Raw genomic sequence first — 115,343 nt, 5'->3', positions numbered from 1 at the left:
AATCCGTTTAAAAAGCTTGGTTTTCTGACACGCCCGATCGTTGCATCCGTGGTGTTTAACGGACTGTTCTCATTCTATCATATCCCTATTATTCACGATTACGTTATGCTAAACTTCACAGTACATCGCATCTATTATCTTCTGTTATTCATCGCTTCATTTGCGATGTGGTGGGCGATCATTCAGCCGATTCCTGAGAAGGACAAGTCGTCAGGTCTGATGAAGATGGGATATATTTTTTTGAACATGGTGCTGTTAACTCCGGCATGCGGTCTCATTATATTTGCACCTGAGTCGTTGTATGCTACATATAGCGATCCTGAGACATGGGCGAAAGCAATGGGGTACTGTATACCTGGAGATACTTCTTTTCTAATAGAGGAGTTTGGTGGTCCATCATACTTCGGGTATCTTGAACCTGCATTAGATCAACGCTTTGGCGGAATTGTTATGAAATTCTTTCAAGAGATCATCTTCGCATCCATGTTGGCTTATGTGTTCTTCCACTGGTATAAAGGGGAGAATACAGAGGATGATCCTATACCGTCTGAACTACCTGAGAGTAAACTGAATCAAGCGTAATTTGAGGAGGGTATCCATGGATTTGTACACATTGTTTCCTACCATCAGCACTACATTTATTATTATCAGCGCGGTGCTGGTAGCTATTGGTTGGAGACTGATCATCAAAGGAAAGAGAGAGCAGCATAAGAAAGTCATGATATGGGCTGCGATCGCTGCAATTATATTTTTTGTTATCTATTCTTCACGAACTATCTTCATCGGCAATACGTCATGGGGAGGACCCGATAGCCTGCAACCGTATTATCAGATATTTCTGATCTTCCACATTACGCTAGCTACCGTTGCCGCTGTTTTCGGGATTACGACGCTTACGCTTGGGTTCAAGGAGAAGTATTCGAAGCACCGGAAATGGGGACGTGTAACTGCCATCATTTGGTTTTTTACCGCGATTACAGGCGTTGCGGTTTATACACTCTTGTACGTTTTGTATCCGGGCGGTCATACACAGCCGATGTGGAGAGTTATTTTGGGAATGTAACTATTTTATCAATGATGATTAATAGATGTATACTACGTGTAATCCGGCAGTTTGAACTGCTGGATTTTTTTTATGCTCAATTTGGAATTTTCAGGGTTGACACCTTAAAATCAGCACTATATACTGTGTATAACGATATATACAGTATTCACAGTGTGAGCACATCACAGTACAATCCAGAACGACGAATGGAAGGTGAACGAAAATTGCATATCGTCAGTGATGCAATGAAGATTGTGTTTAAAGATTTCAGGTGCGATAAGCTGCAGATCGTATGGACTATTGTTTTCATGCTCTATATGTCAAGCAGTTTGAGTTTTTTTATAAACAGCATGTTTCAGGAACAAGAGATTTTTAGTCCCTTTGCTGATTTTCTCATGCTGCTGTTCACTCCTTTTTTAGGTTTCTCTTTCTCAAGAAGAGCTTTTAAATATTTAAATGAAGATTCATATACCCAGATGCTGTTCTATTACCGGAGTATTCCTGTACCACCAGAAGCGGTTATTGTAAGCAGAGCTTTCATGGGATTATGTGCTTTTATAATGAATGGAATTGTTTTTTTCGGTGTTACTTATGCCATTGCATGGGACTTAAGAGCTTCTATGGATCTGATATCTTACATCTCTTTCGGGATTAGTTGGATGGGAATCGGTGTGTTGATTAACGGAATACTTATTTATTACGAGTTTATGAAAAATGGGAAGACCTATTTCTGGTTTAGTATATTCACGATACCGTTCTTTGGCGTTATTATTCTGATCCTGTATTTAACCGGACTTCAATTTAGTCTGTTTGATTACTTTGTCTATGCTTCGAGCAAATGGAAGTTGTTATCACCTGTGATGTGGGGCTCGTTAGTGATAGGACTTACAGGATTTATCTTGATGTGCTGTCTGACTTATAAACGTATGCAGTTAAGAGATTTATCATGATTTATATGATGTTTCGCTGCCCCCAGATCACATATCGATAAGGTGAGGTGAAAGAGGTGCGAATCCCAATTCAAATTAATGAGCACAGTCCCGAGCCCTTGTATCACCAGATTGAGACGCAGCTCAGATCACTTATTATTAGCGGTCAGATTCAGGAGGGGACACTTTTGCCGTCAATAAGGGAATTAGCTAATAGTTTGAATTGCAGTGTCATTACGATACGTCGGGTGTATCAGGATTTGGAAAATGAGGGATTGCTGCGGACGCGGCAAGGAACGGGGACATTTGTTGCTGGGGTCGGCGAACAGATGCGGGAGAAATTTAAGCGTGATACAGTTGTTGAAGCCTTGACGACTGCCGTGGAGACAGGACTTTCTTTGCATCTTTCGGAGGATGAATTAAAAACGATTTTCATGGAAATCGTTCAGCAGAAATACAATCAACCAAAGGAAAGGAAGTAAATGAATGGAACCTAAGTTGATTGAAATGCGTAATATCATGAAACGACGTCGCACAAAAAGTATAGGGCCCTTAAATCTATCGATTCCGGAAGGATACATCATTGCTCTGGTTGGTCCGAACGGTTCGGGAAAAACCACGATACTGAACATGATCATGCAGACTGTCATTCCGGATGAAGGAGAAATCAGCTGGCGCGGTAATGTTTACTCTAAAGGTTTGCCTTTAAAGCTCCGCCAGCAGATTGGCTATGTCCCAGAGCAGCTTAATAACGAGGAGAAGCATATGACCGTTGATGGTGCGGCTGCGTTTCGTTCCTTATGGTATGACAACTGGGATGGCTACTATTTCGATGAGCTGCTCTCCAAATTTGGTGTTCCTCGCGGGACTAAACTCTACAAGATGTCCAAGGGAGAACGGCGGAAATTTGAGATCGCAGCTGCCTTAGCTCCGCGGCCTAAACTGCTGTTGTTGGATGAACCATCCTCAGGACTTGATCCTTTTGCGTGGAAGCTGATGATCGATCAGCTCAGAGACTGCCTCAAAGACGGAAATACCACAATTGTGCTTTCCACTCACATTGTAGAAGAAATCCGCAGGCTTGCCGACTATCTTATCCTTGTGCACCACGGTAAATTTCTCGGGATGGTAGAAAAAGACGGATTGCTCGACAACTGGAAGGAATGCTGGGTTACAGGAGATGGTTCAATGATTGGTGAACTGCCGGGTATCGTAAGTTGGAGGCAGGAAACCGCGGCCACCACTTCCTTTATTACAACGGAATGTCTGGAGGTCGAAACGATATTACAATCAGCCGGGGTATTAATTCATCAAACCCGCAGTTTAGAGCTGGATGAAGTACTGAATTTATGGATACAGGGGAATAAACCTGCTGGTGTGCAGGAATAGGAGAGAGGAGTTTGAACGATGCAACGATTGCAACTGGATAATGTAGTTAAGATCTACGCCGATAAAACGGCCGTGAACCGGATTTCGCTTGAAGTGAAAGAGGGAGAAATCTATGGTCTTCTCGGAGCGAACGGTGCTGGAAAAACAACAACGATGCGTATGGTGCTTGGATTGATTTATCCTGACGAGGGAACGATTTTGTACAATGGCAAGCCTTATAATAAAGAACTGCGCCGTATTATGGGTTATCTTCCTGAAGAGCGTGGCTTATATCCGAAGGTTAAAGTCAGTGAACAGATTTCCTATCTGGCGCAGCTCCGTGGAATGTCAGCGAGGGACGCCGATAAGAGCATTCGTTATTGGCTGGATCGTTTTGAAGTTCCAGAATACTACAATAAGAAAATTGAAGAGCTGTCCAAAGGTAATCAGCAAAAAATGGGCTTTATCGCCGCTGTAGTTCACGATCCGCAAATTTTGATTCTGGATGAAGCGTTCAGCGGTCTGGACCCGGTGAATGTGGAACTTTTGAAGACTACAGTCAAGGAACTTCGCGATAAAGGCACGAGCATTTTGTTCTCGACACACCGAATGGAGCATGTTGAGGAGCTGTGCCAGAACATCACGATTTTACATCGCTCCAACACGGTCGTAAAAGGAAATCTGAAAGAAATCAAATCTCACTATCCTCGTGAAGAGGTGCTGCTCGGTACTTCAACGGAAGTGACAGGGCTAGAGCAGCTGCCGGGTGTAACGAAAGTAAGCCGGACAGAAGACGGATACTCCATACGAATTAGCAGCGTAGATGCGGCACAGTCGATCTTGAACACAGCGATGTCACAAAGCGATATTCACCGGTTTGAAATTAAAGAACCGACGTTAAATCAAATATTCATTAAGGCGGTAGGTGAATCCAATGAATAGTATGTGGACAGTTATTCGGTTTACTTTCGTAAATAAGGTGCGAACCAAGTCTTTTATTGTAACCACTTTGATTTTTGCATTGTTAATTACAATCGGTGTCAATCTTCCTTATATCATTCAACTGTTTAGCGGCGATAAAGCAGAGGGGCCTGAAAAGATCGGACTGGTTTATGAGCAGCATCAACAGCTTGCAGAAGGCTTGTCGGAAAGCATGGGTCGTCTTACAACAAACTATGAACTGGTCCAATACGACGCGTTGGATGAAGCTGCTCTGGATAAAGATGTAGCAGACGGTGTGATTGAAGGCTACATTACGTTCGAGCAGCAAGAAGGAAGCCATTTCCCGGCAGTGCTTTATATCTCGGAGGACGAGAGCATTGATCCAGAACTTCAGTCTACCTTGCAGGCTGCTCTACAAGGACCGAAAACGCGCAGTGTTGTTCAAGGGTTGACGTTGACGGATGAACAAATTCAACAAATTAATACGCCTGTTCAAATCCTGACCCAAAATGTCAGTGATGTAAACGGTGGAGAAGCAGAGGGAGCGGCTGGAGAAGCAGGAGACCCTGCTAAGGATGCTGTCAATTACGCATTCGTATATATACTCGTTATTTTGTTCTTCGTTACATTGATGGGAACAGGTAACATGATCGCTTCGGAAGTAACGACCGAGAAAAGTTCCCGTATTATGGAGATTTTGATTACGAGTGTATCGCCGCTCAGTCAAATGTTCGGTAAGGTTATCGGTATGTTCTTGCTTGGCCTTGCCCAGATTGTCACTTTCGGTGTCGTTCTCTTTATTAACTTGATGCTGCCGCATAACGTTGAGGCATTCGAATCACTGAATCTGGACCTGAGCGCAATTGATCCTATGCTGCTGGTGTTCGGCATTATCTTCTACATTCTGGGTTACTTCTTATATGCTGTCATCTATGCAGCGATTGGTTCAATTGTTAGCCGTACAGAAGATTTGGGTCAGGCGATTATGCCTATTACGATGTTATCGCTCGCTGCATTTTATGTCGCTATTTTCAGTTTGAATGCTCCGAATTCAACACTGATGAAAGTCTCTTCGTACATTCCGTTCATTTCGCCAACTTCGATGATTGTACGTATCGGCTTAGGTGATCCGCCTATATGGGAGATTCTCTTGTCACTCGCTATACTTATTGTGGGAATTCTCGTTTTGGGATGGCTGTCAGCGAAAATTTACCGTACTGGCGTTCTGATGTACGGCAAACGACCGTCCTACAAAGAGTTGGTTAAAGCGATGAAGGCTTATAAGATGTAGGAAAAATGTATGTTGTCATGTGTGGCGTCATAATTAATGAGAATTGGTTTTCAGAAATAATGAGAAATGAATATTTATTCATTCATATGTAAAAAAGGAGAACCTGAATTTTTAGGTTCTCCTTTTTTGATCAATTCTTACTCACTCAGTGTCAGCTTTAAGTGATCCATTAATTACCTTCCATTTAAATCACTTAATACTATGACAATGTTCTTTAAGCACATCTGGAGGGAGTTGAGATTAGAGTATAAGAGGTCTGCCAAAAAACTGGATAGAAGTGATGGTTTCGAAGCATGGAAACAAAATCTCTATTTGTCGTCTTGTATAAGGATGGGACTTATGTTTATTTGGCAAGTGGGAGTGCTAATGAACGAGACGATAATCTATTAATCCTTATCGCTATGCGGGGTATAGATTTGATTCCGACTTAAGCTTACACTATCTTAAGTCTAGATATTATGATTCAACCAATGGAATCTTCATTTCACAAGACCCTAATCCTGGTATATCAGAAATTCCAATTAGTCAAAACGGGTACAATTATGGATTGAATAATCCTATAGAGTATGTAGATCATAATGGAGAACACCCTATAGTCTATGTCATTCTTATTGGATATAGAATCTATAAAGGGGTAAAGACTGCAAAAACAGTTACTAAAGTCACGAAAGTTGCAAAAAAAGCATCCAGCTCTGCTAAGAAAAATAATAAAGTTCATGGAAATAGTCATAAGACTACTAAAACAACTTATGGTTATGCTATTCTGCAAAACGGTACTAATAAAATTTTGAAGTATGGTGAAACGACTAGAGGGGTTAAAAGATATTCAAACAAATGGTATAGGCAGAATAATGCCAGAATGGTAATTATGGCAACAGGAACAAAAAAACAAATGCATCAATGGCAGCATAGAAGAATACTGACATATAAAAAGCTTAACAATGGTGAACGACCACCTTTGAATAAAAGTGATTATTGAATAGGAGGAAATCTTATTGTGAAATTTTTTATGACTAGTGAAGTTAATTTCGACGTCGATAAAGATTTTCAAATTATTAAAAGTGAAGTTGATGAAAAAATGAAGCTACTTGAAGATCGAAGTTATGGAGATAAGGTAGAGCTATTAAGTCTTATTCCAATTATTGTCGACAAGGATTTATTAGCAGAAGGTTTTTTTAAAGAAAGGGTCATGTATAAAAAGAAGGATAAAGAAACGGATATAAGATTACAGATTGATCATCAAATGTTCAAAAATGCTGATAAAGAATTGCAAAGGCTGCTTGTCATCAATAATATTGTCAATTCCGTCAGAGCATTAGGCTTAAAATTAAAGAGTGGGTTTGATGCTACTTCACTGGAAAGAGATATTTTAGATTTGTTTAACGTTACAAAAGATGACCTTGATCAATTGTAATGTTTCAAACTTAGAAGGGCGGGGCTGTCCAGAAAGTCAGTGAAAGCTGACTTTCTGGACAGCCCCTTTGCGATTAAGCCACCTAAAATGCCAGTTCGATTAGGAAAAGCAGACATGCAAAATGCTATCGATGTAGCTAAAAAACAATATGACGTATATGTTAATGTCAAAAAATTTAATAGGAAAGGAAGATACATTAAAAATGTATGAACATTTTGGAAAAATATTAAGTATATACGCAAGTAGTGAGAAACTATATATTTGTTCTACTCAAAAACTTAATAAGACTTTTGAAAGTATTGGAAAGGGGTTAGTCATTGAACTAAGCAGTTCGTCCAGTGAAGAAGAATTACAAGCCGCACTTTTAGAATCACTTAAAAATTGCAATTTAGAATTGTTAGATGAAGATCCAGAATTAAGTTCATTAGAAGAACACCTAGGAGTAACAGGATACGACAAAGCAATAAAAGGTAAAAAAGGTGTTACCTTATCCTTAGTTCAAAAAGAAGGTTATTCTGTATATCCTTTGAAAAAACATCGATGGGGATACATGGGTTTTGGAGATGAAATCCATCTTAGTGTCGAAGATGCACTCGTAAATAATAACCTGGCTAAAGCAGTTCTTCAAGCGATTAGTCTTTCCAAGCTTTAATAGCTTCTGTTATTATAATGCCTTGCTGTAGTAAACCTACGGTGAGGTTTTTTAACATTTTAAACTGAACTACCAAAAGAGTCTTGAACGTTGCTCTAAGATATGACCACCAATATGTCGTATACGCATTAATATCAAAGTAGTTAAATAGGAAAGGAGTAACATTAAAAGTGACCGACCACTTTGCGAAAATATTAAATATTTATGTAGATAGTGAGAAACTATATATTTGTTCTACTCAAACAGTTAATAAAACGTATGAGACTGTTGAGAAGGGTTTTATAACCGAACTAAACAGTTTATCTAGCGAAGGAGAATTGCAAGCTGCACTTTTTGAATCACTCAAAAATTGCAATTTAGAATTGCTAGATGAAAATCCTGAAGTAAGTTCGTTAGAAAAACACTTAGGAGTAAAGGGATATGACAAAGCAATAAAAGATAAAAAGGGTGTTACCTTGTTCTTAGTTCCGAAAGAAGGTTATTCAATAACTCCTACAGAAAAATATCGGTGGGGATACATGGGGATTGGGGATGAAATCCATCTTAGTGTTGAAGATGCACTCGTAAATAATAACCTGGCTAAAGCAGTTCTTCAGGCTATTAGTCTTTCCAGGCTTTAATAGTTCTGTTATTAAAAATGCCTTGCCGTAGCGACCTACGGTAAGGTTTTTATATTTTAAAACTCTAAAAGAGTTTTGAACATTTCTCTAAGATAATACAACTAATATGACGTATACATATTAATATTAAAGTAGTTAAATAGGAAAGGGCGCTGTAGAGTATGCTAGAACACTATGCAAAAAGGTTGTCAATCTACGCAAACAGTCAGAAAATATATATTTGTTCAAATCAAATTTTTAAAAAAAATTATGCTAGTATTCAGAAAGGCCCAGTAACTGAATTAAGTAGCTCAGTCACTGAAGAAGAATTACAAGCTGCAATTTTTGAATCCCTCAAAAATTGCAATTTAGAATTGCTTGAAGAGATGCCTGAATTAAGCTCACTAGAAGAACATTTGGGAGTAAAAGGATATGACAAGGCAATTTTACATTTTAAATCTGAACCTCTAAAAGAGCCTTGAACATTACTCTAAGATTACGACAACAAATATGGCGTATAAATTAATATTAAAGTAGTTAAATAGGAAAGGAAGATACATTAAAATGCATGAACATTTTGGTAAAGTATTGAGCATATACGCAAGTAGTGAAAAATTATATATTTGTTCTACTCAAACAGTTAATAAAACATATGCAAGTGTTGGGAAGGGGTTAGTCATTGAATTAAGCAGTTCGTCCAGTGAAGAAGAATTACAAGCCGCACTTTTAGAATCACTCAAAAATTGCAATTTAGAATTGCTAGACGAAAATCCTGAAGTAAGTTCATTAGAAGAACACCTAGGAGTAACAGGATACGACAAAGCAATAAAAGATAAAAAGGGTGTTACCTTGTTCTTAGTTCCGAAAGAAGGTTATTCAATAACTCCTACAGAAAAATATCGGTGGGGATACATGGGGATTGGGGATGAAATCCATCTTAGTGTTGAAGATGCACTCGAAAATAATAACCTGGCTAAAGCAGTTCTTCAAGCGATTAGTCTTTCCAAGTTTTAATAGCTTCTGTTATTATAATGCCTTGCCGTAGTAGACCAAGAAGCACAGTGTCAGATCAAAAATATATGTTTCATAGGGTTAACACTTTTTCCTATAGCCAGGTTACGGTTTTTGTTGAGTTTTGGGAGGAATCGCAGGCAGAGCATCTCACAAAACAAAAAAAGAGGCGCCCCGTAAGATCTAGTGATCTTTTGGGATAACCTCGAGTTTTGGGATGTGGACATGGCTGTTCAATTGTTTATTCAGAGCGATTCATCGGTATTATTAACGTTACCTGAGTGCCGACCTCGACAGTGCTGCTAATCGTCAACCCGTACTCCGGACCATACATTAGTTTTGCACGGTCGTGGACATTTTTGAGTCCATAGCCTTTGGATTTTGTAACTAATAAATGAGGAAGTCGCTCGGATGGAATTCCAATGCCGTTGTCACTGACCACGAATACGATGCATTGATCCTCCTGTTTTGCGGAAACACTGATTTTTCCGCCGCCTTCTTCTTTGTTTTCGATCCCGTGAATGATGGCATTTTCAATCAGCGGCTGAAGCATCAGATTGGGCATAAGGCAGTAAAGAATCTCGTCATCGATCTCGTATTCCACCTCAAAATTGTTGCTGTGCATAATGAGCTGAATGCTCATATAAGACTGTATATTCAAAATCTCGTCGGAGACCAGGATCATATTATCTCCTTTATTCAAGGTTGTTCGATAAAATGTGGACAACAGCTGTGCCATCTCACTGATATCATTCGCACGGATGCGAATGGCCCGCCAATTGATAAGTGAAAGGGAGTTGTACAGGAAATGAGGGTTGATCTGGGCTTGCAACGCCCTCATCTCATATTCTTTTCGCGCGATTTCCTCCACATATACTTTATTAATCAGCGTCTTGGTTTCCTCAACCATATTTCCGAACCCGCGGATCAAATCCCCGATTTCATCTTTGGAATCGCTCGATACCGTAACCTCCAACACTCCAGTTCCCACAAGCTTCATATTTTTATGCAGCTTAAGAATGCGGGACAATATTTTTCTGGAAAAAAAAGTGCCCGTCATCGCGACAGCGATAATACAGCCAATCATAATGAGCACAATCGTCACAATGATCAGCTTAGCAGAGTCGGTAATGAGACTTATAGGTTTATATAAGTAGACATTCCACCCGGAGATTGGAATATCGGACTGCAAAACGGTGTACTCTTTTCCATTCCAGCGAAGTTCATCTGCGGATTTGTCAATGGCTGTAAGATCAGCCAATCCCTTAAGTCCTTCTGAGGAATACACCGACTTTCCGCTTGCATCGGTTACAAGGATTTGTGCACCGCTTGATTGCAAGGGTTGAAAAGGTTGAAACAGGGAATCGTAGTCTATTTGTGTAAATAAAATATTCGTTTTCGGATCTTTTTGCTTCGTGTTAAAAATTTGGCCAACGCTGAAAATCGTATTTTCTTCTACAAACCAAAGGATTTCCGTAGTTTCCATCACTTCCGAATACCAATAGGTGTTTGTGATTTCCTCGATAGGGATCACGGTATTTCCGTGTTTAGGAAGATTGGTTCCCGTATACAGCGTGATTCGTTCAATATCCGTATTCAAAAAACGGGCTGTGAAAAAATTCTGGTCGATTACATTTTTCAACTGATCGTACATATCATAAGCGCTCTCATACGTATGATTAGCGGCATTAATGACAGCCTGGTTAAAGCTCAAGAAGGTGCTTATTTGATTGTATGTATTCAGCTGACTGTTCACCGCTTGAGCACTTTGCTTCAGATTGGCATTCATATCGGCTTCGGACTGCGCGAGCAAGAGGGATCTTGTTTCAATAAAACAAAATCCCCCCAGGACAATAACCGGTATCAAGCTGATGAGAAGAAAAGCAAGTTTGATTTTATTTTGAAACCTCATGTCCCGAATGCTTTGCTTCAGCGATTGCCAAACTTTCATGCCCGTTCTCCTGTTGAAATAAACTGCCGGAACTTCTCAGGAGTTCGTCCATAGAAATCTCTAAAGTTCTGGCAGAAATACGATACATCCCGATACCCGACTGAGCCGGAAATATCTGAAACCTTGAGATGAGTGTTGGTTAGCAGCTCCTTCGCTTTTTGCATTCGTACATTCTTAATGTACTTATTTAATCCGCAGCCCATATGCTTCTTAAAAATCGAACTGAGATAATGGGGGGACAAATAAACTTTGGCGGCCAGAGAATCCAGACTCAGCTCTTCTGCATAATGCTCATCGATATATTTTTTGATATAGGCTATATCCCGATGAAAAGACGATTCCGAATCCGTAAATTTCTCCTCAAGACGCAAGATATACTCATGGATAATTTTTTTAATATCCCGGATATCTTCAGCTTTGTATATTTTCTCGATGCCGTGATTTAACTCCACTTCCGACATATCCAGATGATTCGTTGTAATTTCTTGATATAGATGAGAGAACATATATTTTACGTACAGCTGAGAAAACTGTCCTTGTTTAGCATATTTTTGGCACAAAATTTCTATATTGGCTTTCACCCCGAATATATCGCGGTTTTTCAAATTTTCCCGAATGCTATCCAAAATCACATTATCTGATAATTCAGAGTCATTGGAATAAAATAAGCTGTCGTCATTTTCTACAAATACATAATGATCAGGCGAGAAGAATCGGTACTCCATCAACTGCTCTAATTGATTCAGCCCTGTAGCCAGATCACCGATCGCTGTGGGTTTCTCGTTAACGGCCACGTAGCAGATCAAATTAAATGTCTCCAGCACCCCTTCATGAACAAGCTCCGCAATTTCACGATAGGAGAAGCGGGAAGGAGTGTTGGGTTCCGGAAACAGCAGCAGACTTTGATGCCCGTTCAAATTGATATAATCCGCTGGTGTTTCCAATAAGGACAAGATAAAGCTTTCGAACTCTGGCCCGGCGTGCTCAAAGAAATTTTTCTCAAATTCCAGCAGCAGCATTCGGTCGTAATGATCGGGCAGATCTATTGAAACCCCTTTCCAAGAAGGACGATCACCAACACCGTTGACCAGGGTAAACAGCATATGTTTTTTAACATAGGCTTGCGTCATCGTGGAAGCTTCGTTGATTTGCTGACGCTTTGTTATTTCTTGAATGACTTTTTCCATCGTATCTTGAAATGCATCCACATGGATGGGCTTGAGAAGATAATCAGACACGCCTAGAGAAATGGCTGTTTTGGCATACTCAAATTCCGCGAAACCACTAAACAGGATGACTTTCAGATGCGGTTGAATCTTTAAAGCCTCTTTTGTAAGCTGCAACCCGTCCATTAACGGCATGCGTACATCGGTAAGCAAAATATCGACAGACTGACGCTGCAAAAATTGAAGCGCTTTTTTTCCGTTTTCAGAAAATTCAACCTTAAGAGGAAATCCAAGTTCTTGAATAAGAAAAGCGATACCTTCTCTTTCTTCTTTTTGATCATCTGTAATTAAAATGGTTAGCATGTGTATCCTCTTTTCAAACATTATTGATCATAGTTTATTATAAGCCTTTTCAAAATGAATGAAATAGTAGTTGCTGGTATTGTAAAAGTGAGTAAAAAATTCGTGTAAAGCACAAATAATTCGTATATACGATTGTAGGTCAAAAATACTAGAATGAAATACAGGTAAAACGACCTTCATGGTATCTGTTTAAAGACAAGCCGGCGCTTAGAAATGGTTACCACAAGAGAGTTAAAACATCTAAAGGGGATTATGTTATGTTTTCTAAACTAAGAAAGTCCAGTTTTATTGCAATAGCATTTCTCTTGGTTCTTGCTACAGTTGGTTGTTCCAAGTCAGATCCTGCACCAGCTGAAGAATCTGCAGTCGATATGAATGATCCTGCGTGGAAAGAAGCAAAGACAACGCCTTTTGCTCCTTATCCTGAAACCGTTACCTATACTGTAGGTCAAACCGCAGGCAACTACTCCGCTCTGGACGGAACGCCATATGAGGACGATAATGCTACAAATAATGTGTGGACGAGATATCTGAAGGACAAGCTTAACGTCCAGAATGAGATCGCGTTTGAAGCTAATGACGGTACAGACTATGAGCAAAAAGTTTCGATGGCTATCGTAAGCGGTGAATTGCCTGACATTATGGTTGTTCCGGATTACGAAACATTGGAGCAGCTTTATGAGAACGATCTGATTGAAGATCTTACAACAGCTTATGAAAACACAGCCAGTGATCGACTCAAGGAAATCTATGATTCCTATGATGGTCGTGTGTTGGAGCGGGCCAAGTTTGACGGTAAATTGATGGCACTGCCAACAACAGAAATTTCCCACGGCCCTGGTGTTTTGTGGCTGCGTAAAGACTGGATGGATAAGTTGGGCTTGGAAGAGCCGAAAACGATCGAAGATATTGAATATATCATCTCGCAGTTTATTGAAAAAGACCCAGGCGGGAATGGAGCAGGAAATACGGTTGGTCTAGTCGTCGATAATGAAAATCCTGTCGGCATTTCCGGGGGTCAATATGAATTGAACAATATTTTTGCATTGTACGGAGCATATCCGAAACAATGGATTGATGATGGAACTGGTAAGGCAGTATACGGTTCTATTCAACCTGAAATGAAGCCAGCTCTTGAAAAAGTTGCAGATATGTATAAAAAAGGATTGATTGACCGTCAATTTGCCGTTCGTACCGGCGATGACCGCAAAGCACTCCTTACGAGTGGAAAAAGCGGTTCGTTCCTCGATAACTGGTGGGGAAGCTGGACTGTGGCAGACTCTCTCAAATTGAATCCGGACGCGGAGTGGGTTCCTTATGTCGCTCCACAAGCTGAAGACGGTTCGGTTACGATGTTTACCGGAAACCCAAGCAGCAGCTTCCTTGTCGTTCGCAAAGGATTTGAACATCCGGAAGCGGCGATCAAAATCGCTAGCACACAGTTCGATTATCAGCGTTATCAGGAAAAAGACGAAGCGGTTCTGAAGCAATTTGAGGATTACAGCACATATAACGTTGGCGGATCTCCGCTTGCGATCAACATCGACTATTACGATGCATTCTACCGCAATGTTGACATTATGGAAGAAGCACTGGAAACAGGCGATCCAAGCAAGTTAGAGAGCAACACGGATAAAGCTGCTTATAATTCATACAAAAAATATTTGGATGATGCCAAAAATGGAGGCACTATAGACTCCAACGCATGGGCAGGATATACATCCAGTATTACGACCGCTCAACTGGTTCAAAACTCAAATATTAAAGAAGTGAATCCGATCTTCTTCGGAACTACGCCATCCATGTCTTTGAAATGGCCAACGCTGATGAAGATGGAGCTTGAAATGTATCTGAAGATTATTACTGGAGAACAGACTCCTGATGATTTCGATAAATTTGTTGAGTCCTGGAAGAAAACAGGTGGCGATTTAATTACGGAGGAAGTTAACGAAGCGATTGCCTCCAAATGATGTTGAAAGAGATGATTCTTGATGAAGAGTAAAAAAGATCAGATAGCGTTTCACTCCATGCTGTCGGTCGGTATGGTATGCCTGATTATTTTCTCATTCATTCCGATGTTCGGGATTGTGATGGCATTTCAGGATTACGTACCGGCTAAAGGGATCAGTGGCTCTGAATGGGTGGGACTCGATAATTTTAAGTTTATGCTGCAAATTCCGGACAGTAAGCAAATCTTCATTAATACGATCGTCATTGCTGTATGGAAAATTGTTGTGGGCACCTTCGTTTCGATCACTTTTGCTTTGCTTTTGAACGAAATTCGTTTGAAATTTGCCAAGCGGTTCATGCAAACAGTTGTTTATTTGCCAAACTTTTTGTCATGGGCCGTTCTGGCCACTGTCGTGATGAACATCTTCTCTTATGAAGGTCCAATCAACGCGATGTTAGGCTGGTTTGGTATCGATCCGATTTTGTTCATGGCAAGCAATGAATGGTTCAGACCGATGCTCATCATATCCGACGTGTGGAAGGGCTTCGGATATGGATCGATCATCTATCTGGCGTCGTTAACTTCAATTGATCCGGGGCAGTATGAAGCAGCATCCATTGACGGAGCCAACCGGTTCCAAAAACTATGGTATATTACGCTGCCTGGCTTGCTCCCTACGATACTGCTTGTGACTACGTTGAACCTGCCAAACGTACTGAATGCCGGTTTTGACCAAATCTTCAACCTGTACAATCCTTTGGTCTATGAAACGGCTGACATTATTGATACCTATGTGTACCGGGTAGGTCTGGTTGAAAGACAGTACAGTCTGGGAACAGCTGTTGGTCTGCTGCGTTCTGTTGTCGGAATTATCTTGATTTTATCGGCGAACAAGTTGGCTCAGAAGCTGACTGATTATCGTATTTTCTAAATGGGTGGTGTCTCTTATTACAATTCATACTGTTAAAAGCCGCTTTGCAGACGTCATCATCTGGATCGTATTAATTGCACTTACTTTATCTTGTCTATTTCCGTTGCTTAATATGGTTGCTATTTCTTTTAGTGATAACGCAGCCGCATCAGCCAACATGGTGGGTATTTTCCCGGTGAACTTTACACTTAGCTCCTATGAAAAGCTGTTGTCGGACTCCCAGTTCTGGAGATCATTTATGATCTCCGTTGAACGGGTGGTATTGGGTCTAGGCGTCAATATGACATTGATGATCCTGATGGCTTACCCGCTGTCCAAAAGTCCGAGAATTTTCCGTGGGCAAAAAGTGTACATGAATATCGTTATCTTCGCCATGCTGTTTTCCGGCGGTTTGATTCCAACGTTCATGGTCGTTAAAGAGTTGGGCTTGCTCGACTCCATCTGGGCTTTGATCCTGCCGGGTGCTGTACCGATCGGTAATATGATCCTTCTTATGAACGCATATCGGGGTGTGCCTAAATCTTTGGAGGAAGCTGCGAAGATTGATGGGGCCTCACAGTGGAAGATTTTACTTTCCGTATATTTACCCGTAGTGCTGCCTACGCTTGCTACGGTCATGTTGTTTACGATTGTAGGTCACTGGAATGATTACTTCAGCGCATTGGTTTATATCAACAAAACGGAAAATTATCCGCTGCAGACTTACATTCAACAATTAAGCGTTGAGGTTCAGAACATAACGGACCCGGCGAAATTGGCTGAATATGCAAAAATATCGGATAGAACCTTGAATTCCGCTAAAATCGTCGTTTCGACGCTGCCTCTGCTTTTGATTTATCCGTTTATGCAGAAGTACTTTGTTTCAGGGATTATCGTAGGTTCACTTAAAGAATAGATCATACTGTGATTTATGATGATTTTAGGGTTGCACTTTGTGTGTCACGGGTGCAGCCCTTTATTTTTAGTAAGATAAATCAAGAAAAATGAACAATGTAGATTGAATTAAAGATATAAAAGTGCTTCAACGAAGAAGGCGGAATTATTTTGGAGAAACGACAGTGGGCGCCTTTGTCACCGGATTTCAACATTATATAGAAAAATAAAAGAAATCTGGGGGCAAGAGCGATCGGAAGAATAATCCGAATTCGTAGTGATGTTAAGGCTGAAGTCTCTAATTCAACTTACATAAAGTATCTTGGAAAGGTGTTTTTAAAGAGTGCAACAGAAATGGTGGAAAGAAGCCATAGCGTATCAAGTGTATCCAAGAAGCTTTATGGATTCCAACGGAGACGGTATCGGCGATTTGCAAGGAATGATTTCGAAGCTTGACTATATTAAGGAGCTTGGAATCGATGTGATCTGGATTTGTCCAATGTACAAATCTCCAAACGATGATAATGGATATGATATTAGCGATTATCAAGATATTATGGATGAATTCGGTACGATGGAGGATTTTGATCAACTGCTGGATGAAGTCCACAGCAGAGGCATGAAGCTGATTATCGATCTTGTCATTAATCATACAAGTGATGAGCACCCTTGGTTTGTGGAATCCCGTTCCTCCAGGGATAATCCGAAGCGGGATTGGTATATTTGGAGAGATGGCAAGAACGGTGCAGAACCGAATAACTGGGAAAGTATTTTCAGTGGCTCTGCCTGGAAATATGATAAAGAAACGGATCAGTACTATCTTCATATCTTTTCGGAGAAGCAGCCCGATCTGAATTGGGCAAATCCAGAAGTTCGGGAGTCCGTTTACAACATGATCAACTGGTGGCTCGATAAAGGGATCGATGGCTTCCGTGTTGATGCAATCAGCCATATCCACAAGGAAGAAGGGCTGATGGATATGGAAAACCCGCATGGCCTGAAATATGTATCTTCTTTTCAGAAGCATATGAATGTGAAGGGAATTCAGACATATCTTCAGGAATTAAAAGAAGAGACATTTGCCAAGTATGACATTATGACGGTCGGAGAGGCCAATGGAGTTAATGTGGAAGATCAGGAAGATCTTCTGGACTGGATCTGCGAAACCCGAGGGAAGTTTAATATGGTGTTCCAGTTTGAACATCTGGGATTGTGGAAGCAGACGGATGAAGGAAATCAGCTGGACATTCCGGGACTGAAAAAAATATTAACGAAATGGCAAAAGTCTCTCGAAGGCATCGGATGGAACGCCTTGTTTATCGAGAACCACGATAAGCCAAGAAGCGTGTCCACTTGGGGAAATGACAGCGTGTACTGGTATGAGAGTGCAACAGCTTTCGCAGCTATGTACTTTTTGATGCAGGGAACTCCTTTTATATACCAAGGGCAAGAGATCGGGATGACCAACGTTAAGTTTAACACGATCGAAGAGTACGATGATGTGGCAGACCGCAATATGTATCGGAAAAAACGAGAGGAAGGCATTCCTCACGAAGAAATTATGAAGATCATTTGGGCATCCAGCCGTGATAATTCCAGAACGCCAATGCAGTGGTCATCGGAAGAGAATGCAGGGTTTACAAAAGGCAAGCCTTGGCTTGGTATCAACGATAACTATAAGAAAATCAACGTTCAGGATCAGCTGCAAAAAGAATACTCAGTTCTTGGCTTCTACAAGAAAATGATTCGGATGAAGAAGGAAAATCGCATCTTTACGTATGGAACTTATGATCTGATCATGCCGGATCATCCAGCGATCTTTGCCTATACTCGAACTTTGGATGACAAGAAGGCTGTAATCATCACCAACTTGACCGATTCGGCTGCAGAGCTGGGCAAGGAAGCGGATCTGCTTCAATTGGCGAATGCGACATTGCTGCTGTCCAACTATGCAGATCATCCTGACAGAGATATGCTTCATCCTTATGAAGCAAGAGTATATATGCTGTAGTCGTTGTAAACAGACTGTTTTTTGATTAGGAAAGGCGGACATGCTAATGAGCCGTCTCTTCCATTTTTGGGGAGGTTAGCAATGATGAATATGAAAGAGAAATCGATTTTAGATGAAATGAAGACGTTCGTAGCTAGCGAAGATAATCGAAGCATCTCCTTTACCAACAAGGAAGCGGCCTTTTATTTTACTCAATCCCATTTGAACAATCATCCGGAGCATGCTTATTTTGCCGGATTGAATATTGCGAAATGCAGAATTTTTCAAGGTTATCATTTGTATCATGGCAGCAGTAAACTGGATAATCAACAATCCAAAGTGTGCGTTTACCCTTATAAAATGGTACGTGAGCATGAGGCTCTGACAGAAGAGTTGTGGATGCTGGATTATAAAAATGTGCTGGAAGTCAGCCTCACTGGAGCAGAGCAGCAGATCGGTTTAGAGCTGTTGGGAGACAATGTGAAGGCGATTGGTCAAGAGGGGGATATTCTTGTCTTCTCGGCTTTGACGGAAGGTTGGGTTATTGCGGTCGGCTCCAAGCGGCTTCAGCCTGTTGCTATGGAGGGGCAGATCATCTATGCGGATGCGAAGGATGAAGGTTTCTATATCGCGGTTGGTAAAACGGCGGCAGAAGCTGCAGCCCTTTTACGGGATACAAGAGATCAGGTCGATCGTCTTAAGATGGAACGTATAGAGCGTATGGAAAATCTGCTCCTTCACAATACAAATATGAGCAGCAGCGATGAAACGCTGGAGCTGGCACATCGCTGGATGAACATTACGATGGATCAGCTTGTTACAAGACAGCAAGGCGACGGGATCTATGCTGGGCTCCCTTGGTTTAACGAATATTGGGGACGGGATCAATTCATTTCGATGCCGGGGGCTGTTTTGGTTAGCGGGCAATTTGAAACGGCAAGAAATATTTTGCTGTCTTTTGCCAAATTCCAGAACACGGATAAGGATTCCAAATTTTTTGGCAGAGTGCCTAATATTCTTGCTCCTGAAAACATCGATTACCATACGACAGACGGGACGCCTCGTTTTATTATCCAGTTGCAGGACTATGTTAAATACTCAGGTGACACCGAGATTATTAGAGAGCTGTATCCTGCTGTAATCAATAGCATCCAGGGTTCGATCGATCATTGGATGGATGAGAAGGGTTATCTGATGCATGCCGACAATGAAACATGGATGGATGCCCGCGACAGCGAGCTTCGTTCCTACTCTCCTCGGGATACACGTGCTAATGATATTCAGGCGTTATGGTACCATCAACTGCTTGCCGGTGTTTACTTTGCCGAGTATATGAATGATGAGGACCATGCGAAGCAGTGGAGGAATATTGCGAAGCAGCTGAAGGACAATTTTGAGAAGGATTATCGGGATGATGCGCACCCTTATCTGGCGGACAGATTGGATAAGGAAGGGAAGCCGGAATTTTCACTGCGTCCGAATCAGCTTTTTGCTTTTGACATGTTTGATGATGAGGCATTTGCTTGTCAGGCTATCCGTACAGCTTGGGAAGAGCTTGTATACCCTTGGGGAGTTGCTTCACTGGACCGGAATCATCCGTTGTTCCACCCGTTCCATTTAACTCATCATTATCATAAAGATGCGGCTTATCATAACGGTGCCGTGTGGATTTGGCTGAACGGAATTGCGATGCAGCGTATGATTGAGGCGGGAGAAGAAGAAGTAGCTTATCAATTATTTAAGAATATGAACTGGATGGCCTTGAATAAAGGGGTTGTTGGCGGTCTTTGCGAGAACATGGATGCTTACCCTCTGGAAGGAGAGGATTGGGCGAAGCTGACAGGAGCGTATCTTCAAGCATGGTCCAATGCGGAGCATCTGCGGGTATGGTATCAATATTTCTTGGGCGTTCGTCCGGATCTGATCAACAATACTTTGACTCTTGCTCCGCGAATTCCAGGGGAAATCAAGGATCTTGACTATCGGATTAAAGTAGGAAACGGCCTTATTACAGCAAGCTATCATGCTGATTCTGTCAAGGAGTATCGCTATCAATTCAAGGATATTTCGCTTACAGCGACCGTGGATGTTTCTCCGTTTGAGATCGTTGAGATGGAGGTTGTTTCTGGCTCCGAGTTAGTGATAACCCAGACAGACCGCAGTTTAACAGTAAGCTTGCGTGATGGTCAGAACGAGGCGATCAAGGAGATCGAAGCTGCATGGTTACAAGCACGTGCCGATCAGCGAGAAAGAAACCATCAGATTTTGAAAGGTGTTTCCTTTGCCGAACCATTGGATTTGAAACATCATCCGGTTGTAAATTAGGCGTGGGGAAGCGTTAGAGGGATGTCCCGGAAGTAGTGTTTAATTACTATGGGATAATCGTTACCCTTGCAAAAAGGTCGAGTTAGGGATGAATACATTTGCCCCTGTACTCGATCTTTTTGATTTATCTCTGCCACCCTGTGCGAATTATGGGTCAAGGAAACCCATCCCACCTTTGAGGCTTGACTTCGACAAGTAGTTCTTCACTTTCTCGAAAGGTGGTATAATACTTGCGAACGTTTTCAAACAGTTGAGCGGATCTTCTAGAAATGGTGGGAGGGCAGTCCATTGAATATGCGATCTTCCTGTTGTGCAGGTGCTAGAGAACAAATTTCGTTGAACAACATTCAGAAACAAATACATATAACGCCCGAGATTGTAAAGCCTTCACAAGACAATATGATTACGATCCCTGGGGGGACTTTCTCGATGGGGGCCGATTCCCAGGAAGGTTTTCCAGCCGATGGAGAAGGGCCCGTCCGCCAAGTGGAGATCGATTCCTTTCAGGTTTCTCGTTATGCGGTGACAAACGCTGAATTTAAAGTTTTTGTGGATGCTACAGGTTACGTAACGGAAGCTGAACGCTTCGGATGGTCTTATGTTTTTCATCTGCTGGCTTCAGAAGAGACCAGACAGCATACGAGCAGTAGACCTCAGGATGTGCCGTGGTGGCTTGTCGTCGAAGGAGCCTGCTGGTCCGCTCCTGAAGGACCGGACTCGCACATTCAAGATCGGATGGATCATCCGGTCGTTCATGTTTCCTGGAATGATGCGGAGGCGTACTGTCAATGGGCAGAGGCTCGGCTGCTAACTGAAGCGGAATGGGAATATGCTGCCCGCGGTGGATTGGAGCGTAAAACCTATCCTTGGGGAGATCTGTTAAAACCGGACAATAAGCATCGCTGCAACATATGGCAGGGAAAATTTCCGGTTCGAAACAGTGCGCTTGATGGTTACATTGGGACGGCGCCGGTGGATGCTTATGAACCGAACGGATACGGGCTTCATAATATGTCTGGAAACGTATGGGAATGGTGCAAAGACTGGTTCAGCCCAGCCTATCACAGACAAACGTCTGCCCGCAATCCGGTATATACACGGGTTACAGGCAAACGGTCAATGCGCGGTGGGTCATACTTATGTCATCGGTCCTACTGCAACCGTTACCGAGTGGCGGCTCGAAGCTCCAACACGCCCGACAGCTCCTCAGGCAATTGTGGTTTTCGCATAGCCCGTTCGTTAAAGTAATCCGTTATACGCATGAAAAATCGCTTGCAGGGCTAAATATAATATGTTATGTTATAGATGTAACCGGTTACAGATGAATGAGGTGGGATTAATTTGGCAACCATTAAACAAGTAGCGATGGCAGCTGGGGTTTCTGTTGCAACTGTATCGAGAGTCATCAATCAGAATGGCTATGTTCATGAAGATACGCGAAGAAAAGTTGAGGATGCAATTCGTGAGTTGAATTATGCGCCGAATGAAGTAGCCCGTTCTTTATTTAAAAGAAAATCGAAATTAATTGGATTGTTGCTTCCCGATATCACCAACCCTTATTTTCCACAGCTGGCTCGCGGTGTTGAAGATGAGATGCAGGAGAATGATTACCGCCTGATCTTCGGTAACAGTGATGAAAGCAGGGAGAAGGAAATGGATTATATCCAGACTTTTATCCAGAATAATGTTGTCGGTGTGATTTCTTCAACCAATGATTTTGATGCAGATATGTACGCAAACTTGAAAATTCCAGTTGTTTTTTTGGACAGAACTTCCAATGATCGTCCATCCGTATTTGCAGACGGCCGAGAAGGCGGAAGAATCGCAGCTCGGGAGATCGTGCGGCGCGGCAGCAAGAAGATTACCGTATTGCAAGGTCCTACTCATGTACGGCCTGCCAGGGAGCGCTCTGAAGGAGCCATTGAGGTTCTTCAAGAGCTGGGCATCTCCTATGATGTATTTTTGACGACATCGTTTTCTTTAACCGAAGCAGAAGATTGGGCTAAGGAATTGTTTGATCAATATCCGGACACCGATGGCGTTTTAGCCAGTAATGATATGGTTGCATCCGCTGTGCTTCAGGAAGCGCATCGGTTGGGGAAAAGGGTGCCGGAAGATGTGCAAATTATCGGTTTTGATGATATTCCATTAAGCAAACTGCTTGTTCCGTCTCTTTCTACGATTCATCAGCCCGCTTATGAAATGGGCAGGAAAGCAGCAAAATTGCTTATTCAGTTCATTGAAGGTCAGCATGTCGAACATCACAGTATTCAATATCCTGTAAAATTTATAGAGCGTCAAACGACGAGAAAGGTGGTTTTATAATGGCAAAAATCACAGTTGTGGGAAGTGCCTCTATGGATTTGGTAGTAACATCATCCAAACGCCCCGGAGCCGGAGAAACCGTACTTGGCGAGAGCTTTATGACGGTTCCCGGAGGTAAAGGGGCCAACCAGGCTATAGCTGCTGCCAGACTTGGCGCAGAGGTTACGATGATCGGTTGTGTCGGTGATGATCTATATGGCGAAGCCGTTTTGAACAATTTTCAATCCAATGGTGTGATTACAGACTATGTGGAACCGGTTACAGATGTGATGACGGGAACGGCTCACATTGTATTGGCCGAGGGAGATAACAGTATTGTTGTTGTCAAGGCTGCTAATGATTTGGTTACACCAGCTTATGTAGACAAAGCGGTTGAAGTAATCAGAGCTTCGGATATGGTTTTGATTCAGCAAGAAATTCCGGAGGAAACGGTTGTTCATGTTAGCAACTTGTGTGCGGAATATAACGTGCCGCTGATGTTAAATCCTGCACCTGCCCGTCCGGTATCGCAGACATTGATCGAACAGGCTGCTTATATTACGCCGAATGAGCATGAGGCGGCTATTTTATTCAGAGATGAGCCGCTTGGAGAGGTACTTCGCAAATACCCGAACAAATTATTCGTCACAGAAGGTAAAAAAGGGGTTCGTTATTTCGATGGAACACAGGAAGTTGTGGTCCCGGGTTATAAAGTTGAAGTGGTGGACACGACAGGAGCAGGCGATACATTTAACGGAGCATTAGCTGTAGCACTTGCCGAAGGAATGGATCTTCAGAACAGCTTGAAATTTGCCAATAGAGCGGCCTCCTTGTCTGTCATGAAATTTGGAGCTCAAGGAGGAATGCCGACACGCAGTGAAGTCGAAAGGAGTCTTTAATATGAAGAGAAATGGAATGCTAAACAGCCATATCGCGAAAGTGCTGGCAGATCTCGGACATACCGATATGATTGTTATTGCAGATGTGGGCCTTCCGGTTCCTGATGGGGTCCCCAAAATTGACCTTGCATTAACATTTGGTCAGCCTAGCTTTCGTGATGTCGTTGATGCCGTATCTGAAGATATGGTTATCGAAAAAGTAATTATCGCCGATGAAATGAAGGCGGATAACCAGGAAGCACTGCAATTTATTCAACATCAATTCAAGGACTGTACGATTGAAGCCTGTCCACATGAGCAGTTCAAGGAACTGACTCGCCATGCAAAAGCTGTTATCCGTACAGGAGAAGCGAAGCCATACGCGAATTGCATTTTGCAGGCAGGCGTTTACTTTGGCCTATAAGGAGGAATGTGTGATGAACATCGAGATGAGAAACATTCATAAGTCCTTTGGCGCTAACCGTGTTTTGTCAGGCGTAGACTTTGATCTTCGTGAAGGAGAAGTTCATGCGTTAATGGGGGAGAATGGGGCCGGAAAATCAACGTTGATGAACATTTTGACCGGCCTTCATCATCGTGATGAGGGAATGATTACGATCGATGGACAGGAAACGTATTTCGCAAGCCCGAAAGAGGCCGAAGAAAGAGGCATTGCGTTTATCCATCAGGAGCTGAACATTTGGCCGGATATGACCGTTTTAGACAATTTGTTTATTGGAAAGGAACGGACAACGAGATTCGGGTTTTTAAATATGAATCAAATGAAGGCGCTTGCAAATGAACAGTTCCGCAAATTGTCCGTCACGATTCCCTTGACGCAAGAGGCGGGGGAATGCTCTGTTGGTCAGCAGCAGATGATCGAGATCGCAAAGGCACTGATGACGAATGCGAAGGTGATCATTATGGATGAGCCGACAGCTGCGCTGACCGAGCGCGAAATTCAGAAGCTGTTTGAAGTGATCCATTCATTGAAGAAAGAAGGCGTGTCTATCGTATATATCTCCCACCGGATGGAAGAGATCTTTGCCATCTGTGACCGGATTACGGTTATGCGGGACGGTAAAACGGTAGATACGAAACCGATTTCGGAGACGGGCTTTGATGAAGTGGTTAAAAAAATGGTCGGAAGAGAGCTTACCGAACGCTACCCGGCTCGTCATCCGAAAGTAGGAGAAGTGGTGCTTGAGGTAAAGAACATCTCTGGTAAGGATCGGTTCAAAGATGTGAGTTTTTCTGTTCGTGCCGGAGAAATTGTTGGTGTTTCCGGACTGATGGGGGCAGGACGAACGGAGATGATGAGAGCTATTTTCGGTCTGGACCCGCTGGATGGTGGTGAGATATGGATTCGCGGCCGAAAAGTCAGTATTAAAAAACCGGATGACGCGCTCAAGCATGGCATTGGATTTATTACGGAGGACCGTAAAAGTGAAGGCTTGGTCCTTGATTTCTCGGTCCGAGAAAACATGGCGTTAACGAATTTATTCAGTTTATCATCCAAAGGTTTTATTTCTAGAAAGAAGGAGCAGGAATTTGTCGATATGCTGGCAAGTCGTCTGCAAATCAAGATGCACACATCAGAGACAGCTGCACGCAATCTGTCAGGTGGTAACCAACAGAAGGTCGTTATCGCGAAATGGATCGGGATTGGTCCAAAAGTTCTTATTTTGGATGAACCCACTCGCGGTGTCGATGTCGGGGCGAAGAGAGAAATCTATCAGCTCATGAATGAGCTGACGGAAAGAGGCGTGGCGATCATTATGATCTCCTCGGAATTGCCTGAGGTGCTTGGCATGAGCGACCGGATTCTGGTTGTTCATGAGGGTAAAATTTCTGGTGAACTGGATCGTGAACACGCGACTCAGGAACATATCATGACTTTGGCTACAGGGGGGCAGTAAAATGACAACGATAAATGAGGCTAAGGCAGGAAAAGGTTTTGCAGTTTCTAATATAATGCAAAAGTTGGGTCCGCTGCTCGGACTGATCATTCTCATTGTTATCGTTTCTGTTCTTAATCCGAGCTTTTTGGAACCGCTTAACATTATGAACCTGCTTCGTCAGGTGTCTATTAATGCTTTGATTGCTTTTGGTATGACATTTGTTATTTTGACAGGCGGCATTGACTTGTCGGTCGGCTCCATGTTGGCGCTGTCCAGTGCGTTCGTTGCTAATATGATGGTAGCCGGATTTGATCCTATCCTGGCCATTATTCTTGGCTGTTTGCTTGGCGGTGTGATGGGAATGATGAACGGTCTTATGATCACCAAGGGCAAGATGGCTCCTTTTATTGCTACGCTGGCATCGATGACGATCTTCAGAGGACTTACACTCGTATATACGAACGGTAACCCGATTACTGGCCTTGGCGACAGTCTTACATTCCAGTTATTCGGTCGCGGATATTTCTTTGGTATTCCAGTACCGGCTATTACGATGCTCATTACATTTTCCATACTGTGGGTGATTTTGCATAAAACCTCGTTTGGTCGTAAAACTTACGCTATTGGCGGCAACGAGAAGGCTTCGCTAGTTTCCGGTATTAAAGTAGATCGTGTTAAAATCATGATTTACTCCATGGCTGGTATGTTATCGGCTCTTGCAGGCGCGATCTTAACTTCCCGTCTGAATTCTGCACAGCCAACAGCTGGCACATCGTATGAATTGGATGCGATTGCAGCGGTTGTATTGGGCGGAACGAGCCTGTCGGGTGGACGCGGACGGATTGTAGGTACATTAATCGGTGTTCTCATTATCGGGACGCTGAATAACGGATTAAACCTGCTTGGTGTCAATTCCTTCTATCAGATGGTCGTCAAGGGGATCGTCATTGCGATTGCCGTCTTGCTCGACCGGAAGAAATCGGCTTAAGGGGGAGAACTTCAATGAGAAAAACTGTTTTGTTCCTTGTGTCCTTGATGTTGATCTTCGTAACCGGATGTTCGTTAGAGCCGCCGGAGTGGGCCAAACCAAAAACGGGCGGAGATATAACAGACGTTAAGATCGGTCTTTCGGTCTCTACGCTAAACAATCCGTTCTTTGTATCGCTGAAAGACGGTGTTGTTGAAGAAGCTTCCAAGCTGGGCATGGAAGTTGTTATCGTAGATGCACAGAACGACTCGGCCAAGCAGAGCAATGACGTGGATGATCTGATTCAGCAAGGGGTTCATGTATTGCTGATTAATCCGACGGATTCTTCGGCCATCTCCACAGTTGTACAGACAGCCAACAGTTTGGGCATACCGGTTATTACGCTCGACCGCTCTGCTGAGAGTGGAGATGTGGAGGCTCTCGTCGCTTCAGACAACGTTAAAGGCGGTCAAATGGCAGCTGAATTTATAGTGGAGCAGCTTGGTGAAGGCGTCCAAGTGATTGAGCTGGAAGGTGTTCCGGGAGCTTCAGCCACCCGGGAACGGGGCAAGGGCTTCCATGACGTAGCAGATACGAAGTTAGACGTGGTAGCTAAGCAATCTGCTGATTTTGACCGGACCAAAGGGCTGAATGTTATGGAAAACTTGTTGCAGGGCCATCCGGATGTAGAGGCTGTCTTTGCCCATAACGATGAGATGGCTTTAGGAGCGATCGAAGCGATTCAAAGCTCAGGCAAGGATATTATGGTCATCGGATTTGACGGTAACGAGGATGCGCTTAACTCTATTAATGATGGGAAGCTGACAGCCACAGTAGCGCAACAGCCTGAGCTGATCGGACAACTGGCTGTTCAGGCAGCTAAAGATGTGCTGGAGGGGAAAGAGGTCGAGGATACGATCCCTGCTCCACTGAAAATGGTAACGAAAGAAAATCAATAATTGTCATTGTGAAAACGAAAAAAAAAGCAGGCCGCTCAAGGTTTATCCTTGAGCGGCTGCTTCATTCGAGGACGGATCGATTTACGAAAGAACAATTTTAAACTTTCTTGCGAAGCTCCGAAGGGGTATGTCCTTTCAATGACTTATATACCCGATTAAATGTCCGGATGCTTGCAAATCCGCATTCCAATGCAATATCGGTAATACTTGCATCCGTCGTTTCCAACTTAATCTCCGCTAACGAAACTCTGACGGTATTTAAATAAGTTTTGAAGCTGATGCCAAGGGTTGATTTAAATGTCCGGCTAAAATGATGTGGGTCCATGTTAAAATGCCGGGATATCGATTCCAATGTTATTTCACTACAGCAGTTTTCTTCTATGTAGGATAGAATTTTTTGCATTCGGGCTCTTTGTTCATGAGGTTCTTTGTCCTTAGGAAGTGAAGTAATTGAACGCTGCAGCAAACCGCACAGCTGAAGGATTAATCCTCTGATGATGAAAGAAGAACCTGGTTTGGATTTCATGCTTTCCGTAAGAATGGAGTGCATGAGTTCTCCCAAAGGCTGAGCTTTCAGTTTGTCGGTCAGGTAAGGAGACGAGAACTGGAACTCATCAGGCCAAATTCGCAATGCTCCTAGCAGATCGGGTTTAAAAATCAGGATGAGAACGTTCGAATCCATTCCGACATTTTCGTAGTAGTGAATGTCATTGCTCCCGCAAGCGACAAACTCACCTTCGGAAACAAGCCGTTTTTCTTCGTTGACGCCGATGGACAACGATCCTGACACGACATAAATGAGCTCAACTTCCGGATGGCAGTGTGCATGATATCTGATATTGTTACTGGAGAAAATCGTCATCGGCCGTTCACGGTCGAATTGCCAATTCTGATAAAAAAACTTCATGCTTAACTGGCACCACCAAACATCGTATGATCTGAAGGGACAAACGCCTTTCAGCAATTCCATCATAAGAAGGATATCTGTATTTGTCCAGCCGGGTGGAAGAGGTAGCGAACGCGCGTAAGCTCCCAGCGTGCGATGTAGCATACATGGAGGCGGTTAATCCAGTATTATCGTGAAGACAGGAGTAATTCGAAAATCCGGACATCATAACGCAAATAGAGGTCCGGGGCATCACAGCCCCGAACCTGTTTTACTGTACTTATCCTATTGTTTTAAGAGTGAGTCGAAAGCTCTGACATCGGTTCGGCAGGCTCACATGTGCTCTTCATATGATAGTAACTGTCTGAATCGGACGAGAGATGGAACGCCCACATCGCTTCCAGCACATGATAGGCCAGCTCTCCGCTGGCACGGTGTTTGCGCTGATGAAGCAGAGCTTCAGCCATGTCGGCAGGGCCGACCCCGCGGCTGTTGCTTTCATATCCTTTGATCAGAGGTATTTCGATCCATTCTTCCTGACCAAGCTTCCGGTACATCACCTTTCCACCGAATCCGTTCGGATCAGGCACAATGAGACTGCCTTCCGTACCGTAAATTTCAATTTTCGGGAGCGTGCTTCCTCCAAAAATATCAAAGCTCGTAATTAAAGTAGCGACAGCTCCACTTTCAAACTGCATCGTACCGGCCACATGGGTCGGCACATCTACCGGGATGATTTTGCCATACTTTTTCTCGCTCGTAATTGTACGTTCTGTCAGTGCCTTGCTTGTAATGCCGGCAACTCTCTGGATCGGGCCGAGCAGCTGTATGAGCGCCGTTAAGTAATATGGCCCCATATCGAACATCGGGCCGCCGCCTTCCGCGTAATAAAACTCCGGATCAGGATGCCAGTGCTCGTGGCCGCGGCTCATCATAAACGCTGTAGCCGATACAGGGCGGCCGATCGCTCCATCAGCAATCCATTTTACAGCGGTCTGAATGCCAGCGCCGAGGAATGTGTCCGGTGCACTGCCGACAAGCAGCCCTTTTTGGGCAGCTGTATCCAGCACCTTGCGGCCTTGTTCAAGGGTTAGAGCCAGCGGTTTTTCAACATAAACATGCTTTCCAGCCTCTAAAATCTGAAGACTTACATCAGCGTGAACCGCCGGAATGGTTAAATTGATGACAAGATCGATCTCTGGTTTGGCAAGAAGTTCCTCTGTGGTACAAACCTCAGGAATGCTGTGTTTATCCGCCTGAGCTTGGGCTTTGTCCAAACTCAGATCTGCGCAGGCGATGAGATCAAGGACTGCGAATTTTTTGCAGTTCTCCATATAAATATCGCTAATATTTCCGCATCCGATAATTCCTACTTTTATAGTTTGCATGTAAGTGATCTCCTTTTATCAATCGACTTGACTGTCGGCCATGCCGGTATAAAGGTTAGCAGCAGAGTCTGCGTTTCCATCTGCAACTGCTTTCCCTTCAGCAGCCCATAGCAGTCCGCGGGTCATCAGCTCTTTGACAATCGGCAGCTCAACAATGTCGGCATGGTGGCCTAGCGAGTTGTAATACACTCTTCCTTGGCCCCAGCGCTTTGTCCATACAACAGGCATATCTACGGCTTTGTTAAAGCGGTGAGGACCGTCAGCTACAGGAAAGCGGGTCGTGGCAAGCACTTCTACCGCCGGGTCTACATGCAAGTAATATTGCTCTGATTCTACGACGAAATCTTCGATTCCCTGAACAAGAGGGCTGGTGCTTTGTTTTATTTCCACCGCATACTTCACACCGTCATTACCGGGGTGAGCTACCCATTGTCCACCAGTCATGAACTGCCAGTCTACATTGTTGCGGAAAGCGTCACACATCCCGCCGTGGCATCCGGCCAGTCCGGTTCCGCCCTGTACCGCTTCAGAGACGTTGTTCACGTACTCCTGTGAAATCTGACCCATCGTCCATACCGGAACGATGAGGTCCAGGTTTTTCAGCTTGGCTCCATCGGCAAAAGCATCGAGTGTGTCTGAGACTTCTACATTGAACTGATGATTTTTTAAAATATTGGCGAAAATTTCAGCGACTTGCTGCGGTTCATGACCGTCCCAACCGCCCCATACGATCAGTGCTTTTTTCATTTGTGATACACTCCCTAGTTGTTATAGTTCAGAGATTTTGCCCCAGCGACGTTCCGCTATAGATCGATCCACCGCTTCGAGAACGGCCTGGCATTTCACGCCGTCATGGAAATTCGGCGAAGGCTGTCTGTCTTTCTTAATAGCGCTGTAAAACTCCAGCATTTCATGAATGAATGTATGCTCGAATCCGATCGTATGACCGGGAGGCCACCAAGCTTCGGAATAGGCGTGAGCCGGATCGGTCGCAAGTACACGGCGAAAGCCCTGAATGTCCTCGTCATCTGAAGTGAAATATACTTCAAGCTCATTCATGCGTTCGAAATCAAATTTTACGCTGCCCAGGCTGCCGTTAATTTGAAAGGAATTGGTGGAGCGGTGACCAGCGGGCGATTAGCGCTTTCCAGTCGTTTTTTCGTTTCGGCCCATCCGAATTGAGATGCAGCCAGCTCGACAGCGTCTTTGTTTCGACCACAAATCACAGCCATTTCCGGTTTTACGGCATGGGGAAAAACATGGGCAGAGCCCGGTATGCGTTGCTGTGAGCTTTCCCATAAACTTGTATCCGATCATACCAATACGCAGTTTTTTCATATAAACCTCCCTATGAAAGATCTAATATAAGCCGTGGTATAAGTAACGCTTTCATTATAAGAAATGCTGGAGCAATACTCTCGCCAGATTATGTTTAGGTATGGACAAAATTTGTAGTGCCGGTCATATTTTTTCGTTCCAGAGTCGTTTTAATCAAATATTTACCTCAGATTCATCAGCGAATAATGTCACATTAAGTTCCGTTTAAGGTTAAGTCGATATACTTTGAACTGTAAGATAGAAACAACAGCATGAAGGAGCGATCACGAATGATTTATATCGGTAAAACATTAATTACCGGGAGTGTCCTGGCCAGCTTGGTATTAGGAGGAACAAGTTCGCAAAACGATTCATTAGGTGTCAGTACAGACAACAACTTCAGTAACACGAACAAGACTACGAATCAAACGATGTCGGACAAGTCTAAAAAAGCAGAGGATCGTAAAGACCAGAAGGTTGAAGGCTTCGTAGAGCCAGATGAGAAGGCTGTAAATACCACTATGATGGAAGAAAATGATAACGAAGGAATTGAAGAAGAAGCGGCTGCTAAAAAAGCAGCAGGTAAGGATATCAGCGAGGTAGATTTGATGCAGCAGCTCATAGACAATATGATCTCGACGCAGAAAACGTGATCTTAACCAGCTTGAATAATTTTTATTTGATAAAGTTAAAGTTTAAGAGAATGGAATATTTCACCGATAATCCCCTGCAGCTGATGAACACCTGAATCGGTATTTGTCATAATCACTGCACCCGTCTCTAAATAGGGATACATGATCAGCATACATTGAAAACCTACGCCCCAACCGAGAGAAGAAGCTTTCATACCAAGATTGGAATCATCCAGAAAAAGCCCTAGACCAGTCCATGATTGGCAGCCTTGGGAGGTTATCATCTCTTTCGCACTATACTGAGAAACACCGATATTGCTTGTGCTGTTTAGGGAATTCATAAACTCAATCGCCAAAAGAGCTAAATCGGAAGGTGTTGTCCAAAGCCCTGAAGCTGCCGCATAAGGATACACAGGATGCTTGCCATCAACCAGATCTCCATTTCTGTTATGTCCGCAAGAGTATAGATGGCTCATGGCTGCCGATATGGAAGGATGCAATACACTACTGTTCATATGTATTGGTTCAAATACAAGCTCTTTCATTACAGCTTCAAATGGCTTGCCGCACACATCTTCAATCAGCAGCTGTATGATGCAAAAGCCTGCGTCTGAATATTGAAAGTCGCTTCCTGGCTCATACATAACGGTAATAGGATCTTTACAATAAGAGGTTCTTCCCGTTAATAGCTCAACCATTGAAGGTATGCCTTGAGTGGAATTAAGCCTAATATGGACGATACAAATTTACTTATAGAACAAGCACTGAAAATAGAATGACGATTTACCTTGTTATCAGCACCTGCTTCAAGGACCCCAAAGCCTTCTGTCATGCTAATCTGCCCATGATGAATAAGAGCCATGCTTAAACCGGATACGTTATAATGCTTCATCCGTTCATGAATATCTATAGCCAGTTCCATATCAAAAATTCCCCCCTTAAATGCTCAATCTAAGCTTTTATATAGATGCATATTTTGACTTATTGATACCTTCCAATCCGTTCCAATATATTTTCTATTATAGAACATAAGTTCCCTATTTGGGAATACTTAAAATAAAAAAATGTTCGTTTAACGTTAGTTTCATTGCTGCGAAGTATGTCATGAACGTTTTTTGTTAATCGGGGAAAAATAGATATTGACCTTCACGTTACGTAAAGGTGTACAGTGAAGTTGTCAGGAGGTGAACTCATGGAATACACCATTCAGAAGCTGGGTCAGCTGGCCGGAGTCAGCACAAGAACGTTGCGATATTACGACGAGATTGGCATTCTTAAGCCGGCAAGAATCAATTCGTCAGGCTATCGTATTTATGGTCAGTCCGAGGTGGAGCAGTTGCAGCAAATACTGTTTTACAGAGAGCTGGGACTTCAGCTTGAACAGATTAAACATATCATCACCTCGCCCTCTTTTGACAGTGGATACGCACTTAAACAGCACCGTGAGCGGCTTCTGGACAAGAGAAGACAGTTGGATCTGCTGATTGTTAATGTGGAAAAGACGATTGCAGCGAAGGAAGGGAGAATCATAATGAGTGATCCGGAAAAATTTGAAGGCTTTAAGCAGAACATGATAGATGATAATGAAAAGAAATACGGTAAAGAAATTCGTGAGAAATACGGGAATAAGACCGTTGATCAGTCCAATGCCAAACTGAAAAATATGACGCAGGAAGAGTACGAGAGGGTGAGCAGGCTCGCAGAAGAAGTAAAGGAGACGCTTGCTGCGGCTTTCAAGCAAGGCGATCCGGCAGGGGAGCTGGCACAAAAGGCGGCAGACTTGCATAAACAATGGCTAACCTTCTATTGGACCGAATACAGCAAAGAGGCGCATGCTGGCCTGGCTCAGATGTACGTCGATGATGAGCGCTTTAAAGCTTATTATGATGCAGAGCAGCCGGGAAGTGCCGAATTTTTAAGAGATGCGATTCTTTTTTATACAGGGATGAAACAACAGAAATAAAATGATTTTTTCACGAAGACCGTTCGTTGATTTTGTCAGCGTACGGTCTTTTTTTTGAGTAAAAAGCTGAATAACGGGAAAATTGCATCAAATTCTACGTTTTCCCACTTGTTTCAACCCCAATAGTATAGGTTATAATATTACGTTGAGAAAGAATATGTATAATTAGAAAATAATAGAGAGGAACATCATATGGAGCAAACACTTCAATCAATTATTAATATCATTAATGATTTCCTTTGGTCGAGGCTGTTAATCGTTTTACTTATTGGTGGCGGACTTTATTTTACTTTCAGAAGCAGATTTTTGCAGATTCGATTATTTAAAGAAATGCTGCGTGTCATCCGGGAATCGAAAAACAAAACACCAGGCAGTATTTCATCGTTTCAGGCTTTTGCGATCAGTATGGCCGCGCGTGTCGGTACAGGGAACATAACCGGGGTGGCGCTGGCAATATCGCTTGGCGGTCCGGGTGCGGTGTTCTGGATGTGGATTATTGCGATTATCGGATCTGCTTCCAGCTTTATTGAAAGTACATTAGCGCAAATATACAAGGTGAGAGATGGAAAAACCGGCGGTTTCCGCGGAGGTCCGGCCTACTACATGCAACTTGGCCTCAATCAGCGCTGGATGGGTGCTTTATTTGCGGTGCTGATTACGCTGTCTTTTGGTCTTGTGTTTAATGCAGTTCAATCCAATACCATTTCAGTAGCGTTTGAAAACTCATTTGGTATGGATCGTTTGACGTTAGGGATTATTATGGCCATCATATTCGGTGTCATTATATTTGGCGGGGTCAAACGGATTGCCGTATGGTCAGAGTGGATTGTCGTTGTTCTGGCTATGCTTTATGTGGGAGCAGCACTCTTTATTATGCTGGCTAACATAAGCCGTCTTCCTGAAGTCATCTCTGTCATTGTGAAAAGCGCCTTTGGCTTGGAGCAGGCAGTAGGAGGTGCGTTCGGTGCAGCGCTCATGAACGGAATTAAGCGCGGATTGTTCTCGAACGAAGCAGGTATGGGTAGTGCGCCAAATGCTGCTGCTACAGCAACAACGAGCCATCCGGCAAAGCAGGGGCTCATTCAGTCGCTTGGCGTGCTCATTGATACATTGGTGATCTGCACAAGCACCGCATTTATCATTTTATTTACAGGAGCCTATAAACAGACAGGGCTTGATGGAATCGAGCTTACTCAGGCCGCGCTTGGGATGCAAATGGGGGCTTGGGCTGCTGATTTCCTCGCGATTATGATATTACTATTTGCCTTCAGTACACTGCTTGGCAATTATTATTACGGAGAGACCAATATCGAGTTTCTAAACTCCAGGCGGATTTGGATCTGGATTTACCGGATAGCGGTTCTCGGCATGGTTCTATTTGGCTCTGTTACAAGTGTGAAGCTTGTATGGGATATGGCCGATGTATTTATGGGTCTCATGGCTACGGTCAACTTTATAGCGATCATTTTGTTATCGAAAACTGCTCTTGCTGCGCTCAAGGATTATACCTCTCAGAGGAAAGCCGGGAAAGACCCGGTATTTACGAAAAACAGCATTCCTGGACTTGCAAATGTGGAGTGTTGGGATGACAGCCCGACAGAAACGAAATGACATTTTGATTATAGAGACGCTGTATTTGCGCTGGGCTTTTTGGTGCAGATACAGCGTTTTTTGTGCTGTGTTTTAACATTTTAAGGGGAAGGGGTGTTATGTTATATAGAGGAGAGGGTAGGTGGGATACGTTTATGAGTGATGAAATGATGGGGAATTCCGGAACCAACAATTTCCCTCCGGATTTATTGGAACATAAGAAGCAGCGGTTAACATGGGACGGAAAAATCAGATGGGGCATAGCTGCTGTTTTTCTGTTGTTTTTATTGTATTCGATTTATATGTGGGGAGCACAATTGTATTTCGAGAAATCAGGAAAAAACGCTCAGTTCATACGTGCAGCTGCTACCTTGGCAGAGATGCAGGGGAGCGGGATGAAAATAGACAAAAACGTTAGAGTGGTTTCCTTAAGCCCATTCTTGAAACAAACCATGACAACCAAGGTTTATCGGCAGGTCGGTGGATGGAGTGTTATAACAGGTGAATTACATGCGAAAAAAAGCTTGTTCGGAGAGATCAGCTATTCGATTAAAGAAGATGAAAAATATTTAAGAGAGAACACACGCCCTTTCATCGGATTTCCTATGACCACGATTTATGGGGGGAGTGAAACAATTCGCATTGGCGAAAAAGATTCCGAGATGGAACGATTAGGCCATATAGAGGACGGATTTGTAGCTGAGATGTGGTTCTCACTTGTTAAAGGAATGGAACCGAAGGAGCTAATGGAAATTTTGTCTGAATATGATCTTTGGGTCACGGGAATGGCGGTATACTCCGGAGAAATGAAGGAAGTGAAAGTGTCCAATTATGGATCAACCGTCGGTATGCTTCACTTTCCTCATTTAACGCTCCGGCCCTTGGTTACTTTTCGTGAAGACGGAACGGCAGGGGGAGAATCTCTTAGTTTGAATAAACAGGATCTAGCACTTGCTGAAGAACAAATGATGAAGGACTTGGAGTGGCTGACAAGCGAAGTGAATTATTTTGGTGTCCATGAGGATAAACAGCGGCTTTCCTATCTGAAGCATAACGGTATTCAAGTTCACGGCGCTACTGTTACCGGGCCCGTAAGAGAGCTGGAGAAGCTGAAAGAGGTACCGGAGTTTCGCAGATTCGGGCTTGGACGGGTTGAGGTATGGAACTGGAATAAACAATTGCCGTAGTGTTTTATAAATTTGAAACATTCAGCAGGTGAATAATTGTTACCTCGATCGGAAAGATTATCCTTGGCTACAACTTATACCAAAGGAGTGATTTCCATGAAGTTTGGGGCTCATGAAGTTATGGATACCCATGAAGTATTGGCAGAAAAAATGAACATGATGAATCATTTGGGTTTTTATGCGTCTCAAGTTAAAAATCCGCAGTTGAAAAGCATGATTCAGCGTCATCAACAGGAAGGCATCCGTTCCTATAATGAAGTTGTTGCACTTACACGTGGAACCGGTATGTCAGCAAACCCCCGTATGAATCCCACTATGTCTTCAACGGGCATGCAAGGACAAAGTGTACAATATGGGATCAATAACCCTCAAACGGTTACGCCTCATCCCGATGCGGTTCTGTCTGATAATGAAATTGCCTCGGCGATGCTTATTGCGCACAAAAACAGTGCAAAAAACTGCACCACAGCTGCGCTGGAATGCACGGATATCAATCTGCGGCGGGCGTTAACGAACAGTGCCGTCAGCTGTGTGAACCAGGCTTATGAAGTATTTTTGTTCATGAACGAGCAGGGGCAGTATCCGGTTCCTACCTTTGAACATGGTACAGCTCAGACGTATTTGAATACTTATCAGCCTGCACCCGAGTCGGCGATGACCGGACATTACTCGCACGGCAATACTATGGGAAATCAGGGGTCTTTCATGGCTGGACAGACAGATTCGAACCGTTTTGAAAGTTATACTCACTCAGTCGATGCAAGTGAAACACAATCTTCTTCCAAAATGTAATGTAACGACAAAGAAGGGTCACTCCCCTTTATTACGGAGTGACCCTTTTTGTATTTGCTCTTTTCGCAACTATTCCCGCGGGATTCTACGCGCAACCCCGGAGTTGATAGCTGCTTTCACAACAAGTTCACGGATTGCTTTGACGACATTTTGATTAAAGACACTTGGAATAATATACGAAGGATTGCGCTCCTCGTCAGATACGGCAGAGGCGATCGCTTCGGCAGCAGCGAGCTTCATTTCTTCGTTAATGGTCGTTGCACGGCAGTCCAGCGCAGCACGGAAAATACCAGGGAAGCACAGTACGTTATTGATCTGGTTCGGGTAGTCTGAACGTCCGGTCGCAATGACGCCTGCAATATCCTCAACTTCCTCCGGTTTTATTTCTGGATTCGGATTGGCCATGGCGAAGATAATCGGCTTATCGTTCATCGTCATCACATCTTCGCGGGTAAGCAGTCCGCCTGCTGAAAGACCGATGAAGACATCCGCTCCCTGAATGACTTCTTTTAATGAACCTTGTATGCGCTCTGGATTGGTGTGTTCCGCGTACCATTTCCACATGCTGTTGCCATAGGTATTTCCTGAAGCAAGGGCACCATCGCGATCTACGCCGATGATTTCCTTAACACCTGCGGATAATAAAATTTTACTGCAGGCTACACCCGCAGCCCCGATTCCGCAGACGACCACCTTGATCTGATCGATGGACTTCCCTACGATTTTTAGCGCATTAATTAAAGCAGCATACAGTACGACGGCTGTACCATGCTGGTCATCATGGAAGACCGGAATGTCCAGCTCGTTACGAAGGCGCTCTTCGATCTCGAAACAGCGGGGGGAGGCGATATCCTCCAGGTTGATGCCGCCAAAAGCAGGAGCGATGGCTTTAATGCAGGCGATAATCTCTTCCGTATCTTGCGTATCCAGACAGATCGGGAAAGAATCGACTCCGGCAAACTGTTTAAGCAGCATCGATTTTCCTTCCATGACGGGCATAGCTGCATATGGTCCGACATTACCCAGGCCTAAGACAGCGCTTCCATCAGAGATGACGGCAACGGTGTTTCTTTTGATTGTAAGATTATATGCTTTTTTAGGATCTTCCAGAATAGCTGTACATACCCGGGCCACATCAGGTGTATATACACGTGATAGATCTTCACGATTTTGAATCGGTACTTTAGGCTGTGTTTCGATTTTGCCTCCCAGATGCATCAGGAAGGTACGGTCGGATACGTTAACGAGGCGGACGCCGTGCAAGCTTTTGATGGAATTGGTGATTTTGTTGATGTACACACTGTCCGTTACGGTGATCGTAATATCCCGGACGGTGTGATGGCCGCTGGCCTGGATGACGTCAATCGCTACCATATCGCCGCCAGCTTCAAAAATTGCGGAGGCGACCTGCCCAAATTTAATTTCCTGCGTATTCATTTCGATTCTAAGAATAATGCTTTTTCCTCCGAGTCCAGTGTTATCCATAATTACCTCCCATCATGATCATTACATCATTTACGGTTAAGGAATTCGCGAAGAAAATAGAAAATCCTTTTTTTCTACACAGTATATTAGGTAAAAAGGAATATAATCATTTAATTATATATTCATATTTTTGTCTTAAATAGGGGGTTGCTGGAGCCGATAAAAAGCTTATAGGCAATATATGGTTCTAAAGCGCATTGATCCGAGCATCATTGATTTAAACATTTCTAGACGTAGTGGCAAATGATCAGGTACAAGTACTATTTATGGGGGGCTTTTACAATGCTTAAAAGTATTAAGCACAAAATAATTATTATGATTTGCCTGCTTCTGTGGTTTAGCCTGGTGTCCGTTTCAATTGTTAGCTACAAGAGTGCTTCTAACCTGCTTCAGAAAAGTATTGATGAAGAGGCAACGCTGAAAGCAGAAAATTTGGCGCTTGAGATCAATGCGTTTATTGATACTAAAATTGAAAAAGTGGAGTCCATCGGCAAACTGTTTACAGGAAATAAAGAACAGGATTTGGAGATCATCAGGAAGGCGCAGGAGACCAATAAGGAATTTGAAACGTTCCTGTTTTCACATGATCTTACAACGAAAAACGTTGTCAACTTTCTCGGAGAAACGAAAGACTATACAGACAGCTCTCATCATCAGGAGATGAGTAAGGGAGAAGGAAAAGTGGTCGTCTCCGAGCCTTCAGAATCGAGCCGTACCGGAAACGTTGTCTTTAGGCTGCTTGTTCCGCTAATGGAAGATGGAAAGCAGTACGGGTATATAGGAGCGACGTTGCCGATCAATGAAGTCCAGAAGAGCGTATCCAATCAGAAGTTTGGTGAGACTGGTTACGCGTTTTTGGTCAATTCAACGGGTCGTTTTTTTTGGCATCCCGATGAGGAATTAGTTCTGAACAAAACCATTCAGGACCAAAATATTGATCAGATCAACGCAGCTTTTGAACAAGTTATCCAGGGAAAATCAGGTGTTTTTGAATATACAGAGCATGATAGCAACCAGGCCTACTCCGGGGCCTATGCACCAACAACCCATAACTGGGGGGTTTTTGTTGTGGCTCCAACCAATGAATTGTATGCCCCGATCAGCAAGCTGACCAATACGCTTGTTGTGATATCGATTGTTTCATTGATTGTAACGGCTGCGGCAGCTTATCTATTTACCGCACGTTTGGTTCGTCCCGTTCAGAAGCTGAACTCGATTGTTAAAGATGTGGCTCAAGGAGATTTGTCCAAGAGTATTCAGGTTCAAGGGGAAGATGAGATTGCGGTATTGTCCAATGACTTTAATCAGACGGTGTCCCATCTGAAGCAGCTGATTGAGGGTGTGACTCATTCATCCAGCCGCGTTACCCATGTAACTCATACCGTTTCCAGCGGCATAGATACTGCAAAACAGAGTGTTCATATTATCGGTTCCTCGATTCAACAAATTGCAAATGGAGCGAGATCCCACGCCTCAAGTTCTGAAGAAATCGCATTGTCGATGAATGATATGTCCAGCGGTATTATGAAAATCGCTGAAACCTCTTCCAAAGTTTCCGAGTCTGCACAGGAAGCAGCTGGTCATGCAGAGACGGGGGCGGCTGTGGTTGAGCAGACCGTTATTCAGATCGGAAGCATTGGTGAAGGCACGACGAAGGTAGGAGCTGCTATTGAACAGCTTAGTGAACGATCTCAGGAGATCGAGGAGATTTTGAGCTTTATTACAGAGATTACTTCCCGGATTCATCTGTTGTCTTTGAATGCTTCGATCGAGGCAGCCAGAGCAGGTGAGCATGGGCGCGGTTTTGCTGTTGTTGCTGAGGAGGTAAAGAAACTGGCTGGACAATCTGAAGAGTCCACAGATAAAATCGCACGAATTATTACGGAAATCCGTGAAGATACGATCAATGCGGTTCAAGTTATGGAGGCTAGCCGTAAAGAAGTGAAAGAAGGGGTCGCATTGATTGAAGAGGTGCGTGAGAAGTTTGCTAACATTCTTCATGCTTCCCGTAATGTTGCCGAGCATATTGTAGAGGTGTCTGCTGCTTCAGAGGAAATGTCGGCTGGATCGGAGCAGGTGAGCGCTTCGGTTGAAGAATTGAAGTCGATTGCAAGAATGACTTCCGATGACGCAAGCAATGCGGCTGCAGCTGCTGAAGAACAGATCGGCTCCATTGAAGAAATCGCGTCTTCCATGCATCAGCTGGAAGCTGTTGTGGAAGAGCTTCGCAAAGAGCTCTCCAAATTTAAAGTATAGAGGGATGTTTGCCAATTCTCTGGCAAGGACGACGTAGCATGTCTTTCCGATCATAAAATGCCGCTCTAGAGGAAGGTTTTTATAAGATGGAATCGAATAGTTTAGGACAGGAGTATATGAGGAAATTAGCGGTTTAAATGGATGCTTTCGAGAAAATAGAATGGAGGAATTTCCATGAACATTGCCATTATCGGCTGTGGAACGATGGGAATGATCTATGCCCGGAATTTAGGCAAGATGCCTGGTGTTACCGTGTCCGCGGTTGCGGATTTAATTGCTGAGCGTGCGAATAGAGCAGCCGAAGCTTGCGGCGCGGCAGCGTATACGGATTGGGAGCAGATGCTTGAAGAGGTGAAGCCCGAAACGGTAGCGGTGTGCGTGCCGACCTATCTGCACAAATCGTTTACCTTAGAGCTTGCTAAACGGGGAATTCATATCATTTGTGAAAAGCCGGCGGCTCTGACGCTTGAAGACGCGAAAGCTATGGAAGCCGAGTGCCACAAGCATGGAGTCCGTCTGTTTATCGGTCATGTTGTTCGTTTTTTTCCGAATTATCGAAATGCGTTTGATCAGGTGCAGTCTGGTAAAATCGGCGTGCCCAAGATGGCGCATTTTAAACGATTCGCTTCCTATCCGCAAGGAGTAGATCTTTGGTATCATGATCGCTCCAAGAGCGGTGGAGTCATTATGGATTTGATGATTCATGATATCGACTATGCCTGCTGGCTGTTTGGAGATGTGGAATCCGTCTATGCTTCGGTTACAGAGCCGTCATTGTCCGGGATGGAGTATGCCCAGGTAACACTGAAGTTTTTTAGTGGAGCCATCGCGAATTTGACCGGATTTTGGGGATATGCAGGACCATTTACTACTCAATTTGAAATATCCGGCACAGGAGGGATCATTCAGTTTGACAGCAACCAAGTGCAGTCGCTTGATCTGAAGATTGCTTCTGAAGGCGTTCAGCGAGCAGCGGTTCAAGTGCCGTCGAGTCCGACCGTTCATGATCCTTATTACAATGAAGTGAAGTATTTTATTGAGTGTATTCGTAATGGGAGCGAGCCACTCGTCACCGCAGCTGATGCTACCAGAGCTGTTGAGATTGCTTTAGCATGTGAACGCTCGGCTCAGACAGGACAACCTGTTCAAGTGGGAGGGAATGCGTTATGAATAAGATGAAAGTAGGCTTTATCAGCTTTGCTCATATGCATGCTGCCAGCTATTTGAACGCAATGCTCTTGAGAACAGATGTTGAGGTCATCGGTATCGCTGATGAGAACGAGGAACGTGTAGCCCCGTTTACTACCGAACACGGAATCCCTTATTATGCAGATTACAACGAGCTGCTCGCACAGGACGTTGATGCTGTTGTGATCTGTTCGGAGAATGCCCGGCATGCGGAGCTTACCATCAAATCAGCTGAAGCAGGCAAGCATGTGCTCTGTGAGAAACCGCTTGGATTGTCAGAAGACGAAATGCTGCGGATGATCCGCGTGTGCCATGAGCAGGGAGTCCAGCTGATGACGGCATTCCCGTGCCGCTTTCTGACAGCGGTTCGTCAAGCGAAGCAGGCGATTGATGATGGCAAAATCGGGGATATCGTCGCGATGAAAGGAACCAATCGCGGCACGATGCCGGGCGGCTGGTTCATTGAGAAAGAACTATCTGGAGGCGGTGCAGTTCTGGATCATACCGTCCATGTTATGGACTTGATGCATTGGTTCACAGGGAGCGTGGCGGAGGAAGTGTATGCCCATGCTGAAACGTTATTTCATGACGAGAACATCGATGACGCAGGGATGGTGCATGTGAAGTTTGCGAATGGGGTGTTTGCTGTGCTGGACCCGAGCTGGTCCAGATCCCGCAGTTTCCCGACCTGGGGCGATGTGACGCTGGAAGTCATCGGTACAAAGGGATCGCTTTTCATCGATTCGTTTGCCCAGAAGAATGATTTATACAGCGACGCAGATCAGAAAGCCAGCTGGTGCTTCTGGGGAGATGATATGGACACCGAGCTGATTAACAGTTTTGTGGACAGCATTGTTCAAGCCAAACCCGTTAGCGTTACGGGTGAGGATGGCTACATGTCCGCTCGTGTCGGCCTTGCCGCTTACGAATCTGCCCGTACAGGCCGACCTGTACAACTAAAGCCGCAGGGATAGAAGGTAAATAAGAAGTAAGGTGTCTGCCTGAAGCAGGGATTTCTGTTGTCTCTCTTTTCTACGGAACATCTGCTGATTTTGCGGTGCGAATGTGAAGCGAACATGATTTTCCCGGGGGATTCGCACCTGAAAAACACCTTTAAAAAGATTATTTGGAATATAAAGTAATTTGAGCTCGACCTTTTTTGACAAATATCGAGTTTTCGTTAGTTAAAAAAACGATTTTTAAAGATGTTTTGCTCAAAAATCGGAGTCGCACCCTATGTGGGTGCGTGGATTGAAATTTATAAGGGATACAGCCAGTATCAGGTTATTTCCCTGTCGCACCCCATGTGGGTGCGTGGATTGAAATCCGATCACATTCGTCTAAGTACCAGGCATATAAGAGTCGCACCCTATGCGGGTGCGTGGATTGAAATCTCATACTCCTCTGTACCGTACTCTGGGAATTCTGTCGTACCCTATGCGGGTGCGTGGATTGAAATCTATGAGGTTTGGCAATTCATTCTTTTCAGCTTGTGTCGCACCCTATGTGGGTGCGTGTATTAAAATTTGTTTTAGCGCTTGACTGTAAAAAATCACTCTCTTGTCACACTCTTCGTAGGTGCGTTAATTAGTCGCGTTTCTTTCCATGCTGGGAATATCTGCAATTCATCCAATATCGGATACACCTTTGGTAGGAAGTGAAATAGTAGGGCAGTTGACAGAACTGCTCCGTTTTTTTAATATAGTCCAGGTAGCTATTCCCGCACTGAGGATTTCCACATGACTAGTCATTCCTATCTAGTGATAAATATGATAAGTTTGCCGATGGCCCCATTAAGCAGGACCTAGCAAGAGGGGGTTGGGGTTTTTGAATTTTCCTGGGATTTCAAACTGTTTTTTCACCTGGCATCGAACTTCAAGGAGGTCCTTTTATGGGAAATATGCAAGACAACGTAAAAATCGATTTAACAAATATAAATAGCGAAAGAGGAAGCAGTGGATTTCCCGGAAGATGGATCGGCGGTATATCATTGATACTAGGCCCGATCCTTTTACTTATTGGAGTGTTATTGAGGATTCGGTTTCATTTTTTCTTTCCAGAGCAACTAATAGCTTATCAAGAGCATCCGCAGCTGATGTTCTGGTCGTTCAGTGCTTATAATGCTGGAATCCTTCTGTTATGGCCGGCAGTATTAACAGTAATCAGGTCCATTCATAAGACAAGACCTGGCTGGGCCACATGGGGTGGCTGCTTTGTTATATTCGGGCTTTTTGCTCGAACGTTTCATGCCGGTGTTGACCATTTGTCGTTTCAACTTGTACGTATTCAAGGCTTGGATTCGGCCATAAATGCCGTTGCCGAGTCTTATGGCGCTTACCATATTTTCAGCATGCTGAATCTCGCAATACTTTTGGGGTGGGTTGTACTTGCCATAGGTGCGTATCTGTCAAATACATTGAATCTTGTAAGTGCCATTGCACTAGCGTTGATGTCTTCACTTCCACTGGGTGTATTAAAGGGAACTACTGTGTTTTCTGTAGTGGCCGTTGCTGGTCTGTGTCTGGCATTTATACCGCATGGAGTAAAGGTATTGCGAGACGGTCCAAAGCCTGCTTTGAGAAATGTTTTATTTACGGTGATTTTGTCCATCCTGCTGGTTTATGTATTCTATTTTTTTGGTCAAGCAGGCTGAATTATTTATGAAATTGGCGAAAGGTGTTACTATCCTATGTAAGGGAGAAAGTTGTGAATTTAAGAACGGATTACCTCAAAATAAATGAATTAAACAAAATAAAAAAGACGCTCCCTTCAGGTCAAAATAACCTTGGGAACGTCTTTTTTTGAAATTTGTGGATTAGAAAAACCATACAAAATAAATGACTGTAGCCAGCACAATACGATAAATGGCGAATGGTACGAGTTTGATTTTATTAATCAGCTTCAGGAAGAAGCGGATCGAAATGAGCGCGAACACGAATGCACTGATGAAGCCTGCGATAAAGAACGGCAGAGCATCTATTGAGAAGTACTCCATATTTTTCAGTAAGGATAAGAAGCTTGCACCAAACATGATGGGTACAGCCATAATGAAGGTGAAGTCCGCTGCAGTGCGGTGGTTCATCCCCAGCATAACACCGCCGGAAATGGTGGAACCTGAACGCGAGAATCCTGGCCAAAGAGATAAACACTGAATCAAACCGACGCTGAATGCCTGTTTGTATGTGATTTGATCGACTGTAACGGTAACAGGTTCTTTTTTGCTGCTGAATTTGTCTGCAATGATCATGAAAATAGCGCCGATGACCAGACCGATCAATACCGTTTCTGTTGAGAACAGGTGTTCATCGATATAGTTCTCGAACAATACTCCGAGCACTCCGGCCGGAATCAATCCGACAATAACCTGGGTCAGCTTCAAACGTCCGGACTCGGTAGGAGCACCTTGCTCGGGTTTTTTGCGTTTAATGTTCAACAGGTCCAGAAACCGATCCTTGAATACGACAAGTACAGCGAGAATTGAGCCCAGCTGAATGACGACTTTAAACGTATTGGCAACATATTTACCGAGAAACAATTCAGATTGCAGCCACATATCGTCAACAATGATCATATGGCCTGTAGAGGATACAGGGGCAAATTCAGTCAAGCCCTCTACCATGCCGAGTATAACGGCTTTCATAAACATAATAAAATCCATAAAGGCGAATCTCTCCCTTGCTTTGAATAATAGTACAAGTCCTCGTTAACTGGATTTCTTCCACTTGCGAATAAAGAGTACGATGAATACGATCGCTGCCACTGCGATAACGGCATAAGCTATGTTAGAGTATACATCCATAAAGGCCACGATGTCTTCCCAGGACTCTCCGAGCATAGCGCCAAGAGATACGAGAATGATGTTCCAGATCAATGTTCCGCTTGTAGTAAACACCAGGAACAATCCAAATTTCATGTTAGACATACCTGCCGGAATGGAGATCAGGCTGCGGATCAGAGGAACCATGCGGCAGAAAAATACAGTCCAATGCCCATATTTGTCAAACCAGGAGTCCGCTTTGTGAATGTCTTCTTTTTTGACCCGAAGGATGTGACCCCAGCGGTCTATAATTTTCTCCAGTCTTTCCACATCAAGCAGCAAGCCGATACCATACAATATAATGGCTCCGATAACTGAGCCGATCGTAGCTGCTATAATGACACCGGGAACGGTAAGACTCGTGTAGGTTGTCATAAATCCGCCAAAGGTTAGGATGACTTCCGACGGTATTGGCGGGAATAAGTTTTCCAGTGCGATCATGAGGAAAATCCCCATGTAACCGAACTGCTCCATAAACTGTGTAATCCAGTTCTCCAATGCGTACACCTCTTTCATTACATAAACAAGATTGTATTTATAGCGGCGTTATACAAGCACTTTCTTGAGCTTTCGCAGGTATTGGCTTCGAATGAACAGGAAGTATAAAATCTGTGCAATCAAAAAGCCGACAAGCACGATGCCCATCTCTGCCGCAATCGAAAGGAAGAAATAGCTCTGCAGCGCAATAAATGCAAAAATACTATGAACAATTGCCGTACCAATCGGCACGAAAAACAGAAGAGCAAGCTGTCCTGTAACGATCCGGCTGAATTCACGATCTGTCAGCCCGATTTTTGATATCGTAGCGTAGTATCGAAAATCATAATCGAGATCTGCATACAACCGGAAATATAGAAAACTGCCGGCTGCGATGAAGAATACAGTGCCTACGAGCAGGGCTGCGAACAGCATCATACTGTATTGACTGCTTCTAACGGCAAATAGCGTTCCGCTGACAGTGAGTGCATACGATTTATCCATCTCGTACCGGACAGCCCCGTTGTTTGTCATATGGGATGCAATGTCTTCGGTCTGACGGAAATCTTCAACATAAAAGCCTGTATATCGATCGGTTTTTTCCGGTGATGTGAACTGTTGGAATTGGGAGTCGCTGATAACAAGACCGCCAAGCAATGAGTTCTCATCGAGCTCAGGCAGCAGATATTCCGGAATGGCCACATGCCGGGTATAACCGATTTCTGTAAACGTATCTTCAACACCGCGGAGCGTATAAGATGCCTGAGCACGTTCCTTGATATGAGTTCGGTTGTTCTGCGAACTGACAAGCACCAGAGCTTCGTTTTCGCTCAAGGGCTCCTCATCAAAAGAAAATCCGGCCATCTCAGCTGCCCTCCTGTAATCGGAAAATGACAACAGCGGGAGAGTAACCGGGGGATTTTTAATCGTTGAAGATACAACCTCAACGTATTTAATCGGCAAGGTGATGGATTCAAACGGAACGGAACTTTCGTTTAGTTCCTGCCGAATGTCCTGAAGATGTTCATACTCCAAAGGATCGCCTTCCTTAGCCATGTAGCCTATTGCTGCAGGATAATCCTCGTTAAATTGCTTCGTTAGCACAGGTATGGAAGCGAACACACCGACAGAACAGAAAGAAACAGCAAGCACGATCGTTACCATAAACAACATTTGTGCATTATCTTTTAAGCGATAATCCAGGCTTGAGAGTGAGATCATCCGAGTCCGACTCCAAGTGAACCGTCTGTTGTGCTTCAATACTCGTATAAGATAAATGCTGAGCTGTGTATAAAGCAAATATGTACCCATGATGGTCATCAAGGTCACGGGAAACATTCGGTAAATAAGAGAAGCAGCTGTTGTCGTTGCCGCAAGGTAATAACTGACCAGTAAAAGTGCTGCAGCCAGCAGCGACAGAAGCGATGACACTTTGGCCTCGGCTTTTGGCTTTTGCCCGGAGCGGAACAATTCAATCAGAGCAACCGGACGAAGCAGCAAGGATGTAAAGAGCGAGATCAGGGCAAACAGCAGTATATAACCGCCCACGGTTAGTCCGACCGCTCGCAGCGACAAATGAAATGGCAGGGCAGGAACGCCGAGAAAGGCCGATCCGGCCATCAAAAACAGCTTGCCTGTCATCACGCCAGCCGTCATCCCGGTCAAAATAGAGCCGATGCCGATAATCATATTTTCGAGAAAAACCATTTTGTTAAATTGGCTTTGAGTCATCCCGTGCATAAACAGGACGCCGAACTCTCGCTTTCGCGTTTTAAGAAACGAACTTACCGAGTATAGCACGAAGAAGAACGAGAAGATATACATAATGAGCTCGGCCCCCGTCATCGCTTGTACAACGGCAGGGTAGAACGTTTCGTCCGTAATCATCGGGTTATATATGAACAGCGCGCAAACAAAAAAGATCATGACCGAAAAAGAGCTGCTTAGAAAGTAAGCGGCATAAGTACGCTTGTTCCGAACTACATTTCTAAAAACGAATTGCCGAAAGGTCATGGCTCCCTCCTCCGAGCAGGGCAAGCATGTCGATGATCTTCTGGAAAAAGGCCTGTCGGTTGTTGCCGCAGTATATCTCATTATAAAGCTGACCGTCTTTAATGAACAAGACTCGGTCACAGTAACTGGCTGCTACCGGGTCGTGGGTAACCATCAGCACGGTGGCAGATGCCTCTTTGCTCATGCCTGAGAGGGTCTGCATCACATCCTTGGATGCTTTGGAATCCAAATTTCCGGTCGGCTCATCGGCCAGGATCAGAGAAGGCTGCTGAATAAGCGCTCGCGCAATCGCTGTTCGCTGCATTTGTCCTCCGGAAATCTCATACGTGCGTTTGTTCAAAATGGACCCGATTCCGAGCTTGTCTGCAATTTCACTCAGCTTGTTGTTCATTTCGGAAAAGGATTCCCCTTCCAGCGTAAGAGGGAGAACGATGTTCTCCTCCACGGTCAGCGTGTCCAGTAGATTGAAGTGCTGAAACACAAACCCCAGCTCCCGGCGCCGAAACAGTGCGGCTTCCTTCCGGCTTAATAGATGCGGGTTGCGCCCGTTGATGTTCACTTCACCGGCTGTTGGCTGGTCTATCGTTGCAATCAGGTTGAGGAGCGTTGTTTTTCCGCTGCCGGAAGGGCCCATGATACCAACGAATTGGCCCCGTTCAACCGAAAAGTGGATGTTATTCAGAGCTTGAAGTGCTACCGGCCCTTCGTATATTTTTGTAAGATGCTTTACGTCTAGAATAGGCACTCATGCTCACACTCCTTGCCTCGCAATATTCATTGTAGAACAGTATACCGGTCTAACGCTATGACGATAGCTTACAGTTATCTTACAACTCTGTAAGGTTCAAGCATTATGAAATGTAATACGGACGGTCGTTCCTTCACCAACAACAGATTCAATGTGGAGACCATGACCGAGCTTGCTGCAAATTTGTTGAACCAGATACAGCCCCATTCCGGTTGATTCTTGGAAACGCCTTCCGTTTTCTCCAGTAAAATAAGGATCAAAAACACGCGGCAAATCGCTCTCGGGAATGCCGATCCCCTCATCTCTGAGCTCCAGAATAACCTCTTCGCTCTGACGATAGCCTGTGAAAAATAATGTTCCTCGTTCGTTCGGCGTATAACGGATGGCGTTGGTAATGAGCTGTGAGAGAACAAAGGACAACCACTTTTCATCGGAAGTGATCGTTAATGCTGGGTCTACATCAATAGATGGAAAGATTCTCCGCCGTATAAAAAGGCGCTTTTGCTCCGATGCCGCCGAGCGCACAATTTGCTCCAGTTGCAGAGTTTCGACACAGAAGTCCCGCTCAAACGTATCCAGTCGTGCAGTATATAGCACCAGGTCAAGCCCTTTCTTTAGACGGTCAAGCTCGTCGCCGATCGCTGTAGAGTCGGGATCGTCCTTTTTCTGCAGGATTAGATGAATGACGGATATGGGGGTCTTCATTTGATGAGCCCACTGATTGATAAACTGGATATGAGATTCAATTCGATGTTTATAGTTGTGCAGATCGGTTGTGTAATGCCGGAATTGAGTCTGCAGCACCTGCTGCAGCGCCTCAGCGAGCGGGGTTTGAGAAGGTTCGCCAGAGAATTCTCTCTGAAGCGGTTCAGGAGAAGCATACGGTTGTTCTAATCTTTTGTAAAATGAACGATTGGCAATAAAGCGAAAAATGAGGTAGCCAAGCAGCAAGCTGCCGCTGATCAGGCATGCATAGATGCTGACGGACATATTTCTGTAACCGTCCAGCCAATAGATCAACGTAACGATGAGAAGCTGGGCCAGGTAAATAAAGATAAGTGGCCGCTGCTCGCGCAGGAACAATTTCATATCTCTTCACTCCAATTCGGACTCAGGCGATAACCCCGTCCTCTGATCGTCTGAACCCCTTCTTCAATACCGAGTTGGGCAAGCTTTTTACGTACTCTGGTCACATAAACGTTAAGGGTATTATCATTTACAAAGATCTGATCATCCCATATTTTTTCGAGCAGCCGATCCCGGCTGACGACTTGTCCGGAGCGCTGCATGAGCTCGTCCAATATTTGAGCCTCGGTATGGCTGAGATCAGTCTGGGTATCGCCAAGCGCCAGGGTGAGCCGATCAACGTTCAGAGTCAGACCGGCAACCGTGAGCGAACGCTCATTATTTGCCGATGCATAAGAGCCGTAGGCTCTTCGCAGCTGGCTTTTGATTTTGGCCATAACAATCTCGTAATCAAAAGGCTTTGTAATATAATCATCTGCACCGTTTTCCAGTGCCATCACCTGATCCATCTTGCCATCACGGGCAGAAATGAACACGATCGGACAGTTGGAGATGCTGCGGAATTGGCGGCACCAATAATAACCGTCATATTTAGGCAAATTGACGTCCAGAAGAACGAGCTGCGGATCGTACTGTTCAAATTGGCTGCGCACCGTCTCAAAGTCATCGACGGATTGGGTCATGTAACCGAACTTGTGAAGATGCTCCTTGAGCAGGCTAACCAGCGTATAGTCGTCCTCGACGATGAATATTTTAAACATATCGATAAATCTCCTCTTTAAGCGTACATACGTATCGATGTAATTGTACCAAATTGTCGCTTGAGAAGGAAAAATACGAACAGGCGTCACGATAAAGGAAGGGGCTTTTTGCAAAATAATAACTGTAACCAAAGAATGAATCATGGTATACTACATGTTATTGAATCCAATTTTATGTAAAGTAGGTGTTATATGTATTAGGTTGAGGGGTGAAGTTTAATGAAGATCATAAACAATAAAAAGGCGTTATGGATATCGATCGCGGCTTTGTTTATGGGAACTGTTTTCATATGGGGGTTCTCATGGAGCAACCAAAAATATGAACCCAAAACCTATACGTTTAATTCTTACTCAGATTATGCCATGAGCGGTAACATACAGGGCTTAGTTGAAAACAAATCAGAATGGAGATTGCTGACAAGAAAGTTCAAGGAGAGACATGATTACCACCCGGTGATCAATGACCGACAATACCGACAATTAAGAAATGGAACTTCATAATTAAATATAACATCAAGGGACTGTCCAGAACTTGAACTGCATCCATCAAGTAGACAGTCCCTATTGTTGTGCGGAGCAGGCTTTAACCAACCTTGCTGTCCTCATTCCTTCCGCCGTGAATAGAATGCGTTATTAATTCCATAATATCTTAATATAAGATATCATGAGTTTGAATTACAATAACTCAAAATAAGGAGGAGTCAGGACATGAAAGGGACGGTGTATCCGCCTGAAAAGCAAGGCAGAGGAACACTCGACAGGGGCAGAATGACGGAATCGAAGCCGATCGGTCTTTCGGGAGAGGGCTCTGCTGTAATCCGAGTAGGCCCGCTGTTTTATTGGTCCTGGTTTCACTCACCTCTTGAGGCATATATAGGATTGCATCCGCACCAAGGCTTTGAGATCATCACCTATATGATTCAAGGCAAAGTGAGTCACGCTGATTCGCTTGGCATTAAAAGTGAGGTGGAGGCCGGTGGCTTGCAGTTAATGCGTACAGGGTCCGGAATTCAACATGAGGAGCGATTTATTGGTCCGAATGTGGAAGGATTTCAGATCTGGTTTGAACCGCTGTTGCGGGATTCTTTGAAACAAAATCCGTCTTACAGGCGGTATCACCATCATGACTTCCATATGGAACGGGAGGAAGGTATCGTACGCAAGACGGTCATCGGGGATCGGTCTCCGGCAGATTTATCAGTCGATGTCCATATGTATGATGTTCACCTGAAGGAAGGCAAAAGCATTTCATACAAGTTGAAGAAAGGACGCGCACTGGCGGCGCTTGCTGTTCGGGGCCAAGGAACATGGGGCGGGCAATCTGAGGGAGACGAGCTGTCGTTTCACCATAAGGATTTTGTTCTGCTCTGCTCGGATCATGATGAACTTCTTCGACTTGAGGCAAGTGATACATTGAGAATGATTTTGATCGATGTGCCTGACGATCCAGGCTACCCTCTATATCCGAAAAAACCATAAACGATTACATATATGATTTCAAAAGAACTGCGATCACCGTCAGGTGTTTGCAGTTTTTTTATACATACCAGAGAGTATAAGTTCCTGGAGGAAGTAAGAGCTTTATCTAAGTAACTCTTTAACTGCAAAAGTACATTTAAAACACCCATATTTTCACTTTTTGGCAGTTTACCTGCAAAAATACATTTGATTCCGCACGATATGACCTTTTTGGCGAAAAGCTTAAATTTTAACTGCACTCTTGCAGTTAATTTCCCCAAAAATCGAATCCTCACCCTTTATAATGTACATTTGCAGTTAAGCGTAATGGACGACGTAAGGTCAGCAATGGCGACCGCGATTACTCATCTTTGAAAGACTTCGATAGAAGTTCTTCTAATGGAAAGATGACTCGAACAGAATTGGAACAATTTAAAAGTTACATTTTTTTAATCTGTAGATTACATTCCTTTAATAATCCTACACACCCAATATTACGTCGAAAAAGGGACTAAAGACCTATTGAATGGAATTAATTGGTTCCTTATTTGTGAAAAAAGGACCATTCATCTATCGTTTTAGCATGTCTATAATGGGGGACGTAAAGACGAAACACGTTTGCAGGTTACAAATTCATTACAACTCAGGAGGTTTACATCATATGCAAATGAATTGGAAAAAAGTGATGGCTGGAGCTCTTTTGACAGCAACGTTTATGGGGTCTTTCGCATATGGATCAGCAACTACATACGCTGATGCAGCATCTAATGTGCAGGTCAGCGTACAGCAAGGAAAAGCTAATGCGAATGTCAATTTGCGAAGCAAGCCATCGACTTCAGGGGAAGTCGTGTCCAGAATTTATAAAGGCGAAAATGTTGAAATTATTAATAAGACCAATAGCAAATGGTATCAAGTGAAGACAAAGTCTGGGAAAACAGGCTACGCTTCTTCAAAATACATTGTGCCAACAGGCAGCTCAAGCTCTGGAGAAAGCTCCTCCAATAACGATAAAAACACGAATGCTGATGAAATGTCTTCCAGAGATGTGCTTGTAGAGAAAACAATCAGTGCCGGCATGAAATATTTGGGCACTCCTTATGAATACGGGTCAGACCGGAGTACGACTACCACTTTTGACTGCTCTGATTTTGTTCGTCAAGCATATTTGGAAGGTACAGGCATCAAGCTTCCATCCGACTCCCGTAAGCAAGGAGCATGGATTAAGGAAAAAGGAACCGATGTATACAGTATTAACGAATTGAAACGTGGTGACCTCGTATTCTTCATGAGCTACAAAGGCTCATCGGCTTCAAGCTATGCAGGATTGGACAAGTCCAAACAACGCATTACCCATGTGGCTATTTACCTTGGAGACAATAAACTCTTGCATACGTACTCCAAAGAGTCCGGCGGAGTATTGGTTGGCGAATTCAGCCAGTCCTGGAAAAACCGTTTCCTCTTTGGCGGAAGCGTAGTTTAATAACTGAACTGTAATCATTTATAAATACTATCATGGATTAAACGCGGATGGAAAGCTTCAAACAGCTTTTCATCCGCGTTTTTTGATGTAAAAATGAGCCATCCGTCACAAGATTGACGCTTGCATCGATCCGTGAATGTGTTTAATTGAGCTGAAAAACGGTTGAACCTAATTATCGGAATGAACCCGTTATTTGACGATATGTAAATAAGGATGGAGGTGAACCTTTGAAGGCTTATAGCATAAAAGATTTATCCAGCATATCCGGCGTAAGTGTACAAACCTTAAATTATTATGAGAAGATGGGCCTGTTAAGTCCATCTAACGTCTCTTCTAGCGGTTATCGGTATTATGAAACAGAGCAGCTTTTCCGTCTCCAGCAGGTGATGTTCTATCGTGAGCTCGATTTTTCTTTGGCCGAAATTGGGACACTTATGACACAGGACCAGGACCGTATCCGTTTACTTCAGACTCATAAGCAGCGCCTGATCGATAAAGCGATCTGCATTCAAACTTTAATCCATACAATTGATTACACGCTGCAAGAACTTCGAAATGGAAATGAAGTGAACATGGACCACAGGCGTCTTTATGACGGTTTTGATCCGATAAAGCAGGAGCAGGATGACAAGGCAGTCAATATAGAGCGAAGTGAACAGACAGAGTCTTTTAAAGACAAGCGGCGTGATGACTTGCGAACATGGTCCAAAAAAGACTATATCAACACTCAGAAGGAATCGGATGCCATTTATATAGATCTGTGCAAAGCGATGGAAGATGGCAAGGAGCCAGGCAGTCAGGCTGTTCAGAGCATCATCCAACGGCATTATGATTGGGTATGTCATTTCTATACGCCAACAAAAGACATTTACAGCGGGTTGGGGGACCTTTATGTAGACCATGGAGACTTCAAAAAACTTTATGCCGGCTATCACCCGCGTTTAGCTGAATATTTACGGGACGGTATAAAAATTTTTGCAGAGCAGAAGCTGTAGCATAAAGGAGTGAAAAACAAAAGACGCCCATATCGGACGGCTTTTGGTGACAAGTCATCTGCAATTGATGAGCGAATGTCAAATTATTGAAATCTTTGCGGTGTGTTTGAATACCCTTGACCATAAGAAGGCTGGTAATTGTTCATATTATGGGACTGGTTGTGGGTTTGAACGGACTGCTCAACCTGCTTCACCAGATTGGAAATTTGCTGATATTGCTGCATAGCTTGATGATGTCCTTGGAGCGCGGACTGGATCATTTGAGCAGCCTGGCGCTCACGCTGCGCAATTTCATCCAGACGCGTTGCGTTTTGCTGCTCCTGCTGAAGCAATTGCTGGTACATCGCTGAAGCCTGTTGGGTTTGTTGGCTCAGCTGTTGAAGCATTTGCTCACACTGGCGAATTTGCTGGGAAACTTGAAGATTATTGGATTGATACATGTTTGTGTAGTCCTCCTTTAGTTAGTGGGTTTCAGCCCTCATTTAGTGTGCGAAGGAATACACAAATTATTCAAATGAAATCGATAAAAAATTATAGTTGTCCTTCCAAAATTTGAACAAAGCGCTCCAGAAACTCCCGATCTTCTTGATCGAAGCGGTTTTTGATAGGACTGTCGATATCCAGCACCCCGTACAGCTGCCCATCCTTTAGAAGCGGAATAACAATTTCACTATTGGATGCGGCGTCACAGGCGATGTGGCCAGGAAAGGCATGTACATCTTCAACTACGAGCGTGCTTAGCTCGGCTGCAGCCGTTCCGCACACGCCCCGGCCCATCGGGATACGAATACAGGCAGGAAGGCCTTGAAAAGGTCCGAGCACCAGCTCTTTACCGTCATAGAGGTAGAAGCCGACCCAGTTGATCTCTTGCAGAAAATGATTGAGAAGAGCGGAGGCGTTGGCCAGATTAGCCATCGCATTCGGCTCATCATGAATAAGTGCCTTTAACTGATCGAGCACTTGAGCGAATTGTTCACTGCGAGTGCCTTCATAGGGTATATTTTGAAACATGGGCGATCCACCTCTTATGCTTTAGATTGTTATTAATTTACTTAAGATAGTATACGGGCGGGGAATTTGTCAATCAGTCGCCACGTTCCAAATAACCGAATTTGAGGATTTGGCGGTTGGACTCTTTCATGAAAGTTCTTTAAACTCGACTTCATAGATAGTAGGTCCGTAAAATATTAGTCAGAACTGTAACGTAGCGATTACCTGATTCTGGGCGAACTATGGGCCTACGGCCCGCAACCGTGGTGTCTTACTATTACTTCATTTGCTGCCATTATTGAATTTCTTAATCTTAATCGATTAAGATTTTTTGTAGGAAAATAGTCCTATTTTTTGTTATTTTAAAGTAATAATAGAGGTGATGTTATTTTTTTGTAGAAATAACATTAATGTAAGTAAAATATTTAGGAGGGATTTAAAAATGAAGAGGACATTACTGGCAAGTGCATTGTCACTAAGTATGCTTGGGTCGGCTATGGCACCAACATCTATTTTTGCCGACTCAGCACCACAAGTTTCAGTTTCTCAGGAATCATCGACCTTGACATCAAAAGTTTTTGAGAATATTGATGTGATGGGAGAATATATTATTGTTGGCGATGATAATTTGTATTATATCAATCCAGAAAGCAAATCTGTTATTTCAGATGAAGTGTATGAAGTTTACCAAAGAGGCGTAGATGTCATAAATGATAATTTGAAAACAGGAGCCTTCAAGATTGAAAATGGTAGTGTGGTGCCTGTAAACTATACTCCTCCCCAATCTCCGGAATTTTCTACGATGGCTTTTGGGAATTTTTACCCTTGGGGATATGCTCTTACTTTAACAGATCAAGAATCCAAAGATTTAGCTTATGCTTTTACAAATGGCGGATCAGCTGGTGCTGCATTAACTGCAGTATTGGGTTTGATTCCAGCTCCTCCAGCCAAACTTGCTCAAGCTATTAGTTATATACTAAATTTGTGGTACGTATCTATTGGTAATAGCATAAGCTACAATAACGTTGGGTATGGAGTTACCATTAATTTCCATTATGCCCTTTACTACAACATCACTTCAAATAAAGGTTGACTTGGTTAGGAGGAATAATGTATTTATTCTTAGCGTTTAGTTTAATAACTCTGTTGATTTTGATTTACACTGTTCTAGGTATGTTTGGGATCAAAATATTATCAAAGAAAATGTTTAAAGGTACTTTTGACGACACAAAATTGTTACTAGTCGTAACATTATTAGTTTCTTTGTCTCTAGTCCTTATTTATGCTTATTATGGTTCTACGACTATACTTTTTCCATTAGTCATCAATTTGGGAGTCGCGCTGCGAACTTATATTGAAATGAAAAAGTCAACTTCAAAATAAATTCAATAAAAATTATTAGTTGAAAGGGCCGGCTTTTTGTCGGCTTTTTTTCGTGGATCAGCAGAAATCACCGCTGCTTCAGAAACGATTTCAAATGAAATTTATGAGACATTACAGACAGAAGTGCCTAAGTATTGCTTGTCCTAATCGGCTGATTCCTGAGCTACCTGGCGGGGTAATAAGTGGTGAATCCAAATTCGTTAGCCTGAAGAGTGGAGGGAGAGAACGAATGCGAGCAGATGTACAGAATTTGTTTATCGGCATCCATATGCTTTATCAAGCCCATCAGCGTGACCTCATAGTCAGTGATATGCAGCCTGAATTGGAGCGGCTCGGGTACAAGGTCGGCGATCGGGAGGTAAAACAGGAGCTGGAGCGGCTGACAGAAGAAAATTTTTTAACCTCTCATGGGGATGGATACAGTATTACAGGCGCTGGAATCGAAGAATTTAAGGAAATTCAAAGAAAGCTGAAAGAGTTAACCAGCGAAGTGCTTAAGCCGGTAAAGCGAAAGAAAACAGGGTAAAATAGCCGACGGACTAAGTCCGCAGTAAAAAATAGCCTCCGAAAGAGAGCTTTAACATGCCTCTTCGGGGGCTATTTTTATACAGATTCCAGTGTTTTCTCTTTAAAAAAGTCAGAAGGAGATGGCTCAGCGGCTGTATCTTCTTGAGGCTTTCCCATATGTTCATGGAGAAAAGCACGTACTTCCTTGCGATATTGATGAGGATTGATATGATAAGCGTTCGCATGAATAGCGCCTTCAATGAGCACCAGCTTTTTGGGACCGGGCTTGACCTCATACATCTCCTGGCTCATTCGAGTCGGTACATACGTATCATTGTCTCCATGGATGAACATGACCGGAAGATCACTTTCACGAACGGAGCGGATCGGGCTAACCTGTTCAAAACTGAATCCGGCTTTTTTGCGAATCCGGTTATTTACCCAGCGAAAAAAAGGTATGGTGGGAAGTTTGTTAAGTGTTGTAATCTGATGCTTCATCAGGTCCGACAGATCTGAATAAGGGCAATCTGCAATAACAAGTTTAACCTGAGGCGCGGCAATTGACAGATACTCGAGAACCGTTCCACCACCCAAGGATTGACCGTGAAGGCCGATTTCGGTACCGGGGCCATGCTGTTCGATCAGCCAGTTTACCCAGGTCTGAATATCATATTTTTCATAATAACCATAAGTGGTATAGCGCCCCTCGCTGCGTCCATGACGGCGCTGATCGATAAGAAGTACATTGAACCCTTCATCGGTAAACATATCGATAAATTGGGTAGATACGGCGCGGGAGCCAGTGTAGCCATGTACAATAATGATCCAACGTTTGGAGTTCGGGTAAAGCTCAATGGCAGCGCCGCTCAGTTTCAGTCCGTCGATACTTGAAAGTATTACTTCCTTTTTGACCAAAGCTTCGTAGCGATCGCGACTGTACAGACCGAGACTTTCCAATATGGCGAACAGGCTGAGGTCATTCTTGACTTTCATTTGAGTGATCTGCAGAAATCCAAAATGCGTAATGCCGACCGCGAGAATCGCCAAAAACAACAATATTAGGATCGTGATGTACATCAAGAACAATCCTCCTTTTTTCCGTTGAATTGAACCGGGGTGGAGGAATCTGATATTGACGAGAATATGCCGTTTGACTCAATATAGAAGCATCTGCCCCGGTGACTGAACCAAAGAATCATGCAAATTCCAAAAGCATGGTATTTCCTTTAATATGATCAAAATGTGATCGAAAAATGTGAGAAGATTTCATTCCTATATAGACCATAGTATCACCGAAAACACGGAGGACAAGTCAACTTTTTTTAAACATTTCAGGATCTGATCGAACCAGCAAGCAGGCAAGCGGTGTGATTGCAAAGAAAGGAAAGGAGATAGGAAATGCTGATTCAATATGTGCAGGGAAACTCGATTTTACATCGCTGGGACCCTTTAAGTAAACTGGCTGTTCTAATGTGTGTCGCTGTAGTAGCGATGCTGTGGGAGGGAGCCTTATTACAAGCGATTTTATTGATAGGGTGTGTTTTGACAGCGAGATGGGCTGGAGGAATATCTTTTCGTCATCTGATGAGGGGAGTCAAGCTCATTGCCGTCGTGGCTATCCCCTATTTTATATTAACAGCTTTCACTGTGCCTGGAGAGATAGTGTGGTTTCAATGGGGACCTTTAAAATTGACGGCTCAATCCGTAAACCAGGCAGGGGAAATGAGTTTGAGGATGATCACATTATTTGTGTCCTCAATGGCTTATATCGTAAGCACTGATCCGCAGGAGTTGGTTGCTGAATTGGTTCGAAGACTTCATATCCCTTATCGTTTTGCCTTTGGGATTTCAGCTGCGCTGACGTTTCTTCCCATTCTTGAGGAGGAGGGAACGAGCATTCGTGCGGCTCAACAGGTTCGAGGACATCGTGTGCCGAAAGGGATCGTGCCGAAGCTATCATGGTGGGGGAAATTTGTCGCTGCCGTGCTGTTAAACAGTTTGCGGCGTGTTCAGCAGACGGCCGGAGCGATGGAATCGAAAGGCTTTGGAGCTTATTCGAAACGTACGTTTCGCAAAACGATTCGTATCCCTGTCTGGGGACCTTTAATAGCTGTTATTGCCGCTCTATTCACGGTATGGACGTGGTGGTCTGCCTGAATTGTTAACCTTATATTCTGAAAAACAGGTTGACGAATGGCGGGTAAAAAGGCAAAATAATGACCAGAGCTTGTTCAGCATTATAGATGGGTATTGAAAATTATTTATCGGTTTATGAAAGAGAGGGTTCTCATGAAAACTTCATCCCGCAATCGATTTACAACTCTGGACATTGTGCTGATGGCTATGCTTGCTGCCGTTAATGCCGTGCTCACTGTTTATCTTGGTCCTGTGAACAAACTTCTTACGAGCTTGGGTGGTCCAATAGCAACCTCAATGACAACGGGCTTGTACATCGTTTACGGCTTGCTTGCTTACTACATTATTCGTAAACCTGGTACCGCAGCGATTACCTACGGCATTGGTGGAACGATTCAGGCGCTGACCGGTCCGGTATACGGGATTGCGTCCGCTTTTGTTGCAGCTGCCTGTTATATGGTCGTGGCCGAGGCTTTGTTTGCATTCCTTCGCTATAAGCGCTGGGGAACAGGGGTGATGATGTTTGCTGGCGGCGCTCTGGTGCCGCTCTGGTTTTTATTTGCCGCCAACATGTTTGGATATACCGCTTGGCCAACCAGTGTGCTTATGATAGCGCTGTTTGTCCGTATCTTAAGCGGTGTGTTCCTGTGCGGTCTTCTCGTTAAAATTTTGGGAGATGCATTAAAACGTACAGGGCTTCTGCGCCGGTTCGCTCTGGGCACGGAGGATTAAGCGAATGTCCGGAGCGGGTGTAACTTGCGAAAATCTTACATACAGCTATGAAGGGGAAAATCAGCCTGCGATAGAAAACATCTCTCTTACTATTCCAGCGGGTCAGCGAATTGCTGTAATCGGAGCGAGCGGCAGCGGGAAGTCTACGCTGTGCCAGCTTTTGAGCGGTTTTCTTCCACGCAGCGGGGGCGGCGTAAGGGAAGGGATATTGCTGCTGGACGGGATGGACCCGGCAGAAGCCGCCCTTGCTGAAGTGGCCCGGGCCGTAGGCATCCTGTTTCAAGACCCGAATGCCCAGCTTGTGCAAGGGATCGTCGAGGATGAAGTGGCTTTCGGCCCGGAGAACATGTGCGAGCATCCGGAAGAAATCGAGCGCCGGATCGTTTATTCCCTGTCTGCGGTCGGTTTGATAGACCGCAGACAGGATCATGTGCGCTCGCTGTCCGGGGGGCAGCGACAGCGCACCGCCATAGCCGCCGTGCTGGCTCTCCAGCCGCGGCTTTTCGTCTTCGACGATGCCTGCGCCAGCTTGGATGCGGCGGCGCAGGCGTCTTTTCTGCAGCTGGCCAAGGCGCTGCAGGAGGACGGCCGGACGGTGGTCACCGCGTCCGGCCGCTTTGACGATGTCGCGCGCGCAGCGCAGCGCGTCATCGTCCTGGACGGCGGCACCGTCGTGCTCGACGGGCCGCCAGAGGCGCTGCTCCGCCGCTGCAGTGTACAGCTGGCGGAGCTGGGGCTGCTGCCTCCTCGCTTCACGGAGGCAGGGCCCCCCCGGGCGGCGGCAGCAGAGCGTGCCGCCGCCGAGTGCCAGCTTGCAGCGCCGTATAGCGCCGCCCCGGGGCAGGCAAGCGCACTGCTGGAGGTGAAGTCGCTTGACTTCACCTATCCCGGCGGCAGGCAGGCGCTGCAGGACGTGCAATTCACCTTGCACCCTGGTGAATGGGCGCTGCTCACCGGAGCGAACGGATCGGGCAAAACGACATTAAGCCGAATTTTGATGGGGCTTTTGCCCACTCCCCAAGGGCGTATACGGTGGCAAGGGAAGGACACAGCCGGCGTTCCCGTTTACCGCATGGCTGAAAAAATCGGGTATGTGTTTCAACAACCGGAACATACCTTTACCGCTCCAACCGTATGGGAAGAGCTCACGTACAGCTTGCATGGCGGGCTTCCTCCTTCCCGGCGTCCGGAGCTGACCGCAGAAGAAAAGCAGCGTGCCGATCATCTGCTTCGAACAGCTGGGCTTCATAATAAGACCGATGTGTCACCTTATCTGCTCAGTGGAGGAGAGAAAAGGCTGCTAAGTGTGATCAGTCAATTGATCGTGCCTAAGGAACTGTATATTATGGACGAACCGACGTCAGGTATGGATTATAACGGGATTTCCAAATTGATTGCATTATGCCGTTCGGCCTGTGACCAAGGCGCAGCCATGTTCATGATCACACATGATCCCGAAATGTTTTACCTAGAGGCAGATACGCTGCTGACATTGAAAGATGGAAAAATGTTATCTGTCCTTCTTTCCCCCGAACTACTATAATAGAAATGTTGTACAAGAACTTTCTTCTTGGTAAAGGGGAATTGCAATTCGTGAATACTTTAAATCAGTCAAAACGCAGCTTTATTCTGGCAGGCATATTGCTGTCAACGTTTCTTGCTGCTATTGAAGGGACGGTTGTAGGACCGGCAGGGCCTGCCATTGTGAGCAGTTTCGGAAGTGTCAGCTTGATGAGCTGGATTTTCACCTCCTATCTGCTGACAATGGCTGTGACCACTCCAATCTTCGGGAAAATCAGCGATTTATACGGCCGGAAGCCTGTGTTTTTGTACGGTTCTGTCGTGTTTTTGCTCGGCTCCTTGTTGTGCGGCTTTTCGCAAAGCATGACTCAATTGATTGTTTTTCGTGCGATTCAAGGAATCGGCGCAGGTGCAGTCATTCCCGTCACCTTCACCATTATCGGAGACATATACAAGCTGGAGGAACGCGGAAAGATTCAAGGTCTTCTCAGTTCCGTTTGGGGGATATCTTCTTTGGTCGGTCCGCTGCTTGGAGGATATTTTGTAGACTATTTATCCTGGCGCTGGATATTCGGTTTTAATGTGCCGTTCGGGCTCATTTCGATCTGGCTTATCTATCGTTATTTGGAAGAAAAAAAAGTAAAACGATCCGTTTCGATCGACTTTGCGGGAGCCGGATTGTTTACTGTCGGCATGACATTGCTGCTCTTTGCTCTCGCAGCCGGGGGACAGGCTTATCCATGGTCCTCGCCAATGATGATAAGCATCATCATCGCATCGATTGTACTGCTAATCGCCTTTTTGTTTGTGGAAGCGCGGGCGAAAGAACCGATGGTGCCCCTGAAATTGTTCCGAATCCGCGATATTTCGGTATCCACGCTCGCCAATTTGCTTGTCAGCGCGTTGCTGATCGGTTTGAGCACCTATTTGCCGCTTTGGATTCAAGGTGTTAAAGGCGGTAATGCAACGATGTCGGGATTAACGCTTGCCCCGATGTCTTTCGGCTGGTTGTTTGGATCTGTAGCGAGCGGAAGGCTTATCATCAAGACCGGCTCTCGTAAAACAGCGCTTATCGGCGTGATCGGTCTGGTCATCGGTGCAATCGGATTCGTCTTTATTCATGAAGGAACGCCGTGGGCATTTATGTTAATATGTACATTTATCTATGGCATCGGCTTTGGATATATTTCTACGCTATTTGCAATTATTGCTCAATCCTCCGTTAGCTATGAACTAAGAGGAGCCTCTACGGCGCTTAACACTTTTATTCGGACTTTGGGACAGACGGTGGGGGTAGCTGTGTTTGGAACATGGCTGAACAGCAGCATCGCAAGGCGGATTGCCGAAGAGCCATCCGGTGGAGCAATCAGCAGCGAAGATATTAACAAGCTCCTTTCACCACATGGCGAAATGAGTTTGCCGGCAGAAACGGGAGGGCTGCTGAAGGAAGTATTGGAGGGCAGCTTGAACTCGCTGTTTATTCTAATGGCGGTTATCGCCTTGGCTTGTTTTATGATCGTTGCCCGCTTCAATAACAGACCTCCTAAGCCTGAGGATAAAGACAACAGCGATGAATGGAGCACTTCAACCGCTTCTTGATCTAGACCACGTTTATATAAACGAAAAGCCGATCCATGATTCCATAAGGAGTCACGGATCGGCTTTATTCACATCATTTGCATTACCAGCAAGTAATAACCGTTTTTTGAACAGCACAAACCGGCAGAGGATATCCCTCGCCGGATTAGTATGTGCTTTATTTCACTTACGTGCTAATGGAGCCAATTTCTCCGCCTGTTTCCCAAGTCTTTTCAGAAGATAAATCATCTGATCCTTTTCTTCTTCAGACAATCCGCTAAGCGCAAAATGAATTCTTTCTGCATACTGAGGGTATTGTTCATTCATCAGAGCTTCCCCTTTAGGAGTCAGTTCTGCATATATCACTCTGCGGTCCTTCGGACAAGGCTTGCGAATCAGGAATCCTTTGCTTTCCAGTTTGTCGATAACATAAGTGACATTTCCGCTTTGCAGCAGCAGCTTGGCACCGATTTGTTGAATGGGTTGGGGCCCTTTGTAATAAAGCACTTCCATAACCGCAAAAGCCGTAGGATTAAAACCTTCGATTTTACTGCCTGCTACGGCGTGCTCGTTTACACTTTTAAACGATTTGGCAAAAACCCGATATAGATGCAGTGACAGCTGTGTATCGCGTTCATGTGATAAGATCATGCTTCTTCCCGCCTTTTTGGTCATGCCATAGATTTCTTTGAATATAGATTACTCCAATCTATGAATTAGAAACATGTTATTTATCACAATTAGACTCTATTTTAGTATTTAAAAATAAAAAGGACTCCTGTTCATATTTATCCCTTTACCTCAGCCATGAGCCGACTTGATAAATAGAAAGGGTTCTTGTAACCGATTAGTTTTTCCTTCGTAATAATAGGTATTGACCCTAATTATGGGAAGTAGAGGAATCAACAATTTATGAATAAATTGAATGATAGCAGGAGAGAAGAAAATGGTGGAATGTTACAATCAGCAGAGTCTGCCGGTGCTGGAAGTGGATATTGAGGAAGCCGGATATGAGCCGGGCCGCCCCCAAATCCATGATGTGCATTTTCAAGTATATAGAGGAGAACTGCTCGGCTTGATTGGCCCTAATGGAGCAGGAAAGAGCACGACGATCAAGACAGTGATGGGTCTGCTCAAAGATGCAAAAGCTGAAGTAGAGATTGCAGGAGACCCGCCTAAATACGCATATGTACCGGAACAACCGGTTTTTTATGAAGACCTGACGCTTTGGGAGCATCTTGATCTTGCTGCGGCAGCGTTTGGTTTGGAGGATAAGCATTTTGTGAACCAAGCTAATCATTTATTGAAGCAGTTTGATATGGAACATGTTCGTCATGGGCTGCCTGGAGGATTTTCCAAAGGGATGAAGCAAAAAATGATGCTTATGATCGGATTTATGGCACAGCCGGATATTTATATTGTAGATGAGCCGTTTATCGGTCTTGACCCGCGTGCGACCAAAGACTTTCTGGAACTGCTTGATACGGAGAGAGGGCGGGGGGCAGGGATTTTAATGTCAACACATGTTTTGGATACTGCAGAAAAAATTTGCGACTCCTTCGTACTCATTTCAGGCGGCCGCGTTGCTTCTCAAGGAAGTTTGGACGATATTCGAAGCTCTGCCGGATTGCCTGAGGGATCTTTGTTTGATTGCTTCGACGTCCTTACATGAAGGGAGGAGCCGAAGTGGAGAAAAAGAGAAATGAAATCCGTAGGAAATCGCGCATTGTTCATCCGGCCCAGCTTTTTAGACGGAGAATGCTTACCTATTGGAAGTATCAGCTTTCCGTTATACAATCGGTGGCTGACTGGACCGTTATGCTGTATATATTGATTCCGGGTCTGCTTCTTGGCGCTGGACTTTATATGGAGCAGTGGACTACGCCGCCTCCGGCCTGGCTGGAGCTTATGCCTTGGCAGGTCGCTGCGGCTGCATTGCTGTTTATGTTTTCAGGACATGTTCTGCTCTTTGTCGAGGAAGGCGACATGCTGTTTCTAAGGCAGCAGTCTCGTTGGATGAGAGGACTGATGGCAAGGGGCATGATTTACAGCATCACAGTAAACACGCTTAAAGGCTTGATGTTTGTAATGATCACCCTGCCTTTTCTGTATCGGGGATTCGGGCTTGATGCTTGGACTTTATTTTCGTGGGGAGTGCTGGCGGCAGGAAGCTCATGGTGTACCAACTTGCTGATTCATAACATCCGGGTCCGGTTTCGAGGTTTTCTAAAAGGACTGTTTTCACTGCTGCTGAGAGCATTGTCCTATGTCATTTTCTTGGCGATCCTTATGTTTCTGCCGGGGATGCCAATATCCGCTATGGTAACCGGACTGCTCTTAATGCTCACGGCTGTCTTCCTCATGCGGACTCGTCTGTCTATGGTGGGGACCTTTACTGCTGATGTACAGGAGGATGCACGCATACGCATGCGGCTAACGGACAAAGTGCTTGCTCAGGCTGTAGGCAAACCTCCCAGAACACGAAGCAAATCATGGTTGTTCCGCAAATCCCGCAGAATTTATCGATCAAGTGCCCCGGATAAACGTTTTGCTGGAGCGGGCGTAAAAGCCTTTCTTCGAAATCGGGAAAACCTTTTGCTTTATGTCCAGCTTACTGCGGCAGCTATTCCGGCTGTTTTGTTCCCGCCTGGTGTTGTCAAAGTGATTGTGTATGGGGCTTTGATGCTTCTTGTAAGTTATTTGCTGCATATGAAATGGACCGCTTTTGCTGAAGCGGAGTTCTCGCTGGTTCTTCCGTTTAGCAGCGCACAGCAGATGTCGGCGGGCCTTCTCGCTGTTCGCACTTTAATGCTGCTTCCGGCTTTGCTCATTTCGCTCGCTTTTGCTTTAACGCTATGGCCTGTTGGAATTGGGCTGCTGGCGGCGGCGCCGTTGGCTCTTATATGTTCTTATTCGGTCCCGGTGCTGTTTTCGCGTCCACCCCAAAAGCGGAAAGATTAGGTTATTGGAAAATACAAAGAAATCGCTCCTTGATGAATGGTGGTATAATACCTCCATTTGATCGAAAAGGGCGATTTCTTTTTGCGGTTAGTTCCGAAAAGTCGCTGCCAGCTCTGCGGCATGTTTTCCTGCTGTATAACCGGTGGAGAATGCAGCTGTAATATTGTATCCGCCTGTATATCCATGGATGTCCATCACTTCGCCGCAGAAGAAAAGCCCCGGCATCAACTTGGATTCCATCGTTTTGGGTTGAATCTCCTTCAGACTCACCCCTCCCCCCGTGACGAACGCCTCTTTCAGCGAACGTGTACCGCAGGCTCGGAAAACAAATTTTTTCAGGATAGAAGCGAAGGCAGAGATGGATGCTTTCGGTATTCCGCTGCAGATCGTATCCCCGTCAATTCCGGCTTTGGATAGCAGAAGGGGAATCATCCGCTCGGGAATCCAGCCTTTTATAGCATTTTTAACTGCTTTTCTCGGTTCTTGTTCCAATCGATGCCTCAACTCGGACTCAACAGCGCCAATTGAAAGGTCCGGGAAAAGATCAATCGCAAGATCGACGTTGACAGTGTCGAACTTTCGTTGGACCTGGCGAATAAACTGGCTGCAGCGCAGTGCAATCGGTCCTGAAACACCGAAATGTGTAAACAGCATGTCCCCTCTGTGTGCGATAACTCTTTTGCCCTTCGGATTCCAGACAGACAGTTCGACATCCCGAAGCGAAAGCCCCTGAAGCTCTTTAGAAGCGATCCAGGTTTCGGTGGAAACAATCGGCACTTCTGTTGGATACCGTTCTGTAATCGTATGTCCCGCTGCAGCAGCCCAGGGATAACCGTCTCCAGTGGACCCGGTTTGCGGAACAGATTGTCCTCCGGTCGCGATGATGACGCAGGGGGATGTATGCGTAGCTCCTGATTTTAGTTCAATCCCGGCGGTTTTTCCATCTTTATAAATAATTCGTTCCACAGGACTATTAGTTATGATTTTCGTGCCCAGCTCTTTTACCCTGCCAACCAGTGCATTCACTACGCTTGATGCCTTGTCCGAAACCGGGAACATTCGGCCGTTGTCCTCCTCTTTCAAGGCGATGCCAAGTCCTTCGAAGAAGGCCATAATATCCCGATTGTTCCAGTGCTGGAACGAACTATACAAGAAGCGTCCGTTTCCCGGAATGTGGGCAATGAGCTCATCGATGTCTTTGGCGTTGGTAACATTGCAGCGTCCGCCCCCGGAAATGCCCAGCTTGCGTCCCAATTTATCTCCTTTATCAACCAGCAGGACGGATGCTCCCCTCTCCGCAGCAGCTATACAAGCCATAAGCCCGGAGGGACCTCCCCCTACAACAATAACATCATAATGTGACATGTTTGTTCATAGCTCCTTTGGGGGTAATTCATGAATACATAACGTTTATTATAAACGTATTTACCTTATAGCCCAACCCTTAAGTCTCGCCGTAATCTGCTAGGGTTCATTTCTTTTCCACAGGATTTTACAAGTATTGTAATTTAATGTCGCTTGTGATTTAATCAACAATAACAGAGGCACACATCAATTGAGGTGATGACGCATTGTGTTAACTGCAATGAAGGACATTTTGCTGCAAATTATGCTGTCCGGTTTGTTTACTTTTCAGATTCCGCTCTTCTTCAGTAATCATCTCAAGTCACATGGAACGGACGATCGACAGCAATACCGGAATCTGGTCGTAATAACCTGTGCGATAAGCATGTTGTTCTGTTTTGGGCTGTCCTCCGTTTATAATGGTATGATCCCGATTAATCTCGGTATTTTGCCGCTGTTTGTAGGTATTTTATATGGCGGCAGAACGGCTGGCTGCCTACTTTCACTTCTTTATATGGTTAGTCACGGGCTTATTAACGGATTTTCCTTATCCGGAATGATACTGTATACAGGGCTTCCTGTGTATCCTCTTCTATTCTTCCTTTCTTCTCGGTTTAAACGAAGCTCTGTGATGGAGAAAATCGGATGTCTCTGGATTGGACTTATACCTGCCTTGATGATCATCTTAGTTTCCCCTATTTTAGAAAATAAAGTTTTTAACGCGTCGTATGATTCAGAAACAATTTTAATTACGCTTTTATATGTTCTTTTTAGTATTTTTAATGGGGCACTTCTTGTCTATTTTATTGAATTCGTGTATAAACGGTTGTTTATTCATACGCCAGCAAAGTCCGAAACAGAAAAAACATGGCTTCAACAATTTATTGACATGATACCTTTGGGAATGGCTGTGGTTGATAAAAAAGGGAATATCGCTATGCTGAACAAACAGTTGGAAATGAACTACAAGAGAAGCTGTCCTCAAGCTCATACGGAAGAATTGATCGGCCGTGCCTTTGACGAGATTATTAAAGGATCGATGGAGCAAGACTTCCTAAAACACAGGGTTCTTGAAGCACTTCAAGGCATTCAATCCAATGAAGAAGTGATACGCAATGATACGAATATATATTCCACAGGGACATTTCCGCTCTTTAATGAGGAAACACAGCAGATCGAAGGTGCAGTTGCGATTATTCATGACATTACTGAAATCGAGAAGCTGAAGAGTGAATTGATCAATATCGAGCGGCTCAGCATGGTCGGTCAAATGGCTGCAAGCATTACGCATGAAATCCGGAATCCTATGGCTGTAGTAAGAGGATTTCTTCAACTAATGAAAGAGAAAAGCCCGGATTCGCTCGATCATTACTACCGGATTGTGATGGAGGAGCTGGATCGTGCCAACGGAATTATTAGTGATTTCCTATCTCTGGCTCAGACTCGAATTGTTGAAAAAGAGGAATGTCATCTCCATGATATCATTCACGAGCTAAGTCCTTTGTTATGGGCAGATGCTAATCTTCGGGGACAGAGCATTGATCTGAGGCTTGGCAGCAATGTTCCGAACCTGCACCTCAACTCTAAAGAGATGAAACAGCTGATCTTGAATCTTTCCCGTAATGCGATGGAAGCTATGGAGGATAAGGGAGTGCTGACTATCGAGACAAGTTTGGCTGGAGAACATATTGAGCTGCATGTTAAAGATACAGGGCCTGGCATTCCTGAAGATAAGCTGACTCGACTGTTCGAACCTTTTTTTACGACGAAGAGCAAAGGAACAGGGTTGGGCCTAGCTCTTTGCTTGAGTATCGTACAGCGTCATCACAGCAACATTTCTGTACATTCGGAGATGGGGAAGGGGACGGTCTTTACCGTTTCCTTTCCGGTTGCCGAGGCGGATAAAGAAGGATTGCCCAAGCCATAATAAGGTGAGAATATCGGACAAAGGAGGGCGTAGTATGAACAATGGTATGAACAAGAATGATTCCAGACAGCAGGAACAACAAAAGCATGAGAATAAGCAGCGTAAAGATGAACCGATTAAAGATAAAAAGCTGGATGGTATTAACCATCCTTCCACCTAGAATGACAACTGATAAATAAGAAGAACAGGGCGTCAATTCCATTACAGGAGGTCGTCCTGTTTTTATGCTTATCTTGCTTTCACCCATCGGAATTGTATAATATATAATAGCGAAAAGCTGTTATATTTTTTAATAATTTGTTTATATAAGGAGTGAAAGCAACATGGGTATGTCTTTTGACCGATATATGCGTGATATGGTTCAACCGATGCGGGATGAACTGACAGAACTGGGGATTCGGGAATTGAAGACCCCAGAAGAAGTGGAAGAGCAGTTGCCAACGGCGAAGGGCACGACCCTTGTTGTTGTCAATTCGGTTTGCGGCTGTGCGGCAGGTCAAGCTCGTCCGGGTGTAGCCCTTGCGCTTCAGCATGAAGCGAAGCCGGATCATCTGTTCACGGTTTTTGCCGGTCAGGATAAGGAAGCAACTGCGAAAGCACGTGAATATTTCGCGCCTTATCCGCCTTCTTCACCTTCCATTGCTTTAATGAAGGATGGAGAACTGGTTCATTTTATCGAGCGTCATCAAGTCGAGGATCGTTCTGCTGAAGAGATTGCAGCCGATCTCACGGATGCGTTTGATCGTTACTGTCGATAAACGCCAGTAATTATTAGGCCCCGGAGCATTCGGCGATATCCGAAGCCGCGGGGTCTTTTATGTTTCACCCGGGGATGTTCATATTGAAAGGAGTTCTGGACATGAGTCTACAGGAACAAATCATTGCCGAATTAGGTGTGAAACCTTCTATTAATGTAGAGCAGGAAGTAAGAAAACGGGTTGATTTTTTAAAATCATATGTTAAGGATTCGGGAGCAGCCGGTCTTTTGATTGCGATTAGCGGTGGACTGGACAGTGCTGTGGCTGCTGGGCTCTGCAAGCTGGCTACAGATGAGCTTACAGAGGAACTTGGCAAGGAGTATAAAACTTTGGGCGTATTTCAACCGTATGGTACACAATCCGATATTGAGCACAGCTATGAAACGGCGAGAGCGTTTAATCTGAAGTATACGGTGGAAACCAACATCGAGGATGCCGTGGATGAGGTTGCGCTTGAAGTGGAACATGGATTGAAGAACATCGGTGTCAACAAGCACATCAGCATTCCTGGGAAGGGAAATGTAAAGGCCAGAATCCGGATGGTTATACAATACGCATTGTCATTTGAACAAAATCTGCTTGTTGTAGGGACGGACCATGCCTCGGAAGCGATCACAGGCTTTTATACGAAGTGGGGAGACGGCGCTGTTGATATTACGCCGCTTAGCACGCTTAATAAACGTCAGATTCGTCAGATCGGTTCTTACTTGGGCGTGCCGCAGGCAGTGCTCGATAAAGTGCCTACAGCAGGCCTATGGGAAGGCCAAAGTGACGAGAAAGAGCTCGGGATCAGCTATGAGGATAACAGCGATTATCTCGAAGGGAAAGAGGTCGCTTCTGACGTCCGCGAGAAGCTGGAGAACTTTTACCGTAAAACAGCACATAAACGAAACGCTATTCCAGGAATTTAATATCGTTCCCAAACATCAGACCCCAGAGATTGTCTCATGGGGTTTCTTTATTAATATATTGAAAGTATGATTTTCTTAAATGAAAACTATAGTGTTGTAATATTAAGGGGGTTGTAAATGCAGAAATACAGTTACATAGTACCCTTCATGAAAGGGGCTAGAAAGCCATTTGAAGTCCATGATGAGCAAGGTATTGTTAGGGCTAAAGTGCAAAGATACTTCCCCAATTTACTGCATACTTTAACAGAAATGTTTATTACAGGATGGGAGGTTCATGTAAAAGCATTACAAGATGGACAAGAATATTTGATTAAGGAGCATTTTCATTGGACAAAAAATAAATGGTCTATATTTGAAGATGGTTTAATCATAGGTACATTGATGAATATCAAGAAAATCGAAATGGGAGATTCGAAAGAAATCACGATCAAGGGCAAAAAATTTTACTATCTTGATAAGGCGTTACAAACACAAACTTTAATTCAAGACGAAGAAAAAAACGTTATTGCGGTTATAGATCACAAACTTATGGATTTATCACGAAAAAAAGAAATAACCATTTACAGTAGTGAATTACCAGTTTCTTTATTAATAGGCATTGACTATGTTTCATCGCTAAAGAAGAAATAATTCCAATAAAAAGGTTGAGTCTAGGGCGTATTCGCTCCTGTACTCGACCTTTTGCTTTATTAAAAAGAAAAAAATGATTTTCGGTATTGATAATTGTGTAGTTTTGAGCGATAATAACCTCAAAGCTTCACAAAGCCACATTTAAATCGGTCAAAATACAACATGTCATGGAGGGAAGGCGCATGAAGAGGAAAATTGCCGTCATCCACACGACGCCGGTGACTGTTTCGGCGCTGACGCCGTTAATAACGAGCCGAATTCCGGATTGTGAGATCATTAATTATGTAGATGATTCCATTTTGCCGTCACTTCGCGACAATGCGGCAAATGAGAAACGAGTAGAGAAGCATTGGACCACATATGCCGTTTTTGCGGAAGAAGAAGGCGCAGAGTGTGTTCTGAGCGCATGTTCTTCAGTAGGAGATATTGCGGAAAGAGCTGCTAAAGCCGTTGCCATTCCAGTGCTTCGTATTGATGAAGCGATGGCAGAACAAGCGGTTGCTTCGGGAAGCAGAATCGGAGTTGCGGCTACATTGGCAACGACAATGGGCCCGACGATGAGACTACTTGAACGGAAGGCAAGTCAAACGGGCAAGATCATTCAATGGAAACAAGCAGTAGTATCCGAAGCATATGAAAAGTTAATGGCAGGTGACCAGGAAGGTCATGACCGTCTGTTGGCTGCTGCGTTAGCCGAGCTGGGGAATGAATGTGATGTCGTGGTGCTGGCACAAGCATCGATGGCTCGCGTGCTTGATACACTTCCGTCAGAAGTGCGATCCAAATTTTTGACTAGTCCTAAATCAGGTGTTGAGCGGCTTCGGGAAGTACTTGGGTCGTCTAAGATGAGAGGGGAAAATAAATGAGCAGATCGACAACTTTTAATAATTTAATTACGCTGAAACAAGCATTGGAGGTCGCAGAGCGGAATCAATTTGCCATTGGCTCCTTTTCGCCGCGCTATACCCCGATGATTTCTGCAGTATTGCGAGGTGCGCAGCGATCCCAGTCTCCGGCGATTGTCCAGATCTCTCATAAAGAGCTGGTTCGTTATGGAATTACGCCGAAGCAATTCGCAGATGAGTTGTTCGACAAAATGCATGAAGAGAAAATTACAGTTCCCATTGTGCTCCACCTGGATCATACGAAAGAATTGGGGACGATCGCAGAAGCGATAGATGCCGGCTTTACCTCTGTCATGATCGATGCTTCTGAACAGCCATTGCAAGATAATATTCGAATCAGTAAAGAAGTCGTTGAATATGCACACGCGCGCGGCGTATCGGTGGAAGCGGAGCTCGGGATGATCGGGACGACAGATTTTGTAGAAACAGATAGAGATGAAGAGCTGTATACAGACCCGGATGAAGCGAGTATCTTTGTACAGCAAACGGGTGTAGATGCATTAGCCGTATCTTGCGGGACCGCTCATGGTGTATATATGGTAAAACAGCCTAAGGTTGATTATAGCCGTCTGCAGGCGATCCGTAAGCTAACCCCTGTTCATCTTGTACTTCATGGTGGTTCAGGTGTACCGGCGGATATGATTATGAAGGCGATCACATTGCCTGGTGGCGGTGTGTCCAAGGTAAATATCGCGACTGACCTTGAGTTGTCTCTGCTTCAGGCACTAGAGCGTGAAGAGCGTATGAGTAATGCGGAATGCATGGCCCTTGGTTCTGAGAAGATGGAAAAGGGCAGAGAGGCCGTCACAAGAACGGTGCAGGACAAAATCCGCCATTTCTTGGGCAGTGAAGGGAAAGCGTCATCATTTACATAAAAAAGCACACTAACCTTTAAGGAGGATAACAACATGACAAAGCAAAAGCTTCATATGATCGGTAATGCGCATCTCGACCTGGTGTGGTTATGGCAATGGCAAGAGGGATTTCAGGAGACAAAAGCGACGTTTCGCTCCGTTCTTGACCGGATGAACGAGTATGATGATTTTGTGTTTACATCCAGTTCTGCGCTCATGTACGAATGGGTGGAGAATAACGACCCGGACATGTTTGAAGAAATCAGACAGCGTATTAAGGAAGGGCGTTGGCATATTGTTGGAGGCTGGTGGATTCAACCGGACTGCAACATTCCGAGCGGTGAATCGTTTGTTCGTCAAGGATTATACGGGCAGAGATATTTCAAGGAGAAATTCGGGGTAACCGCTAAGGTTGGTTATAACGTGGACAGCTTTGGGCATCATGCGATGCTGCCGCAAATATTGAAAAAAAGCGGATTGGATTATTATGTGTTCATGCGTCCGATGCCGCATGAAAAGGGTCTGCCCGGCCGTGTGTTTGATTGGGAATCCGATGACGGCAGCCGTGTATTGTCTTATCGCATTCCGTTTGAGTATCTGTCCTGGGGCAAGGACCTCGAACGGCATGTCGTTCGATGCATGACCGAGCTTCGCAATCCGTTTAACCAGATCATGGTGTTTTACGGCGTCGGGAATCACGGCGGTGGACCGACCAAGGAAAATATCGAAAGCATTATGCGCTTGAACAATGATGAAAATTTCCCGGAGCTGGTATTTTCTTCACCAGAGCAATTCTTCAAGGAGATCGAGCAAGAAAAGCTGCCGATTCCAGTCGTACACGATGAACTTCAGCATCATGCGAGCGGTTGTTATGCGGCGCATTCAGGCATTAAACAGTGGAATCGTCAGGCGGAGAATAAGCTGATCGCGGCTGAGAAGTGGTCTGCGCTTGCAGAGCGCTTGCTTGGACAGCCGTACCCGCAAGATTTTCACATTGCGTGGAAGAATGTGCTGTTTAACCAATTCCACGATATCCTGGCCGGGACGAGTCTGGAGGCGGCTTATGAGGATGCCCGTAACATGCATGGAGAGGCGATGTCAATCGGGGAACGCGGACTGAATTATGCGTTGCAGAAGTTTTCCTGGAATATCGATATTGAACAGGAAGAAGGAATGAAGCCGATCGTTGTGTTTAATCCGCATGCATGGCCATCTCAAGTGAACGTAGAGCTGGAAGTTGGCGGACTGAAAGAAGGATCTGTGCTCAAGGATGAAACCGGTAAGCAAGTTGCTTATCAGACCGTGCAGTCACAGGCGACAGCTCTTGGCAGATCTCGCTTGAGCTTTATGGCAGACCTCCCGCCGATAGGATACCGGGTGTATAAGCTGTACACGCTGCCGGCTGAAGAGCGTGCTGTCATTGCCGGTATTAAAGCGAATGATTATGTATTGGAAAATGACCACCTCCGAATGGAGTTCGATCCAAAGACCGGATTTATCAGTCAGCTGCATGACAAGAAAGCCGGGATCGATGTATTCCAAGGGCCTGCGGCTGTACCTGCAGTGATGGAAGACAGATCTGATACATGGAGCCATGATGTGACAATTTTCCAGAATCGGATCGGAGAGTTCACCGCAACTAGTGTGAAGCGGGTTGAGCACGGGCCGATCAAGTCTGTTATTCGTGTTATCAGCAAATATGGTTCATCAACATTGGTTCAGGATTTCACGATGTACAAGGATCTGGACCATGTAGATGTAAAGTTAACTGTTGATTGGCGAGAACAGTTCAAGGTGCTGAAGCTGTTGTTCCCGATCAACCTCATTTTCACAAAGCAAACATATGAAATTCCTTATGGCTTCATCGAGCGTTCTCATAATGGAGAAGAAGAGGCGGGACAGAGCTGGGTTGATATGAGCGGTATCGTTCGTCAGGATGACAGCGTGTACGGGTTCTCGTTAATGAATGATGCGAAGTACAGCTATAGTGTACGCAATAAGGAGTTGGGACTAACCGTATTGCGCAGTCCTATATATGCACATCATGATCCGGTTGTGCCGAGTGAGGATGGTTATTACAGCTTTATCGACCAAGGAATCCAGCAGTTCAATTATCGGATGTACCCTCATATGGGCAGCTGGGAAACGGCAGGCACCGTTAAAAAAGCAATGGAGCTGAATCAGCGTCCAACGGCAATTATCGAGACGTATCATGCGGGACAGCTGCCACAGAAGGATTCGTTCGTAACGGTCGATCAAGACAACATTATCGTCAGTGCGATAAAGAAAGCGGAAGATAACGATGATTTGGTTATCCGCTGCTATGAGACGAATCGGGTTGAAACCAAGGCGAAGATTCATCTGCCGAAATGGAACCGGACGATTGAGGCTACATTTGGCCCATGTGAGATCAAGACGTTCTGTGTTCCAAAGCGCGATGATTTGCCGATCAGAGAAACCAATCTGATAGAATGGACGGAATAGAGACTAGGCGAGAGATCGTATAAGGAAAGGAAGTGAGCGTGGGCCAGGGCTAAAGCTGGTCCACGCTCGCTCTTGTGTTGAAAGGAGAGAGACGCGAAAAATGCTGGGTGTTAAAGAGACGATACAGCAGCTTCAAGCCGCCGGGCAATATATGATGCAATACGGGCTGGCATGGGGAAATGCCGGTAATATTAGCGCAAGAACAGATGATGATCGCTTCGTTATAACTGCAAGCGGCACATTCCTGGGGGAATTGTCCGAGCACGATTTTGCCGAAGTCGATTTTAGCGGAGCGATTTATGGCGATCGCAAGCCTTCTAAGGAAATACCGATGCACCAGGCTGTTTATGAAAAAAGACCTGACATTCACGCAGTGCTTCATGCTTCTCCATTTTATACGACAATGGCGGCGTGCTCGAAGCTGTCGGTTCCGAATGATCTGTTCGTAGAAACCATGTATTATTTGGAAAGAGTGGAGCGTATTCCGTATTATCATCCAGGCTCTGAAGCTTTGGGAGCAGCGATTTTCGAGAAAGCGGAGAAGGCGAATATCTTCATATTGGAAAATCACGGCGTACTCGTCTGCGATCGATCCGTACAGGAAGCGCGAATGGCACTTCAGACATTGGAGATGGCCTGCCGGATGGCAGTCACAGCCCAATCTTCCGCTGTCTCTTTGAATAGGCTTGATGCCGACACAGTGCAGTCTTTCCTGCATGATTCGGGTTACCGTCCGAGAAGGGAGTGGAGAGTATGATCGGTGTTGTAGCGGATGACATTACCGGGGCAAATGATATTGGCATTATGTATGCAAAAGCAGGTCTGCGAACCCATGTGTACAGCTATTCCCCTGAACTGGTAGATCAGCTGCCGGCAGAGAAAGAAGCGGATGTCATCGTGCTGGATACGGATTCCCGCTTCGACGATGCCGCCGTGGCATATGATAAAGTATTCGCTGCTACCCGCGCTCTGGAGCAGCTTGGCTGCACGCAATTTGTCAACAAGACTTGCTCGGTTTTTCGCGGCAATATCGGTGCGGAATTCGATGCGATGCTTGATGCACTCCATGAATCGTTCGCGCTTGTGACGCTCGGATTTCCAAAGAACGGTCGTACAACAGTGGACGGTATACACTATGTTCGGGGAATTCCGCTGTCTGAGTCGGAGTTCAGTCATGACCCGGTTCATCCGATGAAGCACTCAGATGTAGTCGGCATACTGCAAGGGCAAACCTCACGCAAGGTTTCCCGCATTGGATGGGAGATGGTTGATGAAGGAGTGGACAAGCTTCGCGCGTTCATTGATCAGCTTTGTGAGGAAAACATAGTACAATTTGTCATTGTCGATGTGCGTGATCAAGCAGATTTGGCCGTTATTGCCGCAGCAGCATCACACTTGAAGGTATGGTGCGGCAGCTCGGCGCTCGCTGAAGAGTCGGCTCGACTGCAGCCGAAGCGCGATGAGGAGTATAAATCCGGACTGTCTGAGCATGATCAGCACCTGGGAATACTTGTGACGGCCGGCAGTTTGATGCCACAAACTTCAGAGCAGCTTGATTATTTGCGCGGTGAAGGTGTAGTTGTTAAGGAAATGGAAAGCTCTCGGCTGCTCTTGGGTTCAGAACGTTTAGCCTACTTGCAGTCGTTTACCACTGAAGTGTCTACAGCGATCATGAACGGGATCGATGTTGCCGTTCATTCCTCGAATATGCCGAGTCAGGTACAGGAAATGAAGAAAAGCTCCGCAGCACTAGGGATGAGCAACACCGAAGTATCCCGGCTTGTGTCTGATTCACTTGCAGAAATCGCTGCAGGGGTGCTGGAGCGAACGGGGTTACAACGTGTGCTGGTAGCTGGGGGAGACACCTCCGCTGCTTTTTGTCGCCGGATGAATGTAATCGGCATGCGTGTATGGAAGGAGATTCAGCCGGGCTTGCCGTCCTGTATTACGTTAACCGACCCGCCTTTCCTGCTTGTGTTGAAATCGGGCAGTTTTGGTGATGAGTCGTTTATGGCAGAGGCAATACGACATTTACGTAAAGAATAGTAAAATGAATATAAAAGGGGTGAGGAACATGATTGTTGATGTACGGCGTACTAAAATAAAGCAATTGTTGCTGCAGCAAGGCAGTGTGAAAGTATCCGAACTAGTCAAGGAGTTTAATGTTTCGGAGGAAACGATCAGGCGCGACTTGGCCCAATTGGAACGGGAAGGGCTGATTCGGAAAAATTATGGCGGAGCCGTTCTTGCAGATCCGTATATGAATGATGCTCTGCTTCCATCTTATGATCAGCGCAAGGAGCAGTTCTCTGAAGAGAAGGAAGCGATTGGACGGGCTGCTGCAGATCTTGTAAAAGAAGATCAGATCGTCATTCTCGATTCAGGATCGACGATGCGCGCGGTAGCGAAACATTTAAGGGAAAAAGAAAATTTGACCATTGTAACGAATAACCTGTCGCTTATCGATGAGATGATGCAGCACGAGAGTCATGCAGTTGTTCTGCTTGGAGGCAAGTTGTTCCGGCGTTCCCGTTGTACGGTAGGCCCTCAATCTGTGCAGGAGTTGAAGAAATACAGTGGCAACTATGTCTTCCTTGGGGCTGCGGGCGTCTCTGTGCCGAAGGGACTGTGGAGCGCCGATCTGTACGATGCTGAAGTAAAACAGGCGATGATGGAGTCTGCGGAAAAGAAAGTGCTCGTAGCGGATCATAGCAAGTTCAGCAAAACAGCGCTTATTGCGTACAGTGAGTTGAATGAGATCGATATATTGATTACAAGTGATCTGGTGCCCGAGGAAACGTTGGAGGAAATCCGCAGCTATGGTGTAGAAGTGATCGCCTGCAAGTTAGGTGAGCATTAATGTGGATGATTGGCATCGATATGGGCACTACCCATACAAAAGCAGCGTTGTTTGATGAGTGTGGCAGAATGATTGCCCAGCGATCGAGAGCAACACAAGTAAAGGCAAAATCAGGACCGAGCGCATATTCAACGTTTGATCCCGAAGAGATGTGGTCATCCGTGGCTGATATGATCAGTGATCTGACTGCTCATTTGGATGAAAAATCGGTAGTATCCATCGGTATTGCCAGTATGGCTGAGAGCGGATTGTTCGTTGACCGCAAGAGCGGGAGGCCGCAATCGCCACTTTTGCCATGGTATGATCCATGCACTGTACCGCAAGCGGAACACATCAAGTCGGAGACGGACGAGCTGGAGCAGTTCAGAAAGACCGGACTGGGAAATTCGTTTAAGGTAGGATTGGCGAAAATGCTCTGGCTGAAAGATTGGAGCAAAGAGACGTACGCAGACTGCGTGTGGCTGTCTGTCGCCGGATATATCGCCTATCAGCTGACCGGAAAGCTGGCTGCGGATTATACACTAGCTGCTCGCACGTACGCTTTCGATCTTTCTCGGCGCGCTTGGGATACGGCTCTTTTGCGTCAATTTGGTTTGCCCGAAGGGGTTTGCCCTATGGCTGTACCGTCTGGAACAGCCATAGGCACCGTTTTACCGGGTGTCGCTGAAAGATTGGGATTGTCCACAGACACTTCCGTATCTATTGCTGGACATGATCATGTCGCAGCAGCGATTGCCGTGGGAGCCCTTGATGAGGGCGATGTGTACAATTCAATGGGAACAGCCGAGACGCTTGTAGGCATAATGCAGGAACGCCCACTTGGACGGGAGGAACTGCTCTCGGGGTTAAGCTATGGACTTCATCCGGTTTCAGGACGCATGTTCTGGATGGGAGGGAATCCTTCGTCGGGCGGCTCCATCGAATGGCTTCGGGGAATCATCGGATCGGAAACGCTGGATTACAGCCGGATACAAGAGGAGACAGAGCAGCTGCCGTCCGGACCTTCTGGTATTGTATATTTTCCGTATTTGTCCGGCTCCGGTGCGCCAACACCGTCATCTGATGTACGCGGCGCGTTTATAGGATTGGACAAAAGGCACGGACGCGGGGATTTGCTGAAATCCTTGTTTGAAGGCAATGCGTACCAATTGGAAAGCATGCGCCGCAGTGCAGAAGAAGTAGCCAAGATTCCGATAAGCCGACTGCTGGTTATTGGGGGAGGAGTCCGAATGCGTCCATGGCTGCATGTAAAAGCGGCAGTCAGCGGTACAGAGCTGGTGCTTCCGCCAATCCAGGAAGCCACCTTACTTGGTGCAGCTATGCTTGGTGCAGTAGGTGCAGGCGTATTTGGCTCTGCTAAAGAGGCGTATGATGCGCTGGAAGCTGAACAAGGTGAAGTTATCGGCTTTGATCTGCAGGAACATGTTGCTTACCGTCAGGTGTATGAAGAACGCTTTTTGCCGATTCAACGGGAGCTGATGCGCTGGTAAAGGCGCTGATAGGTTGTAATAACGACTGTTTTTACAGCGGTATTGCTGGACTATATAAACATTGGGATAGGATAGAAATTGGACACATGAGAGGTGGAGGAAATAAACATGGTGTTGGAACGTTTAATAGAAAAATATCCGGAGTTAAAACCGTGCCTGAACGATATTGAAGAGGCATATAAGTTGATGTTGAAATGCTATCGCCAGGGCGGAAAGTTGTTGATTTGCGGCAATGGAGGCAGCGCATCGGATGCTGAACATATTGTAGGCGAGCTCATGAAAGGGTTTAAGCTACAACGCCCTGTTCCGGAGGAAGTGCGTGCAAAACTGACAAGCTTTTTCCCGGAGGAGGGCGAGCAGCTGGCGTCTCAATTGCAAGGTGCACTACCGGCCATTTCTTTGATGAGTCATGGTGCATTGATCAGCGCCTTTTCGAATGACGTTGCTCCAGATATGATCTTTGCCCAGCAGGTGTATGGTTACGGCAAGCCAGGGGACGTCGTGCTTGGACTTAGCACATCAGGCAATTCGAACAATGTTGTGAAAGCACTGAAAGTTGCAAAGGCCATGGGGCTGCACACGGTTGCGATGACAGGCTCTTCAGGTGGCAAGATGAAAGCATTGGCCGAGGTTACGATCGCAGTGCCATGGAGCGATACACCGGATATACAGGAACGGCATCTGCCGATTTATCATGCGCTATGTCTTATGCTGGAGGAGGCATTCTTCCAATGATGCATATTGCCGGATTAGATATTGGAGGAACGAAGTGCGCCGTTTCTATTGGCCGTTTGGACGAGCTGGGTACGGTCAGCATCATAGACAAGGAGCAGTTTCCGACACCATCGAGTCCGTCTGCCGCGCTTACAGCTATGATGGACTTGCTAGAACAGCTACAGCGCAAGCAGGGCGTACTTGTTAGGGCGGCGGGAATCAGCTGTGGAGGTCCGCTGGACAGCCAAAGCGGCAAGGTCCACAGACCGCCAAATTTGCCGAATTGGGATGCATTTGATGTGGTTACCCCTGTTCGCGAAAGATTTGGTATCCCGGTCGCGCTCCAGAATGATGCCAATGCTTGCGCACTGGCAGAATGGACGTGGGGAGCAGGACGCGGTACAAGGAATATGATCTTTTTGACCTTCGGCACGGGCATGGGAGCAGGGCTTATTCTGGATGGTAAGCTATACAGCGGCACGAACGACATGGCCGGAGAAGTTGGTCATGTAAGGATGGAGCATGACGGTCCGATCGGTTATGGGAAAGCCGGATCGTTTGAAGGCTTTTGCAGCGGTGGCGGGATTGCAAGACTGGCTGCTGCTCGGGCGAAGAAAGCATTGATGAACGGGGTTACTCCGCTATATTGCAGCAGTATGGACAAGATGGATGAGATCACGACGAAAAAGGTTGGAGAGGCGGCTCAAGCGGGAGACGTTACGGCGCTGGCCGTGTTCCATACAGTTGGAGTTCAGTTAGGGCGTGGTTTAGCTATGCTGGTGGATATTTTAAACCCGCAGCGCATTGTCATTGGCAGTATTTATGGGCGGCAGCAAGCCATACTCGAGCCGATCGTTCAGAAAACGTTTCATGAGGAAGTGCTGTCATATAGTGCCGCTGTTTGTGATATTGTGCCGGCGGGATTGGGGGAAAATATAGGCGACTATGCCAGCTTGTCGGTCGCTTTGCATGCACTGAAGGCGAAAGACCGAAGAAAACAGATGATGCCAAGCATGAGCGAAGCCTAGACTCTGAATAGCAACAGTTCTATAGTTCAAATAAGCTTCAGAACTTGACTTTTACTTACAAGGTAACAATCGCCAATTAAACCCGTCGCAATCAGTCACTTTATCAAATAACATACTAAACCATATGAATAAATCGTTTTCCTAACGGTTTGCATTCATATAAACGTCATAATCGGTCAATTAATTTGGTTTTATAACGGATTTGCAGTTGACAGTGTTTTGGAATTTAGGTATGATGATATTGCGTTCCTGAAAGCGTTTTTTCATAATGGGAACGTACCCAATAATAGGTAAGTTTTATAAGCTCTTTCGAATCTCTATAAGATGAATGAAACACGATAATAGTTAATATTATCAAATGAAAACAGAGGAATGTAATTTTTAAAAAAACAAAATGAAACCGTTCCCAAAAAAGGGGGTCTTTTAGAAAGGAGGAGCTAGAATTTGAATCCGACTATCAAAGATGTCGCTAAACAAGCGAATACATCCAAAAGTACAGTGTCCCGTTTCTTGAATGGTCAACGAGTAAAGAAGAAGACCGAAGAAGCGATCGTTCAAGCCATTAAGGAATTGAATTATCACCCGAACATGAATGCCAGGCGACTTGCTTCGAGTCGTACGCTCAACATCGGAATCGTCGTAGATGATATTTCGAACTATTTTTATTCGACAATAATCAGTGAGATTGAAGTGATTACGAATCAGCATGGCTATCAATGCGTTTTCTTCAGTCGTAAGAGCAACAAGAAGCAGGAGAAAGAGTATTTGAACATGCTGTATGAGGGTGAAGTTGATGGTTTAATTATGGTCAGCTTTTATAAGCGGGACGAAGACCTTATAGCGGCCATTCAGGAAATTCCTTATCCTATCATTCTCATCGGTGATGATGCAGGGTGCAAGGAAGTACACAGTGTGGATGTCGACAACTATTCCGGAACTTACGAATTAGTGGAATATTTACATCAAATTGGGCACCGCAACATCGCTTATATTGCTGGTCCGGATACAGCAGCCGCCACACACCAAAGGATGGCAGGGTATAGAGCAGCTTTGCAAACGCTGTCGATCGAGTTCCGACCTGAATGGATCGTGTCGTCCAATTGGTCCAAGGAGGGAGGGTATGAGGCGATGATGCAGCTATTGGAACGCGAGCGTCGCGGATTTACAGCAGTCATTGCCTCTAATGACGAGATGGCCATCGGTGCTCTCCGTGCCGCGAATGACCGAGGTTTTCATGTTCCACAAGACTTTTCCCTTATCGGGTTTGATGACATCCCGATGTCCGCGTGGGTGAATCCTGGTCTGACAACCGCTAACCAGCCGCTTCATCAAATAGGGCGCAGAGCGGCCGAAATGATGATGGAGTTGCTGAAAACATCTGAAATGAAGTACCAGCGGCATCTGTTCAAAACAAATATGGTCATCAGGCAATCTTGCCGCAGCTTGGTTTGATACTCTCTCGTAGGAGGAGCGAATATGAATTCATCTAAGTTAAACAAATCCAAATACGGATACTTATTCATTTCACCGTTCTTCATCATCTTTTTGATTTTTAGTTTAGTACCGATTTTGTACTCGTTTTATTTAAGTTTCATGAAGTGGGACGGTTTTAATGATCCGGTATTCATCGGGGCGGACAACTACATAAGACTGCTGAATGATCCGTTCTTTTTCAAATCCATTGCAAACACGTTCATCATATGGATTGTGTCCATCATCCCGCAATTGTCGTTGGCGCTCTTGCTTGCGATCATCTTGAATGAGAAGTTTATCCGCGGTAAGCATTTCTTTCGTGCCGTTTATTATTTTCCGAACATTATAACGCCAGTTACGCTTGGCGTGATGTTTGCGCTCATGTTTGATTGGCAGACCGGTTCTGTTAACAAAATGTTGATGGGACTCGGGCTTATCGAAGAGAACATCAACTGGTTCGGCGATCCGATGCTATCCCGGTTAATCATTTCAGCATTGATGTGCTGGCAGTATTTTGGATTTAACATGCTTCTGTATATTGCAGGGCTGCAGTCCATACCCGACTCATTATATGAAGCAGCTCAAATCGACGGTGCTTCCAAATGGAAGATTGCGATGAAGATTACGTTGCCGATGCTGAAGCCTGTTCTCGTATTTACCATTATTACCTCGGTTATCGGAGGCTTACAAATCTTTGATGCGCCGTTGATGCTCGGACGAGGACCGGAAGATTCGACGCTGACGATGATCATGTACCTGTATGAAATGTCCTTCCAGAAGTTTGACTATGGTTATGGTGCAGCCATCGCTTATGCAGCATTTGTCATTATTCTTATTTTCTCGATCATATCAGCTAAAGTATCGAAGATGAACAAGTAGAGGAGGAACGAAGATGTCTACATCAATATGGAAACTTAGATTGGGAAAAGGTTTGCTATATGCCTTTTTAATCTTGGTGGCAGTCATATGTATCGTTCCATTCTACAGCATGATTGTTACTTCGACGCACTCGAACTCGGATATTGCGCGGACATTGCCGCTTTGGATCGGGGAAGAGTTTTCTAACAACTATGGCCGTCTCATGGAAGCCGTTAATATTTGGCGCGGCTTTTTGAACAGCGTAATTATAGCCGTCTCTTCGACAGCGCTGGGTGTTTACTTTTCGGCACTGGCTGGTTACGGGTTCGCCAAATTCAGATTTAAAGGCTCCAAGTGGCTGTTTATGTTTGTACTGGGTACGATGATGATTCCGGGCCAGCTCGGGATTATCGGATTTTTCAGACTGATCAGCGGGATGGATCTTTTGAATACATATTGGCCGCTGATCCTGCCGTCCATTGCGAATGCTTTCGGTATATTCTTCCTAAAGCAGTACGTGGATGGTGCGGTCCCTAATGAGATTATTGAATCCGGCCGGGTAGACGGGTGTAGAGAATTGAAAATGTTCCATCGCCTTATTTTCCCGATTATGATGCCTGGTATAGCCACATTAGCGATATTCATTTTTATCGGAAAATGGAACAGCTTCCTTGAACCGATGATCATTCTATTTGAGAACCACTTGCAGCCGCTGCCTGTTATGATTGCCGGGGTCAAGACCCAATTTAATACCGATTATGGTGCACAGTATGTCGGCATTCTCATTTCGGTTTTACCTATACTAGTCTTCTTCTCGTTAGCTTCGAAAAAGGTGATTAGCGGGGTAGCAGCCGGGGCTGTAAAAGAATAAAAGAGGATTTACTTCAAGCAGGAGGTGATCACGTCACGCTCTACAAATGTTTGGCAGATTAAGAAAAAGTCACATCAACTTCGAGGAGTGAATGCACATGAAACGCATGAAATCTTGGTCCATTCTAGTTATTCTTACTTTGATGGTTGGCTTGCTGTCGGCATGCGGCGGAGGGAAAGAAGAAGCATCCCCTCAGTCGTCTGAAGGTACAGAAAGCGTACAAAATAACGGGGAGCTGCAAGGTAAACTGGTTATCTGGTCATTTTTTGATCAAGTGAAAGAGATGGCTAACAAGTTCATGGAGAAACACCCTGGGGTCGAGGTGGACGTAAAGCTGTTCCCTGGTGACCAATATCAGACGAAGCTGCAAACCGCTTTGCAGACAGGCTCGGATGCTCCGGACATCTTTGATTTGGAGCGGAGCTATGTCGGAAAATTCGTCAACTCACCATTTGTTGAAGATTTGTCCAAGATGGGCGCTGACGAATTGCTGAAGGATTATGTTCCTTATGTGGCGGCTCTCGGTAAAGATGAGAACGGTGCGATAAAAGCGATCTCCGATCACTCATCTCCAGGCGGTTTTTGGTACAACCGCGAGCAAGCAAAGAAATATTTGGGTACAGACGATCCGCTTGAAGTGTCCGAAATGCTTAGCAGCTGGGATAAAATCATTGAACTAGGCAAAAAGGTTGTAGAAGAAAGCGATGGCAAGGTTCACCTGTTGACCAATACGGAAGATGTTATCTTTTTCAATCAATATCATAACGAGCCTTGGGTTAAGGATGGAAAATTCAACTATGACCCGAAATGGAACGATGTTCTGAATATCCAGCGTGAAATCCGTGAAAGCGGTGTGGACGCCAAGCTTGGCTACTTTACTCCAGGCTGGGGCAATGCGCTTAATGATGGCAGTGTTATTGCGATAGCGATGCCGGCATGGGCAGGTTTCATGGTTGACAACAAGGATGATCAGGCTATTGGCAAGTACGGCATTGCGATGGGACCGGAAGGATATTATATGGGCGGTACATATCGTTCGATCTACTCCAAATCCCAAAACAAAGAACTTGCTTATGAATTCATCAAGTTTGTTGCGAGTGAGGAATGGCAGGATTATAACTTGCAAAAAACCGGTAATATGCCTGCATTAAAGACCGTTTATGAGAAAAACATGGATAGTTTCAAAATGGAGTATACGGGTGATCAGAACATTTTGAGAATGTACTATGATATCTCGATGAGCATTCCGGCAACGATTCCGGACAAATACAGTGAAGACATTCAGAAGATTTTTGTGAAACAATCACTGGAAGCGATAGACAACAACGGCACGAATGAAGAAGTATATGAGAAAGTAACAAAGCAAGTGAAAAGCGATTATCCGGAATTAGGTGTCGAATAGATCTGTGAAGGAACAACATGAGAAGCAATGGAAAGTGGTGACGCTATATGTCCAGCATACAAGATTATATTCGTACCATTCGCATTATTGATGGTCACGAGCATTTAAGCCCGCCTTCCATTCGTCAAAAAGAAAAAGCCGATTTTTTTAGCTTATTCCATTATTTGGATTCTGACTTTGTAACAGCCGGGATGAAAAGGGGAACTTTTCATCCCGGAACTTCTCTGACGAATGAAGAAAAGGCGCGTCTGTTTTTAACGTATTGGAATCGAACCAAAAATACAGCTTATGCAAAATCGTTTCAACTTGCCATAAATGAATTGTATGGAGAAAGCACCTGGACCGAACAGGGTATTCTTGAATTAAACGAGAAGGTTCTTGCGGCAACAGCCGATGACGGATGGTACGATCACGTGTTGGATCAAGCCGGAATCGATGTGGCGATAACGCTTGTTCAGTCGACAAAGCTGAATTTTGCGCGGTTCAAGCCAGTGATGTTCCTTGACTTCTATTTTAAATTACGCACTTTAAAAGATGTCGAGGCGGTGGAGCAAAGCTCCGGTGTACGAATTCATTCCTTAAGAGATTACATTGACGCGCTGAATGTGCTTATGGACCGTTACAAGGCAGATGGAATGGTGGCGACCAAGCTGGGACATGCGTACTGGCGCACGCTTCGCGTAGAAAAACCGACGTATGCAGATGCAGAACGGATATTCAACCGTCTTAGCCGTCTTTATCTGGAGGAAAGCATTACTCAGCAGGAATCGGCTATTTTGCAGGATTTTCTTATTCATGAAGTGATTCGCGCATCGATTGCGCGCAAGCTGCCGATACAGATCCATACCGGACATCATGAAACCAGTGTATCGAATAACGGCAATATCATTACGAACTCGCAAGTGACAGATTTGATTCCACTATTTTTGGACTACCCGGATGCACAATTTGTACTGCTTCATGGCGGGTTTCCATATATGTTTCCATACTTATCAGTTGTCAAGAATTTTGCCAACGTCTATGCCGACATGACCTGGATGTATATCATTTCACCGACAGCGTCGAAGCAATTTTTGCACCAATTGATTGAGATGGTTCCGCAGACGAAGATATTCGGCTTCGGTGGAGATTACAACCAGATTGAAGGAACTTTCGCCCATGCGAAAATGGCGCGTCAAGCGATTGGTGAAGTGCTTGAAGAGAAAGTGCTGGCAGGATATATGACGGAGGATGAAGCACAGGAATTTGCCCGCCGGATTTTGCGGGATAATCTGCTTGAGTTCTACCAACTGTGATTATTGAGGCCGGAGTCCGGAGCATCCGGGGTTCGGCCTTTATTTATAAAGGATTTACGTGACGTTAGGCTTATATTTCGAAGAAACGCTGCCGTCTTTTTAATAACAAGGAGGCCCAGTTGTTTCTTTTTGCAAACGGAGGTATAGACATGGGTGTACTTCAATATCGAGAGCTGGATAAAAAAGAGTACGAGCTTAGCTTGATCGCTCCTGAAGGACATCAGGACAGTCGATTTGTTTTGGAAGGATTGTTAAGGGTGCAAGGCAGTGAAGACTTGTCGGCAGTTATTCCGGTACAACAGATTGAGCAGATGGAAAAGGGGCTTCGCTGCTCTGGCAGCTCGGACATCTTTACAGTGTCATCAGAATGGATAGAAGATGAAGCGTCTTCTTCGGTTGCGGTAACGATGAACATTACTTATACAGGCAGCACATCCAAGGAATTCGGTTTAACGGTAAAGGGGCGGCTGGCTGGGGAAGGGAAACCAACATGGATGATCCCGGGTGCTTTTTATCAGGAAAATCGCTTTAAACATAATCAGCGCCCCTACCCTCGATACGATTACGAAGGCGGCAAAGCTGAAGAGATGGTTTCCGACTATTGGTCATTCCGTTCTGATCGCAGTGCTATGCCTGTTGTATTCGCATGGAATGACGGAATGTGCGTGGGCATGTACACAGATGAAATGTCCGCTATGGGCATCAGCGGCCTTGGATTCCGCGGCAATGCGGAGTCTACCGAGGTATGGCTGAACTTTCCTTACCGTGAAGAGCCGGTCGTCTTTGACGGGTCGTCCAAGCCGAAGGAGGCAGATTGTCCGTTATACCGTGTTGAACCGGGAGAAACGATTGAACTTTCATTCCGGCTGTATGCGGCAGGACCGGATCTCCATGCTTATGATCCGTTCGTGCGCTTCATCTATGCTGAACATGAACAGCGGTACGAACTGAATCCTTGGATGGGACTTGATGAAGCAGCTGAGCTGACTGCACATGGGTTATATCATTGGCACTACAATGAGGAGCACAGCATCCTATATGAAACGGCTGCGTTTGATCGCGAGTTTAACAACAACGTGAAAGGAATGGGCGATCGCCCGCACATGCATGTGGGTTGGGTTAGCGGCGTTCCTTATGCATATGCATTGTTAACGTATGGACGGCGGCATGGCAATGAAGAGTATGCGAAAGCGGGCATGCGTGTCATCGACAAAATCGCAACAGGCCTGGCTCCTTGCGGTACGTTTTGGGCAGAGTGGAGGCTCGATAAAGGCTGGAGCTCGGGCTGGAATCCGAAGTCGACATGGGTTCAGGCCCGGACTGTATCGGAAGCGACGTTGTTCATGATCCGCGCACTTTCTTTTGAACGAGAGCAGGGGCATGATCATCCGGATTGGGAGCATGCAATCCGCTCAAACCTTGAATTTGCGGTCACACACCAACGCGAGGACGGCAACTTCGGATCATACTATCACGTGGAGAACAGCACGGTTGAAGAATGGGACGGCGCAGGCGGTTTGTTATGGATGGCGGCGCTGCTGGAAGGCGCGGCGCTGTTTGGCAATGAGGCTTATAGGGAAGCGGCACGCGGCGGAGGACATTATTACAAAAAGTTTATCCACAACGAGCTTATCTATGGCGCGCCGGAGGATGTGCATCTGACGCCGACATCCGAGGATGCCTACAATGCTGTGGTCGCTTATGTGCTGCTGTATGAAACATTTCAGGACCGCGAATGGCTGAACCTTGCGGCCAAAGCTGCCGATTGGATGATGACGTTCCGCTGGTCGTACAATCTTGAGTTTCCGCGTCGTACACTGCTGAAGCAATATGATTACCGTTCGCGCGGCGCAGATCAGGCATCGCCATCCAATCAGCACCTGCACAACTACGGTTTGTTCTGTGTGCCGGAGTCGCTGCGTCTATGGCGTTATACACAGGACGACTACTACTTGCAGCGCACCCGTGATCATCTTGCGTGCTTCCTGCAGTTTATCGCTCGTGAGGATGGCGATTTCAATGCGTACAAAGGGATGGTCACTGAGCGTTTCTACAATACGAACTGCTTCCAGCCGAAGGGGATGATGCTGACGCTTTCGCACGCATGGTGCGTCGGACTGATTTTGTATGCCTGCCAGGAAGCGAAGGTGTTTGAGCAGGAACTCAAGCTGTTTACGAAGTAAGGATAAACGGCGGTGAAGGGAACGAGTGCGATGAAATGGGTCGGATTGGATATCGGGACGACGTCGATATGCGGCGTCGTGCTTGATACGGAAGGAGGCGGGCTGCTTGCGAGCATCACAAGGCGCAATGATGCTGATATTCCAGGATCTAATCCTTGGGAGCGAATGCAGAATCCTGAGCGGATCGTTGTTGTCGTAAACGCAGTTCTTGAAGAACTGCTGCTTAGACACCCGGATGTACAGGGGATCGGTATCACCGGACAAATGCACGGCATTGTGTACACAGATGCTACAGGAAAGCATGTCAGCCCATTATACACGTGGCAGGATCAGCGGGGGGCGCTCCCCTATTCTGGGTCAGGTGTCGGTGACAGCTTAGGTGTTAGCGATAACGGCAAACGTAACAGCAGAGACGGCGTGTATGACGTTAACAGCGGTAGTAACGATGATGGTGATCATAGGGAAAATGGCGTGAACCAACACATCAGCACTTATGCTGAACAGTTCAGTGAAAGAATCGGCTATCGGGTGCAGCCAGGTTATGGCCTTGCTACGCATACGGCAAACCAGGCGCTTCATCTCGTGCCATCGACCGCTCGTTATATGTGTACGATCGCGGATTATGCCGCTATGCGGATCGGAGGTGGGACGATACCGCGTATGGATTCGTCCCAAGCGGCGAGTATGGGCGCGTTTAGCTTAGATGACGGTGACTTTGATCGGGAGGTGCTGGCGAGTGCCGGGTTAGAGACGGCAATGCTCCCTGAGATTGTGTCCGGGGGGACGGTCGTTGGACAATATCGCAGCAGCATTCCTGTATATGTGGCTATTGGCGATAATCAGGCGAGCTTCCTTGGAGCGGTGGCGAACATTTCGGATTCCGTGCTCGTAAACATCGGCACCGGAGGTCAAGTATCCATTTATACGGATAGTTTGATGGAAATTCCCGGTATGGAGACGCGCCCGTTTCCCGGTGGCGGATATTTGCTGGTCGGCGCGTCGTTGTGTGGTGGAAAGTCGTATGCTATGCTTGAGCGCTTCTTCCGCGATGTAATATATACGTTTACGGGCGAGAATGGACTGCCGCTGTACGAACGGATGAATGAGATCGCGGAGTCGTATGGTTCTACAGCCGCCGATCCCGGATTAACGGTCGATCCACGATTTCTCGGAACGCGTAACGAAGCAGGACCGGGGGCAGGCGGAGTGATTAGCGGCATTACCCTTGATAACTGGCGGACCGATGCGCTTGCTTTTGCCTTCCTTGACGGTATGGCAGAAGAGCTGAGGTCGTATTATGCGGCTGTGCCCAAAACCATGACGACACGAATTCGCCGTTTGATCGGCTCCGGCAACGGCGTGCGCCTTAATCGGGTGCTGTCGCAACGGCTTAGTGCTCGCTTTGGCCTGCCCTTGGAGCTGCCTCCATTTGAAGAGGAAGGGGCTGTCGGCGCTGCTTTATGCGCTGCCGTTGGAGCCGGCTGCCTGCCATCGTTCGCTTCCGCCGGGCAATGCCTCGAATGAATTTCGGATGAACAGTAAATCAATCTAATCCAGTAAGGGGAAATAAGACATGCAAATGATGACAGCAAATGCGAAGGATAGCTTGGCAATCAACGCAATTCGTACGCTCGGAATAGATGCGATTGAACGGGCCAATTCCGGACATCCAGGGATTGTAATGGGCGCTGCGCCGATGGCTTATGCGCTGTGGCAGCGCCAAATGATCGTGAATCCGAAGGCGCCGGATTGGGTCAATCGGGACAGATTCGTCCTGTCGGCTGGCCACGGATCGATGCTGCTGTACAGCCTGCTACACCTGAGCGGTTATGATGTGAGCATAGAAGATATTAAACAATTTCGGCGCTATGGTAGCAAGACGCCGGGCCACCCGGAATACGGTCATACGCCAGGGGTCGATGCTACAACCGGTCCGCTTGGGCAAGGTATAGCGATGTCGGTAGGCATGGCTATGGCTGAGGCTCACTTGGCGGCTACGTACAATCGGGAAGAATATCCGGTAATCGATCATTATACTTATGCGCTATGCGGTGACGGCGATCTGATGGAAGGCGTTTCTGCCGAGGCTGCATCGCTCGCCGGGCATTTAAAGCTCGGAAAATTAATAGTATTGTACGATTCCAATGACATCTGTCTGGATGGGGAACTGAACCGGACCTTTACAGAAAGCGTACAAAAGCGCTTTAAAGCCTATGGATGGCATTATATTCGTGTTGAGGATCAGCACGATGTAGAAGCGATTAACAGCGCTATCGAAGCGGCGAAGCGAGAGAGTGATCGTCCAACGCTGATCGAAGTTAAGACCACGATCGGATACGGCAGCCCTAATAAAGCGGGCAAAGGTGGAAGTGTCGGGCCGCATGGTTCACCGCTAGGCAAGGAGGAAAGCGTGCTGACGAAGGCGCATTATGGCTGGACACACGAGCCATTCGAGTTGCCGGATGAAGCTTATGAGCAGTTCCGTGCCATCGGACAGCGCGGCGAAGCGCGATATGAAGAATGGCAGGCGATGATGGATCGCTATCATGAAGAATATCCAGAGCTTCACCTCCAACTGCAAATGGCCGTGAAGGGAGAACTTCCGCAAGGTTGGGACGAGGAGCTGCCAACCTATGATCCGGCTGTCTCCGGTATTGCTACTCGCGCCGCTTCAGGCAGAGCGCTGAATGCTATCGCTTCACGCGTACCTTATCTCGTTGGCGGCTCTGCAGACTTGGCCAGCTCTAACAATACGATGCTTCAGGGGATGGCTGATTTCACCCCTGCTGATTATAGCGGCCGCAACATATGGTTTGGTGTGCGCGAGTTCGCGATGGCATGTGCCATGAACGGGATGTCGCTGCACGGGGGCGTTAAGGTTTACGGCGGAACATTCTTTGTGTTCTCGGATTATTTGAAGCCAGCTATCCGGATGGCGGCAATGATGAAATTGCCGGTGATCTACGTACTGACGCATGACAGTATCGCCGTTGGCGAGGATGGCCCGACACATGAGCCGATTGAACAGCTTGTTGGGCTGCGCGCCATTCCAGGCATTACCGTGCTTCGGCCTGCCGACGCAGAGGAGACAAACGAGGCGTGGCGCTTTGCGATGGAACAGCAGGAAGGACCTATCGTGCTCGTGCTGACTCGCCAGAATTTGCCGAACCTGAAAGGAACGCAGGAAGGTGCTCGCAAAGGTCTTCGCAAGGGTGCGTATATCGTGTCGGAGGCAGCGGGCGAACGTCCACATGTACAGCTGCTGGCGACTGGATCTGAAGTGTCGCTTGCGGTTGAAGCGCAGGAACGCCTTGAAGCCGAAGGCATTCCAACACGTGTTGTCAGTATGCCGAGCTGGGAACTGTTCGACCGGCAGTCCACTGAATACCGTGACAAGGTTATTGCACCGGACGTAAGGAAACGCTTGGCTATTGAAATGGCGCATCCGCTTGGATGGCACCAATACGTTGGTGACAAGGGCGATGTAGTCGGTATTCGTACTTTCGGCGCCTCTGGAGACGGCAAGACGATTATGCAATCATTCGGATTTACTGCTGATCAGATCGTGGAACGGGTTAAACAGATGATGAAGGTATAGTGTTGTTGGATTGTTGGATCGCAAAGATCAAGATATATGAGTGAATTATGCAAAGACGCTCTTTCGTCCTGGAAAAGGATACCAAGAGCGTTTTTGCGTATAATTGAAGAGTTGCTATATGATCAATCTGCAGACTTCTTTAAGCAGAGTCCGTTTGCACTTTTTGCAAGTTCATAATTGACCCCTCGCACAGATGCCGGGTGACTGTTACAATAGGAAAAGTGTGCATAACAGTGTGTATCATTTTGAAGATTGAATTTCAAAAGAAAGGAGCGATAACTGTGATTTACGGGATCGGACACGATGTACTCGAAATGAGGCGTGTTGCTCTGTTGCTGGGAGGACCCTACGGACAAAAGTTTATAGAACGGGTACTGACCAAGACAGAACAGGCTTTAGCTGAGAACAAGGGTGGAAGCCGTACGGAATTTGTTGCGGGGCGATTTGCAGCAAAGGAAGCTGTAAGCAAGGCCTTTGGTTGTGGAATTGGTAGTGTGATCGGCTTTCGTGATATTGAAATATTACCGGACAAGCACGGGAAACCGGTTGTCACGTTATCAGCTTCCGCTTGGTCCCGATTAGGCATAGGTAAACCAGGTCAATATATACTTCATTTGACGATTTCACACCAAACGGAGCTGGCTTCCGCTTTTTCGATTGTCGAGAAGTTGGAAAAGTAATGGCTGTATAAAGGAGAATAAAGCATATGAATAACATAGAGCATCAGCGACTTTTCAGCCGGGAGCTGCTGGAATGGTACGGACGCAGCAAACGGGATTTGCCGTGGAGGCGGCATCGCAATCCTTACTATATATGGGTCTCAGAAATTATGTTGCAGCAAACACGGGTGGACACGGTTATCCCCTATTTCAACCGTTTTATCGAAAAGTTCCCGACCGTAGAGGCGCTAGCTGACGCACCGGAAGAAGAAGTCCTTAAATGCTGGGAAGGTCTCGGTTATTATTCGAGGGCTCGTAATTTACAGCATGCGGCTCGACAGGTGAAAGAGCAGTATGGCGGAGTTATGCCCAGCGGCAAGGAAGAAGTGTTCGGGTTAAAAGGAGTGGGCCCTTACACGGCTGGAGCGATCCGCAGCATTGCATTTAACATTCCAGCACCGGCTGTAGACGGCAACGTGATGAGAGTACTCTCCCGATATTTTTTAATTGAAGAAGATATTATGAAGGGGAGCACCCGCTCACACATGGAGGATCTGGTGGTCTCTTTGATCCCGGAGGGCAGGGCGTCTGATTTCAATCAGGGGCTGATGGAGCTTGGAGCGCTCGTATGTACGCCGAAATCTCCAAAATGTCTTACCTGTCCGGTCATGGAACACTGCGCTGCTCGTCTTGAAGGTAAGGAGGAGTCCCTTCCGATCAAGACCAAGGCCAAACCACCACGTCCGGAATATCGGTTGACAGCGCTTGTGGAAGGAAAGGATGAGCATGCAGGGAAAGTGTTGATCCGTAAACGTCCTGCGACCGGTCTGTTAGCCGGGATGTGGGAGCTTCCTCACATTCTCTTATCTTCAGATAAAGGAGCAGGTCTTGCTTCGATACCGGATGAAGCAGCTATGGACAGGCTTGCAGGGGAATTGAAGGATGAAGGGATTCCGATCGTACCGGTGTCGCATTTCATGAATGCCGAGCATACGTTCAGCCATATTCATTGGAACATGCGCGTGTTCCGTTGTCAGTGGCGTGATATCGGAACAGATCATTTATACGCTGCTGAAAGTGCAGCTTCTTATGAACCGGTCTTTACGCTGGTGCAAGAGGGTGAAGAAAAGCTCGACAAAGACGTTTCGTTCCGCTGGATTTCAGCGGATGATATGCAGTTTTATGCATTTCCAAACGTGTTCCTTCGGATATTGAATGCGTACTTTTTTTCGCAATCATGATAGTTTTTATTTTCGTAAAAAACGCCATCGTTATCTCAAAAAAACGATGGCGTTTTTGATGTTTGCCAGCATATGACCACCCCTGATCCGAGAGAGCTACAATCAAAAAGAAAGCCTGTTCGATGAAACCATCTCATTGTCACTTTAGACCGGAGGTGGTTTTGTTTCATCATCAATGAAACAAAATTAAATTGTTTCACGGGAAACAAGTTGTTTATCGGGATAAATCTCATGAAATAAATTAAATATAACCGAAATAGACATTTTCTCTTTTCAATTTGAGCGGGATGTGGTTTAATGTACATGAAACATGTTTCATGTATTTCTATTTTGTTTCATTGATGTCAGGGGGGATCGTGGTCAATATCAAGGATGTCGCAAAATTGGCTGGCGTATCTCCAGCAACCGTATCAAGGGTGTTATCGAATAAAGGCAATACCTCAGAAGACGTACGGACAAAAGTCCAGATGGCGATTCGGAAGACGAACTATGTTAATTCCAGAGGTGTCAAGTCTCTCATCGCTAGCAACGGAACCATTTGTTTGACCATCGCCCGGAATTCGACAGATATCTTCGGGAACCCATTCTTCGACAGCGTGTTGTACGGGGTATCGAGCACCGTCGAGCAGCATGGAATGGATTTGCAGTTGGCGGTGTTCCACAGCGTCGATCGGCAGATCGAGAAATGTTTGCAGTTGTACAAGCAGAACAGGATTGATGGGCTCATCCTGACCGGGATTTTGTCGGATGACAAGGATCGGCTACTGCGAGCCTTTCATAAGGAGCATATTCCTTTTGTGATGATCGGCTGCACGTTCCGTCATGACGTATTCTCTGTCCATAACGACAATATGCGGGACGGATATATGGCTGCTCGGCATCTGATTGACGCCGGATACCAGCATCCCGTTGTATTGACACAGGACACGAAACTGGATGTATTTGCGGCGAGAATATCCGGTTACAGCCAAGCGGTGCAGCAAGCTGGATTGGATGCGTGTGCCGAGCGCATCGTGCAGGTCGGTTCGGAAGAAGAGGATGTTATGGATGCACTGCAGTGTCTGCTTGATGAAGGTATCGCCGTTGACAGCGTCATTGCGATGGATAGTGTTATGTCGCTTAGTGTATTGAAGTTTTGCCAATTGAACGATCTGCGCGTTCCGGAGGACGTGGGGATTATTGGATTCAATGATGCCCCTTATCTGGTCAAGGTATCCCCGACATTAAGCTGTGTGGAGATGAATGGGGCCAACTTGGGTGCGGAAGCATTTCATTTGTTGAATGAGATCATCATTGAACCGCGGGCAATGAGTCTCAAAAAAAATGTGACGCTTCCGTCTAGGCTGATCATTCGTCAATCGACCGCAAGATCTTCCTTGCAGGTCAGGTAGAGGCATTTAAGTAAATCTGTGGGGGAGGAAATCCCGCAGAACGGATTGCATCTATTTTTCCACAGATTACAGAGCAAGTAAGGAGCGATTATGGATTTATATCTTGTACGGCATGGACAATCGGTTGGCAATACACTGCCGGATCGGGATATGCCGGATTCACCGCTGACTGAGCTGGGTCGTTCGCAAGCCGAACGCGTGGCGATACATTTGCGGGATCGGGGTATCGGCGCCATCTATTCCAGTCCGTTAATTCGGGCGATGCAGTCGGCACAGCCGTTGGCAAGACTGCTTGGTTTACCGATTCATGTCATGAAAACGTTGTATGAAGTTAGGGAAGGCAGCCGGTTTATCGGCCTTTCTCAGCAATTGTTATTGGAGACCGTCCCGGAAGCCGTATTCGAAAATACCATGGAGACGGATGGATGGGAATGTCCGGGTGGAGAGCGGCCCGATAAGGTTATGCGGCGCGCGGAAGAAGCACTGAGGCAGCTTCGGTCGTGCAGCGAGCAGCGGATTGCGGTATTTTGTCACGGGAATTTTAATGAATACATCATTCGTGAAGCGATCGGCATCGCATCAGCGGTACATATCCGGTTTCCCCAGGAAAATACGGGGGTGAACCATATTATCTTCGGCGAGCAATCGACCGAGTTGATGAAGCTGAACGATACGGGGCATCTCCCGAAAGGGAAGTTAGAGCTGGCTGGTCGGGCCGTTGTTAGCCCTTCGGGTGGATAAATGATTATAACAACACAGAGGAGAACATTATTTATGCATTTATATGTCATTCGCCATGCACAATCGACGATGAATATTGGACAGGGAGGTGGACCGAACTGTAGTTTGTCGGAAGTGGGACGATGGCAGGCGGGGCAGATCCCTTCATTTTTCATGGATATCCAGCTGGATATGATCTTCTGTAGTCCCTTACGCAGAGTTATTCAGACCGCAACGCCTCTTGCCAAGGCGCAGGGGCTGAATATAGTGCTGATTCCTGAGATGTCCGAAATATTCAATGAGGAATGGAAAGACTACCGAGATTATGATTGGGAAGCATGTGAGCAGATTGTAGGGGAATTTCCGCATGCACAATTTGTAGAATATCAAGATATGCAGCACAAATGGTGGCCAACTTGGCCAGAGAATCATGCCATCGTTCGTAAGCGCGTTCAGAAATTTGTCAATGCCAAGTTGACCGATTATTACGGAACCGACATGAATATTGCGGTGTTCGGGCATGGTCAGACGATCGCAGATATGAAGCAAATCGTCAATCCTGGAGACATTCATCCCGTATACAATGCGGCGATTGTGCATTATGTTCTCGATTCGGAAGGTCAATGTGTAAATGTATCGTTGCATAAAGACCATCTTGGTCGGCACGTATACGAATAAATATTTAAATTTTAACGATGAACTCAAGGGGGAATTCATGTATGGCAAAGAAAATGGTATTGCTACTGCTCTCATTTACCGTCGTTTTGTCGCTTGCGGCCTGCGGGCCGAAGCGTGAAGTGGAACAGGCCAAGTCCAATACGGATACGGCCCAGCAACAAGAAGGAGAGATGCCGCCGAAGCCGGATCGTCTGAAAATATGGGCTTCTGAAAATGAAGCGGAATTGAAATCGATGCGGGCTATTACGAAAAAATTTACCGAGAAGACAGGCATAGATGTAGAAGTCATTCCATTTAACCCACGTGAACAAGCGAAAGCGTTCTCACTTGATGGACCGTCCGGTCGCGGGCCCGATCTGTGGAGCGCCACCCATAATTCCATGGGCCGTAACGTATTGCAAGGGCTAGCCGAGCCGTTTGAGTTGAGCGAAAAACAAATTAGCGAGTATTCGCCTGAGGCAATTCAGGCTGTAACGATTGATGGCAAAATATATAACTTACCCATGGTCATCGAGACGACAGCCTTGTTCTATAACAAGGAGCTTTTGCCGAATCCGCCAGAAACATGGGAAGAACTGGAGAAATTCGCATTGGAGTTCACCGATGTATCAAAGGATAAATATGGATTATTGTTCGATGCGACGAATTTCTATTACGCCAACATGTTCCTGCAGGGCAATGGTGGTTATATTTTCGGATATGACAAAGATACAGGCTATAACGTGGATGATATTGGCTTGAATAATGAAGGCGCTGTCGAAGGTGCGAATCTGATCAAATCTTGGTTCGAAAAAGGGATTATTCCGGAAACGATTAATAGTGACGTGATCGACGGATTGTTTAAATCAGGAAAGGTTGGTGCTGTTGTCTCGGTGCCATCATCGATCAAAAACTATGAATCGTCGCTTGGAGACAAGCTGGGGGCAGTACCGCTTCCGAAGCTTGCCAACGGCCAGCGCCCGCCTTCTTTTTTGGGTGTCAAAGGACTGGTGTTATCCCCATTCTCCGAAAATAAGGAATGGGCGACTGAGTTAGCTTTGTTCATTACGAATGATGAGAACGGTGCAAGTCATTTCGAAATAGCTGGAGAAATTCCAGCCCGTCCTGGCATTTTGGAAAGTGATCTTATTACGAAGCACCCTTACTTCTCAGCAGTGGCTGAGCAGTCAAAGTTTGCTACACCAACACCAAATAATCCGGAAATATCCCAGACATGGGAGCCGATGAAAAATGCGCTTGTGTTCCTGGCTAAAGGCCAGGACACTAAAGAAGTGCTTGATGAAGCAGTCGTTCAAATCAAAGAACAAATCGCGATCAACAACGCCAATAAATAAGCAATGATGATCGGATTGGGGTGCGGGTTTCGCACCCCAATCCACTTGATGTTGTATTGCAGAGTCAAGGAGGAGGCTTAATTAGATTGGGAGAACCACAGATACGAAACGACAAACCGAAAGCCAGTTCGCATAATGCCAAGTTGGCGATGCTGCTGTCCGGTATCCCGGGGCTGGGGCAACTATATAACCGTAGATATATAAAAAGTTTATTATTTTTGATTTTATTTTTATCTTTCTTTTTCGTGTTTGCTGATTTTTTGAACATCGGGTATTGGGGGCTTTGGACGCTAGGAACAATGGAAGGGGTGGATGATTCACGTTCCTTGCTCATTCAAGGTATTATTTCGGTCATATTGACCATTTTCTTTATTATCTTCTACTGGATTAACTTGACCGATGCGCGTAAGGATGCCCTAAAAATCCGCGAAGGCTGGAAGATAACGACGATTCGCGAAGGCTATAAGCAGGCATGGGATAAAGGTGTTCCTTATCTATTTGTCGGGCCCGGTATCTTTATGATTACGTTTGTGCTTATTTTGCCGCTGTTATTTATGGTTTCCTTGGCATTTACGAATTACAACATTTATAATTCACCCCCCCGTCATTTGTTGGATTGGGTAGGGTTTGAAAATTTCAAAAATATTTTTTCTGTTCCGATTTGGCGTAATACGTTTTTCTCCGTATTGTCATGGACGCTCGTTTGGACGTTTGTTGCGTCGACACTGCAGATTGCGTTGGCATTATTCTTAGCGGTTATCGTGAATGACAAGCGCGTCAAATTTAAAAAATTCATTCGAACGATGCTCATTCTTCCTTGGGCCGTTCCTTCTTTCGTATCCATTCTTGTGTTTTCCGCGATGTTCAATGATCAATTTGGAGCGGTGAACCGACAAATTTTGGATCCGATGGGCTTGTCTATTCCATGGATGTCTGATCCGCTATGGACGAAGGTAGCCATTATCCTTATTCAAGTATGGCTAGGCTTCAGCTTCGTGTTCGCTTTGTTCACGGGGGTACTCCAGAGCATATCAGGCGACTGGTATGAGGCGGCAGAGGTCGATGGAGCGAGCAAGTGGCAAAAATTCCGCTACATAACTCTCCCTCACGTCCTGTTCGCGACAGCTCCGCTGCTCATTATGCAATATACAGGTAATTTTAACAACTTCAACTTGATTTACTTGTTCAACCAAGGCGGACCGCCGGTTCGCGGTCAGACGGCAGGATCGACGGATATCGTCATTTCATGGGTGTACAAGCTTACCTTTGAATCATTGAACTACAATATGGCGGCCGTCATTTCCATTATTCTAGGCTTGATTGTGGCAACCGTCGCCTTTTTCCAATTCAGGAGAACTCGATCGTTCAAGGAGGAGAACAACGTCTAATGAGTACGAAATGGAAATCAAGACTGGAGCTCACTGGCATTTACGCGTTCATTTTGTTCATGTTCATCGTCATTACGTATCCGTTATTATGGGCTATGGGCGTTTCGCTGAATCCGGGAACCAGTTTATACAGTGCAAAAATAATTCCAGAGAACTGGTCGACAGAGCATTACTCCTGGCTCTTCTCCAATCCGGACAGCGAATATAAGCTGTGGTATAAAAACACGTTGATTGTCGCCAGCTGGAAGACCGTGCTTTCGCTTATAGTCACGACGTTCCTAGCGTATGCATTCTCACGATATAATTTCAGAGGGCGCAAGAACGGTCTGTACACGCTTCTGCTGATCAAGATGTTTCCGGTATTGATGGGAATGGTCGCTATTTATATTTTGCTAAACATCTTGGGGCTGCTGGATACGCTGGCTGGTTTGATTTTGGTCTACGTTGGATCGTCCATTCCGATGCATGCCTTTCTGATCAAAGGCTATTTCGACACGATTCCGCGGGATTTGGACGAATCGGCTAAGATTGACGGAGCGGGCCATTTCCGGATTTTTTTCCAGATTATTTTACCGCTGGCAAAGCCGATTTTGGCCGTGGTTGCCTTGTTCAACTTTATGACGCCATTTATGGACTTTCTGCTGCCGCGGATCGTCATTCGCAGCTCGGAGAACTATACACTCGCCGTCGGTTTGTTCAACCTGGTCAATCAGGAATTCAGCAACAACTTTACCCGGTTTGCAGCGGGATCGGTGCTTATCGCCATTCCGATTGCTGCGGTGTTCCTGTTCCTGCAGCGTTTCCTTATTTCTGGGCTGACTGCGGGGGCAACGAAAACATAGGAAATCGGGCAAGATTTGAAAAAGAGATAGTTTGATGTACAAATTAGACTAGAACAAGAGTGACGAGAGGGGGAGATACGGTGACAAGTCCTTGGACGTTGGATCCGGTAAGCATAAGTTTACGATTGTTTCTCTCGCTTGTGCTCGGAGGCATTATCGGCTTCGAGAGGGAAATGAATCAGCATGCTGCCGGATTTCGCACCAATATTTTGGTATGCATCGGCTCTTCGCTCATTATGCTGCTGTCCATTTATGGATTCAACGCTTTCGTTGATGAACCGAATGTCCGGATTGATCCGGCCCGCCTGGCGGCGCAGGTCATTAGCGGCATCGGTTTTCTCGGAGCAGGAACGATTATTCGAACCGGCATGTCTGTCAAAGGGCTAACCACGGCTGCCACGCTCTGGGTGATGGCCGCGATCGGGCTCGCGGTAGGTGCAGGGTTCTACTTCCCGGCGATTTTGACATGCGGGCTTGTCTTTGTCTCTTTGCAGTTGCTGAACAAAATTGAGCTTCGCTATCTGGTAGCAAATAAGGCGTTGTCGATGGAAGTGACCTATTCCGGAGGACCGGGTACACTAGGTATGATTTCGAAGCAGCTGATTGCGGAACAGGTGGAGATTCGGAATATGAACGTGACAGATGCACAGTCGTTGGGGCTAACTGAAGGGACAGCGTCGCCGCTGCAGATGATAATAATGATTATGATGCCCGAAAAAAAGTCGATGAGTGATTTGGTTGAGCACGTGAAAGCGATACCAGGTGTGATATCAGTAAAAATAGAGTAACGTTTCTGATATAAAGAAATCGAATAGAAGCGGGGAGAGAGGGCGATTTTTCGCCCTCTCTCCTTGTTTCATGTATGGGATGAAGAACGTCTTGTCCGTTGTGTCGATTGACGTACGATAAGCTCGGAAGGGAGGGTTACCGTCTTGTTCTTATTAATGCGTTCAGGGTCGTCCATTAGCTCAATGAGCATTTCCAGTGCTTCTAAACCGAGATGCTCCCCTCGAATGGTCGTGCAGCTGATCGATGGCGAGATTTTGTTGAGAAAGGCGGCATCGTTGAAACCGATAATGCCGACATCTTCTGGAACGCGCAGTTCGCGTTCCCGACAGTACTTCAGTACACCAAGCGCCAATACACTGTCTACAGCAATAATTGCGTCGAATGCTCTGCCTCCGGAGCTATATTCGTCCAAAGCGGCAATCATATCCGCTTCTTTCGGGCCGCACAAGATAATGCTGTCGTCTCTCGCCTCCAGGCCGTTGCTCTGTAGCGCCTGCTTGTACCCCGCGATTCGGTCGCGCACAACATCGATGTCCACACTCTCAGTCAGGAACACGATACGCCGATACCCCTCGTCCAGCAAATGCTGAGTCGTGACATACCCGTCCCGGTAATTATCGCTATGAATGCAAAATACATTGTGTTGAAGACTGCGTCCGATCATGACAAACGGAATGGAATGCTGTTGCAGGCTTTGAATTAGTGAGCTTTTGTCCGCTGACATGACACCGGATAAAATAAAGCCATTCACTTTTTTGTTCTGGTATAGCGTCAGGCATTTCTTGATTTGTTGATCGACGGAGCGAAAGGCGGAAATCTGCAAGTCATATCCGTATTTTTGAGTAGCGTTGGATAAACCAAGGAGAACATTGGAGTAGTATGGATTCCCAAAAATTTCGCTAGGTTCACGTGCGATTGTATAGCAGATGGTGCGGGATTCGGCGTCCTGAGCGATCGGTTTCGCCTTGGTGCTCGGAACGTACCCTAGTTTCTGTATAGCTTTTTCCACTTTTTCATTCGCTTCGGATGATGTGTTTCCTTTCCCCGTAAGAACCCGCGATACGGTCGCCGGCGATACACCTGCTTCACGTGCTATATCTCTTACCGTTGCCAAATCCTCGCCTCCTCTTTTACGGCATCATAATGATCGCATTTCCTCTTTTTTGGCCTATCATTATATAATACGATGAAATCGAGCGGTATTTCAACATGTGGAGCAATAAAAAGCTGCCGTATGAGCAGGTCGATACGAGCAGCTTGTTGATCCAATGAGTTTATAATATGTTGACGAAAATCACTTTATCGAGAAGTCATATTCTAGCGCCACTCGCCCTATGAAACATGATATGCATGCGCCCGTGAATGATAGGAACCGTATCTTTATCATATCTGATTTCTAGTCAAAAGTCAAAGATAGTCAAACTTCTGAATTCCCGATGGGGAGCGTGGGAAATGTCCCGGAACATAAATAAAGCCCTCTTGACTTCCTACTTAGGAAGCCAGAGGGCTGAAAAGTTTGCTCTCTCGTTATATGGGCTTTGTCAACCTTTTGGAAACGCCTAGTGCTAGTGCGAAACCCGCAAGCTAGATGTTGTGAAAGGACGGGAATTAGCCGCTCCCTTCCTATTCGATTGCAAGCCGTTATTAGTGGTAATTATTTCGCGTTGTCGTAACGCTTGCCAACTTCTTCCCAGTTTACAACGTTCCAGAAAGCAGCGATGTAATCAGGGCGCTTGTTTTGATATTTCAGGTAGTAAGCGTGCTCCCAAACGTCCAGTCCGAGCAGAGGAGTTTGTCCTTCCATGATCGGGCTGTCCTGGTTAGGTGTGCTCGTTACAGCCAGCTTGCCGTCTTTCACTACAAGCCAAGCCCAACCGCTACCGAAGCGGGTTGTAGCTGCTTTTGCAAATTCTTCTTTGAACTTCTCGAATCCGCCAAGTTCGTTATTGATGGCTTCAGCCAAAGCACCTGTAGGCTGGCCGCCGCCATTAGGTCCAATTACTTCCCAGAAAAGGGTATGGTTCGCATGTCCGCCGCCGTTGTTTCGAACTGCAGTACGGATGCTCTCAGGAACCGCATCGAGGTTGCCGATGAGCTCTTCCAGCGTTTTGTTTGCAAGTTCAGGAGCTTTCTCAAGCGCTGCATTCAAATTGGTTACATAGGTATTATGGTGGCGATCATGGTGAATCTCCATCGTTTGTGCGTCGATATGAGGCTCGAGCGCGTTGTTTGCGTAAGGAAGTGGTGGTAATTGAAATGCCATAATGAAAATACCTCCTGATAATGTAGTTTTTTTATTATGATAAAAGGACAACCATGGTGTGAGGATGCCTTTATCACCCGAAAGAACATATGTAACTTTCGTATCTATTCATATATTAAACCTTTCCGGGGGATTAAATCAACTTTTATGTTTGAAAAGTCCAAAACCCCTGTTAACAGAAGGTAAAATCGAGTCAAAACAGTGTAAATATCGCATCCCTAGCAGAAGAACGATAACTTTGCCATAACAAATTTATCGCGAACGGATTACAATTTGGTGGCGTTTTATTTGGCGAAAGTAAATGTAACCGCTTAATATAAAGCGTTTTCACAAGAAAACTCGTGAAATTAGGAGAAATATGTGGTTTAATGGACAAGAAAGCAGGATTTTCGCAGTTTTTGTAGTAATTTATTTTAGGTTAGGTTTGCAGCAACGGAATACAAAATTGTAAGCCGCGTAAACCGCATCATGCTAACGAAAAGGGAGATTTTGAGATGCATGTTCGTTCCTTTCAGTTGAGTGACTGTAATCAAGTAACCGAGCTTTTACAGATTGCTTTATCAGAAGAATGCTACGAAAATACGATAGTGCCTTTCTCCAGACAGCTTGCCTGGGACTCCGACCTCATTGTGGTGGCAGAAGAGAATGATGAAATTGTTGGTGCACTAATCGGGACCATTGAGCGTAATAATGGATACTATTACCGCGTTGCCATTCACCCGGATTATCGGCGGCAAGGAATTGGAAAAGCCCTTATTGAATGTATGGAACAGCGGTTCCAATCCCGTAAAGTCAGTCGGATTCTCGTTGCCGGTGATGAACATAATGTAGCTGCTGCCATGCCGCTTTATGAAGCGATGGGGTATGGTGCAAATAAAATCCTGAAAGCCTTCCAGAAACTGAGCATCGTGAGCCATTCGTAATGGTCTGATCGGATAAGACCGGTTTCATGCATGCATAGAGGCGAAAAGCCAAGAAACAAACATTTTAAGTTGAGAAAATATAAGTGAATTATTTATTTTTAACTTGGCTTATAATTATTTAGCGAAGCGCAAATTTTGCTGTTAAATACGGCGAAATGGTTTACGCTTGTACTCAGCATATCTATCAACCGTTGCAAATGGGAGAGAGATATGCTTTTCTATTATTGTATTAAATTATTTATATAGGCCTTTTTGGGTAAAGGCTACCATAATAGCAAAGAAGGTGTAACATGGGACAAATCATTCCACCGGGTTCGAACGAAAGCGAAGATACATCGAATGCCAAAGGGAAATCAGCTGGCAAGAACGGTTGGGCTGCTGAGCTATGGGATTGGGTCAAAACGATTGCCATAGCATTTGGTATTATGGTTCTGCTGAATATGTTTGTTTTTAATCTGTCTATGGTTAAAGGGGAATCGATGGAACCGACACTTGAAGCATCTGAGCGGCTGTTCATCAATAAATTGGTATATCGGTTCAGCGAACCGGATCGCGGTGATGTCATTGTGTTGAAAGACCCGAGTACCGGCCCTGACCAAAAAGAATTTCTTGTAAAAAGAATCATAGGCATTCCGGGTGATACCGTGGAGGTTAAAGGCCATATTCTTTATGTGAACGGTGTGGCACAAGATGAACCGTATACGGATAGTCCGATCGAAGATCCTGATTTCGGTCCGGTTAAACTGGAGGAAGACCGATATTTCGTGATGGGTGATAACCGTCATCTCAGAAAGAGCAAGGACAGTCGTGAATTTGGCAGTATAAAGAGATCGGATATTGTTGGACGGGCCGAATTTATTCTGTGGCCGTTGTCTGAAATAAAAGGGTTGTAAAGCTCAATCTGGAAAGGAGGCGTTGGAGATGACTTTACGGCTTGGTGCCTACGCTCCTTCGGCTTCCGTCTGGGAAGAGCTCAAAGAGGAGCTGCGAAAAGCTGCGCCTGAAATGGGCATTGATGATATAGGATTTGCTTCGGCAGATCCGTTTGTATCGCTAAAAGCTATTTTGCAAAATCATCGGGATAAGGGGTTCGAGTCAGGTTTCGAGGAACCTGATCTTGATAAAAGGGTGACGCCTGCATTACCGGGAGTCACTCCAGCTTCAATTATTGCAATAGCTGTTGCCTACCCGTCCAAAATGAGCAAGCCGCCGAAATCCGAGCCCGGTAAATATCGCGGGATTATGGCACGTTCGGCATGGGGCAGAGATTATCACCATGTTCTGCGGGAAGCGATGGCAAAGCTCGAAGCATTCATCCGTGAACGTGTTCCGGATGCCGTTCTTGAAAGCATGGTGGATACGGGAGCTTTGGTGGATAGAGCAGTCGCACAGCGGGCGGGAATCGGTTTTAGTGCCAAAAATTGTGCTATTATTTCTCCCAAATATGGCTCGTGGATTTACCTTGGTGAAATGGTCACCAACATACCTTTTCCGCCGGATACACCAGTGACGGAAGATTGTGGAGAATGCACGAAATGCATTGATTTTTGCCCTACCGGTGCCCTTGTGGGACCGGGACAGCTTAACGCGCAGCGATGCATATCCTTCCTCACTCAAACCAAAGGATTTCTGGATGAGGAAGCGATGCGTAAAATCGGCAATCGGCTGTACGGCTGTGACACTTGTCAAATGGTTTGTCCTAAGAACAAAGGTTTAAACTGGACACATCATGCGGAATTACAGCCTGATCCCGAAAAGGCAAAGCCGCTCTTACTCCCGATTCTTGATATGAGCAACCGGGAATTCAAGGAAGCATTTGGCGATACTGCAGCGGCATGGCGTGGAAAGAAACCGATCCAGCGCAATGCCGTCATCGCCCTTGGTAACTTTAAAGACGCTTCGGCAGTACCGAAGCTGAGCGAGGTGCTGCTGAAAGATCCGCGTCCGGAGCTGCGGGGTACTGCCGCATGGGCTCTGGGCCGCATTGGAGGCGAAGAAGCTTTGGACAACTTAGAAAAAAGCATGAAATCGGAACAGGAACCTAAAGTACGTAACATGCTGCAACAAGCCTTAAATAAATTGCAACCAGAGACGAAGGTCGGAGCGGAGACTGACAAGCAAGAAGGAAGCAAGCATTTTAAAACAGTTGAAGAAGTACAGAATGAACGGGGACAAGACAAGCCTGCGGTAAGCAATGCATCTAAAGGAGCAGAGCCTGTGACTGCTCGGGCTGTGAAAAATGACCTCCTGTATTATGATGAACTGCACACACCGATTGGGCCGCTTACGATAGTGGCGTCTGATCTTGGAGTATGTTTGATTGAGTTTGGGGCTTTTACTGTCAAGGAGGCTGTGCTGCAGCAGTGGTCACGAACCTGGGCTGAAGGCGCCGGATATGAGCGAAACGAAGAGCGATTAGCTCATGTTACTTCTCAGCTTAAACAGTATTTTGAGGGGACTTTGCGGGAATTTACAGTGCCTCTTGATATGCGTGGGACGCAGTTCCAGCTACAGGTGTGGGAAGCTCTCAAGCAAATTCCTGTTGGGGAGATCCGTTCCTATAAGGATATTGCAGACGCCATAGGACGTCCGAAAGCGGTTCGTGCCGTTGGTGGCGCGAACAATAAAAATCCGGTTTCCATTATCATACCTTGCCATCGGGTAGTCGGTATGGATGGTAGGCTTGTAGGCTATGGCGGAGGGCTGGAGATTAAGAGGTATCTGCTTACACTAGAAGGGGCACTTCCGGATCATAAGGGTTTGTAGATTTCTTTCCCTGTAAGGGTGGTAAAGACGTTTCTTTTTGTTTGCTGTCCGGAATGGGACGTGCTATGATAGGAGCGTATGTGCACCATATAATGGTAAATTTTAGTATAAGCAAAAGGTGGTCAAGTTATGGACATTGCGATTCCAATTATTACATTGATCGTGGGGCTGATTGGTGGTTTTTTTATTGGAGTATTCTATCTCCGCAAGCAGCTGGAGAAAATGCAAAGTGATCCACAAATGCTGCAAAAGATGGCTAAGCAGATGGGGTATAATCTGAACAGCAAACAGATGCAGCGTGCACAGCATATGATGAAAAACCAGCCTGCACCAGGTAAAGGCCAATCACGCAAACGAAAATAATGAAATAATAGATGACCGTTTATGAACGGAAAGGGGGATATACCGTGGCGGGCGTGAAAGATTATGTTAACAGCAAAGTAGGAGAGCATCGCAAGCAGATCGAATATCATGTTGAGCAAATTCTTAAACTGATCGGTGAGGATACCGAGCGAGAAGGTTTATTGGAGACACCTGCCCGCGTGACACGGATGTACGAGGAGATTTTTGCCGGTTATGAGATTGATCCCCGTGATGTGCTCGGTGTCACGTTTGACGAGCAGCATGAGGAATTGGTCATTGTAAAGGACATCGTGTACTACAGCCAATGTGAACACCATATGGCGCCGTTTTTTGGAAAAGTGCATATCGGTTATGTTCCTAGCGGTAAAATCGTAGGCTTAAGCAAGCTTGCTCGTCTGGTAGAAGCGGTAACTCGTCGGCTTCAGGTACAGGAACGCATTACGTCCGAGATCGCGGATATCATGGTTGAGGTGCTTCAGCCACAAGGTGTTATGGTTGTGGTTGAAGGTGAGCATCTGTGTATGTGCGCTCGCGGCATTAAGAAGCCTGGCAGCAAGACGATTACTTCGGCGGTTCGGGGTACATTCCAGAGTGATCCCGCTCAACGCGCTGAATTTATGGCGCTGATTAAGGACTGATTGTCATTTTAAGATGAATGTTAAAAAGGATGTTCCCAGCAGATTTTTTCTGTTTCCGGGACGTCCTTTTTTAATGAGGTTAAGGACAGGAGCATGCGCACGCTCCTGTCTTTTTGCTTCTCTCTTCAGGAACTTAGAAAGGTTGCCATTTTAATTTTTTAGCCTGTTCATAACGTGCTTGCACCTCTGGCCAATAAACGACGTTCCACCAATCTTTAATATAGTTGGTGCGATTGTTTTGGTGCTTGAGATAATAGGCATGTTCCCAAACATCGAGAGCAAGAAGCGGTACGACATCCCACTGGGAAAGGTTCTGATGTTTCTCAGCCTGCAATATTTCCAGTCGATGGCTGCGCGGGCTCCAGACGAGAATGGCCCAACCTCCTCCCTCAACTTTGTCTGCTGCTTCCGTAAACTGCTTCTTGAATCGTTCGTAGCTGCCGAAATCCCTTTTGATCTGTTGGGCAAGTTCTCCTTGTGGAACTCCACCGCCTTTCGGATTCATAATGCTCCAGAACAAGGTATGGAGATAGTGGCCTGCACCATGGAACGCCAGTTCACGTTCCCAATGCTTGATGAGCTCAAAATTTCCGCTTCTGCGGGCCTCCTCCAGCTTGGTCTCTGCCTTGTTGAGACCGTCAACATAGCTTTGATGGTGTTTATCATGGTGGATGCGCATAGTTTTTTCATCAATGTACGGCTCAAGCGCATTGTACGGATAAGGGAGCGGAGGAAGGCGGTGTCCACCGATGGGAACAGGTTGCTGTTTGGTATGTGGTGATGAGACGCTTTGAATGACAGCTTCAGTTTTCTCGTTGGGAGGGGATGTTTCGGCTGATTCTTGCGAATCATTTCGGGCTAAATCGGGATGTTCAATCAACCGTTTCATTGCTCCGGGCTGGCTGAGCTCTTTCAAAACTTCAATGAAATATTCCGACTCCCGGATAATGTGCAGCAGTACCGTGTCAGCTAGTGGAATTTGCTGTACAGCGTTGCTGCTGTTTTTCATCATATAGAGCTGGCGTATGAATTCCTTCGATTGCTCCAGGGAAACTCGAAGCAGCTGTTCGATCTGCGTGATCAGCTGTGGAGACAGCGGTCCGGAAGAAGAAAGGACTTGGTTAAGCAGCTGATCCGCTGCTTTTTCGGTTTCACCGAATACAACGGCCCAATCGTTCAGCAGTTTGACATAGGGAGCCTCAAGACCGGGAACAATGGCTTTAATAACTTCCGTATGCTCCATCTCCTGCTGCTTCCAGAAGCGGATTTCTTCCAAAATCCTCGCAGGGAGCATCGATCCGTAAATATACAACATGAACTATTCCTCCTGTCATATTCACTCACTATGAAACTATATTCGTACTAAGGTTTGTACTATGAAGTTAAACAGCAGAAAAAAGCCCACATCTGTTAATAAATGCGAGCTTGGGAATGAGTATATTAAAGGTAAATGATTCAGATATATTATTCGGGAACTGAGCTGTTTGGTGAAGGCAGTTTTCCAAGAAAGGTTGACACACGGCGTAAATATTCACGCGGATGTTCCCGGAAGATGAGTTCATGGTGCGAGCCTTCGACAATCCATGAATCTGAATCGGGATGGGTCTGGTTCGCTGCTATTTTTTCTGCAATAGGATAAGGCGCTTTATCATCTTGGGTTCCGTGTATAAACAGGGTTGGGAACGGGTAGTTGTTTTTCTTCACTTCCGTGTATGGTATTTGATCAAGACTGGTCCCGTTTAGTATAGGAAACAGCAGTTCCAGTATTTCTAATGACGGGTGACGTGGCAGATCAATCTGGTTTTTTATGTTGTGATACAGGGTGTCCGGCTCAAGCAAAAACGTGCTGTCAAGGATCATGGCATCTACATCGTTGGTTTCCAAGCCCGCTTGTAACGCCGTTCCGGCTCCCATCGAAAATCCCCAGACGACAATCTGCTTCGCACCTTTCTGTTTGGCTAGCTGAATAGCCCCGAGAAGCTGCTCTTTCTCCTCTTTGCCTCCTGTCGCAACCTCCTTGCTGGTCTGGGAAGCAAAGCCATAATCGAACATCAGCACGTTAAAATCCAGATTGTGTGCGTAATGGGCAAGGTCATACATCGGAATCCAGGATTCCTCGCGATTGGCACCGTAACCATGACTAAATACGATCGTCCGCACGGAGTTTTCAGCAGGAATATACCAGCCGTTTAAATTTTGTTCACCACTGATTGAGGGAAACACAACATTTTCATAATCCATCTCCTTCGCAAGCTTTGGATTGGAATACAGCGGCGCTACGGTAGGATATGACAGCACCCAGGCGATATAGGCATGCAGAGCTATAAAGCAAAATACGAGAAAGAAGATTACTGACAGAAGGAGCGAAAGTAAAATATGCTTGAACCGGATCATTCGGGTGGAAAGTCCGATTTTTGTATCGTTCATTTGGGGGAGTGGGGCGTTATTACCAGTGACCATGCTCATGAGTGGCCCCTCCTAACCATAAATTATTTTCATTTTAATGAAAATTAAAAATTATTATTATCGTATGCTGGGACAGGGTTAAAGTCAATGAAATCTAGAAGATTGTAAGACAAATGTAAAGTGAGTTTTTTTGTTTACTTCCCGTTTGTTTTTTCATATAATTCTTGTAACCAGGTTTCATGTAATGAAACGCGAGAGGAGTAATCGGGTATGGAAGACCGAAAAATAACGGTACGTGCCGTTGAACGAGCACTTGATATATTAATGTGTTTTACGAAAAGTCATGAGCTGGCTTTGACTGAGATTTCCTCTCTCATTGGACTGCATAAAAGCACTGTGCACCGGCTGATCGCTACGCTTGAGGAAAAGGGATTTGTTGTACGGGACAGTCGAACGGATAAATATCGGTTAGGGATGAAAATATGGGAGCTGTCAACTCATCTTTCTCACAGCGATGATCCGGCGGTAAAATTGCTTCCTGCTATGGAGTCTCTACGCGACAAGCTGGGCGAAACGGTAAGCTTATATTTGCGCGATGGTGCTGAGCGTATTCGTATACAGGCTGTACAGAGCAATCAGGCGGTCCGTAGGGTAGCTCAGGTAGGTACACGTCTGCCGTTGTCGGTGGGAGCCTCCAGCAAGGTACTGGTGGCCTATGCGTCTGCGTCCGATCAGGAAGAGCTGCTAAACAAGCCGGATTGGCCCGATGCGGTGGATAAGGAACAGTATCGGCGTCAATTGGCCGACATTGTGGAAAAGGGTTATGCGATAAGCATTGAGGAGCGTGAACCTGGGGCAGCGGCCGTAGCTGTTCCCATTATGGACCGCAGCGGTAAAATTGCAGCAGCGCTATCGATGTCCGGACCGGTGAGTCGATTGTCCGCAAAAAAGCTGCGTGAATATGCCCCGGTGCTCAAAGAAGCAGCAAGAGAAATGGGGATGATGATCTGACAAATAGTTGGATACGAAGCAGCAAACCGGTTCTCCCGTTATGGGGACCCGGTTTGTTTGCTGAAGGCTTTAATGATGAATACCGCACTTGTTCATAATGAACGAGATTTGATTTTCCAGTCGATTCATGCGTTCCTGAGTTTCTGAATCTTCCTTGCCAAGACCCTGCAGGGATGCCAGTTCCTGTTTAAGTTGATGCAGGTCGTCTCCAGCTTGGGAGCAGTCATAAGAGCTTTCGAGATTTTCCAGCATAGCCAATCCTCCCTCATTTCATAGATGTCATTCTTCCTTATTATGGAGGTTTGGCTTCGGTTTAATTCATTTCTGTTTCGTTATTTTCTCATTCATTTTCTCTTTTAGAACTTCATGAAATGTAACTGTCTTTTTCTCGGCCGGTTCTTTTCTCATCGTATTTAAAGGTTGTGGTCGAGGGTACTGGTAATGGTAGGGAGTTACCGTATGTACAGTCAGCATATGACGTTCCTCCTAAATATACATATCCCGAATTTAAATAAATGATTTTTAATATTTTAACCGCCTGTCATCATTTTAGAAACATTTTTTAGCTAAAAGAGGATAAAAGTCTTTTATCCGCACAAAAATCCCCATCTTCCTTGAAAGAAGATGGGGATTTTATACTAAGTCTTAAGTTATGGTAAAAATATTATTTCACGTTACTTGTGATCATCTGGCGAAGAACGGTTTGCAGGATACCACCGTTGTGGTAGTAGTCTACATCAACCATGCTGTCCAGACGAGCAATGACAGGGATTTCGAATTTGGTGTTATCTTCACGAGTAACGACAACGGTCAGCTCTTGACCTGGTTTTACATTGTTGTCCAGACCGAGAATATCAAACGTCTCGCGACCGTTAATTCCAAGGTTTTGCCAGCCGTGGCCTTCCTGGAACTGAAGTGGCAGAACTCCCATGCCTACAAGGTTGGAGCGGTGAATCCGCTCGAAGCTTTCGGCAAGTACAGCTTTGACGCCAAGCAGGTAGGTACCTTTTGCTGCCCAGTCACGAGAGCTGCCTGTACCGTATTCTTTACCTGCTATAACGATCAAATTCTGATCGCCTGCCTGATACTTCATCGAAGCATCATAAATGGACATCACTTCGTCCGTTGGCAGATAAGTTGTCACGCCGCCTTCTGTACCTGGAGCTACCTGGTTGCGGATTCGGATGTTTGCGAAAGTACCGCGCATCATGACCTCATGATTACCACGGCGGGAGCCGTAAGAGTTGAAGTCTTTCCGTGCAACACCCC

107 protein-coding genes and 4 pseudogenes (1 of these 111 only partly in view) are annotated in these 115,343 nt (G+C 45.5%); 85 read left to right on the top strand and 26 right to left on the bottom strand.

Annotated elements, in window-relative coordinates:
- The 13 genes from ctaG to C8268_RS18465 all read left to right on the top strand — a co-directional run.
- Window positions 1-582: the 3' portion of a cytochrome c oxidase assembly factor CtaG gene (gene ctaG, locus C8268_RS18525; RefSeq protein WP_106769034.1), read on the top strand. The gene continues 327 nt to the left of window position 1, outside the view; the window shows 582 of its 909 coding nt (coding positions 328-909); its start codon lies beyond the left edge, outside the window; it ends in the stop codon at window positions 580-582.
- Between the two features lie 16 nt (window positions 583-598).
- A complete protein-coding gene (locus C8268_RS18520; protein WP_106769033.1) occupies window positions 599-1,063 on the top strand; it encodes a DUF420 domain-containing protein in 465 nt (154 codons plus the stop codon).
- A 206-nt stretch (window positions 1,064-1,269) separates the two neighbouring features.
- A complete protein-coding gene (locus C8268_RS18515) occupies window positions 1,270-1,995 on the top strand; it encodes a hypothetical protein (RefSeq protein ID WP_234032885.1) in 726 nt (241 codons plus the stop codon).
- 56 nt (window positions 1,996-2,051) lie between these two features.
- Window positions 2,052-2,456 (top strand): GntR family transcriptional regulator, encoded by a 405-nt coding sequence (locus C8268_RS18510; RefSeq protein WP_106769032.1) that lies wholly within the window; start codon window positions 2,052-2,054, stop codon window positions 2,454-2,456.
- 4 nt (window positions 2,457-2,460) lie between these two features.
- Complete coding sequence (locus tag C8268_RS18505) at window positions 2,461-3,363, top strand: ATP-binding cassette domain-containing protein (protein ID WP_106769031.1); 903 nt, start codon at window positions 2,461-2,463, stop codon at window positions 3,361-3,363.
- An 18-nt stretch (window positions 3,364-3,381) separates the two neighbouring features.
- Window positions 3,382-4,284, top strand: coding sequence for an ABC transporter ATP-binding protein (locus C8268_RS18500; RefSeq protein ID WP_106769030.1), 903 nt, complete (start codon window positions 3,382-3,384; stop codon window positions 4,282-4,284).
- A complete protein-coding gene (locus C8268_RS18495; protein WP_106769029.1) occupies window positions 4,277-5,575 on the top strand; it encodes an ABC transporter permease in 1,299 nt (432 codons plus the stop codon). The genes C8268_RS18500 and C8268_RS18495 overlap by 8 nt, the downstream gene beginning before the upstream one ends.
- Before the next feature lie 385 nt (window positions 5,576-5,960).
- Window positions 5,961-6,554: an RHS repeat-associated core domain-containing protein gene (locus C8268_RS18490; protein ID WP_272939348.1), complete on the top strand. Its 594-nt coding sequence runs from the start codon at window positions 5,961-5,963 to the stop codon at window positions 6,552-6,554.
- 18 nt (window positions 6,555-6,572) lie between these two features.
- Entirely contained in the window at window positions 6,573-6,989 is a 417-nt protein-coding gene (locus tag C8268_RS18485) for an Imm44 family immunity protein (RefSeq protein ID WP_106769027.1), read from the top strand.
- A 163-nt stretch (window positions 6,990-7,152) separates the two neighbouring features.
- Complete coding sequence (locus tag C8268_RS18480; protein ID WP_158702772.1) at window positions 7,153-7,641, top strand: hypothetical protein; 489 nt, start codon at window positions 7,153-7,155, stop codon at window positions 7,639-7,641.
- Window positions 7,642-7,811: 170 nt separating this feature from the next.
- Window positions 7,812-8,261, top strand: a complete 450-nt coding sequence (locus C8268_RS18475) for a hypothetical protein (protein ID WP_106769025.1) — start codon at window positions 7,812-7,814, stop codon at window positions 8,259-8,261.
- A 161-nt stretch (window positions 8,262-8,422) separates the two neighbouring features.
- Window positions 8,423-8,722, top strand: coding sequence for a hypothetical protein (locus tag C8268_RS18470; protein ID WP_106769024.1), 300 nt, complete (start codon window positions 8,423-8,425; stop codon window positions 8,720-8,722).
- A gap of 82 nt (window positions 8,723-8,804) precedes the next feature.
- Entirely contained in the window at window positions 8,805-9,254 is a 450-nt protein-coding gene (locus tag C8268_RS18465) for a hypothetical protein (RefSeq protein ID WP_106769023.1), read from the top strand.
- Between the two features lie 238 nt (window positions 9,255-9,492).
- Here the strand turns inward: C8268_RS18465 and C8268_RS18460 are convergent, their stop codons facing one another.
- Window positions 9,493-11,202, bottom strand: coding sequence for a sensor histidine kinase (locus C8268_RS18460; RefSeq protein ID WP_106769022.1), 1,710 nt, complete (start codon window positions 11,200-11,202; stop codon window positions 9,493-9,495).
- Window positions 11,199-12,731, bottom strand: a complete 1,533-nt coding sequence (locus tag C8268_RS18455; protein WP_158702771.1) for a response regulator — start codon at window positions 12,729-12,731, stop codon at window positions 11,199-11,201. Before C8268_RS18455 ends, C8268_RS18460 begins: the two co-directional genes overlap by 4 nt.
- A gap of 257 nt (window positions 12,732-12,988) precedes the next feature.
- On the opposite strand from C8268_RS18455, the gene C8268_RS18450 reads away from it, so the two are divergent.
- From C8268_RS18450 to rbsB, 12 genes are all read left to right on the top strand, one after another.
- Window positions 12,989-14,701, top strand: coding sequence for an extracellular solute-binding protein (locus C8268_RS18450; RefSeq protein WP_106769020.1), 1,713 nt, complete (start codon window positions 12,989-12,991; stop codon window positions 14,699-14,701).
- 21 nt (window positions 14,702-14,722) lie between these two features.
- Window positions 14,723-15,613 carry an ABC transporter permease gene (locus C8268_RS18445; RefSeq protein WP_106769019.1) on the top strand — a complete coding sequence of 297 codons (891 nt, stop codon included), beginning with the start codon at window positions 14,723-14,725 and terminating at the stop codon, window positions 15,611-15,613.
- A gap of 16 nt (window positions 15,614-15,629) precedes the next feature.
- Entirely contained in the window at window positions 15,630-16,508 is an 879-nt protein-coding gene (locus C8268_RS18440; protein WP_106770020.1) for a carbohydrate ABC transporter permease, read from the top strand.
- Window positions 16,509-16,829: 321 nt separating this feature from the next.
- Window positions 16,830-18,497, top strand: coding sequence for a glycoside hydrolase family 13 protein (locus tag C8268_RS18435; RefSeq protein ID WP_106769018.1), 1,668 nt, complete (start codon window positions 16,830-16,832; stop codon window positions 18,495-18,497).
- An 81-nt stretch (window positions 18,498-18,578) separates the two neighbouring features.
- Window positions 18,579-20,801 carry an amylo-alpha-1,6-glucosidase gene (locus C8268_RS18430; RefSeq protein WP_106769017.1) on the top strand — a complete coding sequence of 741 codons (2,223 nt, stop codon included), beginning with the start codon at window positions 18,579-18,581 and terminating at the stop codon, window positions 20,799-20,801.
- 399 nt (window positions 20,802-21,200) lie between these two features.
- Entirely contained in the window at window positions 21,201-22,049 is an 849-nt protein-coding gene (locus tag C8268_RS18425; RefSeq protein WP_234032993.1) for a formylglycine-generating enzyme family protein, read from the top strand.
- Between the two features lie 93 nt (window positions 22,050-22,142).
- A complete protein-coding gene (locus C8268_RS18420) occupies window positions 22,143-23,126 on the top strand; it encodes a LacI family DNA-binding transcriptional regulator (protein ID WP_106769016.1) in 984 nt (327 codons plus the stop codon).
- Window positions 23,126-24,004, top strand: a complete 879-nt coding sequence (gene rbsK, locus C8268_RS18415) for a ribokinase (RefSeq protein WP_106769015.1) — start codon at window positions 23,126-23,128, stop codon at window positions 24,002-24,004. The genes C8268_RS18420 and rbsK overlap by 1 nt, the downstream gene beginning before the upstream one ends.
- Before the next feature lies 1 nt (window position 24,005).
- Entirely contained in the window at window positions 24,006-24,407 is a 402-nt protein-coding gene (gene rbsD, locus C8268_RS18410; protein WP_106769014.1) for a D-ribose pyranase, read from the top strand.
- Window positions 24,408-24,420: 13 nt separating this feature from the next.
- Window positions 24,421-25,902: a sugar ABC transporter ATP-binding protein gene (locus C8268_RS18405; protein ID WP_106769013.1), complete on the top strand. Its 1,482-nt coding sequence runs from the start codon at window positions 24,421-24,423 to the stop codon at window positions 25,900-25,902.
- Between the two features lies 1 nt (window position 25,903).
- Window positions 25,904-26,872, top strand: a complete 969-nt coding sequence (rbsC, locus tag C8268_RS18400; protein ID WP_106769012.1) for a ribose ABC transporter permease RbsC — start codon at window positions 25,904-25,906, stop codon at window positions 26,870-26,872.
- Window positions 26,873-26,886: 14 nt separating this feature from the next.
- Window positions 26,887-27,810 carry a ribose ABC transporter substrate-binding protein RbsB gene (rbsB, locus tag C8268_RS18395; RefSeq protein WP_106769011.1) on the top strand — a complete coding sequence of 308 codons (924 nt, stop codon included), beginning with the start codon at window positions 26,887-26,889 and terminating at the stop codon, window positions 27,808-27,810.
- Window positions 27,811-27,907: 97 nt separating this feature from the next.
- Here the strand turns inward: rbsB and C8268_RS18390 are convergent, their stop codons facing one another.
- The 4 genes and pseudogenes from C8268_RS18390 to C8268_RS23235 form a co-directional block, all read right to left on the bottom strand.
- On the bottom strand, window positions 27,908-28,717 hold the full coding sequence (locus C8268_RS18390) for an AraC family transcriptional regulator (RefSeq protein ID WP_106769010.1): 810 nt from the start codon (window positions 28,715-28,717) through the stop codon (window positions 27,908-27,910).
- 272 nt (window positions 28,718-28,989) lie between these two features.
- Window positions 28,990-30,084, bottom strand: coding sequence for a Gfo/Idh/MocA family protein (locus tag C8268_RS18385; RefSeq protein WP_106769009.1), 1,095 nt, complete (start codon window positions 30,082-30,084; stop codon window positions 28,990-28,992).
- An 18-nt stretch (window positions 30,085-30,102) separates the two neighbouring features.
- The gene (locus C8268_RS18380) at window positions 30,103-30,831 is read right to left on the bottom strand and encodes a ThuA domain-containing protein (protein ID WP_106769008.1); all 729 of its coding nucleotides are present in this window, start codon (window positions 30,829-30,831) and stop codon (window positions 30,103-30,105) included.
- A 21-nt stretch (window positions 30,832-30,852) separates the two neighbouring features.
- A pseudogene (locus C8268_RS23235) lies at window positions 30,853-31,215 on the bottom strand (Gfo/Idh/MocA family oxidoreductase); the annotation flags it as partial.
- A 476-nt stretch (window positions 31,216-31,691) separates the two neighbouring features.
- Here C8268_RS23235 and C8268_RS18370 point away from each other — a divergent pair.
- The gene (locus C8268_RS18370; RefSeq protein WP_106769007.1) at window positions 31,692-32,054 is read left to right on the top strand and encodes a hypothetical protein; all 363 of its coding nucleotides are present in this window, start codon (window positions 31,692-31,694) and stop codon (window positions 32,052-32,054) included.
- Window positions 32,055-32,089: 35 nt separating this feature from the next.
- Here C8268_RS18370 and C8268_RS18365 read toward each other — a convergent pair.
- Window positions 32,090-32,955 (bottom strand): annotated as a pseudogene (locus tag C8268_RS18365) (serine hydrolase domain-containing protein).
- 270 nt (window positions 32,956-33,225) lie between these two features.
- On the opposite strand from C8268_RS18365, the gene C8268_RS18360 reads away from it, so the two are divergent.
- The 4 genes from C8268_RS18360 to C8268_RS18345 all read left to right on the top strand — a co-directional run bounded on the left by C8268_RS18360 (window position 33,226) and on the right by C8268_RS18345 (window position 37,565).
- Window positions 33,226-33,996, top strand: a complete 771-nt coding sequence (locus tag C8268_RS18360; protein ID WP_106769006.1) for a MerR family transcriptional regulator — start codon at window positions 33,226-33,228, stop codon at window positions 33,994-33,996.
- Between the two features lie 192 nt (window positions 33,997-34,188).
- Window positions 34,189-35,607, top strand: a complete 1,419-nt coding sequence (locus C8268_RS18355) for an alanine/glycine:cation symporter family protein (protein WP_106769005.1) — start codon at window positions 34,189-34,191, stop codon at window positions 35,605-35,607.
- Window positions 35,608-35,741: 134 nt separating this feature from the next.
- A complete protein-coding gene (locus C8268_RS18350; protein WP_158702770.1) occupies window positions 35,742-36,773 on the top strand; it encodes an anti sigma factor C-terminal domain-containing protein in 1,032 nt (343 codons plus the stop codon).
- Window positions 36,774-36,869: 96 nt separating this feature from the next.
- A complete protein-coding gene (locus C8268_RS18345; protein WP_106769003.1) occupies window positions 36,870-37,565 on the top strand; it encodes a spore coat protein in 696 nt (231 codons plus the stop codon).
- A 69-nt stretch (window positions 37,566-37,634) separates the two neighbouring features.
- Here the strand turns inward: C8268_RS18345 and C8268_RS18340 are convergent, their stop codons facing one another.
- The gene (locus tag C8268_RS18340) at window positions 37,635-39,050 is read right to left on the bottom strand and encodes an NAD-dependent malic enzyme (protein ID WP_106769002.1); all 1,416 of its coding nucleotides are present in this window, start codon (window positions 39,048-39,050) and stop codon (window positions 37,635-37,637) included.
- Window positions 39,051-39,332: 282 nt separating this feature from the next.
- Between C8268_RS18340 and C8268_RS18335 the strand changes: the two genes are divergently transcribed.
- The 4 genes from C8268_RS18335 to C8268_RS18320 all read left to right on the top strand — a co-directional run bounded on the left by C8268_RS18335 (window position 39,333) and on the right by C8268_RS18320 (window position 45,147).
- Window positions 39,333-41,306 carry a methyl-accepting chemotaxis protein gene (locus C8268_RS18335; protein WP_106769001.1) on the top strand — a complete coding sequence of 658 codons (1,974 nt, stop codon included), beginning with the start codon at window positions 39,333-39,335 and terminating at the stop codon, window positions 41,304-41,306.
- Window positions 41,307-41,480: 174 nt separating this feature from the next.
- Window positions 41,481-42,476: a Gfo/Idh/MocA family protein gene (locus C8268_RS18330; protein ID WP_106769000.1), complete on the top strand. Its 996-nt coding sequence runs from the start codon at window positions 41,481-41,483 to the stop codon at window positions 42,474-42,476.
- On the top strand, window positions 42,473-43,468 hold the full coding sequence (locus C8268_RS18325) for a Gfo/Idh/MocA family protein (protein ID WP_106768999.1): 996 nt from the start codon (window positions 42,473-42,475) through the stop codon (window positions 43,466-43,468). Before C8268_RS18330 ends, C8268_RS18325 begins: the two co-directional genes overlap by 4 nt.
- A 917-nt stretch (window positions 43,469-44,385) precedes the next feature.
- Window positions 44,386-45,147, top strand: a complete 762-nt coding sequence (locus tag C8268_RS18320; protein WP_234032884.1) for a hypothetical protein — start codon at window positions 44,386-44,388, stop codon at window positions 45,145-45,147.
- 162 nt (window positions 45,148-45,309) lie between these two features.
- Here the strand turns inward: C8268_RS18320 and C8268_RS18315 are convergent, their stop codons facing one another.
- From C8268_RS18315 to C8268_RS18290, 6 genes are all read right to left on the bottom strand, one after another.
- Window positions 45,310-46,152 carry an undecaprenyl-diphosphate phosphatase gene (locus C8268_RS18315; protein ID WP_106768998.1) on the bottom strand — a complete coding sequence of 281 codons (843 nt, stop codon included), beginning with the start codon at window positions 46,150-46,152 and terminating at the stop codon, window positions 45,310-45,312.
- A gap of 45 nt (window positions 46,153-46,197) precedes the next feature.
- Complete coding sequence (locus C8268_RS18310) at window positions 46,198-46,809, bottom strand: DedA family protein (protein WP_106768997.1); 612 nt, start codon at window positions 46,807-46,809, stop codon at window positions 46,198-46,200.
- Between the two features lie 48 nt (window positions 46,810-46,857).
- Window positions 46,858-48,801: an FtsX-like permease family protein gene (locus C8268_RS18305; protein ID WP_106768996.1), complete on the bottom strand. Its 1,944-nt coding sequence runs from the start codon at window positions 48,799-48,801 to the stop codon at window positions 46,858-46,860.
- Entirely contained in the window at window positions 48,776-49,546 is a 771-nt protein-coding gene (locus tag C8268_RS18300) for an ABC transporter ATP-binding protein (RefSeq protein WP_106768995.1), read from the bottom strand. Before C8268_RS18300 ends, C8268_RS18305 begins: the two co-directional genes overlap by 26 nt.
- A gap of 99 nt (window positions 49,547-49,645) precedes the next feature.
- The gene (locus C8268_RS18295; RefSeq protein ID WP_106768994.1) at window positions 49,646-50,638 is read right to left on the bottom strand and encodes a sensor histidine kinase; all 993 of its coding nucleotides are present in this window, start codon (window positions 50,636-50,638) and stop codon (window positions 49,646-49,648) included.
- The gene (locus C8268_RS18290) at window positions 50,635-51,336 is read right to left on the bottom strand and encodes a response regulator transcription factor (RefSeq protein WP_106768993.1); all 702 of its coding nucleotides are present in this window, start codon (window positions 51,334-51,336) and stop codon (window positions 50,635-50,637) included. Before C8268_RS18290 ends, C8268_RS18295 begins: the two co-directional genes overlap by 4 nt.
- A gap of 219 nt (window positions 51,337-51,555) precedes the next feature.
- On the opposite strand from C8268_RS18290, the gene C8268_RS18285 reads away from it, so the two are divergent.
- From C8268_RS18285 to C8268_RS18265, 4 genes are all read left to right on the top strand, one after another.
- Entirely contained in the window at window positions 51,556-51,837 is a 282-nt protein-coding gene (locus tag C8268_RS18285; protein ID WP_106768992.1) for a hypothetical protein, read from the top strand.
- Between the two features lie 207 nt (window positions 51,838-52,044).
- On the top strand, window positions 52,045-52,815 hold the full coding sequence (locus C8268_RS18280) for a pirin family protein (protein WP_106768991.1): 771 nt from the start codon (window positions 52,045-52,047) through the stop codon (window positions 52,813-52,815).
- A gap of 646 nt (window positions 52,816-53,461) precedes the next feature.
- Entirely contained in the window at window positions 53,462-54,274 is an 813-nt protein-coding gene (locus C8268_RS18270; protein WP_420094288.1) for a C40 family peptidase, read from the top strand.
- A 227-nt stretch (window positions 54,275-54,501) separates the two neighbouring features.
- Entirely contained in the window at window positions 54,502-55,269 is a 768-nt protein-coding gene (locus C8268_RS18265; RefSeq protein ID WP_106768989.1) for a MerR family transcriptional regulator, read from the top strand.
- 83 nt (window positions 55,270-55,352) lie between these two features.
- Here C8268_RS18265 and C8268_RS18260 read toward each other — a convergent pair whose 3' ends face one another.
- Window positions 55,353-55,709: an AMP-dependent synthetase and ligase gene (locus C8268_RS18260; protein WP_106768988.1), complete on the bottom strand. Its 357-nt coding sequence runs from the start codon at window positions 55,707-55,709 to the stop codon at window positions 55,353-55,355.
- 91 nt (window positions 55,710-55,800) lie between these two features.
- Window positions 55,801-56,280, bottom strand: coding sequence for a GAF domain-containing protein (locus C8268_RS18255; RefSeq protein ID WP_106768987.1), 480 nt, complete (start codon window positions 56,278-56,280; stop codon window positions 55,801-55,803).
- A gap of 421 nt (window positions 56,281-56,701) precedes the next feature.
- Here C8268_RS18255 and C8268_RS18250 point away from each other — a divergent pair, with 421 nt between their 5' ends.
- A complete protein-coding gene (locus C8268_RS18250; protein WP_106768986.1) occupies window positions 56,702-57,352 on the top strand; it encodes a hypothetical protein in 651 nt (216 codons plus the stop codon).
- A gap of 519 nt (window positions 57,353-57,871) precedes the next feature.
- Window positions 57,872-58,168 carry a hypothetical protein gene (locus C8268_RS18240; protein ID WP_106768984.1) on the top strand — a complete coding sequence of 99 codons (297 nt, stop codon included), beginning with the start codon at window positions 57,872-57,874 and terminating at the stop codon, window positions 58,166-58,168.
- Window positions 58,169-58,245: 77 nt separating this feature from the next.
- Here C8268_RS18240 and C8268_RS18235 read toward each other — a convergent pair whose 3' ends face one another.
- The gene (locus C8268_RS18235; RefSeq protein ID WP_106768983.1) at window positions 58,246-59,226 is read right to left on the bottom strand and encodes an alpha/beta hydrolase; all 981 of its coding nucleotides are present in this window, start codon (window positions 59,224-59,226) and stop codon (window positions 58,246-58,248) included.
- Between the two features lie 321 nt (window positions 59,227-59,547).
- Between C8268_RS18235 and C8268_RS18230 the strand changes: the two genes are divergently transcribed.
- The 6 genes and pseudogenes from C8268_RS18230 (at window position 59,548) to C8268_RS18215 (ending at window position 64,137) form a co-directional block, all read left to right on the top strand.
- Window positions 59,548-60,306, top strand: coding sequence for an energy-coupling factor transporter transmembrane component T family protein (locus tag C8268_RS18230; RefSeq protein ID WP_106768982.1), 759 nt, complete (start codon window positions 59,548-59,550; stop codon window positions 60,304-60,306).
- 132 nt (window positions 60,307-60,438) lie between these two features.
- The gene (locus C8268_RS18225) at window positions 60,439-61,017 is read left to right on the top strand and encodes an ECF transporter S component (RefSeq protein ID WP_106768981.1); all 579 of its coding nucleotides are present in this window, start codon (window positions 60,439-60,441) and stop codon (window positions 61,015-61,017) included.
- A gap of 4 nt (window positions 61,018-61,021) precedes the next feature.
- Window positions 61,022-61,480: pseudogene (locus C8268_RS23230) on the top strand (energy-coupling factor ABC transporter ATP-binding protein); the annotation flags it as partial.
- The gene (locus C8268_RS23225) at window positions 61,366-61,638 is read left to right on the top strand and encodes a hypothetical protein (protein WP_234033007.1); all 273 of its coding nucleotides are present in this window, start codon (window positions 61,366-61,368) and stop codon (window positions 61,636-61,638) included. The pseudogene C8268_RS23230 and the gene C8268_RS23225, both read left to right, overlap by 115 nt.
- Complete coding sequence (locus C8268_RS23220; protein WP_234032992.1) at window positions 61,613-62,560, top strand: ABC transporter ATP-binding protein; 948 nt, start codon at window positions 61,613-61,615, stop codon at window positions 62,558-62,560. Before C8268_RS23225 ends, C8268_RS23220 begins: the two co-directional genes overlap by 26 nt.
- 5 nt (window positions 62,561-62,565) lie before the next feature.
- Window positions 62,566-64,137, top strand: a complete 1,572-nt coding sequence (locus C8268_RS18215) for an MDR family MFS transporter (protein ID WP_106768979.1) — start codon at window positions 62,566-62,568, stop codon at window positions 64,135-64,137.
- A gap of 162 nt (window positions 64,138-64,299) precedes the next feature.
- Here C8268_RS18215 and C8268_RS18210 read toward each other — a convergent pair whose 3' ends face one another.
- On the bottom strand, window positions 64,300-64,767 hold the full coding sequence (locus tag C8268_RS18210; protein WP_106768978.1) for a MarR family winged helix-turn-helix transcriptional regulator: 468 nt from the start codon (window positions 64,765-64,767) through the stop codon (window positions 64,300-64,302).
- Between the two features lie 295 nt (window positions 64,768-65,062).
- On the opposite strand from C8268_RS18210, the gene C8268_RS18205 reads away from it, so the two are divergent.
- Together C8268_RS18205 and C8268_RS18200 are read left to right on the top strand one after the other, a co-directional pair.
- Window positions 65,063-65,788 carry an ABC transporter ATP-binding protein gene (locus C8268_RS18205; protein WP_106768977.1) on the top strand — a complete coding sequence of 242 codons (726 nt, stop codon included), beginning with the start codon at window positions 65,063-65,065 and terminating at the stop codon, window positions 65,786-65,788.
- A gap of 14 nt (window positions 65,789-65,802) precedes the next feature.
- Window positions 65,803-67,077, top strand: coding sequence for an ABC transporter permease (locus C8268_RS18200; protein ID WP_158702769.1), 1,275 nt, complete (start codon window positions 65,803-65,805; stop codon window positions 67,075-67,077).
- A gap of 87 nt (window positions 67,078-67,164) precedes the next feature.
- Here C8268_RS18200 and C8268_RS18195 read toward each other — a convergent pair whose 3' ends face one another.
- The gene (locus C8268_RS18195; protein WP_106768975.1) at window positions 67,165-68,442 is read right to left on the bottom strand and encodes a BaiN/RdsA family NAD(P)/FAD-dependent oxidoreductase; all 1,278 of its coding nucleotides are present in this window, start codon (window positions 68,440-68,442) and stop codon (window positions 67,165-67,167) included.
- A gap of 208 nt (window positions 68,443-68,650) precedes the next feature.
- Here C8268_RS18195 and C8268_RS18190 point away from each other — a divergent pair, with 208 nt between their 5' ends.
- The 31 genes from C8268_RS18190 to C8268_RS18045 all read left to right on the top strand — a co-directional run bounded on the left by C8268_RS18190 (window position 68,651) and on the right by C8268_RS18045 (window position 103,703).
- Window positions 68,651-70,348, top strand: a complete 1,698-nt coding sequence (locus C8268_RS18190) for a two-component system sensor histidine kinase NtrB (RefSeq protein ID WP_106768974.1) — start codon at window positions 68,651-68,653, stop codon at window positions 70,346-70,348.
- A gap of 34 nt (window positions 70,349-70,382) precedes the next feature.
- Window positions 70,383-70,508: a hypothetical protein gene (locus C8268_RS23370; RefSeq protein ID WP_272939342.1), complete on the top strand. Its 126-nt coding sequence runs from the start codon at window positions 70,383-70,385 to the stop codon at window positions 70,506-70,508.
- 163 nt (window positions 70,509-70,671) lie between these two features.
- Entirely contained in the window at window positions 70,672-71,106 is a 435-nt protein-coding gene (locus tag C8268_RS18185; RefSeq protein WP_106768973.1) for a BrxA/BrxB family bacilliredoxin, read from the top strand.
- Window positions 71,107-71,207: 101 nt separating this feature from the next.
- The gene (nadE, locus tag C8268_RS18180) at window positions 71,208-72,017 is read left to right on the top strand and encodes an ammonia-dependent NAD(+) synthetase (protein ID WP_106768972.1); all 810 of its coding nucleotides are present in this window, start codon (window positions 71,208-71,210) and stop codon (window positions 72,015-72,017) included.
- Between the two features lie 117 nt (window positions 72,018-72,134).
- Window positions 72,135-72,647 (top strand): tubby C-terminal domain-like protein, encoded by a 513-nt coding sequence (locus C8268_RS18175; RefSeq protein ID WP_106768971.1) that lies wholly within the window; start codon window positions 72,135-72,137, stop codon window positions 72,645-72,647.
- Between the two features lie 182 nt (window positions 72,648-72,829).
- Entirely contained in the window at window positions 72,830-73,513 is a 684-nt protein-coding gene (locus tag C8268_RS18170; RefSeq protein ID WP_106768970.1) for an aspartate/glutamate racemase family protein, read from the top strand.
- Window positions 73,510-74,427 carry a class II fructose-bisphosphate aldolase gene (locus C8268_RS18165; protein WP_106768969.1) on the top strand — a complete coding sequence of 306 codons (918 nt, stop codon included), beginning with the start codon at window positions 73,510-73,512 and terminating at the stop codon, window positions 74,425-74,427. Before C8268_RS18170 ends, C8268_RS18165 begins: the two co-directional genes overlap by 4 nt.
- Before the next feature lie 33 nt (window positions 74,428-74,460).
- Window positions 74,461-76,890, top strand: coding sequence for an alpha-mannosidase (locus C8268_RS18160; protein ID WP_106768968.1), 2,430 nt, complete (start codon window positions 74,461-74,463; stop codon window positions 76,888-76,890).
- Between the two features lie 100 nt (window positions 76,891-76,990).
- A complete protein-coding gene (locus C8268_RS18155) occupies window positions 76,991-77,647 on the top strand; it encodes a class II aldolase/adducin family protein (protein WP_106768967.1) in 657 nt (218 codons plus the stop codon).
- Window positions 77,644-78,936, top strand: a complete 1,293-nt coding sequence (locus tag C8268_RS18150) for a four-carbon acid sugar kinase family protein (RefSeq protein ID WP_106768966.1) — start codon at window positions 77,644-77,646, stop codon at window positions 78,934-78,936. The genes C8268_RS18155 and C8268_RS18150 overlap by 4 nt, the downstream gene beginning before the upstream one ends.
- Before the next feature lie 28 nt (window positions 78,937-78,964).
- Window positions 78,965-79,750 carry a DeoR/GlpR family DNA-binding transcription regulator gene (locus C8268_RS18145; RefSeq protein ID WP_158702768.1) on the top strand — a complete coding sequence of 262 codons (786 nt, stop codon included), beginning with the start codon at window positions 78,965-78,967 and terminating at the stop codon, window positions 79,748-79,750.
- Window positions 79,750-81,240, top strand: coding sequence for an FGGY-family carbohydrate kinase (locus C8268_RS18140; protein ID WP_106768964.1), 1,491 nt, complete (start codon window positions 79,750-79,752; stop codon window positions 81,238-81,240). Before C8268_RS18145 ends, C8268_RS18140 begins: the two co-directional genes overlap by 1 nt.
- Before the next feature lie 108 nt (window positions 81,241-81,348).
- Window positions 81,349-81,975, top strand: coding sequence for a D-sedoheptulose-7-phosphate isomerase (locus tag C8268_RS18135; protein WP_106768963.1), 627 nt, complete (start codon window positions 81,349-81,351; stop codon window positions 81,973-81,975).
- Window positions 81,972-82,982, top strand: coding sequence for an ROK family protein (locus C8268_RS18130; RefSeq protein ID WP_106768962.1), 1,011 nt, complete (start codon window positions 81,972-81,974; stop codon window positions 82,980-82,982). The genes C8268_RS18135 and C8268_RS18130 overlap by 4 nt, the downstream gene beginning before the upstream one ends.
- 444 nt (window positions 82,983-83,426) lie before the next feature.
- Window positions 83,427-84,434 (top strand): LacI family DNA-binding transcriptional regulator, encoded by a 1,008-nt coding sequence (locus C8268_RS18125; RefSeq protein ID WP_106768961.1) that lies wholly within the window; start codon window positions 83,427-83,429, stop codon window positions 84,432-84,434.
- Window positions 84,435-84,458: 24 nt separating this feature from the next.
- The gene (locus C8268_RS18120; protein WP_106768960.1) at window positions 84,459-85,334 is read left to right on the top strand and encodes a carbohydrate ABC transporter permease; all 876 of its coding nucleotides are present in this window, start codon (window positions 84,459-84,461) and stop codon (window positions 85,332-85,334) included.
- A 13-nt stretch (window positions 85,335-85,347) separates the two neighbouring features.
- On the top strand, window positions 85,348-86,184 hold the full coding sequence (locus C8268_RS18115; protein WP_106768959.1) for a carbohydrate ABC transporter permease: 837 nt from the start codon (window positions 85,348-85,350) through the stop codon (window positions 86,182-86,184).
- 97 nt (window positions 86,185-86,281) lie between these two features.
- Window positions 86,282-87,586, top strand: a complete 1,305-nt coding sequence (locus C8268_RS18110) for an ABC transporter substrate-binding protein (protein ID WP_158702767.1) — start codon at window positions 86,282-86,284, stop codon at window positions 87,584-87,586.
- A gap of 47 nt (window positions 87,587-87,633) precedes the next feature.
- On the top strand, window positions 87,634-88,881 hold the full coding sequence (locus C8268_RS18105; RefSeq protein ID WP_106768957.1) for an amidohydrolase family protein: 1,248 nt from the start codon (window positions 87,634-87,636) through the stop codon (window positions 88,879-88,881).
- A 149-nt stretch (window positions 88,882-89,030) separates the two neighbouring features.
- Window positions 89,031-91,064 (top strand): YyaL domain-containing protein, encoded by a 2,034-nt coding sequence (locus C8268_RS18100; protein WP_158702766.1) that lies wholly within the window; start codon window positions 89,031-89,033, stop codon window positions 91,062-91,064.
- Window positions 91,065-91,076: 12 nt separating this feature from the next.
- Complete coding sequence (locus tag C8268_RS18095; protein WP_106768955.1) at window positions 91,077-92,588, top strand: sedoheptulokinase; 1,512 nt, start codon at window positions 91,077-91,079, stop codon at window positions 92,586-92,588.
- A gap of 58 nt (window positions 92,589-92,646) precedes the next feature.
- Window positions 92,647-94,662: a transketolase gene (gene tkt, locus C8268_RS18090; RefSeq protein ID WP_106770016.1), complete on the top strand. Its 2,016-nt coding sequence runs from the start codon at window positions 92,647-92,649 to the stop codon at window positions 94,660-94,662.
- Between the two features lie 281 nt (window positions 94,663-94,943).
- Window positions 94,944-95,342, top strand: coding sequence for a holo-ACP synthase (gene acpS / locus C8268_RS18085; RefSeq protein WP_106770015.1), 399 nt, complete (start codon window positions 94,944-94,946; stop codon window positions 95,340-95,342).
- 26 nt (window positions 95,343-95,368) lie between these two features.
- The gene (gene mutY / locus C8268_RS18080) at window positions 95,369-96,562 is read left to right on the top strand and encodes an A/G-specific adenine glycosylase (protein WP_106768954.1); all 1,194 of its coding nucleotides are present in this window, start codon (window positions 95,369-95,371) and stop codon (window positions 96,560-96,562) included.
- A gap of 356 nt (window positions 96,563-96,918) precedes the next feature.
- Complete coding sequence (locus tag C8268_RS18075) at window positions 96,919-97,953, top strand: LacI family DNA-binding transcriptional regulator (protein WP_106768953.1); 1,035 nt, start codon at window positions 96,919-96,921, stop codon at window positions 97,951-97,953.
- A gap of 90 nt (window positions 97,954-98,043) precedes the next feature.
- Window positions 98,044-98,694 carry a histidine phosphatase family protein gene (locus tag C8268_RS18070; protein WP_106768952.1) on the top strand — a complete coding sequence of 217 codons (651 nt, stop codon included), beginning with the start codon at window positions 98,044-98,046 and terminating at the stop codon, window positions 98,692-98,694.
- Between the two features lie 33 nt (window positions 98,695-98,727).
- Complete coding sequence (locus C8268_RS18065; RefSeq protein WP_106768951.1) at window positions 98,728-99,351, top strand: histidine phosphatase family protein; 624 nt, start codon at window positions 98,728-98,730, stop codon at window positions 99,349-99,351.
- 41 nt (window positions 99,352-99,392) lie between these two features.
- Window positions 99,393-100,685 carry a sugar ABC transporter substrate-binding protein gene (locus tag C8268_RS18060; RefSeq protein WP_106768950.1) on the top strand — a complete coding sequence of 431 codons (1,293 nt, stop codon included), beginning with the start codon at window positions 99,393-99,395 and terminating at the stop codon, window positions 100,683-100,685.
- 86 nt (window positions 100,686-100,771) lie between these two features.
- Window positions 100,772-102,073: a carbohydrate ABC transporter permease gene (locus tag C8268_RS18055; RefSeq protein WP_272939341.1), complete on the top strand. Its 1,302-nt coding sequence runs from the start codon at window positions 100,772-100,774 to the stop codon at window positions 102,071-102,073.
- Entirely contained in the window at window positions 102,073-102,915 is an 843-nt protein-coding gene (locus tag C8268_RS18050; RefSeq protein ID WP_106768949.1) for a sugar ABC transporter permease, read from the top strand. The genes C8268_RS18055 and C8268_RS18050 overlap by 1 nt, the downstream gene beginning before the upstream one ends.
- Before the next feature lie 80 nt (window positions 102,916-102,995).
- The gene (locus C8268_RS18045) at window positions 102,996-103,703 is read left to right on the top strand and encodes an MgtC/SapB family protein (RefSeq protein WP_106768948.1); all 708 of its coding nucleotides are present in this window, start codon (window positions 102,996-102,998) and stop codon (window positions 103,701-103,703) included.
- Between the two features lie 68 nt (window positions 103,704-103,771).
- On the opposite strand, the gene C8268_RS18040 is transcribed toward C8268_RS18045, so the two are convergent.
- Window positions 103,772-104,818: a LacI family DNA-binding transcriptional regulator gene (locus tag C8268_RS18040; RefSeq protein ID WP_106768947.1), complete on the bottom strand. Its 1,047-nt coding sequence runs from the start codon at window positions 104,816-104,818 to the stop codon at window positions 103,772-103,774.
- A gap of 540 nt (window positions 104,819-105,358) precedes the next feature.
- Window positions 105,359-105,967: a superoxide dismutase gene (locus C8268_RS18035; protein WP_106768946.1), complete on the bottom strand. Its 609-nt coding sequence runs from the start codon at window positions 105,965-105,967 to the stop codon at window positions 105,359-105,361.
- A gap of 494 nt (window positions 105,968-106,461) precedes the next feature.
- Between C8268_RS18035 and C8268_RS18030 the strand changes: the two genes are divergently transcribed.
- The 5 genes from C8268_RS18030 (at window position 106,462) to folE (ending at window position 110,657) form a co-directional block, all read left to right on the top strand.
- Window positions 106,462-106,890, top strand: coding sequence for a GNAT family N-acetyltransferase (locus C8268_RS18030; protein WP_106768945.1), 429 nt, complete (start codon window positions 106,462-106,464; stop codon window positions 106,888-106,890).
- 290 nt (window positions 106,891-107,180) lie between these two features.
- A complete protein-coding gene (gene lepB / locus C8268_RS18025) occupies window positions 107,181-107,783 on the top strand; it encodes a signal peptidase I (RefSeq protein WP_106768944.1) in 603 nt (200 codons plus the stop codon).
- Between the two features lie 28 nt (window positions 107,784-107,811).
- Window positions 107,812-109,656, top strand: a complete 1,845-nt coding sequence (gene queG, locus C8268_RS18020) for a tRNA epoxyqueuosine(34) reductase QueG (RefSeq protein WP_106768943.1) — start codon at window positions 107,812-107,814, stop codon at window positions 109,654-109,656.
- Window positions 109,657-109,785: 129 nt separating this feature from the next.
- Entirely contained in the window at window positions 109,786-110,019 is a 234-nt protein-coding gene (locus C8268_RS18015; RefSeq protein WP_106768942.1) for a YneF family protein, read from the top strand.
- Window positions 110,020-110,063: 44 nt separating this feature from the next.
- Window positions 110,064-110,657, top strand: coding sequence for a GTP cyclohydrolase I FolE (gene folE, locus C8268_RS18010; protein WP_106768941.1), 594 nt, complete (start codon window positions 110,064-110,066; stop codon window positions 110,655-110,657).
- Between the two features lie 133 nt (window positions 110,658-110,790).
- On the opposite strand, the gene C8268_RS18005 is transcribed toward folE, so the two are convergent.
- Window positions 110,791-111,972 carry a Fe-Mn family superoxide dismutase gene (locus tag C8268_RS18005; RefSeq protein WP_106768940.1) on the bottom strand — a complete coding sequence of 394 codons (1,182 nt, stop codon included), beginning with the start codon at window positions 111,970-111,972 and terminating at the stop codon, window positions 110,791-110,793.
- A gap of 149 nt (window positions 111,973-112,121) precedes the next feature.
- Window positions 112,122-113,084, bottom strand: a complete 963-nt coding sequence (locus C8268_RS18000; RefSeq protein ID WP_234032991.1) for an alpha/beta hydrolase — start codon at window positions 113,082-113,084, stop codon at window positions 112,122-112,124.
- A gap of 249 nt (window positions 113,085-113,333) precedes the next feature.
- Here C8268_RS18000 and C8268_RS17995 point away from each other — a divergent pair, with 249 nt between their 5' ends.
- Window positions 113,334-114,074 (top strand): IclR family transcriptional regulator, encoded by a 741-nt coding sequence (locus tag C8268_RS17995; RefSeq protein WP_106768938.1) that lies wholly within the window; start codon window positions 113,334-113,336, stop codon window positions 114,072-114,074.
- Window positions 114,075-114,143: 69 nt separating this feature from the next.
- On the opposite strand, the gene C8268_RS17990 is transcribed toward C8268_RS17995, so the two are convergent.
- The 3 genes and pseudogenes from C8268_RS17990 to C8268_RS17985 form a co-directional block, all read right to left on the bottom strand.
- The gene (locus C8268_RS17990) at window positions 114,144-114,326 is read right to left on the bottom strand and encodes a DUF2524 domain-containing protein (RefSeq protein ID WP_106768937.1); all 183 of its coding nucleotides are present in this window, start codon (window positions 114,324-114,326) and stop codon (window positions 114,144-114,146) included.
- Between the two features lie 66 nt (window positions 114,327-114,392).
- Complete coding sequence (locus C8268_RS22990; protein WP_199794868.1) at window positions 114,393-114,548, bottom strand: hypothetical protein; 156 nt, start codon at window positions 114,546-114,548, stop codon at window positions 114,393-114,395.
- A gap of 190 nt (window positions 114,549-114,738) precedes the next feature.
- Window positions 114,739-115,343, bottom strand: a pseudogene (locus tag C8268_RS17985) (aconitate hydratase); the annotation flags it as partial.

It is taken from the genome of Paenibacillus faecalis, assembly GCF_900289175.1.
GTDB lineage: Bacteria > Bacillota > Bacilli > Paenibacillales > Paenibacillaceae > Paenibacillus_AQ > Paenibacillus_AQ faecalis.
This window is presented reverse-complemented; position numbering and strand designations above follow the sequence as displayed.

Excerpts from the sequence above, each read along its gene's own strand:
- C8268_RS18500 (WP_106769030.1), top strand. The coding sequence starts at position 3,382 with ATGCAACGATTGCAACTGGATAATGTAGTTAAGATCTACGCCGATAAA.
- C8268_RS18160 (WP_106768968.1), top strand. The coding sequence starts at position 74,461 with ATGACAAAGCAAAAGCTTCATATGATCGGTAATGCGCATCTCGACCTG.
- C8268_RS18235 (WP_106768983.1), bottom strand. The coding sequence starts at position 59,226 with ATGTACATCACGATCCTAATATTGTTGTTTTTGGCGATTCTCGCGGTC.
- C8268_RS18445 (WP_106769019.1), top strand. The coding sequence starts at position 14,723 with ATGAAGAGTAAAAAAGATCAGATAGCGTTTCACTCCATGCTGTCGGTC.
- C8268_RS18430 (WP_106769017.1), top strand. The coding sequence starts at position 18,579 with ATGATGAATATGAAAGAGAAATCGATTTTAGATGAAATGAAGACGTTC.
- C8268_RS18035 (WP_106768946.1), bottom strand. The coding sequence starts at position 105,967 with ATGGCATTTCAATTACCACCACTTCCTTACGCAAACAACGCGCTCGAG.
- C8268_RS18315 (WP_106768998.1), bottom strand. The coding sequence starts at position 46,152 with ATGGATTTTATTATGTTTATGAAAGCCGTTATACTCGGCATGGTAGAG.
- C8268_RS18350 (WP_158702770.1), top strand. The coding sequence starts at position 35,742 with ATGAGTGATGAAATGATGGGGAATTCCGGAACCAACAATTTCCCTCCG.
- C8268_RS18450 (WP_106769020.1), top strand. The coding sequence starts at position 12,989 with ATGTTTTCTAAACTAAGAAAGTCCAGTTTTATTGCAATAGCATTTCTC.
- C8268_RS18255 (WP_106768987.1), bottom strand. The coding sequence starts at position 56,280 with ATGTTTCAAAATATACCCTATGAAGGCACTCGCAGTGAACAATTCGCT.
- nadE (WP_106768972.1), top strand. The coding sequence starts at position 71,208 with ATGAGTCTACAGGAACAAATCATTGCCGAATTAGGTGTGAAACCTTCT.
- C8268_RS18470 (WP_106769024.1), top strand. The coding sequence starts at position 8,423 with ATGCTAGAACACTATGCAAAAAGGTTGTCAATCTACGCAAACAGTCAG.
- C8268_RS17990 (WP_106768937.1), bottom strand. The coding sequence starts at position 114,326 with ATGCTGGAAAATCTCGAAAGCTCTTATGACTGCTCCCAAGCTGGAGAC.
- C8268_RS18460 (WP_106769022.1), bottom strand. The coding sequence starts at position 11,202 with ATGAAAGTTTGGCAATCGCTGAAGCAAAGCATTCGGGACATGAGGTTT.
- C8268_RS18060 (WP_106768950.1), top strand. The coding sequence starts at position 99,393 with ATGGCAAAGAAAATGGTATTGCTACTGCTCTCATTTACCGTCGTTTTG.
- mutY (WP_106768954.1), top strand. The coding sequence starts at position 95,369 with ATGAATAACATAGAGCATCAGCGACTTTTCAGCCGGGAGCTGCTGGAA.
- C8268_RS22990 (WP_199794868.1), bottom strand. The coding sequence starts at position 114,548 with ATGCTGACTGTACATACGGTAACTCCCTACCATTACCAGTACCCTCGA.
- C8268_RS18115 (WP_106768959.1), top strand. The coding sequence starts at position 85,348 with ATGTCTACATCAATATGGAAACTTAGATTGGGAAAAGGTTTGCTATAT.
- C8268_RS18230 (WP_106768982.1), top strand. The coding sequence starts at position 59,548 with ATGCTGATTCAATATGTGCAGGGAAACTCGATTTTACATCGCTGGGAC.
- C8268_RS18170 (WP_106768970.1), top strand. The coding sequence starts at position 72,830 with ATGAAGAGGAAAATTGCCGTCATCCACACGACGCCGGTGACTGTTTCG.
- C8268_RS18370 (WP_106769007.1), top strand. The coding sequence starts at position 31,692 with ATGATTTATATCGGTAAAACATTAATTACCGGGAGTGTCCTGGCCAGC.
- C8268_RS18140 (WP_106768964.1), top strand. The coding sequence starts at position 79,750 with ATGTGGATGATTGGCATCGATATGGGCACTACCCATACAAAAGCAGCG.
- C8268_RS18050 (WP_106768949.1), top strand. The coding sequence starts at position 102,073 with ATGAGTACGAAATGGAAATCAAGACTGGAGCTCACTGGCATTTACGCG.
- C8268_RS18005 (WP_106768940.1), bottom strand. The coding sequence starts at position 111,972 with ATGTTGTATATTTACGGATCGATGCTCCCTGCGAGGATTTTGGAAGAA.
- C8268_RS18195 (WP_106768975.1), bottom strand. The coding sequence starts at position 68,442 with ATGTCACATTATGATGTTATTGTTGTAGGGGGAGGTCCCTCCGGGCTT.
- C8268_RS18405 (WP_106769013.1), top strand. The coding sequence starts at position 24,421 with ATGAACATCGAGATGAGAAACATTCATAAGTCCTTTGGCGCTAACCGT.
- C8268_RS18455 (WP_158702771.1), bottom strand. The coding sequence starts at position 12,731 with ATGCTAACCATTTTAATTACAGATGATCAAAAAGAAGAAAGAGAAGGT.
- C8268_RS18210 (WP_106768978.1), bottom strand. The coding sequence starts at position 64,767 with ATGATCTTATCACATGAACGCGATACACAGCTGTCACTGCATCTATAT.
- C8268_RS18320 (WP_234032884.1), top strand. The coding sequence starts at position 44,386 with ATGGGAAATATGCAAGACAACGTAAAAATCGATTTAACAAATATAAAT.
- C8268_RS18100 (WP_158702766.1), top strand. The coding sequence starts at position 89,031 with ATGGGTGTACTTCAATATCGAGAGCTGGATAAAAAAGAGTACGAGCTT.
- C8268_RS18250 (WP_106768986.1), top strand. The coding sequence starts at position 56,702 with ATGAAGAGGACATTACTGGCAAGTGCATTGTCACTAAGTATGCTTGGG.
- C8268_RS18380 (WP_106769008.1), bottom strand. The coding sequence starts at position 30,831 with ATGAAAAAAGCACTGATCGTATGGGGCGGTTGGGACGGTCATGAACCG.
- C8268_RS18290 (WP_106768993.1), bottom strand. The coding sequence starts at position 51,336 with ATGTTTAAAATATTCATCGTCGAGGACGACTATACGCTGGTTAGCCTG.
- C8268_RS18355 (WP_106769005.1), top strand. The coding sequence starts at position 34,189 with ATGGAGCAAACACTTCAATCAATTATTAATATCATTAATGATTTCCTT.
- lepB (WP_106768944.1), top strand. The coding sequence starts at position 107,181 with ATGGGACAAATCATTCCACCGGGTTCGAACGAAAGCGAAGATACATCG.
- C8268_RS18070 (WP_106768952.1), top strand. The coding sequence starts at position 98,044 with ATGGATTTATATCTTGTACGGCATGGACAATCGGTTGGCAATACACTG.
- C8268_RS18295 (WP_106768994.1), bottom strand. The coding sequence starts at position 50,638 with ATGAAATTGTTCCTGCGCGAGCAGCGGCCACTTATCTTTATTTACCTG.
- C8268_RS18285 (WP_106768992.1), top strand. The coding sequence starts at position 51,556 with ATGAAGATCATAAACAATAAAAAGGCGTTATGGATATCGATCGCGGCT.
- C8268_RS18345 (WP_106769003.1), top strand. The coding sequence starts at position 36,870 with ATGAAGTTTGGGGCTCATGAAGTTATGGATACCCATGAAGTATTGGCA.
- C8268_RS18145 (WP_158702768.1), top strand. The coding sequence starts at position 78,965 with ATGATTGTTGATGTACGGCGTACTAAAATAAAGCAATTGTTGCTGCAG.
- C8268_RS18480 (WP_158702772.1), top strand. The coding sequence starts at position 7,153 with ATGTCAAAAAATTTAATAGGAAAGGAAGATACATTAAAAATGTATGAA.
- C8268_RS18030 (WP_106768945.1), top strand. The coding sequence starts at position 106,462 with ATGCATGTTCGTTCCTTTCAGTTGAGTGACTGTAATCAAGTAACCGAG.
- queG (WP_106768943.1), top strand. The coding sequence starts at position 107,812 with ATGACTTTACGGCTTGGTGCCTACGCTCCTTCGGCTTCCGTCTGGGAA.
- C8268_RS18105 (WP_106768957.1), top strand. The coding sequence starts at position 87,634 with ATGTCCAGCATACAAGATTATATTCGTACCATTCGCATTATTGATGGT.
- rbsB (WP_106769011.1), top strand. The coding sequence starts at position 26,887 with ATGAGAAAAACTGTTTTGTTCCTTGTGTCCTTGATGTTGATCTTCGTA.
- C8268_RS18225 (WP_106768981.1), top strand. The coding sequence starts at position 60,439 with ATGAAAACTTCATCCCGCAATCGATTTACAACTCTGGACATTGTGCTG.
- C8268_RS18015 (WP_106768942.1), top strand. The coding sequence starts at position 109,786 with ATGGACATTGCGATTCCAATTATTACATTGATCGTGGGGCTGATTGGT.
- C8268_RS18240 (WP_106768984.1), top strand. The coding sequence starts at position 57,872 with ATGCGAGCAGATGTACAGAATTTGTTTATCGGCATCCATATGCTTTAT.
- C8268_RS18120 (WP_106768960.1), top strand. The coding sequence starts at position 84,459 with ATGAATTCATCTAAGTTAAACAAATCCAAATACGGATACTTATTCATT.
- C8268_RS18065 (WP_106768951.1), top strand. The coding sequence starts at position 98,728 with ATGCATTTATATGTCATTCGCCATGCACAATCGACGATGAATATTGGA.
- C8268_RS18305 (WP_106768996.1), bottom strand. The coding sequence starts at position 48,801 with ATGACCTTTCGGCAATTCGTTTTTAGAAATGTAGTTCGGAACAAGCGT.
- C8268_RS18260 (WP_106768988.1), bottom strand. The coding sequence starts at position 55,709 with ATGTATCAATCCAATAATCTTCAAGTTTCCCAGCAAATTCGCCAGTGT.
- rbsK (WP_106769015.1), top strand. The coding sequence starts at position 23,126 with ATGGCAAAAATCACAGTTGTGGGAAGTGCCTCTATGGATTTGGTAGTA.
- C8268_RS17995 (WP_106768938.1), top strand. The coding sequence starts at position 113,334 with ATGGAAGACCGAAAAATAACGGTACGTGCCGTTGAACGAGCACTTGAT.
- C8268_RS18110 (WP_158702767.1), top strand. The coding sequence starts at position 86,282 with ATGAAACGCATGAAATCTTGGTCCATTCTAGTTATTCTTACTTTGATG.
- C8268_RS18185 (WP_106768973.1), top strand. The coding sequence starts at position 70,672 with ATGGGTATGTCTTTTGACCGATATATGCGTGATATGGTTCAACCGATG.
- C8268_RS18520 (WP_106769033.1), top strand. The coding sequence starts at position 599 with ATGGATTTGTACACATTGTTTCCTACCATCAGCACTACATTTATTATT.
- C8268_RS18495 (WP_106769029.1), top strand. The coding sequence starts at position 4,277 with ATGAATAGTATGTGGACAGTTATTCGGTTTACTTTCGTAAATAAGGTG.
- C8268_RS18215 (WP_106768979.1), top strand. The coding sequence starts at position 62,566 with ATGTTGTACAAGAACTTTCTTCTTGGTAAAGGGGAATTGCAATTCGTG.
- C8268_RS18135 (WP_106768963.1), top strand. The coding sequence starts at position 81,349 with ATGGTGTTGGAACGTTTAATAGAAAAATATCCGGAGTTAAAACCGTGC.
- C8268_RS23370 (WP_272939342.1), top strand. The coding sequence starts at position 70,383 with ATGAACAATGGTATGAACAAGAATGATTCCAGACAGCAGGAACAACAA.
- rbsD (WP_106769014.1), top strand. The coding sequence starts at position 24,006 with ATGAAGAGAAATGGAATGCTAAACAGCCATATCGCGAAAGTGCTGGCA.
- C8268_RS18340 (WP_106769002.1), bottom strand. The coding sequence starts at position 39,050 with ATGGATAACACTGGACTCGGAGGAAAAAGCATTATTCTTAGAATCGAA.
- C8268_RS18390 (WP_106769010.1), bottom strand. The coding sequence starts at position 28,717 with ATGAAGTTTTTTTATCAGAATTGGCAATTCGACCGTGAACGGCCGATG.
- C8268_RS18335 (WP_106769001.1), top strand. The coding sequence starts at position 39,333 with ATGCTTAAAAGTATTAAGCACAAAATAATTATTATGATTTGCCTGCTT.
- C8268_RS18330 (WP_106769000.1), top strand. The coding sequence starts at position 41,481 with ATGAACATTGCCATTATCGGCTGTGGAACGATGGGAATGATCTATGCC.
- C8268_RS18270 (WP_420094288.1), top strand. The coding sequence starts at position 53,462 with ATGAATTGGAAAAAAGTGATGGCTGGAGCTCTTTTGACAGCAACGTTT.
- tkt (WP_106770016.1), top strand. The coding sequence starts at position 92,647 with ATGACAGCAAATGCGAAGGATAGCTTGGCAATCAACGCAATTCGTACG.
- C8268_RS18360 (WP_106769006.1), top strand. The coding sequence starts at position 33,226 with ATGGAATACACCATTCAGAAGCTGGGTCAGCTGGCCGGAGTCAGCACA.
- C8268_RS18280 (WP_106768991.1), top strand. The coding sequence starts at position 52,045 with ATGAAAGGGACGGTGTATCCGCCTGAAAAGCAAGGCAGAGGAACACTC.
- C8268_RS18205 (WP_106768977.1), top strand. The coding sequence starts at position 65,063 with ATGGTGGAATGTTACAATCAGCAGAGTCTGCCGGTGCTGGAAGTGGAT.
- C8268_RS18385 (WP_106769009.1), bottom strand. The coding sequence starts at position 30,084 with ATGCAAACTATAAAAGTAGGAATTATCGGATGCGGAAATATTAGCGAT.
- C8268_RS18325 (WP_106768999.1), top strand. The coding sequence starts at position 42,473 with ATGAATAAGATGAAAGTAGGCTTTATCAGCTTTGCTCATATGCATGCT.
- C8268_RS18465 (WP_106769023.1), top strand. The coding sequence starts at position 8,805 with ATGCATGAACATTTTGGTAAAGTATTGAGCATATACGCAAGTAGTGAA.
- C8268_RS18175 (WP_106768971.1), top strand. The coding sequence starts at position 72,135 with ATGCAGAAATACAGTTACATAGTACCCTTCATGAAAGGGGCTAGAAAG.
- C8268_RS18000 (WP_234032991.1), bottom strand. The coding sequence starts at position 113,084 with ATGAACGATACAAAAATCGGACTTTCCACCCGAATGATCCGGTTCAAG.
- C8268_RS18505 (WP_106769031.1), top strand. The coding sequence starts at position 2,461 with ATGGAACCTAAGTTGATTGAAATGCGTAATATCATGAAACGACGTCGC.
- C8268_RS18425 (WP_234032993.1), top strand. The coding sequence starts at position 21,201 with ATGATTACGATCCCTGGGGGGACTTTCTCGATGGGGGCCGATTCCCAG.
- C8268_RS18130 (WP_106768962.1), top strand. The coding sequence starts at position 81,972 with ATGATGCATATTGCCGGATTAGATATTGGAGGAACGAAGTGCGCCGTT.
- C8268_RS18155 (WP_106768967.1), top strand. The coding sequence starts at position 76,991 with ATGCTGGGTGTTAAAGAGACGATACAGCAGCTTCAAGCCGCCGGGCAA.
- C8268_RS18150 (WP_106768966.1), top strand. The coding sequence starts at position 77,644 with ATGATCGGTGTTGTAGCGGATGACATTACCGGGGCAAATGATATTGGC.
- C8268_RS18165 (WP_106768969.1), top strand. The coding sequence starts at position 73,510 with ATGAGCAGATCGACAACTTTTAATAATTTAATTACGCTGAAACAAGCA.
- rbsC (WP_106769012.1), top strand. The coding sequence starts at position 25,904 with ATGACAACGATAAATGAGGCTAAGGCAGGAAAAGGTTTTGCAGTTTCT.